92 protein-coding genes (1 of these 92 running past the window's edge) are annotated in these 115,343 nt (G+C 65.1%); 32 read left to right on the forward strand and 60 right to left on the reverse strand.

Going from position 1 to position 115,343, the window contains the following annotated elements:
• The first annotated feature begins 57 nt into the window (after positions 1 to 57).
• A protein-coding gene (locus ASE69_RS20935; RefSeq protein WP_156362072.1) for an IS3 family transposase occupies positions 58 to 1,298 on the forward strand; the annotation gives its coding sequence in 2 pieces (ribosomal slippage) (positions 58 to 402 and positions 405 to 1,298; 1,239 coding nt in all).
• A 305-nt stretch (positions 1,299 to 1,603) separates the two neighbouring features.
• Here the strand turns inward: ASE69_RS20935 and ASE69_RS00015 are convergent.
• On the reverse strand, positions 1,604 to 2,548 hold the full coding sequence (locus tag ASE69_RS00015) for a LysR family transcriptional regulator (protein ID WP_235517845.1): 945 nt from the start codon (positions 2,546 to 2,548) through the stop codon (positions 1,604 to 1,606).
• Between the two features lie 79 nt (positions 2,549 to 2,627).
• Here ASE69_RS00015 and paoA point away from each other — a divergent pair, with 79 nt between their 5' ends.
• The 6 genes from paoA to ASE69_RS00045 all read left to right on the forward strand — a co-directional run bounded on the left by paoA (position 2,628) and on the right by ASE69_RS00045 (position 8,702).
• Positions 2,628 to 3,260, forward strand: a complete 633-nt coding sequence (gene paoA / locus ASE69_RS00020) for an aldehyde dehydrogenase iron-sulfur subunit PaoA (protein WP_056481223.1) — start codon at positions 2,628 to 2,630, stop codon at positions 3,258 to 3,260.
• Complete coding sequence (locus ASE69_RS00025) at positions 3,257 to 4,207, forward strand: FAD binding domain-containing protein (protein ID WP_056481225.1); 951 nt, start codon at positions 3,257 to 3,259, stop codon at positions 4,205 to 4,207. The genes paoA and ASE69_RS00025 overlap by 4 nt, the downstream gene beginning before the upstream one ends.
• Complete coding sequence (gene paoC, locus ASE69_RS00030) at positions 4,204 to 6,414, forward strand: aldehyde oxidoreductase molybdenum-binding subunit PaoC (protein WP_056481228.1); 2,211 nt, start codon at positions 4,204 to 4,206, stop codon at positions 6,412 to 6,414. The genes ASE69_RS00025 and paoC overlap by 4 nt, the downstream gene beginning before the upstream one ends.
• Positions 6,411 to 6,932 (forward strand): cupin domain-containing protein, encoded by a 522-nt coding sequence (locus ASE69_RS00035; RefSeq protein ID WP_235517846.1) that lies wholly within the window; start codon positions 6,411 to 6,413, stop codon positions 6,930 to 6,932. The genes paoC and ASE69_RS00035 overlap by 4 nt, the downstream gene beginning before the upstream one ends.
• Positions 6,933 to 6,972: 40 nt before the next feature.
• The gene (locus tag ASE69_RS00040) at positions 6,973 to 7,728 is read left to right on the forward strand and encodes an SDR family NAD(P)-dependent oxidoreductase (protein ID WP_056481231.1); all 756 of its coding nucleotides are present in this window, start codon (positions 6,973 to 6,975) and stop codon (positions 7,726 to 7,728) included.
• Positions 7,729 to 7,919: 191 nt separating this feature from the next.
• Complete coding sequence (locus ASE69_RS00045; RefSeq protein WP_056481235.1) at positions 7,920 to 8,702, forward strand: TIGR02281 family clan AA aspartic protease; 783 nt, start codon at positions 7,920 to 7,922, stop codon at positions 8,700 to 8,702.
• 156 nt (positions 8,703 to 8,858) lie between these two features.
• Here ASE69_RS00045 and ASE69_RS00050 read toward each other — a convergent pair whose 3' ends face one another.
• The gene (locus tag ASE69_RS00050; protein WP_056481238.1) at positions 8,859 to 10,115 is read right to left on the reverse strand and encodes an aminotransferase class V-fold PLP-dependent enzyme; all 1,257 of its coding nucleotides are present in this window, start codon (positions 10,113 to 10,115) and stop codon (positions 8,859 to 8,861) included.
• A complete protein-coding gene (locus ASE69_RS00055) occupies positions 10,115 to 12,493 on the reverse strand; it encodes a TonB-dependent receptor plug domain-containing protein (protein ID WP_056481241.1) in 2,379 nt (792 codons plus the stop codon). Before ASE69_RS00055 ends, ASE69_RS00050 begins: the two co-directional genes overlap by 1 nt.
• Before the next feature lie 294 nt (positions 12,494 to 12,787).
• Between ASE69_RS00055 and ASE69_RS00060 the strand changes: the two genes are divergently transcribed.
• The 4 genes from ASE69_RS00060 (at position 12,788) to ASE69_RS00075 (ending at position 16,445) form a co-directional block, all read left to right on the forward strand.
• The gene (locus tag ASE69_RS00060) at positions 12,788 to 13,117 is read left to right on the forward strand and encodes a DMT family transporter (protein WP_056481244.1); all 330 of its coding nucleotides are present in this window, start codon (positions 12,788 to 12,790) and stop codon (positions 13,115 to 13,117) included.
• 382 nt (positions 13,118 to 13,499) lie between these two features.
• Positions 13,500 to 14,960: a CHAD domain-containing protein gene (locus tag ASE69_RS00065; protein ID WP_056481247.1), complete on the forward strand. Its 1,461-nt coding sequence runs from the start codon at positions 13,500 to 13,502 to the stop codon at positions 14,958 to 14,960.
• A 197-nt stretch (positions 14,961 to 15,157) separates the two neighbouring features.
• The gene (locus ASE69_RS00070; protein ID WP_200924080.1) at positions 15,158 to 15,607 is read left to right on the forward strand and encodes a DUF4336 domain-containing protein; all 450 of its coding nucleotides are present in this window, start codon (positions 15,158 to 15,160) and stop codon (positions 15,605 to 15,607) included.
• A 319-nt stretch (positions 15,608 to 15,926) separates the two neighbouring features.
• Positions 15,927 to 16,445 (forward strand): alpha/beta fold hydrolase, encoded by a 519-nt coding sequence (locus ASE69_RS00075; protein WP_268795469.1) that lies wholly within the window; start codon positions 15,927 to 15,929, stop codon positions 16,443 to 16,445.
• Positions 16,446 to 16,583: 138 nt separating this feature from the next.
• Here ASE69_RS00075 and ASE69_RS00080 read toward each other — a convergent pair whose 3' ends face one another.
• From ASE69_RS00080 to ASE69_RS00100, 5 genes are all read right to left on the reverse strand, one after another.
• Positions 16,584 to 18,593 carry an alpha/beta hydrolase domain-containing protein gene (locus ASE69_RS00080; protein WP_056481253.1) on the reverse strand — a complete coding sequence of 670 codons (2,010 nt, stop codon included), beginning with the start codon at positions 18,591 to 18,593 and terminating at the stop codon, positions 16,584 to 16,586.
• Positions 18,594 to 18,604: 11 nt separating this feature from the next.
• A complete protein-coding gene (locus ASE69_RS00085; RefSeq protein ID WP_056481256.1) occupies positions 18,605 to 18,913 on the reverse strand; it encodes a hypothetical protein in 309 nt (102 codons plus the stop codon).
• 1 nt (position 18,914) lies between these two features.
• On the reverse strand, positions 18,915 to 20,258 hold the full coding sequence (locus ASE69_RS00090; RefSeq protein WP_056481259.1) for an acyclic terpene utilization AtuA family protein: 1,344 nt from the start codon (positions 20,256 to 20,258) through the stop codon (positions 18,915 to 18,917).
• Positions 20,255 to 21,583 (reverse strand): CitMHS family transporter, encoded by a 1,329-nt coding sequence (locus ASE69_RS00095; protein ID WP_200924095.1) that lies wholly within the window; start codon positions 21,581 to 21,583, stop codon positions 20,255 to 20,257. The genes ASE69_RS00090 and ASE69_RS00095 overlap by 4 nt, the downstream gene beginning before the upstream one ends.
• A gap of 214 nt (positions 21,584 to 21,797) precedes the next feature.
• Positions 21,798 to 24,065 (reverse strand): beta-glucosidase, encoded by a 2,268-nt coding sequence (locus tag ASE69_RS00100; protein WP_056481265.1) that lies wholly within the window; start codon positions 24,063 to 24,065, stop codon positions 21,798 to 21,800.
• 360 nt (positions 24,066 to 24,425) lie between these two features.
• On the opposite strand from ASE69_RS00100, the gene ASE69_RS00105 reads away from it, so the two are divergent.
• Both ASE69_RS00105 and ASE69_RS00110 read left to right on the forward strand, forming a co-directional pair.
• Positions 24,426 to 27,401, forward strand: a complete 2,976-nt coding sequence (locus tag ASE69_RS00105) for a TonB-dependent receptor domain-containing protein (RefSeq protein ID WP_056481268.1) — start codon at positions 24,426 to 24,428, stop codon at positions 27,399 to 27,401.
• A gap of 47 nt (positions 27,402 to 27,448) precedes the next feature.
• On the forward strand, positions 27,449 to 29,119 hold the full coding sequence (locus ASE69_RS00110; RefSeq protein WP_056481271.1) for a carboxylesterase/lipase family protein: 1,671 nt from the start codon (positions 27,449 to 27,451) through the stop codon (positions 29,117 to 29,119).
• 1 nt (position 29,120) lies between these two features.
• Here ASE69_RS00110 and ASE69_RS23300 read toward each other — a convergent pair whose 3' ends face one another.
• The 5 genes from ASE69_RS23300 to ASE69_RS00130 all read right to left on the reverse strand — a co-directional run bounded on the left by ASE69_RS23300 (position 29,121) and on the right by ASE69_RS00130 (position 36,550).
• On the reverse strand, positions 29,121 to 29,444 hold the full coding sequence (locus ASE69_RS23300; protein WP_056481274.1) for an amidohydrolase family protein: 324 nt from the start codon (positions 29,442 to 29,444) through the stop codon (positions 29,121 to 29,123).
• A gap of 25 nt (positions 29,445 to 29,469) precedes the next feature.
• Positions 29,470 to 29,634, reverse strand: a complete 165-nt coding sequence (locus ASE69_RS21725) for a hypothetical protein (protein ID WP_156362073.1) — start codon at positions 29,632 to 29,634, stop codon at positions 29,470 to 29,472.
• Positions 29,635 to 29,641: 7 nt separating this feature from the next.
• Positions 29,642 to 31,927, reverse strand: coding sequence for a TonB-dependent receptor (locus ASE69_RS00120; RefSeq protein WP_056481277.1), 2,286 nt, complete (start codon positions 31,925 to 31,927; stop codon positions 29,642 to 29,644).
• 346 nt (positions 31,928 to 32,273) lie between these two features.
• Entirely contained in the window at positions 32,274 to 34,286 is a 2,013-nt protein-coding gene (locus ASE69_RS00125; RefSeq protein WP_200924081.1) for a glycoside hydrolase family 3 protein, read from the reverse strand.
• The gene (locus tag ASE69_RS00130; protein WP_056481280.1) at positions 34,283 to 36,550 is read right to left on the reverse strand and encodes a beta-glucosidase; all 2,268 of its coding nucleotides are present in this window, start codon (positions 36,548 to 36,550) and stop codon (positions 34,283 to 34,285) included. Before ASE69_RS00130 ends, ASE69_RS00125 begins: the two co-directional genes overlap by 4 nt.
• Before the next feature lie 151 nt (positions 36,551 to 36,701).
• Between ASE69_RS00130 and ASE69_RS00135 the strand changes: the two genes are divergently transcribed.
• A complete protein-coding gene (locus tag ASE69_RS00135; protein ID WP_056481283.1) occupies positions 36,702 to 37,616 on the forward strand; it encodes a LysR family transcriptional regulator in 915 nt (304 codons plus the stop codon).
• Between the two features lie 543 nt (positions 37,617 to 38,159).
• On the opposite strand, the gene ASE69_RS00140 is transcribed toward ASE69_RS00135, so the two are convergent.
• The 7 genes from ASE69_RS00140 to ASE69_RS00170 all read right to left on the reverse strand — a co-directional run bounded on the left by ASE69_RS00140 (position 38,160) and on the right by ASE69_RS00170 (position 51,658).
• On the reverse strand, positions 38,160 to 38,954 hold the full coding sequence (locus ASE69_RS00140; protein WP_056481287.1) for a class I SAM-dependent methyltransferase: 795 nt from the start codon (positions 38,952 to 38,954) through the stop codon (positions 38,160 to 38,162).
• 688 nt (positions 38,955 to 39,642) lie between these two features.
• Positions 39,643 to 42,171, reverse strand: a complete 2,529-nt coding sequence (locus ASE69_RS00145) for a TIM-barrel domain-containing protein (protein WP_082452742.1) — start codon at positions 42,169 to 42,171, stop codon at positions 39,643 to 39,645.
• Positions 42,168 to 43,697, reverse strand: coding sequence for a tryptophan halogenase family protein (locus ASE69_RS00150; protein WP_056481290.1), 1,530 nt, complete (start codon positions 43,695 to 43,697; stop codon positions 42,168 to 42,170). The genes ASE69_RS00145 and ASE69_RS00150 overlap by 4 nt, the downstream gene beginning before the upstream one ends.
• The gene (locus ASE69_RS00155) at positions 43,697 to 45,310 is read right to left on the reverse strand and encodes an alpha-amylase family glycosyl hydrolase (protein WP_056481293.1); all 1,614 of its coding nucleotides are present in this window, start codon (positions 45,308 to 45,310) and stop codon (positions 43,697 to 43,699) included. The genes ASE69_RS00150 and ASE69_RS00155 overlap by 1 nt, the downstream gene beginning before the upstream one ends.
• Positions 45,310 to 47,112 carry an alpha-amylase family glycosyl hydrolase gene (locus ASE69_RS00160; RefSeq protein WP_056481296.1) on the reverse strand — a complete coding sequence of 601 codons (1,803 nt, stop codon included), beginning with the start codon at positions 47,110 to 47,112 and terminating at the stop codon, positions 45,310 to 45,312. The genes ASE69_RS00155 and ASE69_RS00160 overlap by 1 nt, the downstream gene beginning before the upstream one ends.
• The gene (locus ASE69_RS00165; protein ID WP_056482828.1) at positions 47,109 to 48,623 is read right to left on the reverse strand and encodes a tryptophan halogenase family protein; all 1,515 of its coding nucleotides are present in this window, start codon (positions 48,621 to 48,623) and stop codon (positions 47,109 to 47,111) included. Before ASE69_RS00165 ends, ASE69_RS00160 begins: the two co-directional genes overlap by 4 nt.
• Positions 48,624 to 48,706: 83 nt before the next feature.
• The gene (locus ASE69_RS00170; RefSeq protein ID WP_235517847.1) at positions 48,707 to 51,658 is read right to left on the reverse strand and encodes a TonB-dependent receptor; all 2,952 of its coding nucleotides are present in this window, start codon (positions 51,656 to 51,658) and stop codon (positions 48,707 to 48,709) included.
• A 212-nt stretch (positions 51,659 to 51,870) separates the two neighbouring features.
• Between ASE69_RS00170 and ASE69_RS00175 the strand changes: the two genes are divergently transcribed.
• Positions 51,871 to 52,893: a substrate-binding domain-containing protein gene (locus ASE69_RS00175; protein ID WP_200924082.1), complete on the forward strand. Its 1,023-nt coding sequence runs from the start codon at positions 51,871 to 51,873 to the stop codon at positions 52,891 to 52,893.
• 50 nt (positions 52,894 to 52,943) lie between these two features.
• Here ASE69_RS00175 and ASE69_RS00180 read toward each other — a convergent pair whose 3' ends face one another.
• Positions 52,944 to 53,624, reverse strand: a complete 681-nt coding sequence (locus ASE69_RS00180; RefSeq protein WP_156362074.1) for a DUF6445 family protein — start codon at positions 53,622 to 53,624, stop codon at positions 52,944 to 52,946.
• Positions 53,625 to 53,760: 136 nt separating this feature from the next.
• Here ASE69_RS00180 and ASE69_RS00185 point away from each other — a divergent pair, with 136 nt between their 5' ends.
• Entirely contained in the window at positions 53,761 to 55,293 is a 1,533-nt protein-coding gene (locus tag ASE69_RS00185) for an MFS transporter (protein WP_056481302.1), read from the forward strand.
• Positions 55,294 to 55,708: 415 nt separating this feature from the next.
• Here ASE69_RS00185 and ASE69_RS00190 read toward each other — a convergent pair whose 3' ends face one another.
• Together ASE69_RS00190 and ASE69_RS00195 are read right to left on the reverse strand one after the other, a co-directional pair.
• Positions 55,709 to 56,890 carry a sensor histidine kinase gene (locus ASE69_RS00190; RefSeq protein ID WP_235517851.1) on the reverse strand — a complete coding sequence of 394 codons (1,182 nt, stop codon included), beginning with the start codon at positions 56,888 to 56,890 and terminating at the stop codon, positions 55,709 to 55,711.
• 4 nt (positions 56,891 to 56,894) lie between these two features.
• A complete protein-coding gene (locus ASE69_RS00195; protein ID WP_056482837.1) occupies positions 56,895 to 58,127 on the reverse strand; it encodes a sigma-54-dependent transcriptional regulator in 1,233 nt (410 codons plus the stop codon).
• A 126-nt stretch (positions 58,128 to 58,253) separates the two neighbouring features.
• On the opposite strand from ASE69_RS00195, the gene ASE69_RS00200 reads away from it, so the two are divergent.
• The 3 genes from ASE69_RS00200 to ASE69_RS00210 all read left to right on the forward strand — a co-directional run bounded on the left by ASE69_RS00200 (position 58,254) and on the right by ASE69_RS00210 (position 62,770).
• On the forward strand, positions 58,254 to 59,537 hold the full coding sequence (locus ASE69_RS00200; protein ID WP_235517853.1) for an efflux RND transporter periplasmic adaptor subunit: 1,284 nt from the start codon (positions 58,254 to 58,256) through the stop codon (positions 59,535 to 59,537).
• A gap of 8 nt (positions 59,538 to 59,545) precedes the next feature.
• Entirely contained in the window at positions 59,546 to 60,226 is a 681-nt protein-coding gene (locus tag ASE69_RS00205) for an ABC transporter ATP-binding protein (protein ID WP_056481307.1), read from the forward strand.
• 126 nt (positions 60,227 to 60,352) lie between these two features.
• Entirely contained in the window at positions 60,353 to 62,770 is a 2,418-nt protein-coding gene (locus ASE69_RS00210) for an ABC transporter permease (RefSeq protein WP_056482842.1), read from the forward strand.
• Positions 62,771 to 62,893: 123 nt separating this feature from the next.
• Here ASE69_RS00210 and ASE69_RS00215 read toward each other — a convergent pair whose 3' ends face one another.
• Positions 62,894 to 64,720, reverse strand: a complete 1,827-nt coding sequence (locus ASE69_RS00215; RefSeq protein WP_056481310.1) for a DUF885 domain-containing protein — start codon at positions 64,718 to 64,720, stop codon at positions 62,894 to 62,896.
• Positions 64,721 to 65,141: 421 nt separating this feature from the next.
• Here ASE69_RS00215 and ASE69_RS00220 point away from each other — a divergent pair, with 421 nt between their 5' ends.
• Entirely contained in the window at positions 65,142 to 66,014 is an 873-nt protein-coding gene (locus tag ASE69_RS00220) for a VOC family protein (protein ID WP_056482845.1), read from the forward strand.
• 30 nt (positions 66,015 to 66,044) lie between these two features.
• Here the strand turns inward: ASE69_RS00220 and ASE69_RS00225 are convergent, their stop codons facing one another.
• Together ASE69_RS00225 and ASE69_RS00230 are read right to left on the reverse strand one after the other, a co-directional pair.
• Positions 66,045 to 67,394 (reverse strand): PQQ-dependent sugar dehydrogenase, encoded by a 1,350-nt coding sequence (locus ASE69_RS00225; RefSeq protein ID WP_235517857.1) that lies wholly within the window; start codon positions 67,392 to 67,394, stop codon positions 66,045 to 66,047.
• Positions 67,391 to 67,867 carry a DUF2231 domain-containing protein gene (locus ASE69_RS00230; protein ID WP_056481313.1) on the reverse strand — a complete coding sequence of 159 codons (477 nt, stop codon included), beginning with the start codon at positions 67,865 to 67,867 and terminating at the stop codon, positions 67,391 to 67,393. Before ASE69_RS00230 ends, ASE69_RS00225 begins: the two co-directional genes overlap by 4 nt.
• A 153-nt stretch (positions 67,868 to 68,020) precedes the next feature.
• Here ASE69_RS00230 and ASE69_RS00235 point away from each other — a divergent pair, with 153 nt between their 5' ends.
• Positions 68,021 to 68,914, forward strand: a complete 894-nt coding sequence (locus tag ASE69_RS00235) for a hypothetical protein (RefSeq protein WP_056481315.1) — start codon at positions 68,021 to 68,023, stop codon at positions 68,912 to 68,914.
• Positions 68,915 to 69,039: 125 nt separating this feature from the next.
• Here the strand turns inward: ASE69_RS00235 and ASE69_RS00240 are convergent, their stop codons facing one another.
• The 3 genes from ASE69_RS00240 to ASE69_RS00250 all read right to left on the reverse strand — a co-directional run bounded on the left by ASE69_RS00240 (position 69,040) and on the right by ASE69_RS00250 (position 72,483).
• Positions 69,040 to 71,007, reverse strand: a complete 1,968-nt coding sequence (locus tag ASE69_RS00240; RefSeq protein WP_082452795.1) for an alpha/beta fold hydrolase — start codon at positions 71,005 to 71,007, stop codon at positions 69,040 to 69,042.
• A gap of 162 nt (positions 71,008 to 71,169) precedes the next feature.
• The gene (locus ASE69_RS00245) at positions 71,170 to 71,559 is read right to left on the reverse strand and encodes a barstar family protein (RefSeq protein WP_056481318.1); all 390 of its coding nucleotides are present in this window, start codon (positions 71,557 to 71,559) and stop codon (positions 71,170 to 71,172) included.
• 66 nt (positions 71,560 to 71,625) lie between these two features.
• Positions 71,626 to 72,483 carry an oxygenase MpaB family protein gene (locus ASE69_RS00250; RefSeq protein ID WP_056482850.1) on the reverse strand — a complete coding sequence of 286 codons (858 nt, stop codon included), beginning with the start codon at positions 72,481 to 72,483 and terminating at the stop codon, positions 71,626 to 71,628.
• Between the two features lie 121 nt (positions 72,484 to 72,604).
• On the opposite strand from ASE69_RS00250, the gene ASE69_RS00255 reads away from it, so the two are divergent.
• The 3 genes from ASE69_RS00255 (at position 72,605) to ASE69_RS00265 (ending at position 75,862) form a co-directional block, all read left to right on the forward strand.
• A complete protein-coding gene (locus tag ASE69_RS00255) occupies positions 72,605 to 72,817 on the forward strand; it encodes a hypothetical protein (protein ID WP_056481321.1) in 213 nt (70 codons plus the stop codon).
• Positions 72,818 to 72,948: 131 nt separating this feature from the next.
• Positions 72,949 to 74,838, forward strand: a complete 1,890-nt coding sequence (locus ASE69_RS00260; RefSeq protein ID WP_056481324.1) for a gamma-glutamyltransferase family protein — start codon at positions 72,949 to 72,951, stop codon at positions 74,836 to 74,838.
• 10 nt (positions 74,839 to 74,848) lie between these two features.
• Positions 74,849 to 75,862, forward strand: a complete 1,014-nt coding sequence (locus ASE69_RS00265) for an acetamidase/formamidase family protein (protein ID WP_082452796.1) — start codon at positions 74,849 to 74,851, stop codon at positions 75,860 to 75,862.
• Between the two features lie 26 nt (positions 75,863 to 75,888).
• Here the strand turns inward: ASE69_RS00265 and ASE69_RS00270 are convergent, their stop codons facing one another.
• The 7 genes from ASE69_RS00270 to ASE69_RS00300 form a co-directional block, all read right to left on the reverse strand.
• A complete protein-coding gene (locus ASE69_RS00270; RefSeq protein WP_056481329.1) occupies positions 75,889 to 77,244 on the reverse strand; it encodes a serine hydrolase domain-containing protein in 1,356 nt (451 codons plus the stop codon).
• A gap of 129 nt (positions 77,245 to 77,373) precedes the next feature.
• Positions 77,374 to 78,207 (reverse strand): SDR family NAD(P)-dependent oxidoreductase, encoded by an 834-nt coding sequence (locus ASE69_RS00275; protein ID WP_056481332.1) that lies wholly within the window; start codon positions 78,205 to 78,207, stop codon positions 77,374 to 77,376.
• A complete protein-coding gene (locus ASE69_RS00280) occupies positions 78,204 to 79,190 on the reverse strand; it encodes an aldo/keto reductase (protein WP_056481336.1) in 987 nt (328 codons plus the stop codon). Before ASE69_RS00280 ends, ASE69_RS00275 begins: the two co-directional genes overlap by 4 nt.
• Before the next feature lie 45 nt (positions 79,191 to 79,235).
• Complete coding sequence (locus ASE69_RS00285; RefSeq protein ID WP_056481339.1) at positions 79,236 to 79,550, reverse strand: DUF1488 family protein; 315 nt, start codon at positions 79,548 to 79,550, stop codon at positions 79,236 to 79,238.
• 3 nt (positions 79,551 to 79,553) lie between these two features.
• Complete coding sequence (locus tag ASE69_RS00290) at positions 79,554 to 79,838, reverse strand: hypothetical protein (RefSeq protein WP_056481342.1); 285 nt, start codon at positions 79,836 to 79,838, stop codon at positions 79,554 to 79,556.
• A gap of 212 nt (positions 79,839 to 80,050) precedes the next feature.
• Positions 80,051 to 80,383, reverse strand: coding sequence for a hypothetical protein (locus tag ASE69_RS00295; RefSeq protein ID WP_056481345.1), 333 nt, complete (start codon positions 80,381 to 80,383; stop codon positions 80,051 to 80,053).
• 238 nt (positions 80,384 to 80,621) lie between these two features.
• Positions 80,622 to 81,518 (reverse strand): AraC family transcriptional regulator, encoded by an 897-nt coding sequence (locus ASE69_RS00300; protein WP_056482854.1) that lies wholly within the window; start codon positions 81,516 to 81,518, stop codon positions 80,622 to 80,624.
• Positions 81,519 to 81,670: 152 nt separating this feature from the next.
• Between ASE69_RS00300 and ASE69_RS00305 the strand changes: the two genes are divergently transcribed.
• The gene (locus ASE69_RS00305) at positions 81,671 to 82,396 is read left to right on the forward strand and encodes an SDR family oxidoreductase (protein ID WP_056481348.1); all 726 of its coding nucleotides are present in this window, start codon (positions 81,671 to 81,673) and stop codon (positions 82,394 to 82,396) included.
• 168 nt (positions 82,397 to 82,564) lie between these two features.
• On the opposite strand, the gene ASE69_RS00310 is transcribed toward ASE69_RS00305, so the two are convergent.
• From ASE69_RS00310 to ASE69_RS00320, 3 genes are all read right to left on the reverse strand, one after another.
• Positions 82,565 to 83,458, reverse strand: coding sequence for an alpha/beta hydrolase (locus tag ASE69_RS00310; protein ID WP_082452743.1), 894 nt, complete (start codon positions 83,456 to 83,458; stop codon positions 82,565 to 82,567).
• Entirely contained in the window at positions 83,458 to 83,652 is a 195-nt protein-coding gene (locus ASE69_RS00315; protein ID WP_056481352.1) for a hypothetical protein, read from the reverse strand. The genes ASE69_RS00310 and ASE69_RS00315 overlap by 1 nt, the downstream gene beginning before the upstream one ends.
• Positions 83,653 to 83,740: 88 nt before the next feature.
• The gene (locus ASE69_RS00320; RefSeq protein ID WP_235517989.1) at positions 83,741 to 84,613 is read right to left on the reverse strand and encodes an alpha/beta hydrolase; all 873 of its coding nucleotides are present in this window, start codon (positions 84,611 to 84,613) and stop codon (positions 83,741 to 83,743) included.
• Between the two features lie 399 nt (positions 84,614 to 85,012).
• Here ASE69_RS00320 and ASE69_RS00325 point away from each other — a divergent pair, with 399 nt between their 5' ends.
• Positions 85,013 to 86,824 carry a DUF885 domain-containing protein gene (locus ASE69_RS00325; RefSeq protein WP_056481355.1) on the forward strand — a complete coding sequence of 604 codons (1,812 nt, stop codon included), beginning with the start codon at positions 85,013 to 85,015 and terminating at the stop codon, positions 86,822 to 86,824.
• Positions 86,825 to 87,087: 263 nt separating this feature from the next.
• Positions 87,088 to 88,395 carry a glycosyltransferase gene (locus ASE69_RS00330; protein ID WP_235517859.1) on the forward strand — a complete coding sequence of 436 codons (1,308 nt, stop codon included), beginning with the start codon at positions 87,088 to 87,090 and terminating at the stop codon, positions 88,393 to 88,395.
• Here ASE69_RS00330 and ASE69_RS00335 read toward each other — a convergent pair.
• Positions 88,343 to 89,287, reverse strand: a complete 945-nt coding sequence (locus ASE69_RS00335; RefSeq protein WP_056481357.1) for a phosphatase PAP2 family protein — start codon at positions 89,285 to 89,287, stop codon at positions 88,343 to 88,345. The genes ASE69_RS00330 and ASE69_RS00335 overlap by 53 nt on opposite strands.
• A gap of 255 nt (positions 89,288 to 89,542) precedes the next feature.
• On the opposite strand from ASE69_RS00335, the gene ASE69_RS00340 reads away from it, so the two are divergent.
• The 3 genes from ASE69_RS00340 to ASE69_RS00350 are packed head-to-tail and all read left to right on the forward strand — an operon-like array spanning position 89,543 to position 91,571.
• Positions 89,543 to 90,034: a sterol desaturase family protein gene (locus ASE69_RS00340; protein WP_414882896.1), complete on the forward strand. Its 492-nt coding sequence runs from the start codon at positions 89,543 to 89,545 to the stop codon at positions 90,032 to 90,034.
• Between the two features lie 2 nt (positions 90,035 to 90,036).
• The gene (locus tag ASE69_RS00345) at positions 90,037 to 90,813 is read left to right on the forward strand and encodes a fatty acid desaturase (RefSeq protein ID WP_235517860.1); all 777 of its coding nucleotides are present in this window, start codon (positions 90,037 to 90,039) and stop codon (positions 90,811 to 90,813) included.
• Positions 90,810 to 91,571 (forward strand): sterol desaturase family protein, encoded by a 762-nt coding sequence (locus ASE69_RS00350; protein ID WP_056481368.1) that lies wholly within the window; start codon positions 90,810 to 90,812, stop codon positions 91,569 to 91,571. Before ASE69_RS00345 ends, ASE69_RS00350 begins: the two co-directional genes overlap by 4 nt.
• A gap of 39 nt (positions 91,572 to 91,610) precedes the next feature.
• On the opposite strand, the gene ASE69_RS00355 is transcribed toward ASE69_RS00350, so the two are convergent.
• From ASE69_RS00355 to ASE69_RS00425, 15 genes are all read right to left on the reverse strand, one after another.
• Positions 91,611 to 92,486, reverse strand: a complete 876-nt coding sequence (locus tag ASE69_RS00355; RefSeq protein ID WP_056481372.1) for an SDR family oxidoreductase — start codon at positions 92,484 to 92,486, stop codon at positions 91,611 to 91,613.
• A 109-nt stretch (positions 92,487 to 92,595) separates the two neighbouring features.
• Positions 92,596 to 92,916 carry an HNH endonuclease gene (locus tag ASE69_RS00360; RefSeq protein WP_056482869.1) on the reverse strand — a complete coding sequence of 107 codons (321 nt, stop codon included), beginning with the start codon at positions 92,914 to 92,916 and terminating at the stop codon, positions 92,596 to 92,598.
• Positions 92,917 to 92,984: 68 nt separating this feature from the next.
• Positions 92,985 to 93,908, reverse strand: coding sequence for a glycosyltransferase family 2 protein (locus ASE69_RS00365; protein WP_235517863.1), 924 nt, complete (start codon positions 93,906 to 93,908; stop codon positions 92,985 to 92,987).
• Positions 93,905 to 94,837: a polysaccharide pyruvyl transferase family protein gene (locus ASE69_RS00370; protein ID WP_056481375.1), complete on the reverse strand. Its 933-nt coding sequence runs from the start codon at positions 94,835 to 94,837 to the stop codon at positions 93,905 to 93,907. Before ASE69_RS00370 ends, ASE69_RS00365 begins: the two co-directional genes overlap by 4 nt.
• Positions 94,834 to 95,907, reverse strand: coding sequence for a glycosyltransferase (locus ASE69_RS00375; RefSeq protein WP_056481378.1), 1,074 nt, complete (start codon positions 95,905 to 95,907; stop codon positions 94,834 to 94,836). The genes ASE69_RS00370 and ASE69_RS00375 overlap by 4 nt, the downstream gene beginning before the upstream one ends.
• Positions 95,904 to 96,833, reverse strand: a complete 930-nt coding sequence (locus ASE69_RS00380) for a galactosyltransferase-related protein (RefSeq protein WP_056481381.1) — start codon at positions 96,831 to 96,833, stop codon at positions 95,904 to 95,906. The genes ASE69_RS00375 and ASE69_RS00380 overlap by 4 nt, the downstream gene beginning before the upstream one ends.
• A 51-nt stretch (positions 96,834 to 96,884) precedes the next feature.
• Positions 96,885 to 97,580: a PIG-L deacetylase family protein gene (locus ASE69_RS00385; protein ID WP_056481383.1), complete on the reverse strand. Its 696-nt coding sequence runs from the start codon at positions 97,578 to 97,580 to the stop codon at positions 96,885 to 96,887.
• A gap of 7 nt (positions 97,581 to 97,587) precedes the next feature.
• Positions 97,588 to 98,796, reverse strand: coding sequence for a glycosyltransferase family 4 protein (locus tag ASE69_RS00390; protein ID WP_056481386.1), 1,209 nt, complete (start codon positions 98,794 to 98,796; stop codon positions 97,588 to 97,590).
• A complete protein-coding gene (locus ASE69_RS00395; RefSeq protein ID WP_056481388.1) occupies positions 98,796 to 99,626 on the reverse strand; it encodes a sugar phosphate isomerase/epimerase family protein in 831 nt (276 codons plus the stop codon). The genes ASE69_RS00390 and ASE69_RS00395 overlap by 1 nt, the downstream gene beginning before the upstream one ends.
• Positions 99,623 to 101,143, reverse strand: coding sequence for a YcaO-like family protein (locus ASE69_RS00400; protein ID WP_056481391.1), 1,521 nt, complete (start codon positions 101,141 to 101,143; stop codon positions 99,623 to 99,625). Before ASE69_RS00400 ends, ASE69_RS00395 begins: the two co-directional genes overlap by 4 nt.
• Positions 101,140 to 101,955, reverse strand: a complete 816-nt coding sequence (locus ASE69_RS00405) for a hypothetical protein (RefSeq protein ID WP_056481394.1) — start codon at positions 101,953 to 101,955, stop codon at positions 101,140 to 101,142. The genes ASE69_RS00400 and ASE69_RS00405 overlap by 4 nt, the downstream gene beginning before the upstream one ends.
• On the reverse strand, positions 101,946 to 102,941 hold the full coding sequence (locus ASE69_RS00410) for a Gfo/Idh/MocA family protein (protein WP_156362075.1): 996 nt from the start codon (positions 102,939 to 102,941) through the stop codon (positions 101,946 to 101,948). Before ASE69_RS00410 ends, ASE69_RS00405 begins: the two co-directional genes overlap by 10 nt.
• Before the next feature lie 2 nt (positions 102,942 to 102,943).
• Complete coding sequence (locus tag ASE69_RS00415; RefSeq protein ID WP_056481400.1) at positions 102,944 to 104,038, reverse strand: class I SAM-dependent methyltransferase; 1,095 nt, start codon at positions 104,036 to 104,038, stop codon at positions 102,944 to 102,946.
• Complete coding sequence (locus tag ASE69_RS00420) at positions 104,035 to 104,928, reverse strand: hypothetical protein (RefSeq protein ID WP_056481403.1); 894 nt, start codon at positions 104,926 to 104,928, stop codon at positions 104,035 to 104,037. The genes ASE69_RS00415 and ASE69_RS00420 overlap by 4 nt, the downstream gene beginning before the upstream one ends.
• Positions 104,925 to 106,103: an inositol-3-phosphate synthase gene (locus tag ASE69_RS00425; protein WP_056481407.1), complete on the reverse strand. Its 1,179-nt coding sequence runs from the start codon at positions 106,101 to 106,103 to the stop codon at positions 104,925 to 104,927. Before ASE69_RS00425 ends, ASE69_RS00420 begins: the two co-directional genes overlap by 4 nt.
• A gap of 785 nt (positions 106,104 to 106,888) precedes the next feature.
• Between ASE69_RS00425 and ASE69_RS00430 the strand changes: the two genes are divergently transcribed.
• Complete coding sequence (locus ASE69_RS00430; protein ID WP_056482874.1) at positions 106,889 to 108,283, forward strand: DUF4139 domain-containing protein; 1,395 nt, start codon at positions 106,889 to 106,891, stop codon at positions 108,281 to 108,283.
• Positions 108,283 to 109,842 carry a DUF4139 domain-containing protein gene (locus ASE69_RS00435; RefSeq protein ID WP_056481410.1) on the forward strand — a complete coding sequence of 520 codons (1,560 nt, stop codon included), beginning with the start codon at positions 108,283 to 108,285 and terminating at the stop codon, positions 109,840 to 109,842. Before ASE69_RS00430 ends, ASE69_RS00435 begins: the two co-directional genes overlap by 1 nt.
• Before the next feature lie 77 nt (positions 109,843 to 109,919).
• On the opposite strand, the gene ASE69_RS00440 is transcribed toward ASE69_RS00435, so the two are convergent.
• The 5 genes from ASE69_RS00440 to ASE69_RS00460 all read right to left on the reverse strand — a co-directional run.
• The gene (locus ASE69_RS00440; protein WP_056481415.1) at positions 109,920 to 110,813 is read right to left on the reverse strand and encodes an NAD(+)/NADH kinase; all 894 of its coding nucleotides are present in this window, start codon (positions 110,811 to 110,813) and stop codon (positions 109,920 to 109,922) included.
• Entirely contained in the window at positions 110,813 to 111,811 is a 999-nt protein-coding gene (locus ASE69_RS00445) for an SPFH domain-containing protein (RefSeq protein ID WP_056481417.1), read from the reverse strand. Before ASE69_RS00445 ends, ASE69_RS00440 begins: the two co-directional genes overlap by 1 nt.
• Before the next feature lie 5 nt (positions 111,812 to 111,816).
• Positions 111,817 to 112,545 carry an NUDIX hydrolase gene (locus ASE69_RS00450; RefSeq protein ID WP_056481421.1) on the reverse strand — a complete coding sequence of 243 codons (729 nt, stop codon included), beginning with the start codon at positions 112,543 to 112,545 and terminating at the stop codon, positions 111,817 to 111,819.
• A 191-nt stretch (positions 112,546 to 112,736) separates the two neighbouring features.
• Entirely contained in the window at positions 112,737 to 113,918 is a 1,182-nt protein-coding gene (locus ASE69_RS00455; RefSeq protein WP_056481424.1) for an alpha-hydroxy acid oxidase, read from the reverse strand.
• Positions 113,919 to 113,948: 30 nt separating this feature from the next.
• Positions 113,949 to 115,343, reverse strand: partial view of a M10 family metallopeptidase C-terminal domain-containing protein gene (locus tag ASE69_RS00460; protein WP_162236817.1) — the 3' portion only. 36 nt of this gene lie beyond the right edge of the window; the window shows 1,395 of its 1,431 coding nt (coding positions 37–1,431); the start codon falls outside the window, past its right edge — the gene reads right to left on this strand; the stop codon is at positions 113,949 to 113,951.

Raw genomic sequence — 115,343 nt, forward strand, 5'->3', positions numbered from 1 at the left:
TGAGGTGGCCCCCTAAATGACCTGACAGGGCCCCGCTCTTAGATAAGAGTGAGGCATATGACTGACGGTACGACCAGGCGTTACAACGATGGCGAGGTTCTCTCCGGTGTTCAGCGCCGGAGGCGGTGGACACCGGAGGAAAAGGTCCGGATCGTCGAGGAGACGTATCTACCGGGGATGAGCGTGTCGCTCGTCGCCCGCCGGCACGGCATTGGCGGCAATCAGATCTTCACCTGGCGGCGCCTGATGGCGCAGGGTGCGCTGACCGCCGCAGCAGCTGGCGAGGAAGTGGTGCCGGCGTCCGAGTACCGTGCGCTCGAGGCGCAGGTGCGCGAACTACACCGGCTGCTCGGCAAGAAGGCCATGGAGAACGAGCTACTCCGCGAGGCCGTGTCCCGGGCCGCAGGCCCAAAAAAACTGCTGTTGCGCTCGACCTCGTTGCCACGGGATGGACGGTGAGCGCGGTCGCCGAGGCGGTCGGCATTGCTCGCCCACACCTGTCCGCAATGCGCCATCGCCCAGCGGCCCGGCCACGCGGACGACCACCACTGCCGGATGCTGAGTTGGTCCACGACATCCGCGCGCTCGTCGCCGATCTGCCAACCTATGGCTATCGCCGCGTTCATGCTCTGCTGCGCCGGGAGGCCGAGAAGACCGGGCGCGAAGCGCCCAATCCGAAACGCGTCTACCGCGTCATGAAGGTGCACGGGCTGCTCCTACAGCGAGGTGGCGAACGCCGCGAGGAACGGCGTCACGACGGCCGGGTCGCCGTCGACCTCCGCAACACCCGCTGGTGTTCCGACGGGTTGGAGATCACCTGCGACAATGGCGAGAAGGTGCGTGTCGCATTCGCGCTCGACTGCTGCGACCGTGAAGCCATGGGACACGTGGCGACGACGGGCGGCATCACCGCCGAGGACGTCCAGGACCTGATGGTCGCCACGGTCGAGCATCGCTACGGCCAGGTGAACCGCGTGCCCGAACCGATCGAGTGGCTCACCGATAACGGCAGCTGCTACACCGCTCGCAACACACGTGCGTTCGCCCGGGGCATTGGGCTGATACCGCGCACGACCCCGGTCAGCAGCCCTCAATCGAATGGCATGGCTGAGGCGTTCGTTCGCACCCTCAAGCGCGATTATGTCCGTGTGAACCCCAGGCCAAATGCGCAAAGCGTCATCGACCAACTGCCTGGCTGGTTCGCCCACTATAACGAGGTGCATCCGCACCGCGCTTTGCGCTATCGATCACCCCGCGAGTTCATCGCGCAAACCTGCGAGGCCCTGTCAGGCCTTTAGGGGGCAACAACACGAGGTGCATCCGCACCGCGCTTTGCGCTATCGATCACCCCGCGAGTTCATCGCGCAAACCTGCGAGGCCCTGTCAGGCCTTTAGGGGGCAACAACAGGGGCAATCGAAGAGCCATGAAACCGACATTGCATGAGGGTGCCTGCGAGATTGCCCTACGCAACTACGAACGTCTAAAATTGAAGGCGATGGAGGCACTAGAACGGCGACCTATGGGTCTGGTCGGACACAAACTGAGTTAAGGAGGCGGCGTTCCGATGCGCCTTTTAGGCTTGATCCTTATAATCAGATATGGTCAGCCAAGCGGTTTTAGTTGAGCCGCTATGGTAAGCATTGCCCGTAAACCCGCGGGCACTTGTCGCCGTCCGGAATAATAGAGGTAGAAGCCTGGCCCCATCGTCGCCCAGTCGGTCAGCACGAGGCGGAGACGGCCATCGGCCACATGCTCGGCAAACAGGGCCTCAAGACCAAATGTCAGACCCGCACCGTTCAGTGCCATCGCCAATGTCGAGCGACTATCGTCAGCGGTCATGGCGCTTTTGATGGGCACATCGAAGTCACCGTCCGGCCCCTCGAACTCCCAGCGGTAGATGCTGTCGTCGCCGAGCCGGACGCCCAGGCAGCGGTGATGCTTCAGTTCGTCCGGGTGCGTCGGCGTGCCACGCTCGTCCAGATAACCGGGAGATGCGGCAACCACCCATCTGAGGTCGGCCGAAAGACGCTGCGCGATCATGTCTTCGGGTACGGTGCCGCCATAGCGCACGCCTGCATCGAACCCTTCGCCGACGACATCGACGATACGGTTGCTGGAGACGAGATCCACTTCGATACCGGGGTGACGGCGAGCCAGTTCGGCGAGCACGGGGCCCAGGACCAACGTTACCGCATCGACCACGGCATTGATGCGGATCTTACCGCCAGGATTGGCACGAAGCTGATCCAGGTTTTCTAGTGCGGAGCCGATGTCGGCAAATGACCCGGAGACCGACTGCTCGAGCGTCTTGCCGGCCGACGTCAACGTCACGGACCGGTTCGTCCGGTTGATCAGTCGGACGCCAGCGCGGGCTTCGAAATTCTTCAGTGCATGGCTCACCGCGGAGGCAGACACGCCAAGCTCGAGACCGGCCCGACGGAAATTCAGGTGCCGCGCGATCGCCAGGAAATAGGCGAGGTCGGTGAGGTTGGTGCGGGTGACGAGCATCGCGGCATGTTGAAGCAGATTCAACGTTGCATCAACCACCGTGGCGGTAACCGTCTCCGTGCAAAAGCGTTTAATAAGCCTGATCGGCGCCCATTGGCGCGCCCAAGGAGGATCGCCGATGGCCAGCGAGAGTTTTCAATTGTCCCGAAGAGAGATGCTGATGAGCAGCGCTACTACGGCAGCAGCATCCGCCATCGTGAGTGAAACGGCCGACGCCGCGCCGCCGGTGCAAGCCCTACCGACGTACGAGGTCGCTTTGACCGTGAACGGCAAGCCCTGTGCGCTGACGCTCGACCCGCGGACGACGCTGCTCGATGCGCTGCGCGAACATCTGCACCTGACCGGTACCAAGAAGGGCTGCGACCACGGGCAGTGCGGAGCCTGCACGGTCATCGTCAACGGCGAGCGGATCAACGCCTGCCTCAGCCTTGCCGTCCAGCATGACGGCGACGCCGTGACCACGATCGAAGGGCTCGGCACGCCCGACCGTCTGCATCCGATGCAGGCCGCCTTCGTGAAGCATGACGGATATCAGTGCGGTTACTGCACCCCGGGGCAGATCTGTTCCGCGGTTTCCGTGCTGGAGGAGATACGGCGTGGCATTCCCAGCCATGCCCAGGTCGATCTGGTGGCAGCGCCGCAACCGACTGGCGCCGAAATGCGCGAGCGGATGAGCGGCAACATCTGCCGCTGTGGTGCCTATTCCAACATCGTTGAGGCGATGGCCGACGTTGCAGGAGCCAGCGCATGAGAAGCTTCACCTACGAGCGGGCACGGACGCCTGCGGACGCGGCACGTATCGTCGCAAGCCATCCCGGCGCGCGATTCCTGGCCGGCGGTACCAACCTGCTTGATCTGATGAAACTCGAGATCGAGACGCCGACTCATCTGGTCGACGTGCAGGACCTTAAGCTAGACCGGATCGAACCGACCGACGCGGGCGGGCTGCGGATCGGTGCGTTCGTCAGCAATACGGCACTTGCTAGCGACGAGCGGGTGCGACGCGACTATGGCGTCCTCAGCCGCGCCATCGTCGCAGGTGCCTCGGGCCAGCTACGCAACAAGGCGACGACCGCGGGCAATCTGCTGCAGCGAACGCGGTGCCCGTATTTCTACGACACCAACCAGCCCTGCAACAAGCGCAGGCCGGGGTCGGGGTGTGCTGCGATCGGTGGCTATTCGCGCCAGCTCGCCGTCATCGGATCGAGCGACGCGTGCATCGCAACTCATCCGGGCGACATGGCGGTCGCGATGCGCGTACTCGACGCCACCGTCGAAACGGTGAAGGCGGACGGCAAGACACGATCCATCCCGGTCGGCAGCTTTCATACGCTGCCGGGTACCGCGCCCGAGCGGGATAATGTGCTCGATCATGGCGAACTCATCACCGCGGTCACGTTGCCCGCGCCAGTCGGTGGTACGCATGTCTACCGCAAGGTGCGTGACCGCGCGTCCTACGCGTTCGCACTCGTTTCGGTCGCCGCCATCGTTCAGCGCGACGGCAGCGGACGGGCAGCGTTCGGTGGTGTCGCCCATCGGCCATGGCGCATGGAGGCCGCGGAGGCGGCGATGCCCCGCGGCGCGGTCGAGATGGCGAAAGCGGTCTTTGCCGACGCCCGGCCGACCGACGACAACGCATTCAAGATCCCACTCGCGACGCGCACCCTCGCGGCGGTCATTGCAGAGGTGAAGCCATGATCTTCGACACACCAGCAGGCGCCAACCCGACCGACAGGATGAAGGTGCTCGGCAAGCCACTCGATCGCTACGAAGGGCATCTGAAGACCACCGGAACCGCGACCTATGCTTATGAATGGCAGGATGTCGCGCCCGGATTTGCGCACGGCTACATCCTGGGCGCCGCGATCGCCAAGGGCCGGATCGCGACGATCGACACGCGTGATGCCGAACGTGCGCCCGGCGTGGTCGGGGTCGTTACGTACCTCAACGCCGGCAAGCCCGGGGTCGGCAAGTTCTATGTCCAGAAGATGCTCGCCGCGCCGAATGTCGACCATTACCACCAGCCGGTCGCGGTCGTCGTTGCGGAGACCTTCGAGCAGGCTCGTGCCGCTGCAGCGCTGGTGCGGGTCGACTATCGGCGGACGGCGGGGCGGTTCGATCTGGCCGCGCAGAACGCCACCGCGCCGGTTCCGCCGGAGGGCGAGTTTGGCGGCCCCAACGAGAAGCAGGTCGGCGATTTCGCCAAGGCGTTCGCTGCGGCGCCGGTCAAGGTCGACGAGACCTACACCGTGCCCGACCAGGCCCATGCGATGATGGAGCCGCATGCCTCGATCGCGAAGTGGGACGGCGACCGCGTGACGTGCTGGACGTCGATCCAGCAGATGAACTGGGGAACGCGCGACCTCGGGCTGATCCTCGGTATCCCCAAGCAGAACGTCCACCTGATCTCGCCTTACATCGGTGGCGGTTTTGGCGGGAAGGGGACCGTGCAGATCGATCTGGCGCTGGCGGCGATCGCGGCGCGCGTGGTCAAGCGCCCGGTGAAGATCGCGCTGCAACGTCCGATCATGATCAACACCACGATCCACCGGCCCAAGACGATCCAGCGTGTCCAGCTGGGGGCGGGCCGCGACGGGCGGCTGACGGCGATCGGTCATGACAGCCTGTCGGGCAACCTCGTCGGTGGGCGGACCGAGCCGACCGTCACCTCGACGCGGACGCTGTATGCGGGTCCGAACCGGCTGACCCGGATGCGGCTGGCCACGCTCGACCTCGCCGAGGGCAACGCGATGCGGGCGCCCGGCGAAGCCCCTGGCCTGATGGCGCTGGAGGTCGCGATGGACGAGCTCGCGGAAAAGCTGAAGATGGATCCGGTCGAGCTTCGCGTCGTGAACGACACACAGGTCGATCCCGAAAATCCGAACAAGCCTTTCTCGACCCGAGCCTTTGTCCGCTGCCTGCGGGAGGGCGCCGAACGCTTCGGATGGGAAAAGCGCCAGAGCAAGCCCGGTACCGTCCGCAACGGCCAATGGCTGATCGGCATGGGGATGGCAGGGGCGATCCGCGGCGGCAAGATCGCCAAGGCCGGCGCGCGGGCGCGGCTCGATCGGCACGGCACGGTGACGATCGAGACCGACATGACTGACATCGGCACCGGCAGCTACACCGTCGTCCAGCAGACCGCGGCCGAGATGATGGGTGTCACGCCCGACCAGATCGTGGTCAAGCTCGGCGACTCCACCTTCCCGGAAACGCCGGGATCTGGCGGGCAGCAGGGCGCGCCTTCCGTTACGGCAGGCGTCTACGCAGCGTGCATGAAGCTGCGCGAAACCGTCGCTCAGCGGCTCGGCTTCAACACCGCCGATGTCGACTTTGCCGATGGCCAGGTGCGCAGCGGCAACCGTTCGGTGAAGCTCGCCGACGCGGCTAGGGATGGCGAGATCGTGGTCGAGGACCTGATGGAGTTCGCCAAGCTCGCCGATCAGTTCCAGCAGCAGACCTTCGGGGCGCATTTCGTCGAGGTCGCGGTCGACGCCTATACCGGCGAGGTCCGGGTGCGGCGCATGCTCGCGGTCTGCGCGGCCGGACGCATTCTCAACGCCAAGACCGCGCGCAGCCAGGTGATCGGCGGCATGGTGATGGGCGTCGGTGCGGCGCTGATGGAGGAGATGGCGATCGACAAACGCTTCGGCTTCTTCGTGAACCATGATCTCGCCGGCTATGAGGTGCCGGTCCACGCCGACATCCCGCATCTCGACGCCTTCTTCATCGACGAGGTCGATCCGACGATCTCGCCGGTAAAGGCCAAGGGCGTCGGCGAGCTGGGTCTAACCGGGGTCGCGCCAGCAGTCGCCAACGCGATCTACAACGCGACCGGCGTCCGCGTACGCGAGTATCCGATCACGCTCGACAAGCATCTCGACGCGCTGCCGGCGCTGACGTGATCGCCCGACCAACGCTGACACGCGCAGCATTCCTGATCCAGTTCGGCATCCTGCTCGCGTTGATGTTGCCCGTCAGCTCTGTTCAAGCACAAAGAGGAAGTTTCGACATGACCATCGCACGCAAGACGGAAATGAAGACCGTCGACGGACCGGAGGACTATTTCACCGGCAAAGTCACGATCACCGGCCAGTTTCAGCGCGACGAACCGTCCCGTGTTTCCGGCGCCATCGTCCATTTCGAGCCTGGCGCCCGCACTGCCTGGCACACGCACCCCGCCGGACAGACGCTGATCGTGACCGAGGGCGTCGGCTGGACGCAGATCGCGGATGGCCCGAAGCTGGAGTTCAATGCGGGCGACATCCTGTGGTGCCCCGCCGAGTACAAGCACTGGCATGGCGCGACACCGCACCAGGGCATGACTCATGTCGCCATTCAGGAGTCGGTCGATGGATCGCCTGTCACCTGGATGGAGAAGGTGACGGACGACGAATATCTCGCGCCGCTCGGAACCGAGTGATCGACCGCCGTCCGCACAACTGAAATCAGGAAGTCCTCTTATGTCCAACGCTCATCGTTTCTCCGACAAGGTCGCATTCGTCACCGGCGCGGCCAGCGGCATCGGCCGCGCTACGGCTGTTGGGTTCGCAACTGAGGGCGCCCGTGTCGCGATCCTCGATCTTACCGAAGATGCGCTTGCCGAAACCGCCGATGCCGTCAGGAATGCGGGCGCACAGGTGCTGGTCATCGCTTGCGACGTGTCCAAGCCGGAGCAGGTCGAGGCGGCGATCCGTCAGGTCGTCGAGACCTTCGGTCGGCTCGACATCGCCTTCAACAATGCCGGCGTCGAGAACAAGGCCGCACCCGTCGCCGAGATCGCGCTCGACGAGTGGGACCGCATCCTCGACATCAACCTTCGGGGCACGTTCGTGTGCATGAAGCACGAACTGGCACAGATGGTCCGGCAAGGTAGCGGCGTGATCGTCAACACGTCGTCGGGCGCCGGCGTCCGGGGTGTGGCGGGCGGTGCTTCCTATGCGGCCTCCAAGCACGCCATCATCGGTCTGACGAAATCGGCAGCGCTCGACTATGCCAAGCAGAATATCCGTGTGAATGCGATCCTGCCGGGCAACATCGAGACGCCGATGATGGATCGCTTTACCAACGGTGACATTCAGAAAGCTATCGATCTCGAGCCGGTCGGTCGCCTGGGCAAGCCCGAGGAAATCGCTGACGCCGTGCTATGGATGAGCGCAGACCTCGGCGGATTCATCACCGGTGCCGCCATCTCCGTGGACGGCGGCTGGTCGCTGTAACTAAGCGAACATCCATTCAGTTGCCGCCATGCATCGGTGACTGAATGGAGCAACGTCGCCGACCGCCCGGTGCACCGACACGAGCGGCATCACGCCCCCGCCGCACACGCTAACCGTATGTAAACGAACACGCGCTACAATCTCGCTAATCCTCAGGGACGAATGTCCCTGGAAGAGAAACGAGGGAGGCGATGGCCACCAGAGTAACTGTCCACGCTGCGGCAATCGCGCTCGCGCTCACCGCGACACCCGCCGCCGCTCAGGTCCGCGTCGAGATCGGGGGACAGATCCAGGATGTCCCCGCAAACACCGTGCGCACCGTTACCACGGTCAACGGACGTACGCGCGTTGTCGACGCGGCATGGCAGGGGGACGTGGGGACGCCTGGCATGGCGACGATCACCACCACCGAGACCACGGACGAGGACGGCGACGGTCACGTGCTGTCGCGTACCGTCGTCACCTGCATCGAGCCACAGCGCACGACGGTCGCCGTCGTGGCGTACGCACCGCCACCCGTACCCCACATCGAGATCGATCCGGCCGACCTCGACGATCCGGTCACCCTTGGGACGCCACGCGTCCTGCGGATCAATCGCGATCCCTGGGGCGGGCACTTCGTCGCGTCTATGATTATTAACGGCGTGCCCATCCGTGCCATCATCGACACCGGCGCCGCATATAGCGTCCTCTCGGCCGAAGACGCGCGCGAGACCGGTGCCGACCGTGCGGTGCAGCGCGAGGAGGTGGCGGTCGGCATCGGCGGTTACACTCGGGTCGGCGTCGCGCGCGTCGCGTCGGTCGAGATCGGCGGACAGAGCCTCGGCCGTATGACGATGCGTATCGGCCAACCCGGCATCCCCTATACGCTGCTCGGACAGCCTGAGATCGCTCGGTTAGGACGCGTCACGATCGAGGACGGCGTGATGACGATCACCCCTCGCGGGATGTCGACGCAGGTCGCCATGCGCTAGTCCGGCCAGGAGAAGGCAAGTTTGCAATGCACTGGTCCCCTATCGCCTGTTTCGAGGCGTGTCGGTCAAGACCGGGATGATAGACCAGGTCTCGCTGATCAGCGCGGTAGAGGCAATGGCGATAAAGTCGCCTGTTCGGTGCTCACCATTAGGGTGCTAAACCGGTAGCCGGCCGAGAGCGGCTGCCAGTGCGTCCATATCTGCCATCGTGTTGAACAGGGCAGGTGTCACTCGCACGCACGATCCTGCCGCAGGACCATCACGGTGAACGGTGAAGATACCGAACCGATCTAGCAAGGTCTTCGCGATCGCCACGTTATCCACCGAACTCGTCTTCCCAACGACGCGGAAGGCGGTGATGCCGCCGTGGAGCACGGGGTCTTCGGGGGTCAGTACCTCGATTCCAGGGATCGCGCGGGCCTGCGCGACCCATCGATTGCGGAGCGCAGCAAGGCGGTTGGCGCGGCGCTTGCTGCCGATCTTCTCCTGAAACGCGAGCGCGACGGGCACCGTCAGCGGCGCGGCGAAATCTACCGTGCCGGTATGGATACGCGCGTTTATGGTGTCGCGGTCGGTCGCAGGATTGGCGGGATCGCGGTCGATCGCCGACAGCGCGGACCGTCGGATATGGATCGCGCCGACACCAAGGGGCGCTCCCAGCCATTTGTGGCAATTGATCCCGACATAGTCGCAGTCGAGATCGGTCAGTGTCATGTCGAGTTGACACCAGCTATGGGCCGCGTCGACGATCGTGGCGATTCCCCGCGCACGCGCCATCGCCGCGATCTCGCGCACCGGCAGGACTAGCCCGGTACGGTGGCTCAGATGGGTCAGCAGGATCAGCTTCAGCCGCGGGTTGGCCTCCATCGCGGCGGCATAGGCGTCGATCAGCGACTGGCGCGTAGCCGGTTGGGGAAGCGCGATCTTCACCACCGACACGCCACGTCGTGACTTCAGGCTGTCCATGCACGCCTGCATGCTGTCGTAATCGAGATCCGCGTAGAGCACGGCGTCGCCAGGCGTCAGCGCATTGTATCCCAGGATCAGCGCCTTCAGCGCCTCGGTCGCGTTGCGCGTGAAAGCGACCTCGTCCGCCGGGACTTGGAGCGTGGCGGCCAGCGCATCGCGTGCCGCCATCCAGTCCTTCACCATGCCGCGCCGGGTGTAATAGCTCGTGTCGCGGTTGACCCGTTCGAGATTGCTTTCATAGGCTTGAAGGACGGGGTGCGCCATCATGCCCCAATTGCCGTTTTCGAGATGGATCACCGAGCGCGTCGGGTCGTATTGCGCTGCCACCTCTTTCCAGAACGCCGTGTCGTCGGTCGCCGACGGTGATAGAGCCGCTCCCACCGGAGCCGCCGTCATGGCGGCGGCTCCGGTCAAGAACAGCCGGCGATCGATCGGCGTCGTCATCAGAAGCTCATTCCCACCCGTACGTAATATTGGCCGCCATCGGTATCGTATGGCGCATTGCGCGAATAGATCAGGCCGCGGACAGCTTGGTTGGTGGCTTCGGCGGGATAGGTGTTGGCAACGTTCTCCGCACCGACCCGCAGCATGAAATGATCGTCGAACTTGTAGGCGGCCGACACGTCGAACAACGCGATCGAGCCGAAGCGCTGGAACAGTTCGCCCGTCGCGTTGCCGGTGACGTCGGTCCAGGCGCCGTAATACCGTGCCCGTGCGAGCAGCGCGACCGGGCCGATATCGTAGCCGAGCGTTGCGGTCCCGTTATGCTTGGGCAGCCGCTCCTCGAAGATCCGTCGTTGGGTTTCGTTGGGGATTGCGGCACTCGTGCCGCTGCGCACTTTCGTCTGGTTGTAATTGTAGGCCAGGCTCAAATTTGCACGGCCGGGCCCGACGCGGTGGCCATAGCCGATTACCGCATCGATGCCGCGCGTGCGGGTATCGAAGTCGTTCGTGAAGTAGCTGACCGCAGTGAAACGCTGCGGATTGGCGAAGCTGGCCGGGACCGCGAAGGTGCGGGACTGGCTGAACCGGTTGTCGACGTCGATCTGGTAGATATCGACGCTGGCGGTCAGGCCGAAGCGACTCTGGAAGGTCAGCCCGGCGGTTGCGGTCTTCGATGTTTCCGGCGTCAGGGGGGCCGCGCCCAATGCCACGGCAAGTGGATCGCTTGGTGACAGCCGGCCTTGGTTGAACACTTGTAGCGTGGTGGTATCGAGCCCCTGCGTGGTCTGCGACGTGTTCAGCTGGGCAGGCGTGGGCGCGCGGAACCCAGTCGAATACGTGCCGCGTGCGGCAATGCCCTTGATCGGCTCGAAACGAGCTGAAAGCTTGTAATTGAAGGTGTCGCCGAATTCCGAAAAGTCTTCGTACCGGCCTGCCGCACCGAGCGTCACCATATCGATCGGTTGCCATTCGAGATCGAGATAGCCGGCGTAGCTGGTCTGGTCGAACGTACCGGCCAAGCTTGGGCTGAAACCCGGAAAGCCGTTAGAATTGGGTGCGAGGCCGGACGCCGCGCCTGCACCGATCGCGTAGGATGCCGGATCGCCCGCCGACACCTGGTAGGTTTCGCGGCGGCGTTCGGCACCGAACGCGACGTTGACCGGCGCCGCGGTGCCGACTGGCAGGCGATAGACGAAATCGGCGTTCAGGTTGAATTCGCGCTGTTCCAGGCGGCCGAGATAGAAGCTGGTCGGGCTCGCCGGCCCGAGCGACGCGTTGAGGCTCTCGTTGAGCGTATAATCGATCCGGCTGCGCCCGAAGGCCGCGCTCAGATCATAGCTGAACCGGTCGCTCAGATCGCCGCGCAGACCGGTATCGCCCTGATAGTCGCTATAGGTCGTGCCGAAACGCGGCGAGAAACCGACCGGATAGATGCTCTTGAACGAGAAGCCGGGAAAAGCCGAACTCGCGCCATAGACGCTGCTGGTGCCCGCGGGGTTGCGCCAGTTGAAGTCGGTCACGCCTTCGCCACTTTGCGCGGTGCCGAAGACGTAGAATTTGGCGGCATCGCTAAAGGCATAGTTCGCGTCCAGCGCGCCGCGAATACGCTCCTCGTCGGGCTGGCCCCAGCGTTGCACTGGATTGGGCACGACCAAGGTAGGATTCGCCGCCTGGAACGCGATCGCGTCGGGCCGCTGGCGCGTGCGTGAGGTCGCTTCGCTGTGGTCGTATTCGCCGGTGACGACGATCGTGCCGCGGTCGCCGAGAGCGATGCCGCCGCGTGCGCCGGTCTGATACTCCTTGCCGTCGCCCTTATAATATTGGGAGAACTGGCCGAACGCATCCATCCCGGCGGTGTCGTCGAGGATGATGTTGACCACCCCGGCGATCGCGTCCGAGCCATATTGCGCGGACGCGCCGTCGCGCAGCACCTCGATCCGCTTGATCGCGAGCGATGGGATGCCCGCCAGATCGGGCGCTTGCGCGCCCCGCGTGCCGAGCAGGGCTGAACGGTGATATCGCTTGCCGTTGATCAGCACGAGCGTCTGATCCGCGGACAGACCGCGTAGGGTGGCGGGGCGTACGAAGGCTTGGCCGTCTGCTGCGGGCAGACGCTGGACGTTGAACGAGGGCAGCAGCTGCGCCAGTGTATCGGAGAGATCGCCCGATACGCTCGAGCGTACCGCGTCGCCGGACAGGACGTCGACGGGGGCGAGCGTATCGAACTGCGTGCGCGATCGGTCGCGCGTGCCGGTAACGACGATCTGGTTCTCGTCGTTCGGCTGGGACGCGTTCGCGGGAAGGTCCTGTGCGGTCTGAGCGAGTGCAGGCGTGCCTGCGAGCAGCGCGACGAGCGCGCTGCTGGTGATGAATTTCATGATGCCCCTAGAGGTTGCCGGTTTGGTTCCACCGGTTCGAGGGGCAGCTAGCCCGTGCGTTTTTCGTGGTGATGACGGAACAGCGGCACTTCGATGACACTGCGCCGGAGCGAGGCACGGAGGATTTAAGGTAGATGAGAGGCTGAAGGTGGGGGCGGGAAGGGCGCACGAACGTCGGGTTGCGGGTCTGCTAACTTCGCGCTGCCGGATGACGCCCTCCCAATAGCAAAGTCCCCGCCCCGGGGGCAGCGAGCGTCGCAAATTGGCCGCATTTCGTGTGCTAGCGGGTCGTGCATGAACTATCTCATGCTCGCAATCGCGATCGTCTCCGAGGTTTGTGCTACGACTGCAATGAAGCAGTCGCATGGTTTCACCCGCATGCCTTGGACCGTCGTTACGGTCGTCGGCTACGGTATTGCCTTCTACTTTCTCTCACTGACCCTCCGTACGATCCCGACGGGCGTTGCATACGCTATTTGGTCGGGCGCCGGCATTGTTCTTATTTCGACGGCTGCATGGGCATTCCAGGGTCAAAAGCTCGATACCGCTGCTATCATTGGCATGGGCTTGATCGTCGCCGGTGTCATTGTCATGAACGTGTTTTCGAACGCGTCGGGCCACTGAAACGGGCTGCAGCTTTCCTCTCGTTTTCAGCCCTGTCGCCAGTTGATCCGGCCGCCGCAAGCTGCGGTCCAACCGGACGACCAACTTGCTGAGACGGAAAGGGCGTTCGAAAGGCCGAGTATCGGTCTGGCGAGTAACAAGCGATACCGCCACGAATATGACCGCGCGACCGCCTCCGCATGTCTGGAAGGGCGTGAGCACACCGGCGGTCCGACTGAGGCGGTCTACTGCGACAGATGCGTTTCCGGAACGGCTGCGAATAGCTTTGCCCCCCGATAGGGTCGAGTGCGCAAAGACCGAGCGTGCGACTATCGGGGAACCAGCGAACCTATCACAGGTTGCCCTGGGTACGAGGCGTCGCGATTTTGCGGGAAGGTATCCGGTGGCACAGGAAGTTGAACTGAAATTGGTATTGGACGCCGTCGCGGCCGATGCCTTTGCGAGGGGCGACCTGTTCGATGTCCCGGCGAGTACGCGGCAAATGCACGCGGTCTATTTCGACACACCCGATCTAGCGCTTTCGCAAGGTGACGTCTCGTTGCGCATCCGCCAGTCCGGCGACACGCTGACACAGACGATCAAGGTCGCGGACGCAAAGGCGGCGGGTCTCTTCGCGCGGTCCGAATGGGAAGTCGAGGTGGCCGATATGAATCCGGTCGTTGACGACCGGACGCCCATTCCCACGCTGGTTGGCGACGAGGCAGGCACCGTCACTTCGATCTTCACGGTCGCGGTCGAGCGCCTGACGTGGATGGTCGACTGCGGCGAGGCGTCGATCGAACTGGTGTTGGATCGTGGGTACGTCGCCGCAGGTGACCGCCAGTCGCCGGTCTGCGAGATCGAGCTGGAGTTGAAGCGGGGAGAGCCCGCCGCCTTGTTTGCGCTGGCCAAGACGATAGCGGCGGAGTTTCCGGTCCGCCTGGGCGTCGTGACCAAGTCCGAGCGCGGCTACGACCTGCTTCGTCCCGCGTCCAAGGCGTTCAAGGCGGAAAAGGTCGCGTTGAGCCGGACTGCATCCGCAGCGGACGCTTTCGAGGCAGTCGTAAGCTCGTGCATACGTCAATACCGCCTGAACGAAACTGTTCTGCTCGACCAAGCCGACGCCGAGGCGCTGCATCAGGCGCGCGTGTCGTTGCGTCGGCTGCGATCTGCATTGTCGATCTTCAAGTCGTTGCTCGACGGCGACGAAGTGCCGCATTTCCAGAGCGAATTGCGCTGGCTGAGCTCGTTGCTGGGCGAAGCGCGCGACTTGGACGTGTTGCTGGCGAGGGCGAAGCCCGGCGTCGCGCTGTTTCAGGAACTCGACCGGGCTCGCAATGCTGCCTATGCTGCGGTCGGCGCCGCGTTGGGCTCCGACCGGGTTCGCGCGTTGATGCTCGATCTGACGGAGTGGCTGGTATGCGGGGCATGGCGCACCGCGCCGTCAATGCGCGATGCTCGGGACGCGCCAGCAAGGCAGTTCGCGGCGGAAACTCTTCACGCGCTGAGGCGGCGCGTCCGCAAGCGTGGTAAGTCCCTTGCCTCCCAGACGGACGAGGAGCGGCATGAAGTCCGCAAGGGCGCCAAACGGCTACGCTATGGCGCAGAGTTTCTCGGTTCTCTATTCCCGAGCAAGAAGCGTGCACGTCGCTACGGGAAGTTCGTTAAATCACTGGAGAAGCTGCAGGATCAGCTCGGCGCGCTGAACGATATGGCGACGGCGCCATCGGTTCTGGACCGGCTGGGCTTGCGGGACGATCTCGATGCCGAAAAACTATTGGCGCATCGGAAAAAGTCGAAGATCATCGATGCCGCGGCTGGAGCGTACGCCGATCTCCTCGATCGCAAGACTTTCTGGGGTTAGGGCGGGAGGATAAGCGCCGTGTCGGCCCGATCGGTTGATCGCCCTTGGTAAGTCCAGTGATAGGCAGCACCGGTCAGGCCGTTCGACATAGCTGCCAGCGTAGAGGCTAGATTGTCGTGCATCCGCGAAGATGACGTTGCCTTCCCCTACCCACTGCTTCGAGGGTGTCCTAGAGTCCATTGGACGGGGGGGCGGAAATGCTGCGACAATTTGGCAAAGAAATATGGACGGCGGACGGGCCAAGTGTTTCCGTCGCTGGCTTCGTCTTTCCGACGCGGACGATCGTTATACGGCTGTCCGATGGCTCTTTATTCGTTTGGTCGCCCATAGCACTATCCAGTGAACTCAAAATCGCGATTGATTGCCTTGGGCCGGTGCGTCACATCGTCGCTCCGAACACGTTGCATCATATGTTCGTGGGCGAGTGGCAAAGCGCATACCCGGCAGCAAAGTCATATGCCGTGCCGGCGTTGCGCGCCAAACGGCCGGACTTGAAGTGGGATCATGACCTTAAGGACGCACCGGCTAAGGAATGGTCGGGTGAGGTCGATCAGATCATGGTGGAGGGAAACAGTATCACGACGGAAGTCGTCTTCTTCCATCCAAAGCCGCACGGCGATCTTCACGGACCTGATCCAGCACTTTGAGCCCGGTTGGTTCAGAGGATGGCGATCCATCGTTGCAAAGCTCGATTTGCTTACCGCGACCAGGCCAACCGTTCCCCGCAAATTTCGAATGTCGTTTCGCAATCGGCAGATCGCGCGAACTTCGGTGCAACGCATTATAGCATGGCCGACTTTGGGAGTACTGACAGCTCATGGTGCACCGATTACGCATGACGGTCGCAACGCGATTACCCATGCTTTTGAATGGTTGCTCCGAAAATGATGCGCGTTCACGATCCCGGTCCCTGCAAACACGCTTGGCCCTGACGCCTGTCAGAGCAAATACGGTGAAGTAGTCGTCCTGATTGCAGGACTTGGCACCCAGATGTTCCGCTGGACTACCCCGTTCTGCGCCGAACTCGTAGCCCTCGGCTACCGGGTGGTGCGCTTCGATAATCGGGACGCCGGTTATTCAACGCATCTCGACTCCCACCCGGCCGTGGATTTCGGCGCGCTGGCTGCAGCGCTTCAGGTGGACGCGCTGGGGATCGGGCGAGCTTATATTGCCGGACAGTCTATGGGAGGCATGATCGCTCAGATCATGGCCGGCGAGCACAAAGATCGCGCCCTATCGCGCACTTCGATCATGTCGAGCACGCGCAATCCAGCACTCCCGCAGGCTGCGCCGGATGCCATGGCGACGATGATGCAACCGATGCCCGATCCTTCCTCCGATCGACCGGGCTTCCTGTCGCGAAGTTCAGCCTTTGCCAGACGCATCGCCGGCACAGGCTACGCTTTCAACGAGGGCGCTCACCGTGCGCTGGTTTTGGAAGAGCTCGACCGTGGTTATGATCCCGCCGGACAGACCGTGCGCTGATCTTTCATCTCGATAGCCCCGAGCGGGAAAGCCGAGCGGCAAACTTCGTTATACTAAAAGAATGGATTGGCGTCCGAGTTAAGTTGCGTCGAGCCTCCCCTGTGGAAAGCATGACGACCAGTGTGACGTGATTGGCCTTCAATCGGCCAGGACTTGGCTGGATGAGGCCTGGCTGATGACCCTGTCCGCGTCCTCTTCGCGGAGCCAACCGGTGGCGTGCTGTCGCGCTGCGGCCGCGCGGACTTTCGCGACGAAACCGGCGTGATCGCCGTAACGCTCTGCGAGGGACAAGCGAGGATCCCCGACCGCCACCCGCTCGGCCCGCGTCTTGGCGAACGGTATGAATCCCCCGAAGAACCCGCATCCGCCGCCTTTGCCGAACCCCGCGGACTGAGCGTTCCAGCCGAGATAGGTCCCGATCGGCACCTGCAGCTGGACGGAGGGCACGCCGGCGGTCTCGTTACCGTCCGCATCGACCCGGGGGACGCGCGACGGTATCGTCCCGCGGATCGCCGGTGGCTGGCGCGTGATTTGGCCGCTCACGTCGCGATAGCGAAATCCTTCCCCCATGTCGTAGTCGAGAAAGGCGTTCAGCTTGCCATCCGGACTGGGTGCTCCGGGCCAGGATGGAAATCCGATCGCCGCCGCGTTGGCCTCGACGAGATCGCCCGCGGCCAATGTCGGGTATCGGCTGGGGGGCGGTGTGATGCCGTCGCGCACCCAGGCGACCAGCATCGTCTGGGCCGCACGCAGGCTGTCCATCGAAGGGTTTGGATTGCCCGGCAATGCGCAGATTGGTAACTTGGGATCGCCACCGAGCGGAAAGCCCCCGGTCCAGGATCCGCCATGCGTGGTCGCCGGGAAGTAATAGCGTCGAACGTTGGCCGGCAGCGGGAGATCGGTCGAGGCGGCGGTGCCGATCAGCCCTGGCGACATGCGCAACCCCCAGAACTCGGCCGAGCCGAACGTCTCGATCACCTTGGGGCAGGTCCTGCTCGCGGTGCAGCGGTCGAGCAGGCTGCTGACGCCCCGGCTGCGAGCGACATCGTCGTACCGGCTCCACCACAGCGTGCCCTCGCTACCCGGTTCGTACAAGGTCGCGGCACCGCCAGGCACGGCGAAGCGCAGGTTCAACGGGACCTGGCGAGCGGCGATGTTGGGATTGACCCCGTCGAACACGCGGCGCCCATTCTCGTCCGCGTTGAAGCCCAGATTGACGAAGCTCTTCAGGAAATTGCCGGATTGCGACGTACCGCTGGCCACCGTCCAGCGAATGCGTCCGGCCGGGTTGGCATTGCCCGTATCGTCCGGCTTGCCGCTGCGCAGATAGGCGACAAGGTCCCGGGTCGCCGCAAAACCGATGCCCTGGACGAGCGGATCCTTGCCCTCGTAGATCAGCGTATAGGCGTAGGCAGGGTCGAACCCGCCTCGCACGCAGAGTTTCGCCGGATCGGGCTTGCCCGGGAAGGGCGTCGTCGCACAATCGGCAAAGGCCCAGTCCCCGGGCTTCACGTCCACGGGCGGTGCCACATCGGCGGTTTGGCGGAACAACCGTGCCTTCGTCGTATCGAGCGTCACGGGCACTGGTCGCGCAGTTGGTTTGCCGATGCTGCCGGTGATCGCAATCGACCGCGCACCGGCAGGCATATCAGTGAAGCGGGCAAGGACGGGGCCTGTGAGCGGCTTTCCGTTCTTGCCATGAGCGACCGGGACACTGGCGGTCTGGACATCCGGCCCGGGCGGAAGGTCGCCTTGCCAACCACTGGTGACCCGGACGTATCCGTCTGCATCCGCACCGATCTGCGAACCGCCGCGATTGGGTACGTCGTAGAACAATACCCCGGTGGCACGCGATCGATCGACGGGTCTGGCGATCGCGAACGTCGCCGAATACCGGACGCGTCCCTTCGCATCGCGGGGCGCGCCGTCGATATCGGTAATGACGTGATTGTGCGCATCCGCAGGATCGAGCGCGCCGAAGAACCGACCCCGCACGATCTCATACGGTATCGGCAGCGTCGAGGTAGGCGCGGTGCCGACTGGAGCCGGCGTGATGCTGTCGACCTGTATCCGCACCAGGCGCGCAGGGGCAGGGACCGCTAGCGCCGCAAGCGCAGGCGTTGCGAGAAGCACAAAGGACCGGCGCATTCGCGTCTCTTTCATTGAGGATCGATTGCGAGATCGAGGAGCTGTGCGCCGAGCGTCTTGCCGTGCGCGTCGAGCGCCAGCGACCGTGTGACCCCACCGCGCAGCGCACCCTCGAGCACGAAGTTGAGCGCGCCGAGGCCGGGCAATTCGAACCGCGTGATCCGGCGTACCGAGAGGTCGGCCAGGTGCGCGACGACGCGCTCTGCGGTCACGGCGCTGGCCAACAGCGCGAAGTCTTCGCTGCGATAGGCGATGACCGCAATCTGGGAAATGTCGCCTTTGTCACCGGTGCGAACATGGGCGAGGTCGCGCAGGATCATGTCAGGCGACCTCGTACTGGACCGAAGGGACGATCTGCGTCCGGTCCAGCAAGGTCGACGCGACCGCCAGCACCTCGCGGACGCTGGACACGGCGCCTCCGCCACCGAACGGACCGTTCGTATATAGCGCCTCGACTTCGGCGCCGATCCGTTCGGCGGCGGCGCGGGTCGGCGTCCGTCCGGCCACCCGAACGCGCACTTCGCGGGGTTCCGGCCCGTCCGACTGTCCCGTCCGGTCGATGGCGTTCAGTCCGATGAGTTCGCATCTGAGATCCGATATCGGCACGCCGGTCATCCGCAGGCGCTCGCGTACGACGTCCAACGCCAGTTGTCCGCGCGCTACGGCGCCCGGGCCGGCGTAGGAGATCTGACCTTCGCCGACGAAGCCGTCTTCGTATCCGATCGAAACCTTGACCGTATCCGGCCTCGGTCGACCGGTACCACCGCGCACATGTACGCGGTCGGGTGCCGTCAGCTCGAAGGACACGCCGGTGAAGTCGGCGACGACGTCCGCCTGTAGATATCCGGCCGGATCGAGGATCTCGTACAATAACTGTTCCTTGCAGGTGGCACAGGTCAGGCAGCCGCCGGATCCGTCGACCTTGCCCAGGACCGCGCTGCCGTCGTCGGATACATCCGCGAAAGGGAAGCCGAGCCGCGCGAGATCGGGCACGTCCTTGATGCCCGGATCGGCGAAATAACCGCCGGTTACCTGGCCTGCGCATTCGAGCAGGTGACCCACGACGGTACCGCGGCCAAGCCTTTCCCAGTCGTCCATCGCCCACCCGAATTCATGGATAAGCGGTCCGAGGAACAACGCTGGATCGCCGACCCGACCGGTGATGACGACATCGGCGCCGCCCGCCAGCGCTTCGACGATGCCGCCTGCGCCCAGGTACGCGTTTGCGGAAACGATCGCGTCGCCAAGATCGCCACTACGGCCGGGCCGGTCGATCAACGGGAAATCACCCGCTCGGATGATATCGAGGACGTCGTCGCCCGTGACTGCTGCCGTCCGCAGTCCGGTCAGGCCCAGCTCGTGCGCGATCCGCGTGACCAGACGCGCGGCGCCGATCGGATTGGCGGCGCCCATATTAGTCACGATCCGAACGCCGCGGGCATGAGCCGCGGGGAGGACCGCGCGCATGCGATCCTCGAGCAGAGGATCGAACCCGGCATCCGGATTCGTTCGCCGCACGGCTTGTGCGAGCGCAATCGTACGTTCCGCCAGGCATTCAAACGCGAGATAGTCGAGGGTACCGTGTTCGACCAGTTCGAGCGCCGGCTCGATCCGATCACCGGAAAAGCCGGCTCCGGCGCCGATACGGATGGTTCGAGCGGTCATATCGAGAATATTCCAAAGGCGACTGCCGCCAGCGTCATCACGATCGATGCGGCAAACAGCCAGGGGATCGCGAAACGCTGATGCGCGCCGAGTTCGACGCCGCTCAGCCCGGCGACGAGGAACGTGGCTGGGGTCAACGGGCTGACGGGAAAACCCGTCGTCATCTGGCCTAGTAAAGCAGCCTGCGCGACCTGGACCGCGGGTACGCCGAAATGCCCGGCGACCTCGGCAACTACCGGCAGCACACCGAAGTAGAAGCTGTCGGGATCGAACAGCAGGCTGAGCGGCATGGCGATCATGCCGAGAAGGACCGGAATACGCGGCCCGATCGCATCGGGCACATGCGCCACCGACGCCTGCGCCAGCGCCTTGATCATGCCCGATCCCGTCATGATGCCGGTAAAGGCGCCTGCCGCGAACAGGATGCCGGCCATCATCAGTGCGGCGCGAGCGTGCGCGTCGATCCGCTCGCGCTGTTGCGCTGCCGAAGGATAGTTGATGATCAGCGCCAGTGCCGTGCCCGCCATGAACACGACGACGGGTTCGATCAGCCCGGTGATCATCGTCGCCACGACCACCAAAGTAATTGCGACGTTGACGATGAAAAGCCGCGGCCGTCGCAGTGCCAGTTCGGCGTCACTGTCGCTCGGCGTGACACCGAGAGGTGCCGGAGTCTCGGCGCTTGCGACCCGGCGTCCGATGCCAAGCCGCCGTTCCTCGCGCACGCCTAACCACCAGGAGACGACGAAGACGAAAGCGAGACCGACGACCTGAACCCCGATCATCGGTGTGAAGATGGTCGCGACAGGCAGCTTCAGCGCCGCCCCAGCGCGCAATGTCGGACCGGTCCAGGGCAGGAAGTTGACGCCGGCGGCCATCGATGCGGTGCAGGCCAGTACGCGACGATCCATCCCGATCCGGTCGTACAAGGGACGCAGTGCCGGGATGGTGATCAGGAAGCACACCGCGCCCGAGCCATCGAGATGGATCAGGAGCGCCAACAACGCCGTACCGACCGTGATACGCGAAGGGCGTTCGCCGACCATGCGCAGGACGGCATTGACCAGCGGCGCCAGCAGTCCGGCATCGGTCATGATCCCGAAGAACAGGATCGCGAAGACGAACATGCCGGCGACCGGGGCGATCTTGGCAAGGCCATCGACGATGTAACCGGGGATGCCGGGCGCTACGCCGGCTGCGATCGCGCCCGCGATCGGGATCAGGATCAACGCCGCCAGCGGCGATACCCGGTTGGACAGGATGACGGCGAGCAGCGACAGGATGGTCGCTGCGGCGACAAAAGCCAGTATGATCCCCTCCCGTATCTGTTCGGTGTCTACGGATAGATATTGCCCCGCAAAGACCTATTCATCAATTACCATTATCTTATAGATCTATCAGCTTAAGCTATCGCGTCTCATGGGAGGGCTGAGCGTCGCTGCACATCGGAGCGCGACGGAAATGGCTCCCCGCCACCCGCGAGTACGCATACGACACGCCCCCTCCAGTATCGACGATGTCATCGGCAGACGCTGCGGGTCAGCGCGACGCCGCACTTTCAAGCGGATGCCACGCAGCGGGCAGAGACCTCGCGTCGAGCTTCACGGTAACGGGTTGCCCAAGCGCGTCGGACGCCCCGCCCAACATGACTCGATAAACACCTTTGGCAATCCGCCAACTACGACTGGTCTCATCGAAATTGGCGAGGAGGCGGGGGTCTATCGTCACGGTGACATTGGTCGTATCCGACGGCGCCAGCATGACCGCGGCGAATCCGCCGAGCCGCTTGGGAGCTTCCCAGCCCTCGCCAGCGACATAGATCTGCGGAACGGCCTTGCCCGCGACCTTGCCCGTGTTGCGAACGGTAAAGCTGGCTCGCAACCCCGCGCCGTCCTTGGCCACGCGCAAATTCCCGTACTCGAAGCTGGTATAGGACAGGCCGTGACCGAAGGCGAAGGCCGGGCGTGACTGCTGCCGGTCGAGCCATTTATAGCCGACCGCCGCGCCCTCGGTATAGCGGACGTCGCCCGGTGTCGGCACGGCGGGACGGGGCAGTTGCGCCAACTCCGCCGGGAAGCTGATCGGCAAGTGACCCGAAGGATTGATATGGCCGAACAACACGTCGGCGATCGCCGTGCCCCCCGCCGTCCCCGGAAACCATGCGGCAAGGATGCCGGCGACGTCGTTGCGCCACGGCGTCAGCACCGCGCCACCGGACTCGAGCACCACGACCATATGCGGGTTGGCGGCAGCGACACTCTGGATCAGCGCGTCCTGACCGTCGGCCAGCGCAAGCGACACGTCGAAAGCCTCACCCGCCCATTGCGTCGCGAACACGATCGCCACCTCGGCACCGCGTGCCTGCTCGGCTGCGGCACGCGGGTCGCTGCCATCGACGAAAATGATCTGCGCATTGGGCGCCTGACGCCGGATCGCCTCGAGTGGCGACGACGGATAATACATGACCGGCCCGGGCCAGTAGGTCGGCGCGATACCGGGCACGGCGTTGCCGCCCTTGGGATAGACGAGCGACGATCCGCCGCCGGCCAAGACGCCCTTGTCGGCATGGCCACCGATCACGGCGATCGACTTGATCGACGACGACAGCGGCAGAATGGCATCCTGGTTCTTGAGCAGCACCAGGCTCTGCGCGGCGGCCTGTCCCGTCACCGCGGCATGGTCGGCGAGCATCGCGTCGGGCAGGTCGAACGGCGCCGCGGTGATCGGGTGGTCGAACAGCCCCTTGTCGAACATCGCGTGCAGGATATGCCCGACCATGCGATCGAGCTGCGCGTCCTTGACCGTGCCGGCGGCAAGCGCCGCGTCCAGATTGGCGCCGAAATACGGTTCCTTGTCGAACGGATAGCCGGATTGCTGATCCAGCCCGGCGGCGATGGCCGGACCGGTCGAGTGCGTCCCGCCCCAATCCGACATCACATAGCCCTGCCAGTTCCAGTCGCGGCGTAGCACCTCGCCGAGTAGCCAGGGATTCTCGCAGGAAAACGGGCCGTTGACGCGATTATAGGCGCACATCACCGACCCGGGATTCGCCTTCTCGATCGCGAACTGAAAGGCGAGCAGGTCCGACACGCGTGCAGCCGCTTGGTCGATCACGGCATTGCCCGCGTTGCGATCGGTTTCCTGATCGTTGATCGCGAAATGCTTGATCGTCGAGATCACGTGGTTCGACTGGATGCCATTGATCTGGGCGGCCACCATCGTTCCGGCCAGCAACGGATCCTCGCCGCCATATTCGAAGTTGCGGCCGTTGCGCGGTTCGCGGGTCAGGTTGACGCCGCCGGCGAGCAGCACGTTGAACCCCGAGGTACGCGCTTCCGCGCCGATCATAGCGCCGCCCCGCCGAGCGAGCGCGATGTCCCATGTCGCTGCGATCGCGAGGTTGGAGGGGAGAGCGGTTCGTTCGCGCTTGCGGGGCGCACCGCCCTGGCTTGCCACGCCGATCCCGGCATCCGCCTGCCATTGCGGCGGAATCCCCAGCCGCGGCACGCCGGGCACATAGCCGGCCGATCCGTTGCGCGCTTCCGCCGGCGCCTTGAACTCTTTGGGCGGGAAATCGGTCGCGAAATATCCCATCACCATCAGCTGCTTTTCCGCGCGGGTCATCTGCGGCAGCAACAGCGCGACGCGGCGCGCCGGGGCGATCGACGCGTTCATCCACGGCTGCGCGCTGGTCGAGGCGGATGGTGCCGCGACCGGTGCCTGGCCGACCACCGGGGTGCTCGACAGCATGAGTGTGGCGATGACGGCGCCGGTGCGTAGCGTCCTGCCGGTACGTGGTTCGCTCATGGTTGGCCTCCCCCTGTGTTCGGCTGATCATGATACAGCCGCGCGGCGATCCTGAATCGGACACCTGCCCCCTCAACAAGAAGGATCAAACCCGCGACGTCCAACAGAAAAAAGTGATCGCTCGATCCATCTTCGTCATAGGTGCCAAGCAAGTATCTATGTCGGGGATGAATAGGTCGATCGGAAAATTGTATTTTTCTATTGGCTTGGCGCGCCGCATGCAGAGGCATCGACTGTCGATCCGACGCGACACCTCATCCCATGCTGGTCTGCCGGCATGACACGACGTCCCGCAGCGCGAACGAACGGTTGGTTTAGCACGGGGCGGATTAACGACCCCGGCAAACAAGGGGGGATGTCATGAATCCGAACATACGCCTGGTCCACCGCGGCGCCAGCATACTCGCACTGGTCATCGCCACGCAGGCGGCGCCGGCCTTAGCGCAGCAGGCCACCAGCGGATCGACCGAAGCGACCCAGGCCACCAGCGACGTGCCCGTGGCGCCGGCACAGGCGACTGCCGCCGATCAGGCCGACGCGACCACCGGCGCGAAGGTCACCACCGCGGAACAGCCAGCGGCCGAGAGCGCCGCGGACGTCGCGAGCGACAAAGACATCATCGTCACCGGCACCAACATCTCGGGCGTCAAGCCGGTCGGATCGCAGACGTTGGCGATCGATCGATCGCAGGTGCTCGCCACCGGCTACACCAACGTCAACGACGTGCTGCAGACGCTGCCGCAGGTACAGAACAACCCCAACTCGGGCGGCTCCGGCCCCGTCTACAGGCAGGGCGGCACGTCCGGTTATGGCGGCAATTCGACTCAGGGCAACGCGATCAATCTGCGCGGGCTCGGCACCTCGGCGACGCTGACGCTGGTCGACGGCCGCCGTGTCGTGCCGAGCGGTGCCGCCAGCACGTTCACCGAATCCATCCAGATCCCCGTCGCGGCGCTGGAAAGGATCGAGGTCGTCAGTGACGGCAACTCCGCGATCTACGGCTCCGACGCGGTCTCCGGCGTGATCAACTATGTGCTGCGCAAACGGTTCGACGGGCTCGAAGTCTCGGGTCGCGACAGTGTCGATCGCTATCACAACACCTGGGGTGTGTCGGTGACCGGCGGCAAGAGTTGGGATACGGGCAATATCATCCTGACCTACGATCACGAGGATCGTCGACCGTTCGTCAACGGTCGGTCGAAATTCCTGCGGCGCGATCTCAGCCCGCTTGGGGGTATCGATTCGCGCGCGAACAACGCCACGCTCGGCGTCACCAGCCCGGCGCTGATCGTCGGCGGCAACGGCGTCCCGTACAGCTATTTTACGGTGGCACCCGACGCGCGTCCCGGCGTCGCGTTCGCACAACTGACCCCGGGCGCCGCCCTTGCCGACCAATCCGACTACACCGATTTCCTGCCGCGACAGAAACGTGATCAGGCGGCTTTGTTCTTCAACCAGGAACTGGCACCGTCGATCGCGGTCTACCTCGAATCCTTCTACACCAAGCGTCAGACATCGAGCCGCAGCTATGGCAACTCGCGCGTCGGCAACAACCTGCTCGTCTGCCAGGGCAGTCCCTATTTTATCAGCGGCGCGCCGGCCTCTGCGTCGGCCGCCAGCGCCGATTGCGGCGGTGGGCTCGCCCAGACGGTAGCGGTCAACCCGATCACGTTCTTTGGCGGCCCGTCGGTCACCAAGAACCCGACCGAGACGATCAGCGTGACGGGCGGCGTGACCGGTCACCTGCCCAATCGGTGGAACATCGATACCTATTTCACCTACGCGCACGATACGACCTGCGGCATCTGCAATTTCGACAACAACGCCAATGGCGCGGCGCTGGCATCGCAGATCACGGCGGGAGCGATCAATCCGTACCAGTCGACGCCGCTGACTGCCGGGCAATATGGAAGCTTCCTGGGCACCAACACGCAGTTCTCGTACAACACGTTCATCGATTCCGTGGTCAAGGTCGATGGTCCGCTATTCTCGCTGCCCGGCGGCGAGGTGCGCACGGCGATCGGCGGAGAGCTCGCCTACAACCGCCAGCACCTGCTGAACGGCAGCAACAACGCGTTCGAGCAGGACCGCACCAACAATAATTTTGCGGTCACCAACGACAGCACGACGCATCGCAGCACGGCCAGCGTGTTCGCCGAGCTGTTCGTGCCGCTGGTCGGCGAGGACATGAACGTTCCGCTCGTGCAGGCGCTGAACATCGACGCGGCCGTACGCTACGACAATTATTCCGATTTCGGGGGCACGACCAATCCCAAGATCGGCGCGACCTGGACCGTGAACGATTTCTTCTCGATCCGAGGGTCCTGGGGCACGTCGTTCCGCGCCCCGGCGCTGACCGATACCAATCCCGAGAACTATTCGTCGGCGGTGATCGGCCTGCCATTCGCCAACGCGTCGGGGCGGAACGATATCGCGCTGTTATACCCGGGGTTCAGCAGCACTTATCTGTTGCTGGGAGCCAATCGGAACCTGCGACCGGAGACGGCCAAGACCTGGTCGGCGGGTTTCGACGTCAAGCCGGTGGGATCGGGTTTCCGGTTCTCCGGGACCTATTACAAGACGCGCTATGCCAACCAGATCGTCGGCCAGAATGTCGGACTGTTCCTATCGAGCCCGCAGAATGCGGCGCTATATAGCCCGTACATCACGCCGGTGAACAATCCGGCGAATTGCGTGAACGGCAGTCCCGCGACCTATGATCCGGTACTGGCGAATTTCATCGCCGCCAATCCCGCGCTCTACAATACGCCCGTGCTCAGCGCCTGCACGGTCGGGGTCATCCTGGATGCACGCAGCGCCAATGCCGCGACTACCTCGCAGGATGGGCTGGACTTCCAGACCTCCTACCAGTTCGATACCGGGATCGGAAAATGGAATGTGGGCGTAAGCGTCACCAAGATCCTGAACCAGTCGCTGCAACAGGTCTCCGGTGGTGCGAAGCAGGATGTGCTCGACACCTATTATTACCCGGTGAGCCTGCGTGGCCGTGGCCAATTGGGCTGGACGCTGGGGCGGGTCGGGGTCAACGCCTTCCTGAACTATACCGGATCCTACGACAACACGATCCCGATCACCGGCCGACCGCAAACCAAGGTGCCGTCATGGAAGACGCTGGACGTCGGCATCACCTATTCGGTACCCCGGTCGAGCGGCGTGCTGGGTGGTGTCCGCCTGAGCGCCAATTTCCAGAACGTGACGAACGAGGATCCCCCGCTGGTGCTGACGCAGGCGGGCAACAACTACGGAGCGTATGATCCGTCCAACGCCAACATCTTCGGACGTATCGCCACGTTCCAGCTGACAAAGGCCTTCTGATCCGGTCATCCTGGCCATATTCCTGCTCGTTCGGAGATTTACCGCTCATGATTGCACACCGCCTGTTCCTGACTGCCGCCATCGTCGCCTTGACGAGCCCAGTCGTCGCGACCGCCCAAACCAGTGCCACTGTTGTCGCCACCGACCGCGGCCAGGTTCGCGGCGCGAGCGCCGACGGCGTTGCCAGCTGGAAGGGTATCCCCTTCGCCGCCGCCCCGGTCGGAGCGCTGCGCTGGCGTGCCCCTCAGCCAGCTGCGGCGTGGAAAGGCGTGAAGGACGCGACCGCCTACTCGCACGACTGCATGCAGGTCCCGTTTCCCAGCGACGCCGCACCGCTCGGGACGCAGCCTGCCGAGGATTGCCTGTACGCCAATGTCTGGAAGCCGGCGGCGGCGAGCGCGTCGGCCAAGCTGCCGGTGATCGTATGGATCTACGGCGGTGGTTTCGTGAATGGCGGCGCGTCACCGCCGACCTATTCCGGTGCCAACCTCGCCAAGCAGGGCGTGGTGTTCGTCAGCTTCAACTACCGTGTCGGACGGTTCGGCACGTTCGCACTGCCGCCGCTTACACAGCAGAATGCCGATGATGGCATGCTCGGCAATTACGGCATCATGGACCAGATCGCGGCGCTGAAGTGGGTGCGCGCCAACATCGCGTCGTTCGGCGGCGATCCCGCCAACGTGATGATCATCGGTGAAAGCGCCGGCGGTATGTCGGTGCACATGCTCAACACCGCGCCGCTGGCCCGCGGCCTGTTCAGCAAGGCCTTCGTGATGTCGGGTGGCAATGGCCAGTCGGACAAGCGCACGCTCGCCGACGTCGAGCAGATCGGCGCCAATTTCGCTCGGTCGAAGAACATCGATCCCGCCGCCCCCGACGCGCTTGCCAAGTTGCGCGCGCTGAGCGCCGAAGAGGTTACCGACGGACTCAGCATGATGCAGATGTTCCGCCCGAAGGCGGGCCCGCCGACCAATACCGGTCCGTTCGTCGACGGCAAGGTCGTCGTCGATCTGGGCGGCGCCTATGCCGCGAACCGCTTCGCGCGCGTGCCGACGGTGATCGGCGCGACCAGTGCTGACATGGGTGGCAAGTCGGGCTTCATGATCGCCGGCGCGCGCGAGGCGTCGGCGGCGATCGCCGGCAAGGGCGTACCGGTGTGGGAGTATCGCTTCTCCTACGTCGCGGACTCGGTCGGTCAGCCCGGCGCGCAGCATGCCACGGACATCCCGTTCTTCTTCGATACCACACAGGTGAAGTATGGCGACAAGACCACCGCCAAGGACATCGCGGTCGGCAAGACGATCAGCGGTTACGTCGTCAACTTCGCCAAGACCGGGAATCCGAACGGAAGCGGCCTGCCGTCCTGGCCTGCCTACACCGCCGCCGGCGACCAGCTGATGGATTTCGGTGCGGACGGCAAGGCTGTGGCGCAGAAGGATCCTTGGGGTGCCGATATCGACGCCGGCAAGGCGCGGTTGGCCAGTGCGCAGGCCTCGGGGCACTACACCTCGATCACCACGCCGCTCGGCAAGATGCTCGACGACCCCGCGGCGAAGGCGGTGCTCGAACGCCAGATCCCCGACGTGATCAAGAGCGAACAGATCGGCATGGCGCGCGGCGTGACGCTGGAGGCGCTGCAATCCTACGTCCCCGCACTGACCGATGCCAAGCTGAAGGCGATCGACGCCGATCTGGCGAAGGTGCCGATGCGTCCGTGAGTTATGGGCATGGTCGACGTGCCAAACAGGCGCGCCGACCATGCCTAGACCTTGGACGTGACCGTGATGCGACGTTGGGAACGTCGCCGATAATCGAGTTTAGGTAACGCCGGCTGCGCGACCTATTGCCAGTCGTGCGCCCAGTGCGATTCACCGGCGCCAACCATAGAAAGCGCGCAGCGTTGTTGTAGAGGATATCGCGTTTCTGCTCGCTCGACAGATAGTCTGCGTTCTGGATGATGCCGACCGAATAGCGCATCAAGCCCGGCCAGATCAGTTCGTCGGTCCCGAACATGACGCGATCCTCGAACCCTGCATCGACCAACCGCTCATGTACCGGTGGACCCTCTTCAGCGGATAGCTCGAGAACCAGGCGGCACGCTCTTCGCAGTCGTCGTGCTCGGCTGCGCCTGCCAGATCGACAGCCTCACGCTAGGCACGGCGCCAGTCAGCACGGCCGCCGCCGCCATCGCCGCCACGACGGCAGGCACTGGGCGGCGGCGGATGCTCGGCATGACGGGTCTAGAACCGGAAGCCGGTTCGCACGCCATAGGTGCGCGGGTCCTGCAACGTCACGCCGCTATAGGCGCCCGACGACGCGCCCGACACGACCAGGCTGTTCTCGAGGTTGCGCACGAAGCCCTGTAGATACCAGCGCTCGCCCGCTGCGTTGTAGGTGAGCGACAGGTCGGTCTTGGTGAAGCTCGGCTGGCGAAACTGGTTGAGCGTCCCCAGCGCCGACAGGTAATAGCTATCGCTCAGTCGTGTCCGCGCCGAGGCCTGGATGTTCGCGCCGCTGGTGAGCGGGACGGTCTGCGTGATCCCGGCGGTCACCGTCCATTCGGGCGACCGATCGAGCTTCCTGCCGGCAAAGCTGACGGCAGGGGTCGGGAAGAAGTTCGTATAGCGCGCGTTCAGCCATGAGGCCGACGCATCGAAGCGCGTGTTGGGCCCGGGGTTCACCACGGTCTCGAGCTCGACGCCGTCGACCTTCGCCTGGCCGGCGTTGGTGGTCACCTGGCAAGGGCCGCCGCAGATCGTCGAGAGCTGGCTCAACTGGATGCCCGCGAAATCATAGTGGAAGCCCGACAGGTTCACCCGCAGCACGTTGCCCGCCAGATGCGTCTTGATGCCACCCTCATAGGAGGTGATCGTCTCCGGGTTATAATAGAGTGCGCTTGCGCTCAGCGTACAGCCCGCGCCGGTTCCGGCTTCGCAGCCATCGTTGAACCCGCCTGCCTTGTAGCCGGTCGAGACGACCGCGTAGAGCAGGCTGCGCGAGTTCAGGTCGTAGTCGACGCCACCACGATAGGTGACTTTCGAAAACGTCCTCGCCGCGTTGTTGACCGTGCTCGTATCGCGCGCGCCGGTGCAGGCGACCGCTCCGCAGATGACCGTCGCCCCGATCCGCGCCTTCTCGTCGTGCGAATAGCGGACGCCGCCGGTCACGCGAAACCGGTCGGTCAGCTTCAGCGTCGCCTGGCCGAAGCCGGCAAGGGATTCCGATTTCACGTAGCGCTGTGGAAAGCCGAAGACATAGCCCGGCGCACCGGGCGTGGCGTTGAGCAGGCCGAAGATGTAGTAATTCTGGAACCCGGTCTCGTGGAAATAATAGCCACCCGCCTGGATCGAGAGTGGTCCGAGGTCGGTCGAAAGACGCAGTTCCTGGCTGTTCTGCTTGTACGCCGCATCGTCGCGCGACGGGAATACGGTGGCACCGGTACCCGGCGTCAGGCTCAAATCCTCGCGACGCTCGAACTTCCGGTAGGATCCGAGATAGTTGAGCGTCAGCCCGCCAAAGTCATAGCTGAAATCGGCCAGCACGCCGTAGACGTCGTTGTCGCGACCGAGCTTGGTCGTATACGGCGCGACCACGGTACGCTGTGCCGTCTTCCCCGACACGGGATTGTAGACGGGGTCGACCCCGACGGTGTTGAACCCGGTGTAGAAATTGCTCGTCAGGACGCTGTTCACGGTCTGCCCGCCGACATGCGAATAATCGCCGATGATCAGCAGCTTGGCCGGACCGCTCGACCAGGAGGCGGACAAGCGCCCGGACACGTTGTCGCGGAACGGGCTGAGGTCGGTACGGACTCGCGGCCCGGACTCGAGGAAGCTGTCGCGGCGGTCGTAGTTGAACGCCGCGCGGACGGCGATCGAGTCTGAGAGAGGCACGTTGATCATGCCGGTCAGCAGGCGGCTGTCGTAATTGCCGTAGCTCGCGTCGACCGACGCTTCGAAGCGGTCGACCGGATGGTTGGTGATGACGTTGACGAGGCCGGCGGTCGTGTTGCGGCCGAACAAGGTACCCTGTGGACCGCGCAGCACCTCGACGCGGGCGATGTCGTAGAAGCTGACTTCCTGCGTCTGCGGTCGCGCGATGTAGATGCCGTCGGTCATGAAAGCTGCCGACGGATCGCCCTTTTCGGTGCCATCCGTGCTCGTGATGCCGCGGATCGTGATCTGCAGGCCGTTGCCCCGATCGATCGAAAGGTTCGGCACCTGCTCGCCCAGCGTGGTCGGATTGGTGATGCCTGCCGACAACAGCGCCGTCCCGGTGATCGCGGTCAGCGCGATCGGGGTCTTGGATGCGAGGGATTCATTACGGTTGGCGGTGACGACGATATCGCCTTCGGACGCCTGCAACGCGCTGTTCGATTCCGCCTCGGTGGCGGAGGCCGGAGCTTCGCCGACCTGTTGCACGCTTTGGTCGGGAAGCGTCGACGGCGGCCCGATCTGCTGGGCTGCGACCGGTGTCGCAAAGACCGCGAACGCGGAAACCCCACATGCCAACAAACGCTTGCTCATCGTCTTCCCCTCCTATTCGCTCCACCTGTCCGCCGTTCGTTTTCGAATGGTCGGAACGGTCGAGCGTCTCCGTCTCGTGTTCTTGAGAGAGAGCGTGATCGACGATTAATCTCGATCAGTAAAATACAAGTTTGTAACCGATCGATACAATGCCGTTATGCTCGTGGAGAGGTTTGGTCGGGTCTACGTCGTCCGGGCATGATCCCGTCACGAACAACGCCGATAGATCACGTTCGCCGTCAGGCCTTCCAGGCAACGCTCACGCGACGTCCCAAGTGCTCGTTGGGACCTGGCCTGACGTTGATGCGGCTGGGAAAGCTTGTCCCGGCAGGCGTGTCGGCGTCGATCAACGCCTGAGGCGCACCGCATCCATGATCCCGGCACCAACGGCGTAGAGTGGCTTGGCGGAATCGTCCGGTACCGCCGGGTCTTGCGCGCTGACGGCGGCCATCGACGATGGCAGTTCGAACGGCAGCCGGCCCGACGCACTAGCGTGCCCGGTCAGCACATCCATCAATGCGGCGTCGCTCACCCCGAAATTGGCGAGCAACACCGCGGCCTTGTCGCGAACATTGGTCAGGATCGCCGGCCGGTCGAGATAGACCGAGACGATCGTCGGGACATGCGCGCTGGCCGACTTCAGCGCCTCGTAGCCGGCGTCGCCGTTGCGAAAGTCGAGCCGGCCTTCCTTCTGACGGCTGCCGAAGAAGTTGTTGGGGTGGAGCATCTCGCTCGGCGCTTCCAGGCGGATGATCGCGACGTCTGCATCCTCCGGGCGGGCGACGACGGTAAAGCCCTTCGCGGCCACCGCGTCGGGTGACAGTCCGTAGATGAAGACCCTGCGCTTGCCCGTGAGGGGCAGGACGCCCGACCGGTTCTCCAGGAGGACCTGCGACCGTCGCTGTGCCGCGTCCGCCATGTGTTGATGCTCGGGACGCGCGGCGAAACGTTCGGCTGCGGCGGGATCGACATAGGGATCGTCGAACAGCCCTTGTTCGAACTTGGCGATCATGATCCGCCGAACGGAGTCGTCGATCCGCGCTTCCGCGATGCGACCCGCCCGCACAGCGGCGATGATCGCGGCGGGCTTGTCGACGCCGCCAAACTGGTCGAGCCCGGCGACGATTCCCTTTTCGAAGCGTTGCGCCTCGCTCAGCGTCTCGACGCCCCACGGCATCGCAATGTCTCTTACGCCTTGCGGTTTGTCGGGCGCGCGGCATCCGGGGCCGCAATCGTTGGTAATCGCCCAGTCCGACAGGATGATCCCGCGATAGCCTTTCGCGCCGCGCAACAATCCGGTCAGCAACTGGCGGTTGAAGCCTGCGCCGACCGGTTCGAGCGGGGCACCCGCGATCGTCACCCCGTGGAGAATCGGATAGGTTGGCATCACGCCGGCCACTTTCATGCGGAATGCGCCGTCGAACGCCGCGACATGCTCGGCGAAACTGCGATCGTCCAGGCGTGCGATGCGGCCATAATAGTTATGCGCATCGAACCCGTTCGGCTCCGCGCCATAGCCGACCCAGTGCTTGACGATCGCCATCACGCCGTCGCGCGCGACACCGTTCGGGCCGTGTTGGAAACCCTCGACATAGGCCGCGACGAGAGGCGAGACGAGCGCCGGGTTGGACCCGAACGTGCCCGTCATCCGCGACCAGCGCGGTTCGGTGGCGGGGTCGGCCTGCGGTGACAGCGCCTCGTGGATCCCGACCGCACGATATTCCTGCCGCGCGATATCCGCGAACGCGCGCACGACCCCGGGATCGCCGATCGCGCCGAAGCCGAGCGGATCGGGCCACTGCGAAAAGCCCTTCGATTGCGCGCTGGCGCCCAGCACATATTGGAAATGGTTGCGCGGATCGGTGCTGATCGTCACCGGAATGCCGAGCCGCGAGTCCTCGCCGAGCTGCTGGACCGCGTTGTTCGCTTCGGCGAAACGGCGCGGGGGCAACGCCAGCCGGGTGATGAAGCTGGTGATACCGCGCTGCCCGATCATCTCACCAACGCGCGCCAGGTCATAGCCTTCGGCGGAGACACCGATCGCCGCATTGGCGCCGCTGCCCGCGCCCGGTAGCGACGCGTGCATCATCGTGCCCGCCTTTTCCTCCAGCGTCATGCGACGGACCAGATCGTCGGTCCTCCGCTCGGGCGATAGTCGCCAATCCTCGTACGGATCGAGCCGTCCGTTACGATCGAGGTCACGATACTGCCTGCCCTCGACCGCCAGCATCGGGCCCTTGCGGCTCTGCACCTGCGGATCGGCGGCCGCCGATTGGGCCAGCAAGGCGACCGTCGGAAGCGCCGCGCCGATCAACCAGCGCCACGACGGCGACGACGGCGTCGACGACCGCACGGTCATGGCTTGATGGCCTGCGCCGCCACTTGCATCGTGCCCGACAGGACCGCGTCGCCCGCCTGGCGCCCGACCGTGATCGGCACGGCACCGGCCGCGACCGACCAGCCGGGCCGTGCGGTGTCGTAGCGCGCGATCAGGCGCGGATCGATCGTGACGCTGACCTGCTTGGTTTCGCCGGGTTGCAGCAGGACGCGCTGGAATCCGACCAGCCGGCGCATCTGTCCGGCGGGCGCTGCATAGACCTGCGGCACGTCCGCGCCCGCGCGCTTGCCGGTGTTGGTGACCGAGAAGCTGATCGCGTCGCCAACCACCTTGAGGTCGCGATAGGCGAACTTGGTGTACGACAGGCCGTGACCGAACGCGAAGAGCGGGGCGGCACCCTTGCGCTGATACCAGCGATAGCCGACGTCCGCGCCCTCGGGATACTCGACCGGGAACGAGGGTACGCCACCGGTCAGGTCGACCGTACTCAGGTCGAGCGTCGTCGCCTTGGGCTTGGCGGCGTTGCGCGCCTCCGCCGCCTTCACGAGCGCCAGGCCGGGGATCGTCGGTCGCGGCGCCTGCGCGGCGTTGGCGGGGAACGTGACGGGCAGGCGGCCCGACGGGTTCACGTCGCCGACCAGGATCGATGCGATCGCCTCGCCGCCCTTCTGGCCGGGATACCACGCTTCCAGGATCGCGCCGACGCGACCTGCCCATGGCATCGTCACGGGGCCGCCGGTCTCCAGCACGACCACGGTCTTCGCATTGGCGGCGGCGACCGCGTCGATCAGCGCGTTCTGTGTCCCGGGCAGGTCGAGCGTCTCGACGTCCTGCGCTTCGGTGCGCCACTGCTCGCCGAACACGATCGCGATATCGGCCGCGCGCGCGGCGGCGGCGGCGGCCTTGACGTCCGTGCCGTCGAGATAGGTCACCTGCGCCTGTGGTAGGCGCGCCTTGATCGCCGCGAGCGGCGACGATGCGTGATAGGTAATCTTGATGAAGCTGCTGAGCGGCCCGCCGCCGGGCATCGGCAGTTCGAGCGGCACGCCGCCGACCGATCGGACCTGCGACGATCCGCCGCCCGACAGCACGCCGACATCGGCATGGCCGCCGATCACGACGATCGTCTTGGCGGTCGCGGCCAGCGGCAACAGGTCGCGGTCGTTCTTCAGCAGGACGATCCCCGCCTCGGCCGTCGCCTGCGCGACCTTCGCGTTGGCGGCGTAGTCGATCGGCTGCGGCATTGTCGGGGGCGGCCGATCGACCAGCTCATGCGCGATCATCGTCCGCAGGATCCGGCGGACCATGTCGTCCAGTCGCGCAGCCGGGACGGTGCCGACGGCGACCGCGGCCTTCAGCGGCGCACCGAAGAACACCTGCTTATCGAGTTCCTGGCCCGATTCCTGGTCGAGTCCTGCGGTTGCCGCCTTGACGGTCGAGTGCACCGCGCCCCAGTCCGACATTACCCAGCCGGTATAGCCCCAGTCCTTCTTCAGGACGGTATTCAGCAGGAAGTCGTTCTCGCAGGCATAATGCCCGTTCACCTGGTTGTAGCCGCACATCACCGAACCGGGTTTGCCCGCCTCGATCGCCATCTCGAATGCCAGCAGGTCGCTCTCGCGCATCGGCGCTTCGGCCATCTTCGCGTCGAGCGCGTTGCGGCCGCTCTCCTGCGCGTTCAGCGCGTAGTGTTTGATCGTCGAGACGATGCCGTTCGACTGGATGCCCTTGATCGCCGCGCCCGCCATCACGCCGGTCAGCAGCACGTCCTCGCTCAGATATTCGAAATTGCGGCCGTTCCAGGGATCGCGGACCAGGTTGGCGCCGCCTGCCAGCAGCACGTTGAAGCCCTTCGCGCGGGATTCGCTGCCGATCATGCGCCCACCGGCCTCGGCGATAATCGGGTCGAAGGTGGACGCGGTCAGCAGGCTGCCGGGCAGGGCGGTCGCGACATCGCCCTTGCGCATCTCGCCGCCGTTCGCGACGCCGAGACTCGCGTCGCTCTCGTACAGATCGGGAATACCGAGCCGCGAAACACCCGGAACATGCCCCGCGCCGGTCCGCGTCTCGTTCGGATTGCCCCTCTTCAGCGCCGATCCGAAAGTCCCGTTCACCATCGCGATCTTCTCTTCGAGCGTCATCTGCGCGAGGATCAGCGCGGAGCGTTCGTCGGGCGTGCGGCTTGCGTCCATCCACCCCTTTGCCGGGGTGGTCTGCGCTGCCATCGGTACGCTCGTCATGAGCGCCGCTGCAGCCACGCTGGCCTGCCAGATCGTTCTCGTCATATGCCTCTCCCGCTTTTTTCTCGCTTGCACCCTTATCGAAGGCGCGCGATGATTTAAGAAATAGAGATTACGCATAGATCAATTCGTATTTGTGATTGCTCGCGACCAACGCCGTATCGATGAAGAGGTCAGCATGTCGAAGTCTCCCAGCATGTCTAGCCTTCGACTGTTCATGCAGATCGCGCATAATCTGAGCTTCAGCGAGACCGCGCGAATGACGAACGTCTCGCAACCTGCGCTCAGCCGTACGATCCGCCTGCTCGAAGAGACGTTGGACGTCCGCCTGTTCGACCGGAATTCGCGCAACGTTACGTTGACGACGGCGGGGGAGACTCTTCTGCCGATCGTCGAGCGTCTAACCGCGGACTTCGACCACGCCTTTACCTCGGTGCGTCAAAATTTCGCTGGAGAGCGAGGCCGCGTGGTCGTCGGTGCGCTGCCGTCAGTCGCGGCGGGGGCACTCCCTGGCATGATCGCGGGTTTCCAGGCAATTTACCCGTTGGTCGAGATCATCCTGCACGATCATCTCTCGGGTACGCTCTATCAGGAAATGCAGGATCGACAGATCGATCTTGCCATTACGACGCCGCCCGACGAGGACAATTTTCAGTTCGAACCGTTACTCGAAGACGATTACGTGCTGGTCTGCCGTACCGGCCATGCGGTCGATCTGCCCGGTACGGCCGACTGGTCGATCTTCGCGGAAAATCCGTTCATCGCGATGGCAGCGCGGAGCAGCGTCCGTGCCCTGACCGATACGGCCTTCATCAAGGCGGCCGTCAGCGTGAAGCCACTGTACGAATGTACGCAACTGGCGACGATGGGCGGGTTGCTCGCGGCCGGTCTCGGGATCAGCGCGCTACCCCAATCGACGCTCGCCATGCTGGGGCAGGTTACGCTCGTCTCCCGTCCGCTGACGGCTCCTATGATCAGCCGGACGATCGGCATGGCGTGGCTCGCCGATCGCACTTTGCCACCAGCCGCGTCGGCATTCCTCCAGCATGTTCTGGCCCGTTGGCCGCGTCTCGCGGTGGGTTTGGCTAGCTCTAACGATCCAAAGAGCTGATCCGGTAAATAGTGGATGCCAGTAGAATAGTCTGTGAGTCCGTAGTGCATTCTGCCTCGTCGAGTATCCTCGGCTGATGGTAGTTTGGAGGCCGCGTTACTTGACAACAGTTTCGCTGGCGATCCGCCGAACGAGCGTCTGAAGTTAAGCGGCCAGGCAGGGTGGGGAAATATCCGCTTCTGGGTCCAAACGCCCGAGGCGAGGAACCCGACCGATCCGGTGCTCCCGTCGCCGGCCATCATCGCAGCATTGGCCTCGGACGCAAAGTATCCAGGCTTTTCGTCAACCGTTATCCCGCGCAGTCCCAGTTTGGCAGCAAGCGAGCGGTCAACGCTTCGAGCCAACCCTTGGAGGCGGCACTGGAAGGCTCACCGCCCGCACGAGATCAAATAGCGCGACATGGTTCACTTCAAGCGGCGGTCGGGAGGCGGGCGGTCGAGTTCCGCGAGCGTCGGCGATCGCGCCAGATTTGGCAGACTATTTAGACGCGCACGCCAGGAATGGCGCGACGCCGACCTTCGGGGATACTGTCACCGCACCCGATTACTTCGGCTTCATGAACTTCAGTGTCATTCGGTCGCTCTCGCCAATGGCAGCGTAACGCGCGCGATCGTGATCACCGTCCGCGAAGCCCGGCGGCAGTGTCCACACCCCCTTGGGGTAGTCGTGCGTATCCTTGGGATTGGAATTGATCGCGCTCTCGCCGGCGAGCCTGAAGCCGGCTTTGGTCGCATAGGCGAGGACGGACGAACGCTTCATGTAACCGCTGCGCGCCTCCTCGATCGTACCGGACGCCTCGGGCAAGTGATGCTCGACGACGCCCAGCGTGCCGCCCGGTTTCAGCATGGCGAACATCTGATCGAAGGCCGCTTGCGTCCGGTCGGTCGCACCGAAGCGCCAATTATGGACGTTGCGGAAGGTCAGGACGACGTCCGCGCTGCCCGCTGGCACCGAGGTCGCCCCCGGTCCGGCCGGGAATGTCGCGAATCTCACGGAGCCGTACGCAGACGGCGCTGCGGACTGTTTGGCCTTGACCGCAGCAAGCCCTTTGTCGTCCGGCCCGGCCGCATACAGCGTCCCATGCGCTGCCAGATACGGACCGAGGATTTCCGTGTACCACCCTCCGCTCGGCCAAATTTCGACCACGGTGTCCGTGGGTTTCACCCCGAAGAAGCGCAGCGTCTCGACGGGGTGGCGATAGCGATCGCGCGCGACGTTGGCAGGTGAGCGCGTTGACGCCTTTACCGCTGCCATCAGGGCAGGCGACGATGCCGGCCGAGCGGCAGCGACGGAGCCGGCGGTAAGCACCAAGGCGAGGAGGGCAGGGCCAGAACGCATAACGTACCTTTCGCGAGGGAGGTGCAGTGTTACCCGATCATGGCGCGCAACAGAAGTCCGCTTTCTGGTACCCTCAAGACCATACGCAGACATTTCTCGCGTAGAGCGCGAGGGCGAGAAGTGTGTTTAATCACGGCAATAGGCTGCTACCAGGCTTCAAATATGCGACGTTGATTGCGAAACTTCCCGTTCACTAGGAACCGGCGGCCCGCACGACAACATCCTCGGCGCTGATGCAACATTGTCCGGTACCGCCATATCGGCTGGGCTAGGTCCGGCAGTCGTATTACCAGAATGTGTCCTCGTGCGAGTGCTCCAATCGTCTTGTGCACCCTATAGACGGCGATATCCGCCCCGTTGGTAAGCAGATCGTCCGGCAGCCTCTCACAGAATGCAAAGGCGTCACATTATGCGGCGTCGACAATAGGGGCGATACCGTGCTTGTGACAAACGGCGGCCAGCGTCGTTACGTCGCTCGTCAAGCCATAATAGTCGGGCCGACGACGATGAACGCCTTGGAAGTCAGCCAAAAGCCCTTTGAGGACATCGCTGAGGGAAGGGTGGCTTCTGTAAGGTCATCTTATCACGGAAATGAATGTGTGACCGGCTTATACATATGTGGGACGTCAAAACCTATGACCCAGATTACTTCGACAAGCCGGCTAGGCAGAGCAACTGCAAATCGAAACTACCGCAGCGAAATGGTTTTCGGCGCTTGTCCAATCGCTACTTGCCGTCCGTCCAAGTGTACCGCGCCGGCAATATTCATTGGCGGAATGACCAAGGTCGACGTTCCGGCTGCCGAGTCTTGAACGACGTTGGCCTGCTTACCCTTTATCCTGGCAGTGCCGGCGCCGTCCCAACCGTGGACCGTGATCGCAATGCTCTTCCACCATGGCTTGAAACCGCCCTCGGGCTTGGCGAAGTCGATCGACAGGCCGGTCGGCGTGATCGTGCAGCGTACCGTCTGGCGGAAATAGCCGCGGCGGGTGTACGCCAGGGTGCGGCCGTCGTCCTCGTAGAGCGTACCCATGCAATCCGCGCCGGGATAGACGTCGAGCCGTAGCGGGCCGTTCGGGGTTTCGCTCGTGCTCTGGACCAGCGGCTGGCGCGGCAGGATCGTGCCGGCGCGGACGAACACGGGCAGGCGATCGAGGCGCGGCGTCTCGGTCACGCGGTCGCCGAGCGTCCGTGCGGTCGGCACCGCCTGAGTCGCAGACTGGATCGGGCCGGCGGCGGCGGATTCGGGCGTGCCGACGTGCTGGCCGGTCCAGTAATCATACCAACCACCAGCGGGTAGGCAGACGTCGTAGGTCTGCGGTGATTCCGGCTTGGGCGGCGGCGCGATCAGCAGCGATTTGCCGAGCGTGAACGCCATCGACTGGTCGCACGACGCGGTCGCGGCGGCGGGGTAATCGTAGAACACCGGGCGCATGATCGGATCGCCGAACCGCGCATTCTGGTCCGCCAGCGCGTAGAAATACGGCATCAGGCGATAGCGTTCCTCGATGAACCGGCGGCGGATCGCAAGGTGGTCGGGGCCGTCGACCCATGGCTCGACGCGCGGCGTGCCGGTCGCCGAATGGTTGCGGAACACCGGCGTGAACGCACCGATCTCGGTCCAGCGGGTGAGCAGATCCGGGCTCGGGCCGCCCGCAAAGCCGCTGACGTCGGCGGCGCTGTAGCCGAAGCCCGACAGGCCGAGGTTGATGATCTGCTGCACCGACAACTTCAGGTGATCCCAAGTCGCGCTGTTGTCCCCGGTCCAGGTGACCGCATAACGCTGCCCGCCGGCATAGCTCGCGCGGGTCATCACGAACGGGCGCTCGTCGGGGCGGAGCTTGAGTAGCCCGTCGAACGTGGCGCGCGTATTCTGCATGCCGTAGACGTTGTGCGCCTCGCGGTGATCGGTGATGCGGGCGGCGAAATCGTCGCTGTCGATGCGGTGGCGGGTGTCGAGCGGCATCGTCTTGGTCGGCGTTTCGAAGATCGCCGGCTCGTTCATGTCGTTCCAGAATCCTGCGATCCCGGCGTCGAGGAAGACCTTATATTGCGTGCCCCACCAGGTCCGGGCGGCGGTCTTCGTGAAGTCCGGGAACACCGACGGGCCGGGCCAGACCGGCGCGACATAGGGGGTGCCATCGGCATTCTTGATGAACGCGCCGGCCTTCATCCCGCTCTGATACGGCGCATAGCCCTGCTCGACCGCGGCGATGTGGAGATCGGTGATCGCGACCAGCTTGATCCCGTCGGCCTTCATCTCGGTGGCGAGCTTGGGGAGGTCGGGGAAGGTCTTGGCGTCGGTGGTGAACGGCCGGTTGCGATCCTGATAGCCGATGTCGAGCCAGATGACGTCGGTCGGCACCCGGTCGCTGCGCAGGCGCGCGGCGATCTGGCGAACTTCGTCGGCGCTGCCATAGCTGTAGCGCGACTGCTGGTAGCCGAGCGCCCATTTCGGGGCCAGCGGGGCGTGGCCGGTCAGGTCGGCATAGCGGCGCGTGACTTCGGCCACCGATGGGCCGGCAATGAAGTAATAGTCGATCGGGCCGTCTGGGCCGCCGAACGAGAGCGTCTCGGCATCGCGGTGGCCGAAGTCGAACCAGGTGCGGAACGTGTTGTCGAGCAGGATGCCGTAGCTGCCGCCCGCACCGCCGGTGCCGATGAAGAAGGGGATCGACTTGTAGATCGGATCGTCCGCGCTGCTGAACCCGAACGCGTCGGTGTTCCAGTCGACGAAGCCGTGGCCGCGGCGGTCGAGCCCCTGCGTTTTGTCACCAAGACCGTAGAAATGCTCGGCGATCGGCAGCGTCTTCGAGATCGTGAACGCCTTGCCGTCGGTCGTGACGGGGGCGGCATCGGCAGAGATGATTTTGCCGTCGAGCGTCTCGAAGGTGATCGCGCCGCCGGCACCGACGCGGACGCGGACGCTGGCGGTGGTGAAACCGTCGGGGGCTGCGCTCACTTTGGCGGTCTGCTTGCGGGTCGCCGCCGTCACCGCCCAGCTCGCATCCTCGGCGAACGCGCCGTTCTTGGCGACGCGCACGCGGACGAGGCCATCGGTCATCGCGGTGATCCGCATGGTCGTCGCCCCCGCACGAACCTCGACGCCATCATTGCGCGAGGTGAGCGTGGGGGCGGCGAGCGTGGTCGTCTGGGCCTGGACGGGTGCGCTGCAGATGGCGGCAGTGGCGGTGAGCAGGAGGGCGATGCGTTTCATACGTGATCCTTGTGGTCCGCAGCGGCGCGGAGGCGAGAGGCGTGCGACCCGAAATTCGATGCGCAACGGGTCAGGAAATCGTCGATCTTCGGCAGGTTGATGGGATCGATGTCGGTGCCGGGCGGGATCAGCCGCGCGGTGTCGGGAAAGGTGCCATAGCCTGCGAACAGGCAGTGCCAGCTGATCGCCGAATAATAGCGGCCGAGCCCGGCGCGATCGATCGCCGCGACCATGTCCGCGCCGGTGAACCAGGTCGACATCAGCATCTTGAGGTCGTCGGACAGGGCGTCCACGCGGAGCGCTTCCGCCCAATAGCCGGTCGGGTCATCGTGGTGCTGGTTCAGCCGGTAGTGCGCGACGATATAATCGCGGACGCCGTCGTAGCGCGCGGCGATGCGCGTGTTGAATGCGGTGCGGACCGCGTCGGTCGCGCCGCCCCCGTCAATCCCGTCGAGGAACGCTTCGACAGTGGCGATGACGAGATGCAGCGCGGTTGCCTCGAGCGGTTCGAGGAAGCCTTGGGCCAGCCCAACGGCGAGTGCGTTGTGCGACCAGCTATCGCGAACCCGGCCAACGCGCATCGTGAGGTGGCGCGCTTCTCCGGTGTCGACGCCGATATGTGCGCGCAGTTCCGCTTCCGCCTGTGCTTCGGTCAGGTGGCGGCTTGAGTAGACATAGCCGTTGCCGTTTCGGCTGGTCAGCGGGATGTGCCACGCCCAGCCCGCCGACATCGCGGTCGCGCGCGTCTGGCTGGGGATCGGCGCGCCGGGGGTATGCGCGGTCGGCATCACCACCGCGCGGTCGTTGAACAGTACGTCGGCGTAGCTGACGAACGGCACGTCCAGCGCACTGAAGATCGTGCTGCGAAATCCGCTAGCGTCGATGAAGAAGTCGCCGGCGATACGCTCGCCATCGGTATCGATCAGTGCGGTGATTTCGCCGGTCGAGGCACGCTCGACGCTGGCGATCCGGCGCTGGAGATGGACGACGCCCTGCGTCTCGGTCGCATGCGTGGCGAGGAACGCACCGACCTTGTACGCGTCGAAATGATAGCCGTAGCTGACCTCGAACGGGAAGTTTGCGGCGGGCTGCGGCGCGCGGTTCTGAGCAGCGAGGCGGGCAGGGAGCAGGAATTGGTCGGGGTGCGCGTCGACATTACGTCCGGTGCGGCGTGCCCGCGCGTTGTAAAAGAACTGCGGCGCGGTGTGGCCGTCGAGCGCGGTGGGGAACGGGTGGAAGTAGCGCTCGTACCCTTCACGGTCGGACCAGCCCTCGAAGCCGATCCCGAGCTTGTAGGTCGCATCGCACGCCGGCATCCATTCGGCTTCGGCGATACCGAGCGTGTCGAAGAAGTGCTTCAGCTGCGGCGTCGACCCTTCGCCGACGCCGACGATGCCGATCTCCGGGCTTTCGACCAACGTCACGCGGACGCCGCGACCCCGCCAGCGATGCGCGATCAGGCACGCGGTCATCCACCCGGCGGTGCCGCCGCCGAGGATCACGATGTGCTGGCCGAGCCCGTCCATCACCGCCGCAGGACCAGCCCGGACAGCGGCGGCAGCGTTGTCGTGTCGGCGCTGTCGGTCGCAAACAGCATCTCGCCGTCGGTCGTGATGCCGGTCGGCCAGCCACGCGCGTCATCGCCGAGATTGAACACGCAGAGCAGCGTTTCGCTCTCGGACTTACGCTCGAAAGCGATCACCGCGTCTTCGCTGTGGACGATCCGCAAGCTACCCAACCGCAGCGCCGGATGCGCCTTCCGCGCGGCGATCAGCGCTCGCGTCCAGTGCAGCAGCGATGTCGCGTCCGCTTCCTGCGCGTCGACCGCGATCGCGCGGTGATCCTCGCCAAACGGGAGCCACGGCTCGGTGCTGCCGAACCCCAGATCGGGCGCCGCGCCGATCCACGGCATCGGCGTACGCGCGCCGTCGCGGGACAAGGTGAGCGGCCAGTTCGCGATCGCCTCCGGGTCGAGCAGGTCGTCGAACGCGATGTCGACCTGCGTCAGGCCCAGCTCCTCGCCCTGGTACAGGAAGATGTTACCGCGCAGCGCGACGAGCAGCAGGATCTTCATCCGCGCGAACGCCTCGCGCTGGTCGGGCGTGGTCCAGCGCGACACCGCGCGCGGCGCGTCGTGGTTCTCGAACGCCCAGCTCGGCCAGCCGAGGCCGGGCGTATCGGGCCAGTTGCCGACCGCATCGACGATCAGCTCGGGCGTGAGCCGGTCCGCGTACAGGAAGTCGAAGCCGTACGCGCTGTTGAGCCGGCCATTGCCGCCGGTGAACAGCTTCATCTCGCGGTCGCTGTCGTCGCCGCCGACTTCGGCGACGGTGAACCCGGCGCCATATTCGTCGAGCAACGCACGGATCCGCTCGATGAACCCGACGATGTCCGGATGGCTCTGGTTATGCAGCTTCTGCTGGAAATCGAACGACCGCGTGCGTGCGCGATTGGTCGCGGGCGCGGGCGGATTGTCGGTCAGCGCCGGATCGTGCATCGCGAAGTTGATCGCATCGAGGCGGAAGCCGTCGACGCCGCGATCGAGCCAGAACCGCGCCGTCGCGATCAGCTCGTCCTGAACCGCGGGGTTGTGCCCGTTGAGCTGCGGCTGGTCCTTCAGGAAATTGTGCATGTAATATTGCCCGCGCCTGGCATCCCAAGTCCAGGCGGGGCCGCCGAACACCGACTGCCAGTTCGATGGCGGCGTGCCGTCGGGCTTCGCATCCGCCCAGACATACCAGTCCGCCTTGTCGCCGCTGCGCGAGGCGCGGCTCTGGCGGAACCAGTCATGCTCCTCCGAGGTGTGCGAATAGACCTGATCGATGATGATCTTGAGCCCCAGCGCATGCGCGCGCGCGATCAGCGCGTCGAAATCGGCGAGCGTGCCGAAGATCGGATCGACATCGCGGTAATCCGACACGTCGTAGCCGAAATCCTTCATCGGCGAGGTGAAGAACGGCGACAGCCACACCGCGTCGACGCCGAGGCTGGCTACATAATCGAGATGCGCGGTGATACCCGGCAGGTCGCCGATCCCGTCGTCGTTCGAATCCGCAAAACTCCGGGGATAGATTTGGTAGATCGTCGCGCCTTTCCACCATGGGAGGTCGGCAGCGGACTCAGGCAATCGTACGGGCATCAACGAGTCTCCGCGGCGCAGACGGCATAGCCGAACGCGGGCAGGGTTAGTGTGACGCTGCCGGGGGCGGCAGCGCGCGCTGCGCATGTGCCGGCAAGCGTAGTGAAGCGCGTGGAGCCGACCTCGACCTGCACCGCCTGCGTGAGCGGCTTGGCCGAGGTGTTGAACGCGAGCAGGGTTTCCGCACCGGTCGTCGGATCGAAGCGCGAAACCGCAAGCAGACCCGGCGTTTCGCTACGGCTGCGGATCAGCGTACGGCCGCGTGTAAGTGCGGGATGCGTGACGCGCATTTTCGCCAGCTCGGCGATCTCGCGAAACAGCGGATTGGTCTCGCCAAAGCTCTCGGTCGCGGTCGTCTTGGTCGTGCCGAGCAGGCGGTTGTCGTTGTAGATCGCGACCTTCGACGCGAACATATCCTCGCGCGCGTCCTGGTCGTTGCCGTCACCGACGAAGCCCTGTTCGTCGCCCGAATAGATCGTCGGCACGCCGCGCAAGGTGAGTAGCATCGCGTTCGACAGCAGGACGCGCTTCAGGACCTCGTCGTCGGATGCCTGCGGGAACGCCTTCCGTACGAACGTCGCGAACCGCCCGTCGTCGTGGTTGCCGGTAAAGGTCGGCAGGATCGCCGCGGTGTCGGCGCCCTTCGCATACAGCACGTCGCCGTCGAACAGCGCCTCGAACGCATCGGTGCCGCGCGTGCCTGCGACCGTCTCGACCACCGCCTGGCGGAACGCGAAGTCGAGCACCGCGGGCAGCTTGTCGACGATCGTGTGCTGCGCGAGCACCGCCGGGCGGACCTCGTGATCGGAGACTTCGCCGAAGATGTGGAAGTTCGGGATGCCGTTCGCCTGCGCCCGCGTCAGCATCGCCGGCACGAACTGCGCCCAGAATTCGGGGTTCACGTGGCGTGCGGTATCGATGCGGAAGCCGTCGACCTTGAAGCGGTCGATCCACGAACCGAAGATGTCGATCATCCCGCTCACGACGCGCGGGTTCTCCGTCATCACGTCGTCGAGACCCGAGAAATCGCCCATCGTCGAGCTCTCGTTCATGAAAGTCGTGTCGCCGCGATTATGGTAATAGATCGGGTCGTTGAGCCACGCCGGCACCTTCACAGTGCGTTCGGCGGCCGGCACGTACGGCGTGTAGGCATAGGTCGTGTCGGTCAGCCTGGCGAAGTTCGCCGCAGTCTGCACGCCGTCACCGACGAACCCCGGATTGATCGCCTTGCCGCCGACGCCGCCTTTGCGCTGGTACGGATAGGTCGCGCGATCGCGGTACGGGCAGGGCATGCCGACCGCGCATTCGCGGTACTGGATCACGTCCGCGGTGTGGTTGATGATGATGTCCATATACACCTTCATCCCGCGCTTGTGGGCGGCGTCGACGAAGGCGGTCATGTCGGCGTTGGTGCCGAGATGCGGGTCGACCTGCGTGAAGTCGGTGATCCAGTATCCGTGATAGCCCGCGGATTCGTGGCCCAGCGACCCCTGCACCGCCTTGTTCTTGAAGATCGGCCCGAGCCAGATCGCGGTCGCGCCGAGATGCTGGATATAGTCGAGCCGCTTGGTCAGGCCCTTCAGGTCGCCGCCGTGATAGAAGCCCTTGGCGGTCGGATCATAGCCGGTCTTAAGTCGATCGCCCGCGATCCCGCCGCGATCGTTGCTCGGGTCGGCATTCTCGAACCGGTCGGGCAGGACGAAATAGATGACCTCGTCCTGCGGCGCGCGCGCGCGGTAGTCGGCGGGTGGTACGGCGGCCGCGCCGGACAGCGCGAGAAGGATGGCGGCGGCAATGCTCATGCGCCTAGCCCAACTGGCGACGCGCAATGCTGGGCGACGAACGCCGCGTGGTCCTGCATCTGGCCCGCCTCGCGCGCGTTGAGCTTGTCGATCGTGTCCAAGAATTCCCCCAGGTCGCTCGTCGATATCGCGTCGGCCAGCGGGTGGTGACCCGCCGGCATGATGCCTTGCCCCGCCAGCACCTGAAGCCAGCCGACTTCGGTGAACAGCTCCTCATGCTCGCGGACGATGTGCCCGTTGCCGCGCCACAGGTCGATCTTCGCGGCGAGCGTGTCGGGGACGGCCATGTCGCGGCACTGGCGCCAGAACGGCGTGTCGTCGCGCGCTGTCGCCTTGTAATGCAGGATGATGAAGTCGCGGATGCGTTCGTATTCGAAGTCGCTCTGGCGGTTGAACTCGGTGCGATCGGCGTCGGCGATGACGCGGCCCGGCAACAGCTTCAGCAATCGCGAGATCGCCGACTGGATCAGGTGGATGCTGGTGGATTCGAGCGGTTCCATGAACCCCGCGGCGAGCCCGAGCGCGACGACGTTGCGGTTCCACATCCGCTTGCGGCGGCCGGTGCGGAACGCGATCGTCCGCGGATCGGCCTTCGCCGGCGTGTCGAGCCCGGCGAGCAGCGTCGCGGTCGCCTCGTCCTCGCTCATGTGCGCGCTGGAGAAGACGACGCCGTTGCCAGTCCTGTGCTGCAACGGGATCTGCCACTGCCAGCCGGCGGCATGCGCGGTCGAGCGAGTATACGGCGTGAACTTTTCGCTCCGCGCCGACGGCACCGCGATGGCGCGGTCGCACGGCAGCCAGTGCGTCCAGTCCTCGTACCCGGTGGCGAGCGCCTCCTCGATCAGCAGCCCGCGAAACCCGGTGCAGTCGATATACAGGTCGGCGGCAACGGTGGTGCCGTTCTCCAGCACGAGGCCGGAGACGTCGCCGCTTTCGCCGTCGCGCGTGACCTGGACGATCTTGCCCTCGATCCGGTTGACGCCGCGTGTTTCCGAGTAGCGTCGCAGGTACCGCGCATAGAGTCCGGCATCGAAATGGTAGGCGTACGGCATCGACGGCAGCGTCCGCGCGGTACGAGCCGGCCCCCGCTGCATTCGCTCGGCGAGCGCGGCATGCGTGTTGAGCGAATAGGCGCCGAGATCGCCGGCCAGCCCGAGCGACCGCGCGCGCAGCCAATATTGGTGAAACGGTAACAGGCCGACGTCGCGACCGACATCGCCGAACGCATGCATGTAGCGATGGCCCGGTTTGAACCAGTCGACGAACTCGATGCCGAGCTTGAACGTGCCGCCGGTCGCACGGAGGAACGCGTCCTCGTCGAGACCGAGCGCATCGTTGAACAGATGGATCTGCGGGATCGTCGCCTCGCCGACCCCGACCGTGCCGATCGCGTCGGACTCGATCAGGTCGATCTCGTATCCCGTCTCCAGGAACCGCGCGAACGTCGCCGCCGCCATCCAGCCGGCCGTGCCGCCACCGACGATTACGATACGCAAAGGGTGATTGGCCATCGTCTGCGTCCCCGCTTCGAAACCGTCAGGTGCCGCCACTGCGGGGCAAATGCGGGGCGGCGTCAACCGCCCCGCCATCGACTTCAGAACTTGTACGTAATGCCCACATAGTAGTCGCGACCATAGCGCTGGTAGTCGATCACCTGGCGCGGATCGTCGTTCTGGTAGGTCACGAACGGCCGGTCGGTCAGGTTCTTCGCCTGCGCCAGGATCGCGAAGTTCGCGAGCGGACCGCTCTGGAACTCGTACCCGATCTGCGCATCGAGGATCCCTTCCGATCGCGCGGTGCGATAGGTCGGGTTCGCGGACAACCCGGCGACTTCGGCGAGGAAGCTCGAGCGGTAACGATAGTTCGCGCGCGCCTGGAAGCCCCATTTCTCGAAGTAGATCGTGCCGCTGCCGGTCCACTTGGACAGGCCGGGCAGGGTGATCGCGTCGGTCGGGTTGCTGCCGTACTTGATCGTCGACTGCGTGTAGTTGCCGCTCGCGAAGATGCCGAAGCCGTCGAGCGCGGACGTGATCGCCTTGAACGGCAGCGACACCGTACCCTCGACGCCGAGCACTTCGCCGCGACCGGTGTTAGCTGGCGACGAGACGTTGCCGATCGTCTGGCCCGCGGCAATTACCTGCGCCTGCTGCGCCGCAGTCAGTGCCGGCAGCAACGCCGAGAAGTCGTAGGGCAGCGAGTTGTTCGGATCGACGAAGTCGGTGAGGTGCTTGAAATACCCCGACAGCGCGACATAGCCGCCACCGTTGAAATATTTCTCGAACGACAGATCGATGTTGGTCGACTGATACGGCTTCAGATTGACGTTGCCACCGGTCGACGTGAACACCGGGAACAGCCCGGCGGGCGTCTGGCCGATGTTGGTCAGGTTGATCGCGACGTCCTGCGTCACGCGCTCCTGGTCGAGACGCGGACGGACCATCGTCTGCGAGGCGCCGACCTTGACGAAGCCCAGCGGGATCAGTTCGACCGACATCGTCGCCGAGGGCAGGAAGTTGGTGTATTTCAGCGACTGCGTCACCGGTGCGATCGTCACCGCGCCGCCGACGACGCTGGCGATCTGGCCGGTCGAGCTCTGGTCCGAATGCACCACCTGCGCACCGATCGAGCCCTTGAGCGGCTTGTCGCCGACCAGGCCGTCGATCGTGACCTTGGCATAGCCGGTCCAGACCTTCTCGAGCACGACATTGTCGCGCACCAGCGCGGACGGACGGCCATCGAACGCCGCGTTAAGCGAATTATTGTAGAGATATAGCGGATCGAGCGTCAGCATCTGCGGGATGCCCAGATAATCGAGCGCCACGTTCTTGCCGAGTAACGCCTCGCTGGGAACGTTGCCGCTCAACGGCGAACCGCTCGCCACGGTACAGTTGGTGCCGCCGCCGGTCGGGCAGAGGAAATAGGACGTGTACGCGCTGGTCTTCTTGCGCTGGCTGTAGTTGCCGCCGGCTTCCCAGCCCTTGACGACGCTGTCCGAGAACTCGCCGTTGAGGCTGGCGCGGAGCGACTTCAGATCGTCCTTGAAGCTCGGCCGGTTGAGGAAGCCCGATTGGACGACCTGCTGCGTGCCGTTGTTGCCCCAACCCTGCGGATCGGTCAGCTTGAAGATGTTGGTGTTGGTGTAATCCAGCGTCGGCGAGAAGGTGTAGGTACCGTTGCCGTTCTGCCTGACGGTGACGGTGTCCGCCGCGCCGCTCTTGGCGAAGCCGGTACCGGTGTTGGTCTCGAGCAGGAAGTCGGTACGCTTCGCACGGCTCCAGCTCGCATCGACGTTCAGGTGAACCGACTCGGTCAGCTTGAGATCGTTGTTCCAGCCGAGCGAGAAATTGTCCGCCTTGCGCTGGTTATAGTCGTTGCGCTGCACCGCGAAGACGTTGCCGAACGTCGCGCCGGTCGCGAAGCCGTCGGCGACGGTCACGCCGGTAGCGGTCGTTCCGCCGGCCGTACCGGCGCTCGCGAGCTGCCCTGCGAGCGGGAATTCGATGCCGCGCAGGATCTGCGTTTCCTCGAAGTGCGAATACAGCGCGTCGAACGTCGAATGGAAGCTGTCGGACGGCTGCCACTCGATCGTCGCGACGCCACCATAGCGCTTCAGCTCGTTCGACTGGACATAGGGCTTGGCGCCGTTGAGCAGGAACGGGCTGGCCGCGGTGCCGGCGCCGCTATAGCCCCACGCGTTGTAGCGCTCGTCCTGCGACGGCGTCTGCGTTGCGGACACGCCGATCGCGATGCCGAGCGTGTCGTTGGCGAACTTGTCGACATAGGTCGCCGACGCGCGATAGCCGTAGCGATCGCCATCCGGGTTCAGCTTGTCGATGCCGTTCATCTGCGCCCGTGCGCTGACCGCGATGATCCGGTGTGCCTGGTCGAGAGGACGCAGCATGCGCAGGTCGACCGTGCCGGCGACGCCGGCGGCGATCAGCGAGGCGTCCGCCGACTTGTAGACGTTGACGGTCTTGAAGAATTCCGACGGATACTGGTCGAACTCGACGCCGCGGTTGTCGCCGGTCGTCACCTGTTCGCGGCCGTTGAGCAGGGTGGTCGAGAAATCGGGGCCGAGGCCGCGGATCGACAGGCGTTGGTCGCGACCTTCGAGACGCTGCGCGGTCACGCCGGGCAGGCGAGCGAGCGAGTCCGCGATCGACACGTCGGGCAGCTTGCCGACGTCTTCGGCCGAGATCGAGTCGACGATCAGGACCGACTGGCGCTTGATCTTGGCGGAGGATTCCAGGCCGGCGCGGATACCGGTGACGACGATCTCGTCACCGCCGGCGGCATCGTCCTGCGGTGCGGGTGGCACGGCATCGGCGGGCTGTAGCGTCGGTGCGGCGACGGTCGGGACCGCGTCGATCTGTGCTGGTGCGGTCGGATTGGCATTCGCGGTACCGGGCGTCGCTTGCGCGAACGCAGCCTGGCCCGGCAGCATCAGAGCAGCGGCGAGCGCGGTCGCGCTGACGTGCAGTGCGAGGCGGCTATGCGCGGAAATGCCGGACGCGACGCGCAGGCGGCACGGAATAGACTGGCTCATGAAATCCCCTTCAGGCGAGAATAATCCCGCGCATCCTCAATTGCTTGTTTTGGTATCCCCGACGTCGTGCTGACGCGTCGGGTGTCGCAACACGGCTATATTTCGGGTGGAGGCGTTGCAAAAGGGACGGGCATACGTATTCACTGTTTCATGCAAACCGTGTCTCCTCAGGACCACGCCCGCCCACAGTGGCGCCGGCAAGGGCGCTGACGGTGGGTCGCCGTCCGACATCGTTCGACATCGCGCAACTCGCCGGCGTGTCGCAGCCGACGGTGTCGCGCGCACTGCGCGGATCGAAGTCGGTCAACGCGCAGACCCGCCAGCGGATCGAGGCGATCGCGCGCAGCCTGCACTACGCGGTCGACAAGCACGCCTCGTCGCTGCGCAGTCAGTCGGCGAACACGCTGGCGCTGCTGTTCTTTGAGGAGCCGGCGGAAGACGAGTCGACGATCAACCCGTTCTTCCTGTCGATGCTGGGCTCGATCACGCACGCTTGTGCCCGCGCCGGCTACGACCTGCTGATCTCGTTCCAGCAATTGTCTGGCGACTGGCACGTCGATTACCAGGACAGCCGCAAGGCCGACGGCATCATCCTGCTCGGCTACGGCGATTACGAAGCCTACCGGGCGCGTCTCGATCACCTGACCGAACAGGGTACCAAGGTGGTGCGCTGGGGCGCGGTCGGGACCGGGCCCGCCGGGATCACGGTCGGCTCGGACAACCGCGGCGGCGGCGAGGCGGCCACCGCGCACCTGATTGCGCGCGGCCGACGGCGGATCGCGTTCCTGGGCGCCGCGGACGGGCGGTATCCCGAACTGGAGGACCGGTATCGGGGATATCTCAACGCGTTGGCGGCTGCGGGGCTGACGGCGGACGCCGCATTGCAGGTCGATGCAATCACCACCGAAGACGCCGGACAGGACGCGATCGCCGAACTCGCGCGACGCGGCGCCGACTATGACGCAATTTTCGCGGCGAGCGACAGCATCGCGATCGGCGCAATGCGCGCGCTGGCGGCGGCGGGGCGATCGATCCCGGACGACGTCGCGATCGTCGGCTTCGACGATATCGCCTCGGCGCAACTTACCAACCCGCCGCTGACGACCGTGACACAGGACGCGCGCCGGGCAGGGGAGGCGCTGGTTCGAACACTGCTGGCGAAACTGCGCGGCGAAGTCTCCGACGACCCGCCCTTGCCGACTCGCCTGGTGATCCGCGCGAGCAGCGGGGCGTAGCCCAATACGATCCTCTCTAGCGAAAAAGGATCGCGTGTAAGGACGGCCGCTCAGTCGTCGAACAGGAACAGATTGAGCGTCAGCCGCCCGGCCAGCGGCTCCGAACTCAGCGCCACCTCAGGCGGCAGATACGCACAATGCAGCGTATTCCCCTCATAGACGAGCGCCCGGTTGAAGCGCGCCGTCTGGACCGCGATGCGTTCGTACAGCGCCGTATCGCCCGCGATGTAGGACGCCTCGGGCATGCCGTGCGCCTGCACGCCCGCTTCCAGTTCCGCCCTGAACCGGTCGAGCCGCGACGCATCGACGGTCTCGAACGCCGTCGATCGCTGGCGGTAGAACGCGGTGCCGCCCTGTTCGCCGTGCCCCAGGAACAGCAGCACCGCGATCCGCCCCCGCTCGATGCCATCGAAATGCGGCAATCGCTGGATCGGCGCGAGATCGCGAGGCGCCGTGGTGACGAGTGAATAATAGGCTTCGGACACCGCCGGCGCCGGATCGAGCCCGAAATGCTCCGCCAACATTGGCGCGATCCGGCGTCGCATCGTCTCGGCGAGGCGCGGTGGCACTTCGGCGCGGACACCGGGATAATGCGGGCCGATCGGCGCCATCCGCAGGCTCGCCGCATCCTCGCGCAGCGCATCCGGATCGGGCCAGAAATCATCGATCGCGATCAGCGGGCGCTGTTCCTCCCCCTGGAGGTGAAGCGTGGTGTTCGGCGATTGGGTCATGCCGGCCTTCATGCCGCGCGGCGCCGCGGCGGGGCAAGGTATTCGTATGCATAGTTGTTTTGCCGGTCGCTTGGGGTCAAGCCGGTCCGTCAGATCGCCACGCATACAAGCGGCGACCGATCAGGAGAGCCGCGTTTTGACCGAGAAACCAGTCCAGGGCTTTGCCGGCCTGTGGAACATCAGCTTCGGCTTTTTCGGCATCCAGATCGGCTTCGCGTTGCAGAACGCCAATATGAGCCGGATCTTCCAGACGCTCGGCGGATCGCTCGACGATCTCTCCTATCTATGGGTCGCGGCACCGCTGACCGGTCTGCTCGTCCAGCCGATCATCGGCCACTACAGCGATCGCACCTGGACACGTTTCGGCCGCCGTCGTCCGTATTTCTTCGCCGGTGCCGTCCTCGCAGCACTCGCGCTGTTCGTGATGCCCGAGGCGAAGATGCTGTGGCTCGCCGCGCTGACGCTCTGGGTGCTCGACGCCTCCGTCAACGTGTCGATGGAGCCGTTCCGCGCGTTCGTCGGCGACATGCTGCGGAAAGACCAGCACACCGCAGGCTATGCGCTCCAGACCGCGTTCATCGGCGCCGGCGCCGTCGTCGGCTCGATCTTTCCGTTTGCGCTGGCGCATCTCGGCGTGTCGGGCGATGCGCTCGCGGGCGTTCCCGACACCGTGCGCTACAGCTTCTGGTTCGGCGGCGCGGCACTGCTGCTCGCGGTCCTCTGGACGGTCGGCAACACGCGCGAATACAGCCCCGAACAGATGGCATCGTTCGCTGAATCTGACCGTGACGAGGCGCACAGCGCTCCGGTCCGCGCGCTCGCCAGTCGCAGCTTTGCGACCAGCATCGCCTGGATCGCCGCCGGGATCGCGGTCGTCGTCGCGGTGCCCGAACTGGCGTTGCAGAAGGAAGTGTACCTGCTCGGCGGCCTGCTCGTAGCCTATGGCGACGCCAGCCTCGCGGCCATCGTCCTCGCGCGCGGTGGCAATGGCGACAACGCGCTGAGCCAGATCGTCGGCGACTTCGCCGCGATGCCCAGCGTCATGAAGCGCTTGGCGCTCGTCCAGTTCTTCAGCTGGTCCGCGCTGTTCATCATGTGGATCTTCACCACGCCCGTCGTCGCGCAGTATATGTACGGGTCGAGCGACGCGACGAGCGCCGCCTACAATGCGGGCAGCGATTGGGTCGGCGTGCTGTTCGCAGTCTACAACGCCGTCGCCGCGCTGGTCGCGTTACTGATACTGCCGCGGTTGGCCAGCCGGATCGGCCGGGTCAAAACGCATATCGCCTGCCTGCTGTGCGGCGCCGCGGGATTTGCGAGCTTCCTGATGGTGCGCGATCCAACGCTGCTGATCGTCAGCGAAGTCGGCGTCGGCATCGCCTGGGCGTCGATCCTCGCCATGCCTTACGCGATCCTCGCCTCCAGCCTGCCCCAAACCAAGCTCGGCATCTACATGGGATTGTTCAACATCTTCATCGTCTTGCCGCAGTTGCTGGTTGCGACGCTGATGGGGTCGGTGCTGAAGGCGTTCTTCCCGACCGAACCGATCTGGACGATGGCATTCGCCGCCATCGTAATGATTCTCGCAGCCCTCGCGATGCTGCGCGTCCCCGAGGTTCCCGACAAGTTTGCCTGCTTGAGCAGCAGTAAACCGGAGCTGGACGGCTAGAGATGGGGCCGCGCGATGGGGGCGACGTATGCGACGTCTTCGGTGCGCGCGTCGCTGGACATCGGCGATCTGTCTGATGCGCTTGCCAACCTTGGGGACGAAACCTCGATCGGACTTGCGTAAGCGGCGATTTCTCAAGACCCGATGCGGTATGTGACGGCCTGGATCTTCAGAGCGCCCCGCTGATTACTCAGGGCTCGGATGGCACGCAATCGTCGCATAGCCGCCTTCTGCAGGTAACAATATATAATCGCGCAGTCCGAGCTGTATCATTCGAGCAAGGCTAAGGACGTTTGCCCCCGTTTAATGAGGGTCGAAAGTTGCGAACCCGAAAATCCTCGGAACTTCGCTTTGTGGATCTTCCGGTTTAGCCTCCGTGTTCAAACCATCCATCAGTCCCATTCGCTTTGATTGCTCAGCTGGTCGGAACGGAAGGAACGGTGCCCTCGAACCGTGTGTTGCCGGGGAGAGAATGGGCGAGGCTGAGATCGCCGTCGTGCCCCCGGAAGATCTGCCGGGCGAGCGCTAGACCCACGCCCGTGCCCTCGGTCTTGGTCGTGAAGAAGGGGCGGAAGATGTCGACCTGGTTTGCGACGGGGATACCGGGGCCGGTGTCCGTCATCGTGAACTGCGTTTGGCCGACAAGGGCGGAGATGGTGAGCGTGACCCGCGCATCGAACGAGCCGTGCAACGCCTCGGCTGCGTTCTGCAACACCGCCCAGAGCGCTGCGGTCAGTTGATCCGGGTCGGCCAGCAGATGGGCCGGTGCGTCCAGGAGGTCGGTCGTAAACGCGACTCCCGGCCATCTCGTCGTAAACAATGCTGCCAGATCGCTGACGAACCCGGCCAGAGGAATACGCTCCACCGAGGGGGCGGGCAGCTTCGCCAACGCACGGTAGCTTTCGCCGAACCGGTGCAGACTGGCGGCGCGGCGCGCGACGGTCTCGACCGCGTCGCGTACCTTGGGCAGCGTCGGGTCCGGATCGTCGAGCATCGCCACCGCGGTCTCGGCTAGCGAGGCGATCGGGGTGAGGGCGTTGACGATCTCGTGGCTCAGGACCTGGACGAGCTCGCGCAACGCGGCGGCCTCGGCGGCCTTCAGTTCGGCGTCGATGTCGATCAGCGCGCCGATCCGCGTCATCCGCCCTGCCAGCGCAAGGTCGCCGGTGGCCAGCGCGAAGCTCCGGATGTCGGTGTCGTGCCCGATCTCGATCGTGGCGGTGCGGCCCGGGCGGGTGTCGGCGAGCGCGGAAACGAGCTCCTCAGGCGGATCGACGACAAGATCGCCCGCGCCGAGCAATCGCCGCGCGGCGCGGTTGACTGCGCGCAACCGGCCGTCTTCGAGCGCGACCAAGGGCGCTGGCGACAGATCGAGATAGGCGTTCAGACGGCGCCGTTCCTCCTCTCCGGCGGACGCGGCCGGGATTGGTGGCGCCGGCATCGGCGAGCGCTGACCAGCGTCTACCATGTCGAGTGCGGCGATCCAGATCGCGATCATCGCCGCGAGGAGCGCGGTGGCGTACAGACCGCGTGTGGCCGCCACCGCACCACTGGCACCGGCCGCAGCTATCACCAGCGCGCGTACCACCGCGCGCATCCGGTTAGAGGCCATAGCGCGCCATCCGGCGATAGAGCGCCGCGCGAGTCAGTCCGAGCTGTACGGCGGCGCGGCTGACGTTGAAGGCGTGGCGTTCGAGTGCTGCTGTGATCAGCGTTTCCTCGTTGCGCGCGAGTGACAGATCGGGGGCAAGCGATTGCGGCTCGGCGCTGCCGGGTGAACGCAGCAGGTCGCCGATCGCGTAAGTCTCGCCATTGCCGAGCAGCACCGCGCGTTCCATCGTCTGGCGCAGGCCGCGGACGTTGTCGGGCCAGCGATCCGCCGCGATCGCCTGCACCGCGTCTGCATCGAGTGGTTTGAGGGGCTTGCCGTGGCGGTAGGCGAACAGCGCGAGGAAATGGCGTGCGAGCAGCACCGCATCGCCCGCGCGATCGACGAGCGGCGGGAGGGCGATTTCGATCGTTCCGACCCGGTCGAGCAAATCTTCGCCGATCGCCCCCTGAACGCCGGTGCGATCCAGTCGCGTGGTCGCGATGACGCGGATGCCGTCGAGCGCTGACAGGAGAACGCCGTTGAGCGCACGAGGCAGGCGGTCGATATGGTCGATGACCAACAACCCGCCAGCGGCCGCCGCCGTTTGCTGGGCGATGACGGCGGCGTCCGCGGCCTCGGCGTCCAACGTGATGAGCGGCAGGGCGGCGTGGGGCGAGGTCTGATGAACCAGTCGGGCGATCAGCGTCTTGCCGGTGCCCGCAGCGCCGTGGATCAGGATCGGGGCCGCGGTCGGCGCGACGCGAGCGACCAGGTCGCGCGCGCGCGTGATCCCGGCGCTTTCGCCGAGCAGGATGCCGTCATGGACGGGCGGTGTCGCCGCTGTCTCCAGCTTCGCGCGGCACAGCGCCAGCCCGCGCTCTACCGTGGTCAGCAGGCGTTCGTTGTTCCAGGGCTTGATCACGAAGTCGGTCGCGCCGCTGCGCATCGCCCGGACGGCGACCGCGATCCCGCTATGCCCGGTGACGACGATGACGACGGCGCGCGCGTCTGCTGCGATCAGCCGGTCGAGCATCGCGAACCCCTCCTCGCCGGTGGTCCGTCCGCGCGCGAAGTTGAGATCGAGCAGGATGACGTCGATCGGTTCACCCGCGAGCAGCACCCAGGCCGCCTCCGGGTTCGCCGCGGTCGAGACGCGCATGCCGTGCCGTTCGAGCAACAACCGCGCTGCCTTGGCGATGTCGGGATCGTCGTCGATGACCAGGATATGCGATTCGGTTGACATGGCCGTCATAGTGTCCGGAAACGGACAGTTGGTACAGTCGGGTGCGTGATTCAGCTACGGGGCGCGGAATTATGCAGCGTTGGCAGTAGCTTAGGATCTGGTTGATCCGTCCCGTACACTGTCCGCATGACAGAGACGACCCTGCCTGGAACGGGCGCCGCGATGGACCGGCGTATCGAGCGTCCGCACGCCAAGCGGCGCAAGCGTATCGTGCGCGGTGCGCTTGCAATCGCGGTGGTGGCTGCGGCGGTGTTGCTGTGGCTGCTGATGCCCGGCGCCAATGCGCTGACCGTCGACGCCGCCGCGATCCGTATCGGCGATGTCGTGCGCGCGCCGTTCCGCGATTTCGTGCCGCTCCGCGCCGAGGTGGCGCCGTTGCGCACGGTGTTCGTGACCGCGATCTCGGGCGGGCAGGTCGCCGACCTCGCCACCAGCGATGGCGCGATGGTCGCCGCCGGCACGCCGCTCGCACGTTTGTCTAATCCGTCGCTCGAACTCGACGTGGCCAGCCGCTCGGCGGAGATCGTCGGGCAGTTGAGTGCGATCAGCGGCCAGCGGCTGTCGGTCCAGAACACGCGGCAGGATGGCGCGCGCGATCTGGCCGAGGCGCGCAACGCGCTGTCCAAGGCGCGGACGTTGCTCGCGCAGAAGCAGGTGCTGTTTGACCGGGGCATCATCACGCGCGCCGCTATCGATCCGGTGCGCGAGGATGTCGGGTATCAGCAGGCGCGCGTTGCCGCGCTCGATCGTGGGACCGCCGAGGCTGGGGTGACGTTGGCGGATCAGTCGTCAGGCATCGCCGCGACCGCGCGGCAGTTGCGCGAGAGCCTGGCGATGGTTCGGGCGAGTCTCTCCGCGCTGGTGCTGCGCGCGCCCGTCGCGGGACGGCTTACCGCCTTCACGCTCCAGCCCGGGCAGACGCTCAAGGCCGGCGATCCGGTCGGGCAGATCGACTCCGAGGGCCAGTGGAAGCTGACTGCCGATGTCGACCAATTCTATCTCGGGCGCGTCCGGGTAGGGCTCGGCGCGGCGGCCGACATCGACGGTCGGAGCTATGCGATGTCGGTCATCAAAATCCTGCCGCAGGTGACCGAGGGCCGGTTTCGCGTCGAACTCGGCTTTCGCGGCGCGGCACCCACGGGACTGAACCGCGGCCAGACGCTCGACGTCCGCCTCGTGCTCGGCGCGGACCGGACCGCGGTGGTGGCGCCGTCGGGCGGCTGGCTCGATGCGGGCGGTACCACCGCTTTCGTGCTCGACGGGAACGCGAAGGCCGTCCGGCGGGCGATCGTCACCGGCCGACGCAATCCCGATCAGGTCGAGATCGTCTCCGGCCTCGCGCCCGGCGAGCGGATCGTGACCACCGCGCTTGGCACCTACACCCCCTTCCAGACCCTCCTCATCCGATAGGATTCGATATGATCCAGTTACAGGACCTCAGCCGCACCTATGCCTCGGACGAGGTCGAGACGACTGCGCTCGGCGGCATCGACCTAGCGGTCGAGGCGGGTGAATTCGTCGCGATCATGGGGCCGTCGGGCTGCGGCAAATCGACGCTGCTCAATATCATCGGCACGATCGACCGGCCCACGGACGGACGGTATCTGTTCGAAGGGGCCGATATCGCGCGCGCGCCCGAAGCCGAACTCGCCAAGCTGCGCCGTGATCGACTGGGCTTCGTGTTCCAGAGCTTCAACCTGATCGACGAGCTGACGATCGCCGAGAATGTCGCGCTGGGTCTCGCCTATCGGACGATGCCCGCGCGCGAGAAGAAGGACCGCGTGGCGGCGGCGATGGACAGGGTCGGCATCGCCCACCGCCAGCGCCATCACCCGCATCAATTGTCGGGCGGCCAGCAACAGCGCGCGGCGATCGCCCGCGCGATCGTCGGCGAGCCGCGGCTGATCCTCGCCGACGAGCCGACCGGCAACCTCGATACCGAGAACGGCGCGCAGGTGATGGACATCCTCGGCCAGCTGAACGCCGAGGGCGCGACGATCGTGATGGTCACACACAGCCCGTCGCACGCCGATATCGCCAAGCGGACGGTGCACATGCTCGATGGCCGCATCCTGTCGTCGGCACGGCGCGCCGCCTGATGCGCCGCTCGCTCCAGATGCTCGTGCTGATGCTGCTCGTGGTGGTCCTCGTCCGCCATCTCGCCGCGACCAAGTCCGGCCCCAAGCCCGGCCCCGATGCCGCAAGCGACGCCTGAAGGAACCGCCATGTCCGCACTCACCAGCCTCTATCGGTCGCTCGCGCATCACCGCCTGTTCGCGCTCCTCAACATCGGCGGTCTCGCACTGGGGATCGCGACGTTCCTCGTGCTGTTCCTCTTCGTCCGGTTCGAGACCGGGTACGACCGCGTATTGCCGCAGCAAGACCGGTTGTGGGTGATGGAGGAACGCTATGTGATGCCGGGCTATCCGGCGGACACCAACCCGAACACGATGGGCAGCGAACTCAAGATCCTGCAGGCGGATTACCCGCAGCTGGTCGGCACGCGCTACATGAACATGGCGGCGACGGTGCAGCAGGGCGGGCAGGCGACCGCCGAGGATTTGGGCACGGTCGACCCGAACTTCTTCGATCTCATGCGCTTTCCCGCGGTCGAGGGGAATCCAGCGGCAACGCTCGCCGATCCGAACGGCCTGGTGGTCACGCAGAAGACCGCGCGGAAATATTTCGGGAGCCAGTCGGCGATCGGCCGGACGCTGCAACTGTCGATCGATGGGACGACCTATCCCTACAAGGTCGGGGCGGTCCTGCGCGACATGCCCGACGACGTCACGTTCAAGAGCGAGATGTTCGCGCAAATCTCACGGACTCGCTTCGGCAACGAGTGGTGGGAGCATTGGGGCAGCGCGTCGCTGACCACGTTCCTGCGGTTTCCCGATGCGGTGGCAGCGCGGGTGTTCGAGGCGCAGTTGCCATCCTTTCTCGACCGCCATGCCTATGCCGGCGGCAATCTGAAGAAAGGCGAGTATTTCCAGTCGCTGCGGCCGCTGACCGCGATGCATCTGTATAGTCCGGGTGATCGCGCGATCGTTACAACTCTGGGTGCGGTCGGGTTGCTGACGCTGCTCATCGCCATCGTGAACTACGTCAATCTCGCGACCGCACGCGCTGGGCTACGCGCGCGCGAAGTGGCGATGCGCAAGGTCCTGGGTGGCACGCGGCGGTCGCTCATCCGCCAGTTCCTGGGCGAGGCGCTGGCGACGGTCGCTGTGGCGGCGCTGATCGGGCTCGCGCTGGCCGAGATCGCGCTGCCTTTCATCAATGCGCTTGGCGGAACGACACTGGCGATCCGCTACGTCGGATGGGACGGCGTCGTCCTGCCGCTGGTCCTGCTGGTCCTCGGCATCGCTTTGGTCGCGGGGCTGTATCCCGCGTTCGTGCTGTCGGGATTTCGCCCTGCCGCAGTGCTCGCCTCGACGCGAGCACCAGGTGGCGGGCGTAGCGGGACTCGTCTACGGAGCGCCCTAGTGGTCGTGCAGTTTGCGATCGCAATCGCGTTCGCCATCGCGACCGGAGTCATGCTCAAACAGACCGAGCATATCCGTGACGCCGATGTCGGGTTTCGCCGCGACGGCTTGATGATCGTCCGCTCGCTGATGACCGGCGGGATCGACTCCCCACAGCGCGCTGCGATCCTGCGCAGCCTCGCGGCGGCCCCCGGCGTCACCGGCGTCACCGTCGCCAACAATGCCCCGGGCGACCAGAGCACGACCAATTTCTCGGGATACAGCCGTGCAGGCGCGTCGGGCAGCAAGATATCGTTGATGGATGTCGGCACCGGCCGCGACTATTTCCGCGTGTACGGCGCGCGTCTCGTCGCGGGGCGCTTGTTCGACGCCGCGCATGCCGACGACCGCGGCCTGTTGACGCTTGCCGAACGCAAGAGGGCAGGGCCTAATGTGGTGATCAACCGGACGGCGGTGACAGCGCTGGGCTTCGCGTCGCCGGCCGCAGCACTGGGGCAGTCGATCAACGACGGCGAGCGGGACTCGACCATTATCGGCATAGTCGACGATCTGCGCTTCAGGAGCCCGCGCGATGCCGTCACGCCGGTCGCCTACACCTACAACACCGTCGATATCCTCTCGCCGTTCGCGGCGGTGCGCTATGCCGGCCGCGATGCGAAGACGATGATGGCGGCACTCGAGGCGGCGTGGAAGCGCGTCGTTCCCGGCGTTCCGTTCGAGGCGCGCTCGGTCGAGGACAATCTGTACCAGCGCTATTACAAGGCGGATGCGCAACGCTCGCGGCTGTTCACGATCGGTGCGGTGCTGGCGATCCTGATTGGCTGCATCGGGCTCTACGGCCTGGCGGCGTTCGACACCGCGCGACGCGTCAAGGAGATCGGCATCCGCAAGACGCTCGGTGCCTCGACAGCCGAGGTGTTGCGGCTGTTGATCGGGCAGTTCCTGCGCCCCGTGATCCTCGCCAACCTCGTCGCGTGGCCGCTCGCCTATGTCGCGATGCAGCGCTGGCTAGGCGGGTTCGACGACCGCATCGCGCTGTCGCCGTTGTTCTTCGTCGGCGCGTCGTTCGCCGCAGCGCTGATCGCGAGCGCGACCGTCTTCGGCCAGGCATGGCGCGTCGCCCGCGCCGAGCCCGCGCGCGCGCTACGCCACGAATAGGGGCCGGTCGATGTCCTCAGCCTTCCCGACGCTGTACCGTTCGCTCGCCCGCCATCGGCTACACGCCGTCCTCAACATGGGCGGGCGGGCGCTCGGCATCGCGTGTTGCCCCAGGACCAGCCGTCAGACGGCGCGCGCACGTTCCTCGACGATCCGCTCCAGCATCGACAATGGCATCGCACCGGCTTCCAGCACATCGTGGAAATGCTTCAGGTCGAAGCGATCGCCGGCGATTGCCTTGGCCTTCTCGCGCGCACGCAGCCACGCCGCATGACCGATCTTGTAGCTGCATGCCTGACCCGGCGAGACGCAATAGCGCTCGACTTCGCGCTGCGAGCGCCCGGGGGCGAAGCCGACCGTATCGACCAGATACTTCGTCGCCTGATCGTGGGTCCACCGCTTGGTATGAATGCCGGTATCCACGACCAGGCGTGCTGCGCGGAACAGGAATGATTGCAGATAGCCGGCGCGTTCCACGGGCGAGGCATAGCCGCCGAGTTCGTCGGCGAGTTGTTCCGCATAGAGCGCCCAGCCTTCTAGATACGCGTTAAAGAAGGCGATCTTGCGCAGCGGATGGGTGGGCGCACGCTGCGCGGTCGATATCTGGAGATGATGCCCCGGCACGCCCTCGTGATAGGTGAGGCTCGGCAGCGTGTATTTTGGCCAGTCGTGCACGCTCTTGAGATTGATCCAGTAGATCGCGGCACGCGAGCCATCGAGCGGCGCGCGGAAGTAATAGCCGTTGGGTGCACCGTCCTGGATCTCGGGCGCGACGCGGCGGATTTCAAGTGCCGCGTTGGGCGGGTTCGTAAATGCCTTAGGCAACCGTGCCTGCATCGCCTGGACGCCTGCGTTGAGGCTGGCGAGCAGCTCGGCACGGCCGGCGTCTGTGTTCGCGAACAATTGCGCGGGCAGGCGGTTGAGCTGGTCGAGGCGGGCACCGACGCTGCCCTGCGTGAGGCCCTGTCCACGCAGGATCTGATCGAGCTGCGCGGTGAGTTCTGCGACCTGCTGCAGGCCCATGCGATGGACTTCGTCGGGCGACAAGCTGGTGGTTGTCGCCTGGGCCAGCGCGGCGGCGTAGATCGCATCGCCGTTGGGGATCGCCCAGATGCCGGCGGCGCTGCGCGCCGAGGGCCGCAGCGAGCGCAGCAAAGCGATCTGGCGATCGAGCGCCGGATAGACCTGGGTCGCGACGATCCGGGCAGCGCGTGCCTGCCAATCCCCGGCGATCTTCGCGGGGCCAGTGCGGCTGGTCAGCGCCTGGACGAGCTGGTTGTCGGCCGGGCTTGGTGACCGGAGGTTCGCCATTTGGCCTAGCGCGAGATCGAGGGAGAAGTCGGGCGCCAGCCGGCCCTTGGCGGCCTCGCGACGCTGAACCTCGGTTTCGTTATCCAGCTGCCGGCCCATCATCGCCAATCGATCCAGATAGGCTTCTGCATCATCCGCGGTCTTCACCGGGTGGGTCGAGGCCAGGAAGTCCGGCATGGAGAAATAGACGCCGTCCTGCTGGGTGATCGGATAAGGCCCCTGCGGCGAGGAGAGGCCGAACTTCTCCGGGCCGACCATGTTCGACTGGATGCTGTAGAGGACGACTTCGCGATCGATGCGCGCCTGCGGCGACAGCGAGGCGGGATCGACCGCGGTGACGAGCGCCTTTGCCTTGCGGTTCCGAGCCAGATCCTTCGCGATGGCGGCGTAGCTGTTGTCGCCCAGCATGTGGCGCAGATCGACATCCTTGCCGGTATCGAGCCCCAGCGAGGTGGCGAATTCCGGCGATTGGCGAACGGTTTCGCGCAGGACCTGATCGAAGGCCGCGTTCAGCCGGGCGTCGCCCGGCGATGGTGCCGCTGCTGTTCCTGCCGAAGTCTGCGCAAACGCGGATCGTGTGGGTAGCACGCTCAGCGTGGCGGTAGCGGCACTGGACATGATAAAAGCGCGACGATCCATGCCGATGTTCCTGACTGTGAAGCTGATGGCGCCACGCTAGGCGACAGTAGGGCAGCCGCGCAACCCTACTGCATTGGACAGCCCCAGCAGTACAGCCTCACGCATCGTGCAGTCAGGCCAATGCGCAGCCAACCCCGCTCTGTGACGTCCGTACATCTTCCTGGACTTCGCCCGCTAAAGGGGAAGCATTTCCGGGTTTAGGGATTGATACGAGGCATGGATGATGTCTGATGTAGCGCAGTAGCCAATCAAACTCCCTCTCCGAGTGTTCCAACATCTTGACGATTAATGTGCCCCGCGTGACAAGGGAAATAGTGTCCTTAAACGGTCCATCAGCCGGCCTAAGACGTGCGTATAATGATGAGAGGATCGACCTGTGACGCCACGGCTATTAGCGTTGGCATGCGCTGCGACCGCACTGATGGGGGCCAGGCCCCCTGAGGTTCGACCCGCAATCACGGGGATCTCGCATCTCGCTGTCTACTCGCGCGACATGGCGAAATCGGAGCATTTCTACACGCACGTACTCGGCGCACGGAAAGGTATGGACCCGCAGAACGCAGCCGGCGTCCGCTTCTATTTCAGCTCTCGTCAGTTCGTCGAGGTGTTGCCTGCGCCTACCGGACACGGCGCCAGCATGCTCGCCCATGCGGCCTATCTCACGACGGACGCAGCGCGCCTGCGCTCATGGTTCATGGCGCAGGGCATGACGGAGCTTGGTCCGGTCCGGGGCGTGGCTGGCGGCGATCGTTGGTTCGTTACGCACGATCCGGAAGGTAACGAGGTCCAGTTCGTTCAATCCGCCAGTCCGGATGCCACTGCGGTACCTGGCGCGATAAGTAGTCGCGTCATTCATGTCGGCTATGCGGTCCATGATCGCGCTAAACAAGACAGCTTCTACCGCCGCCTGCTCGGCTTTCGACCCTATTGGTTTGGTGCGTTCGAGCCGACAAAGGTCGACTGGGTATCCCAGCAGGCGCCGGATGGGCGTGATTGGATGGAATACATGATGGTCGGGCCGGGATCAGACGTGCCGATCGCCAAGGTGAATGCCAACCAGCTTGGCGTCCTCAACCATTTTTCGCTTGGCGTGTCGAACATGCAGGCAGCCGTCACGACATTGTATCGGGAAAGCCGCTTGAGCCCGCATCACGATGGACCCCAGATGGGGCTGGATGGCAAGTGGCAGGCCAACTTCTACGATCCGGACGGGACCCGGGTCGAGTTGATGGAGTTTCAGCCAGTCACCAAACCATGCTGCTCCCCCTTCACCGCCGAAAGCCCCACGGACTGAGGCCAACGTGATCCTCCGGCGCGTATCGCGTCAACGCGCCGCCGAAACCCGCCAAACGACGTTGCCGGTATCATCGGCAACGAGGACCGCGCCTGTTCGGTCGACGGTAACGCCGACGGGACGACCGCGAACCTTGCCATCGGGCGACACGAAGCCGGACAGAAAGTCCTCGGCCTTGCCGCTTGGACGCGCGTTGCTGAACGGTACGAACGCAACCTTGTAGCCATTCAGTTCGTCGCGATCCCAACTGCCATGCTCGCCGATCAGGGCACCGCCGCGGTAGCGGGGCGGAAGAGACGACCCGGAATAGAATGTGAGTCCAAGCGCCGCGACATGGCTGCTCAGCGCATAGTCCGGAACGATCGCCCGAGCGACCAGATCGGGTCGCTGCGGCATGACGCGTGGATCCACGTGACGGCCGTAATAGCTATAGGGCCAACCGTAAAAGCCGCCATCGCGTACCGAGGTGAGATAATCCGGGACAAGGTTCGGCCCCAGTTCATCGCGTTCGTTCGCGACGACCCAAAGCGTGTTGGTCCCTGGGTAAAAGTTGGGGCTGTTCGGATTGCGCAGTCCCGTGGCGAACACGCGGGAGCGGCCCGATGACCGGTCGATTTCCCACACCGCCGCACGGTTCCTCTCGGCCTCCATGCCGTTCTCGGTGATGTTGCTGTTCGATCCAACCGTCGCATAGAGCAGTTTCCCGTCCGGGCTGAGCGTCAGGCTCTTCGTCCAGTGATGGTCGATTGGCCCCCCGGGCAATTCGGTCAACCGCACGGGGGCGGCCGTGATCCGGGTCTGACCGAGCGTATAGGGATATCGCAGGACCGCGTCGGTCGCTGCGACGTACAGATAATTGTCAGCAAAGACGACGCCGAACGGCGAGAAAAGATGGTCGACCAGAACCGTACGCAGTTCGGGTACGCCGTCACCATTGGTGTCCCGTACCAGCGTGATCTGATTGGTCCCGCCCTTTGGTTTAGCACCGTTCTGCCCTGTGGCGCGCTTTTGAACCCATGACACGATAGGGTTCTTCGGGCGCGTGATCGGATCGAGGTTCGGGCCCTGGGACTCGACGATGAGTACGTCGCCGTTTGGCAATGCCAGGACGTTTCGCGGATGGTTCAGATCGCGTGCCAGCGCCTGTACGCGAAGGCCAGCCGCAGCGGTGGGTGCTTGGCCGGCACGCCATCCCACGACCTCGGCGACGTGGATGGGCGGAACCAGATATTGCTTTGGCGCAGGCAAGACGGGATTCGATCCGATCTGCGAATTGCGATCGAACTCTGCGCCGCCATCGTTGCAACCGGAAAGCGCGATCACCGATACCACCGCGACACCCGCGAGAAGGTTCCGGGCGCGCGGCTTTGCGACGATCACGACCGCACCCCGACGCGATGCTTGTAGACGAGCGACCCGCCAAGCCACGCACTGACCCCGAGCAATACCACCGAGATCACCGATAAGGTCAAGCCTGTCGGTACCACGCTCGTCCAACCATCGCGGCTGTGAATGAATGCGTTGAAAAGCTCGATCACGAACACCCCGAGGTTGATGATCATATGCGGGGTCGCCGGACGTGCCGCGCGCACTCGGCGGTCACCGGCATAGTCGATCATCCCGGTCACGGCAGCTAGTCCACCCATCACCAACCCGGCGGTGATCAGCCAGATGGAAAAGTTGCTCCACATGATGTTTGCCGACTTTAGATAAGCAAGATCGGTTAGCAGCGCGCCTATGAAGCAAACGATCGGGAACGGTACCAGCATGGGATGGAGGGGGTGGCCAAAAAGCTTGGCCGTGGACCTAGGGTTTCCCCCGTCGCTGCGATGCTCTTCAAGTCGAATGCTCATACTGTCTAAGCGTTAAACTGGGCAGTCAGTTCCCGGCCATAAAGTATCCGAGCAAGTATCGATCGTATTTAAATGTAGATCAGTACGTTTTCCCCCAAACTAACCGCCGTTCTTCGGACATACTAACGACGATGGTACACGAGGCTAAGTAACATGAAATTTCTGACATGTTGTCGTGGCGCGCGCTTCGCGTGGTCGGCAATTGCCGCGCTGGCGTCCATCGATGCGTCAGCGCAGTCGGTGCCGACGATCGATACCGAGGATGCGACGTTAGGGTCGGCCAAAATATCCGGGGGCGGCGACCTTCACCCTCAACTGGTGTTCGACGTCCGCAATGGCGACTTCGCGCGAGGCAATTACGATGACGATCGTGCGGACCTAGACCGGCTGCCTGCTCATGCGCAAGTCGCGGTCGGGATCGATCTGTCGCACGGCTCGGATGGCGTGGCGACTAGCTGGCTGGTGTTGCGCTCCTCCAATGGTTTTCATGCGCCGTCGACGGGAGAAATGTCGACACCGCGGATATGGTACGAGAGCAACAACCTCGCCGCTCTGGTGTTCACGCCGCTGAAGGGGCTGAGAGCCGCCGGGGTCTATACGATCAAGACGAGTCCGAACGGCGTGTCGGCCACGACGCACGAGGCGAGTCTGTCGCTTGCCTATTACGGCGATGACGTAGTTGGCAAATTGTCGCCGACCTTGGCCGTCACGATGCGACCGAAGGGAGACAACGGAGTCTTCACGCTGGCGGCGATCGAACCGAGCTTCGACCTTTCCGAGCGCAAAGACGGGCCGAAATTGAGCATACCTATCGCGATAGGGCGAGGGTGGGGCGGCTTCTATGGTTCGGGAAGTGGCAGCCGTAGCTACCTCAGCGCCGGCGCCGCCCTTGAGCAGCCATTTCTGCTGGGCGCCATGCAGTGGAGTACGCGCCTTGAGGCGCTGGCAGTCGTACGTGACGATCGCCTTGCCGCGTTGAGCGGTCCGCGCGGGGAAACCGGTACCGTCGTGCCGCTGATCACGTGGTCAGTGTCGACGGCATATTAGTCCATGATGGCTATCGGGAACCAATACGCCGCCGATAAACGACGCCGCCGGCCGCGGCTGCTGAAACCGACACCCGAACGACATTCGAAGGCCGAGGCGACAGCAGCGACTGCACGGAATAGTGCCTAAATCAGCCATTCGAAGGCACGCTTCAATCGTGCCGCACCATCGCTGTCGAATGGGCGCCCGTGCGCGAAGATCACCCGGTCAGGCTCGAGCGCCACGATCGCCTGCACGGCCTTTTTGGCGTTCGCTCCACCTAGCCGTACCGGTAGGCGCAGGTACCGTGCGGTCGTGCCGTGCGTCGCAGCGGAGGCCTGCATCACCATTCGCGTGATGGGCGGAAGCTTTTCAGGATCTAGGTTTTCGATGAGGTCGACGAGAACGAGCGTCTTGGTTGGCCGGTGGAAGAACCAGACCTCGTTGAAACCGGCACCGCCATGCACGATGCCCTGATCGAGCGTGCCCGACCATTCGGCGGGGGCTGTCTCACCCAGTTCGGCATCGAACCGGACGGACGATGCACGGACCGGCGCCCGGTCCCGTAGCCCCGGCGCGGCCCAGGTGGTCGCTTCGGGGTGGGCGCGTTGCCAGTTGGCAAGGAAAGTCCAGTGGGCCACGTTGGGTGCGACGAGATGCCGCACCCGACCCAGCGCCTCGACGGCCTGGGCCAACTCGGTCGAAAAGGGGGTGGGCGAGTGTAACAGCAGATCGCCGTTATCGAGCCGAAGGATCGTCATCCGTACAGGTAACGCGAAACCCATCGCATCGATCGGTCCGCTGTCGACGATCCACACACCGTCGGCAACTGCTTTGGGGACATCCAGTGGCGGGTAGGTCGCGCGGCGCCGGCCCTCTGTATCGTCCGAGCGTCGGCTACCGACTGCCAGTGCCCAAAGGCCTATGGCGGCGGCGCCAGCGAGGCCAGCCGCGCCGATCAGCCGATGGCGTCTGCCCCTCTGTGAGGATGCTTGGTCCGCGAAGAAGCGTCGCATATCGGCCAGCAGGAGCTCGGGCTGCTCGAGTGCAGCAAAATGGCCGCCGGCCTTCATCTCGTTCCAGTGGACGATGTTGTAGGTCTTGCGTGCGTGCGATCGTGGCGGCGGCGGGAAGACGGGGTCTGGGAAGGCTGCGACGCCGGTCGGCACCTTGATGCGGCTGCCGGCCGGAAATTGGCCCGACCCCTCCAATACGCGACCGCGATACATCCAGGTCGATGTGATGAAGGACCCCTCGACAAGGTAAAGCATGATGTTGGTGAGGAGCGTGTCCTCGTCGAAGGCTTGCCAAAGATCGGGCCGGCCCTGTTCGTCGCGCGGCACGTCCGCCCATGCACCGAACTTTTCCAGGATCCAGGCGGCAACGCCGACGGGGCTGTCCGCCATGGCAACTCCGAGCGTCTGCGGACGCGTGCCCTGCTCTTGCGAGTAGCCGGTCTCCTCCTTGGCCAGCGTCGCGCGTCGTGCTGCCCAGGCGAGTTCGTCGGGCGTCTTCGGCGATACGTCTGCAGCCTGGATGAGAACCATGTTGAGGTGCAGCGCGTCGATGGTTTCAGGATGATCGTGCGCCATCCAGCTTCCGATTGCTGCGCCCCAGTCGCCGCCCTGCACCAGATAGCGAGCATCCCCGAACAGTTCGGTCATCAGGCCATGCATGATCCCGCCAGTTCGACGCGGTCCGATCGGTGCGGCAGGACGCCCGGAGAAGGCGTAGCCCGGGAGCGAGGGCACGACGACGTCATGGCCGTCGGCCACTAACGGGGAGATCAGCGCTTCGAATTCGATGAACGACCCCGGCCAGCCGTGCAGCAGGAGCAGCGGTGCGCGTGAACCATCGCCCCGCGCATGAACGAAATGAAGCGCCTGGCCGAGCACTTCGCTGGTGAAGTGGGGTAAAGCATTCAACCGACGTTCCTGCGCACGCCAGTCGAACCGAGTACGCCAATAATCCACGAGCCGCTTGAGGTCTGCGAGGCCGACACCCGACTGCCAGCCTCCGGCGTCGGGCAGCGCGCCCCAGTCGAACGATGCGACTTTGGCGTTGATGCCGGCGAGCCGCTCGTCCGGTACTGCAATCGTGAAGGGCTTTGCCATGTCGTGTCCTCGCGCTCCGAGGCGACGCGCCCCTTCTTGATCGACAACGCGCTCGCGCACCTCGCGTTCAATCATTCGGTAGCCACGGGCAAAGTCGAGAGACGGCGGAGGTTGCGTCAACGTCTGCACGGCAAATCGCCAACGGAACTCGATCGCTTCGCATCAAGCCATGACAAGCTCGATGTTCGGATGATCGCTGAAGATCTCCATGACGATCTCGAAATAGGTTTGTCCAGTGCCACGCTCGAGTGCGTCCAGTTGGCGACCAATCGCAGCCACGTCGAAGCCGGCCGGTCGCTGCAACTTTCTGGCGAGGAACGTTCGGGTCGTCTCGACACCGAGCGCCGACCTGCTGGCCGCAACGTCCTGCCAGACGATACGAACCCGTTCCCGCCCCTCGATCGCGCCGTAGCCGCCATAGAGCAGGTCGTTCAGCGCATCGAGGCTTTCGCCCAATTGCCAACCTTCCTTGGCCATAAACACCCGGTTTATCTCGGCGTAGAAGGTCGGGATATCGCTGATATTCCGGCCGATGATGGTCAACGTCTTCATCCACTTACTCCCGGACCATGCCGTCGATGGGCCGTAACGAACTTGGCCAGTTCTGCGCCTCCCGCTTCAGTTGCCGTCGAAGGCCCAGCGCAACGTTTTCGCCATCTGTCGTGTACCGGACCGAACGACCGGCCTCATGAATATCGGCGACGCATGCAGGCCATGCATCCGACGTGCCCAGCTCGGGAGAAGGTCCACCGCCGCCTGGGCGATGGTTCGTTGAAGCGGTATTGCCAGTGGGTTGCCCGGTGTCTGATTGAGCACCAATCGCGCGACCTCGCGCGTGCGACCGTCTGCGATCAACGCCGGCTGCATATTGCGAAGCGCCTGATTCGTGCCCGCACGGTTCCGCGGGAGGGCGTCGGCACCCAGTGCCGATCCTATGCTCGCGAACTCGGCGTAGTAGAGATCCTCCTGCGCGAGCGTCAGTCGACGATCTCCGTAGTGTTGCCACGCCGCCAGGAAGGACCACGCTTCGGATACATGGACCCACGCCAGTAACCTGGAGTCGTCGGCACGGTAGGGCGTACCGTCGGGAAGCGCGCCACCGATGTGCGAATGGACCGCGCGGACTCGCGCTATTGCCGCCTCTGCCTCCGCGCGCTCGCCATATGTGGTCGCAGCGATGAATCGGGCAGTGCGCCGCAGCCTGCCGAGCATATCGGTTCGGAAGTTCGAATGGTCCCAAACCCCGGCTAGAACGGCTGGATGTAGCATCTGCAGGAGCAACGCGGACACGCCGCCAACCATCATGCTGACAACGTCGCCATGCACACGCCAGATCATGGAATCGGGCGGAAACAGCGCATCATCGCTCCGCTTCACCGGCTCCTCGCCACGAGCCTGGTCATTGAACAGAGTCCGCACCTGTCGCACGATGCCGGTCTTGGTCTGGTCGCGGATCGATAGCAGGCTGTCGTTCATGCCGTCACGAACGCCCGAGCACGTATTTAGCAACGGCGGATCGGTCATCGACATGCTGAGACCTGTCATAGATGCCGTCCTATATTGACGGCCCCTGCCATCTGAGACCATCGCGTTGCCCATGACAAAGAGCAAGGGACGCACCGGCGCGCATGCACGCGCCAATATCCAGCCTGCACCGACGGCGACCGAGCTCGATGCAGCCAAGCGAGAGGTCACGCAGATCGAGGGGCGGCTGGTCGGCCTCGCTGCCGGGCATCCGTCGGTCAAGATCTGGAAGGCCCGTCTTCGTGCAGCTCAAGCCGTGATCGCCCGCGCCCCGCGCGACGGTTAGCCGCTGCGACTACGGTGTCTGACGGAGTCAGCTTCGGTGGACGGACGCTGTAGCGACGCGGGCGCTATCAACCCCTTGTACTCGCTCATAGAGCCAGCGAAGATCGGGCATCAGCACCGGGAGCGTCCTCTATGCGTCGTCGAACTTTCATTGCCGCCTTGCCGGGGGCCGCATTGCTACCGGGCATAGGTATGGCGCAGGGCGGTCAGGCCGGACCCGGCGTTCCGGGCAAGCAGGGCGTTCCGGGACCGGGACAGGGTGGTGCGCCTCGGCCGAAGACCGCGACGCTCCCCCCGCGCTGGGTTGCCGGCGAGGACCGCTTCCTGCGTCCCGACGTGGCGGCGGGCGACCGTCCGGTCGGCGCGAGTTTCGCCTCGCGCACCGCTGCCTATGGCCTCAACGGCGCGGCGGGGACCGCACACCCGCTGGCGACGCAGGCCGGGATCGACATCCTGCGCCGAGGCGGATCGGCGGTCGACGCTGCGATCGCGATCAACGCGTGTCTCGGTTTCCTCGAGCCGACATCGAGCGGCATCGGCGGCGACGCCTATGCGATGATCTGGGATCCGAAGCAGCGCAAGGTCGTCGGCCTCGCCGGATCGGGCGCGTCGCCGCGGGGCCTGAGCCTGGAAACGGTGCGGTCGCGGGCACGCGGCGGGGCGCTGCCGCCGCTGGGTGCGGTGTCGGTATCGGTGCCGGGCGCTGTGGATGCCTGGTGGACGATGCACCAACGCTATGGCCGGCTGCCCTGGGCGCAGTTGTTCGAGCCGGCGATCGCGCATGCCGAGGCAGGCGCGCCGGTGCCCGACATCATCGCCTATTACATCCGGCGCAGCATGGCGGCATTCCGCCGGCCGGGTAACGGCATCGAGGAAACCGCCAACGCCCTCAGGACCTACGGCCTGGCCGACGGCAAGGGCCCGGCGATCGGGCAGGTCTTTCGCAACCCCGATCTCGCTCGCACCTATCGCGCGATCGCAGCGGGCGGACGCGATGCGTTCTATTCCGGCGAGATCGCCCGCGTCATCGATCGCTACTTCAAGCGGATCGGCGGCTGGCTGCGCCTTGAGGATTTGGCCGCGCACCGCTCGGAATGGATCGCGCCGCACCGGACGGGCTATCGCGGCGTGGACGTGCATGCGCTCGGTGCCAACACGCAGGGCATCGCAACGCTGCAGATGCTGAACATCCTCGAGACCTTCGATCTCGGCGACGCAGGCTTCCAGTCACCGCTGTCGATCCATCTGCAGGCGGAAGCGAAGCGGCTCGCCTATGAAGACCGAGCGCGCTTCTATGCCGATCCGCATTTCAGCAAGGTCCCGGTCGAGTGGCTGGTATCCAAGGACTATGCCCGCGAGCGCGCGACACTGATCCGCCGCGACCGGATCCTCGATCCCGTCCATCCCGGCCAGGCGCCCAGCCACGGCGACACCACCTATTTCAGCTGTGCCGACAAGGACGGCATGATGGTGTCGATGATCCAGTCGAACTTTCGCGGCATGGGGTCGGGACTGGTCGCCGATGGGCTCGGCTTCATGTTCCAGGATCGCGGGCAGCTGTTCAGCCTCAGGGACGGCCATCCCAATATCTACGCGCCCGGCAAGCGGCCGTTCCAGACGATCATCCCCGGTTTCGCGACGCGCGGCGGCGATCCCTGGATGAGCTTCGGGGTAATGGGCGGCGACATGCAACCGCAGGGGCAGACGCAGATCATCGTCAACCGCGTCGACTATGGCCTCGAGATTCAGTCGGCGGGCGACGCGCCGCGCTGGCACCATGAGGGCTCGTCGCAATCGATGGGGGAGGACAGCGCCGGGCTGGGGCCGCGTGGATTGCTGCGGCTGGAATCGGGCGTGCCTGTCGCCACGAAGCAGCGCTTGGCCGACATCGGCTGGACGATCGGTGAGCCCGATGGCGGCTTCGGGCGCTACGAATGCGTCGAGCACCGCATGGACGGTGACACGCGTGTCTATGCCGCGGCGAGCGAGATGCGGGCCGACGGCTGCGCTCTGGCCTATTGAGGGGATGACGATGCGCTACCTGATCCTTGCCGCTCTGGCTGCCGCGACGACGCCCGCGGATGCCGAAACCTACGAATTGAAGGCGACGCCACAAACGGTCGCCTGGGGGCATTACGATGCCACCGACAAGCCGGTGCTGACGATCCGGTCGGGCGACACGGTGGTGATCCACACGTTGCTTACCAACAGTCCGGCGGGCCTGGAAAAGGCCGGCGTCGCGCCCGCGCAGATCGAACCGGCGCTGCGTGCGGTCTATGACGGTGTCCCGGCCAGCGCGCGCGGCCCCGGCGGCCATATCCTGACCGGACCGATCGCGATCACCGGCGCGGAACCCGGCGATATGCTGGAAGTGCGCATCCGTAAAGTCGATCTGGCGATACCCTATGCCTATAACGCGTTCCGGTACGGGGCGGGGTTCCTGACCGACGATTTTCCCTATGCGCGGATGAAGATCGTGCCCTTGGATGCCAAGCGCATGGTCGGCCTGTTTGCGCCCGGCGTCGAAGTGCCGTTGGCGCCGTTCTTCGGCAGCATGGGCGTTGCGCCGCCGCCGGCGTTCGGCCGCTACGACAGCGCGCCGCCGACGATCAACGGCGGCAACATGGACGACAAGGCGCTCGTCGCGGGAACGACCTTGTTCCTCCCCGTCTATGCCCCCGGCGCACTGTTCCAGGTCGGCGACGGCCATGCCGCGCAGGGTAATGGCGAGGTCGATATCACCGCTCTCGAGACCTCGTTGACCGGGACGTTCGAGTTCGTGCTGCACAAGAAGGCGGCGATCACCTATCCGCGCGCCGAGACGCTCAAGGCCTATATCGCGATGGGCTTCGACGACGATCTCAGCCATGCGACCCGCAAGGCGCTGCGCAACATGATCGATTTCCTCGTCGCGGAAAAAGGCATGACGCGCGATGACGCCTATATGCTGATCAGCGTCGCAGGCGACGTCGAGATCACCGAGCTCGTAGACCGCAACAAGGGCGTCCATGTCGTGTTGCCAAAGGCGGTGTTCACGAAGCGCTAGCGGCCGGCGGCCTCTGCCTGAGAAGCTCACGGTAACGTCGCAGCGACGTCGGCGGCGAAGCGCGCGATGTCGAACCGCGCAGCGCCGGGATCCTCGCCGCGCCTGACGATCACGAGCTGCCGGGACGGGATGACCATGACATACTGTCCCCGGTTGCCTTGCGCGGCGTAGCTGCCCTCGGGCAAGCCCTGCTTGGGGCCGAACAGCCACATCGTTGCGCCATAGCCCGGTCCGCTCTCGGGCTGCGGCCCGCTAGGCGTCGTCATGGTGCGCATCCACCCAGCCGGTAGCAGGCGCTTGCCTTGCCAGACGCCGTCCTGCGACCAGAACAATCCCAGCCTCGCCAGGTCACGCGCGGTCGACCAGACCTGGCTGGAGAGGATGTAATTACCGTGCCAGTCGGTCTCGGCGACGGTATGCGCCATGCCGAGCGGGCCGAACAGGCTGGCCGGCAACGCACGGTACCGCGCCTCTCCGATCGCGTTTCGGGTGGCATAGACCGCGAGCAGGATATCATTATTGGCGTAACGGAAGCGTGTGCCGGGCAGGGCCTCCAAAGGCCATGACACCGCCTGTTCGTCCACCGTAGTCCCGCCGAAATAGATCGCATCGGTGCGATTGCCGGCGGTGTCGCTGTGCAGGCCGGATGCCATGCGCAGGAGATTGTCGAGTGTGATGGCCTGCCGTGGATCGCCGGCCTTCCATTGCGGCACGGCGGCGGGGGCCTTCAACGCGCCTGCATTGGTCAGGCCGATGAGCGTGCCGGCGATTGACTTGCCGACCGACCATGTCCGATTGGACACGAACGGCCCGAAACCCTGGCCATATTGCTCGGCAAGAACTTCACGGTCCTTCACGACGATCACGCCGACCGTCTTGGTGCCTACGCCATAGCTGGTCCCGAATGCCTGGCCGACGACGCCGGTCAGCGTCGCCGAAGGGCGCGGTGCGATGCCGGAGTCACCTTGCGGCCAGCGACGAGGATCAGCTGCTCGAACCGACGGTGCCGCCGTCGACTTGCGGCCGGATGGTGCCGTGCTGCCGATCGGCAACGTCACGCAACCATGCCCGCTAGTCCACTCCGCGCGCCTCGGAGGTAGCTTTGGATCGAACCTTACGGAGACGGATTGGCGGGTGCGGTCGACGTTCGCCGTGAGCGTCGGCACGATCTTGTCATAGTCCGGGTAGATGCCGGCCAACTCATCGGCATCGATCTGCTCCGGCGTGCGGCCTGCACTGAAGATACCCGAGCAATAAAGCGCCGCCTTGTAACCGGCCGCGACGGCGCGCTGGTATGTTCCTGCCGAGGGTTGTGCGACGATCTGCGCACTGGTGGGAACTGACGCGAGGAGGGCGAGACCGGCCGCTTTGAGTATCTGCATGATCGCATTCTCCCATCACGCAATCAGATCGGCAATCCGTTTCTCTGCCATGCGTGTGAGGGGAGCGGCACGGTCTGGCGCATCCAGCGGAGACCGGCACGGCAGCCGTGCAGGTCCCCCAGCAAGCGCCTAGTCTCGCATGAATTCCGCAAAGACATCGCGCCAATCCGCATGCCAGCGGGACAGGGCGGGGCGGTTTTCGATCAGGTCCCCCGCCGCCCACGCTATACGCTTCGCATCCTGTTCGGACGTTGTCTCGTTGTCCGGGCACAGGATGTAGAAGTCGCCCGCTGCCACGCGCTCCATCATCAGCGCCATGACCTGTTCGGGCGTCCACGCGCCGGGCGGTTTCTCGGCCAGTCGACCACCCGTCATCCCCGTCCAGGTGAAGCCCGGCACAAGCAGGTGGGCGCTGACCCGGCGTCCGGTCCGTTCGCGCAGGCTGTGGGCGAGGCCCTCGGTCACCGCTTTCACCCCGGCCTTGCTGACGTTGTAGGCGGTGTTGCCGGGCGGCTGCGTGATGCCCTGTTTGGAGCCGGTGTTGATGACGAGGGCAGGGGCCTCGCCTTCGGCCATGCCCGGGACGAAGGCCTGGACGCCGTGGATCACGCCCATCAGGTTGACGCCGAGCACCTCGTCCCACTTTGCTGGGTCGGCAAAGACATCACCGCCCCCGCCGATGCCGGCGTTGTTCATGAGCACCGAGACGGGACCGTGACGGTCGACCACCTCCTTTGCCAGCGCGGCCATCGCGGCACGATCCGCGACGTCGGCGGACAGCGCTATTGCGCCGTCCATCGACGCCGCGGCCTCCTCCAGCGCTTCACCGGGATGGTCGACCAGAATCACCCGCATGCCCGCGTCCGCAAAGGCGCGAGCAGCGGCCAGTCCAATGCCGCCGGCCGCACCCGTCACGACCGCAAGCTTGCCCGGTGCGATCGCTGCGAAAGATGGCACGCTCACGCGTCGATGCTCGCCATCGAGGCGTCTGGGTAGCGGGTCCCCTGCGCCGCGCCGGGCGGGAGAATGTCATCGATACGGGCGAGATCGGCATCGCTCAGCTCCACGTCGAGCGCGCCTAGATTGTCCTCGAGATACTTGCGCCGCTTGGTACCCGGGATCGGCACGATATCCTCGCCCTGGCGCAATACCCATGCAAGCGCCAGTTGGGCTGGCGTGCAGCCCTTGTCCGCCGCCATAGTGCCGATCGCTGCGACGAGGTCGAGGTTCTTCTGGAACGCCGCGCCCTGAAAGCGCGGGTGGTTGCGGCGCGTGTCGCCGGCGTCGAGATCGTCGGGTGTCTTGAACTGGCCTGTAAGAAAGCCGCGGCCGAGCGGGCTGTACGGCACGAAGCCGATCCCCAGTTCGCGCACCGTCGGCAGGATTTGGTCCTCGACGTCACGGCTCCACAGCGAATATTCGGTCTGCAACGCGGTAATCGGATGCACGGCATGCGCTCGGCGGATCGTCGCGGGGGCAGCCTCGGATAGGCCGAGATACTTCACCTTACCCACGCGGACGAGATCGGCCATCGCGCCGACGGTCTCTTCGATCGGCACGTCAGGGTCGACGCGATGCTGATAGTAGAGATCGATGACATCGAGTCCGGTCCGCTTCAGGCTCGCGTCGCAGGCCGACCGCACATAGTCGGGGCGACCGTTGATCCCCTTGAAGCTGCCATCCGACCCGCGGACGTTGCCGAACTTGGTCGCGACCACGATCCACTCGCGCCGCTCGCGCACGACGCGACCGACCAGCTCTTCGTTGGCGCCAGCGCCGTACATGTCGGCGGTGTCCAGGAACGTCACGCCGAGATCCAGCGCGCGATTGATCGTCGCAATGGACTCCGTCTCGTCGCGGCTTCCGTAGAAGTCGGACATGCCCATGCAGCCGAGACCCAGCGCCGAGACTTCGAGGCCTTGCTGGCCCAGTTTGCGGGTTTCCATCAGATCAGTCCTTGTTGGCGGGCAATATGATTGGCGGTTGAAGGGTTACGGCCTGCGGGATTGCGAAGGTTCATCCCAAACGTCGGCGGCCGTGAGCAGGACTGGGGGCTCCCCGCCCAGCCGGCTGACAAACTCGCGTCGCGCGATACGATGTATGTCGGACTCGAATTCCCCATACGTCTCGATCGCGGTATCGCTGTCGATGCCGTCGAGGTCCGGGTCGATGAACTCCGCCAACGCCTCGCTCGTGATCAGGAACTCGACCATGCCAAGGTCCGTATGGCCGAGGAACAGGACGCCGTGCCGTTCGGCAAGCCATTCATACTCGCCGGGCTCGAAGCGAACGCTTGCAGATGCCATGGCTCAGCCCTCATCGTTCGCGCTGGGCAGCCGCTCGGCAAGCGCGGCGATACCGTCACCGGCGAGGGTTGCATGAGCCGCACCGTCGATTTGCAAAGGGTGCTCTGGCGTAAGCACGGCAGCGTCGCGATGCTCGGGATCGAGCGTCATCCACGTACGCACAGCGCCCTCCAGGCTCGTTACCTCGGCAAGGTTCTCGTCACCACGCGGCACGTTCTCCAGCGCAGCACTCATCCGCCAGTCGATATCCGGCGTCTTCGCATCGTCGCCCCAGGTCGCTTCCGTCATGCTCAAATCCCAAATTGACCGGGAGTGCCGGCTTCCTGATGGCTAAAGCGCTCACCTTCGAAGGCTGGTTCCAGGTAATTCGCATATCGGCCGGACGGATCACGTCGGGTAGGTCCAAGCCGCGACGTAGTTCAGCATGAGCTATTAGAAATCGACGGCGGCGGGTGTCGCCTGCTAGCCGGCGCAGGGGAACGATGGGAACCACTGTGCGGCTATCGCTGTGCCTCGTCGGACGCGACCGTACCCATCGTCATCGCCAGCAACGACATGCCGCGGTGTTCGTGATCCAGCTTCAGAAGCCTGACCCAGTGCGCGATATGCTTACCGGCTGCCTCACCGGCCTTTCGCAGATGCTGCGGGGTCGACAGATCCGTGTTGTTTTCGATCACCGCGGCGATCGACAGCGCAAAGAAGTCGATGATGTCATCTGCAATCAGTGCTCGATCCGGGGAGTTCGCGGCGAGATACTGCATTACGATGGGTGCGATAACCTGGAACAGGTCGATCTTGGCTTGGTCGTCTACCTTCATCGTGTTTGCGGTCATGCTCGTCTCCTCCGTTCCTGACCTGTATCGTTCGAGACTGGGGGGCGAAAGGCGCAGGCCATCGGTCTCGCCAAGATCGAAGGCGCGATGATCCGCCCACAAGAGAATAGCTTTGCCGCAAAGTCTTAGCGATTGGCCGGACGCCTCGAACCTGGAACGGTTCGGCGATCAGCGTTTCCGCAACCGCGGTCGGCGCCGTTGTCGAGCGGATAGAAATCGCCCAACCATTGGAGTGTCGCTACACGGGCGTCAGTAGATTGCCGCTCAGTTGGAGTTGCTCGATATCACGACGCGGAGGAGCGCCGAACAGGCGCGCATATTCGCGGTTGAACTGTGATGGGCTTTCATAGCCCACGGCGAAACCTGCGCCGCTTGCCGTCGTGTTCCCTGACAGCATCAGGCGTCGTGCCTCCTGTAGCCGCAATTGCTTTTGATAAGCCAACGGCGTCATTTTCGTCACCGCCTTGAAGTGTTCGTGGAGTGACGATGGGCTCATACCGGCGGCGGTAGCGATGTCCCCGATGCGGAGCGGCCGATCGAACCCGGTGCGGATCGTCGCGATAGCACGGCTGACCTGATTGAGGTGGCTGTCGGCGACTGCCATGTAGCGAAGCGCAGCCCCGTGGGGACCCACGAGCAAACGGTACAGGATCTCCCGTTCGATCAGCGGCGCTAGCGCAGCGATGCTGTCCGGCCGATCCAGCAGCCGCATCAGTCGGCACGCCGCGTCGACCAGATCGTCGTCGCTGCGATAGACCGCGAGCGCCGGCAGATCGGCTTTCGGCGCCCGGCCGCCTTCCGCCAGGATGAGGTCCGCCAGCACGGACTGGTCGATGTCGATCTTGCAGCAGAGGTACGGCGCGTCACGATCCGCCTGGACGACGTGTCCGACGAGCGGCAGGTCGACCGAGACCAGCAGGTAATGCGCGGCATCGTAGAGCAGGCTCTCTCCGCCGAGCGAGACCCGCTTGGCCCCTTGGGCAATTATGCAAAGCGACGCGTCATAGACCGCGGGCAAGGGCACGGTCGGCTCATCAGCCCGAAACAGTGACAGTCGATTGATCGCCGTGCTGACCATGCCGGTTCTCGGGACATGGCGCGCAACCAGCGTGGCGAGGTCTGCGATCGTACTCATCATGGGACTGTGTCCGCTGCCAGCCATTCTCACAAGCGGAGGTGAGACCGTTTCGGAGGATCGTTCAAGGATTGCGGGGGATCGGTCTCACGCTGGTCGGCAATCCGGTTCCATCTGAGTCCAGCCTTCGAGGCGACACGAAAGGAACAATCATGAACGACGTCATCGACAAGACAGTGCTGATCAGCGGCGCCTCCAGCGGTATCGGCGAGGCCACCGTGCGCGAACTGGCGGCCAAGGGCGCGCGCCTCTTCATCGGAGCGCGCAGGACCGATCGCCTCCAGGCGCTCGCGGCGGAACTCGGCAACAACGTCGCGTGGCAGGTACTGGACGTGACCGACGCGGCAAGCTTCGCCGCGTTCGCCGATGCGGCGGAAGCGCGGTTCGGGCGCGTGGACGTACTGATCAACAATGCCGGCGTGATGCCGCTATCGCCACTTGCGGCGCTGAAGCAGGACGAGTGGACGCGGATGATCGACGTCAACGTTCACGGCGTGCTGAACGGGATTGCCGCCGTGCTGCCCCGCTTCATCGCGCAGAAGGCGGGCCACGTCGTGAACGTCGCATCGATCGCCGCGCATTTCGTGATGCCGAGCGCCGCGGTTTACTGCGCCACCAAATACGCGGTCTGGGCGATCACCGAAGGATTGCGCCAGGAGCATGACGACATCCGCACGACGATCATTTCGCCAGGCGTCGTGGCAACCGAACTGGGCAACGACATCTCCGACCCTTATATTGCCACTGCGCTGACCACATGGCGGCAAAAGTCGCTGACCCCCGACGCGATCGCACGCGCGATCCGCTACGCTTTGGAGCAGCCCGAGGGGGTGGACATCAACGAGGTCATCGTCCGCCCGACCGCAGCCGGCATGTAGGCGACGGTGCCAAACTCCGTCCGGGCGGACTTTCTGTCCCCCGGACTGGTCGTCAGGTGAACGACCGTCTCCTAATAGGTCATCGAAAGCCATCAATGTCAGTTCACAATGAAGAACGCGGATCGTTGCCCGGCATGATCAGCCCCAAAAAACGAAATCATCCGTGCATCATTTCGCAGGTCGAGGCGAAAGCCAGCCGCCATCCGCTAGCCAGTCTTGCAGGCGATCCGGCCAGTGCAGGATTGAGATCCGGTTCGACTCGTCCAGATTGAACGCGTGGCCACTGTCGGCATACATATGAAGTTCCGCCGATACGCCACTCTTGCGCAACTGTTCGTAGAGCGTGACCGTCGGTGCTGCGCAGCAGGGATCGCGGCTGCCGGCTACGAGGAACGCTGGGGGCGCGTTGGCGATGGCGGTCGCTGGGATGCCTCGCGGTCCGGGGAAGACCAACACCTGGAAATCGGGGCGAGCGGACTGACGGTCGATCGGATCGGCGGGTCGACGTCGGGCAGGCTCGGGATTGTCCGCGATCAGCGACACGAGTTCGCCGCCTGCCGAAAAGCCCATCGCACCGACGCGCGACGGATCGATACCATAGTCTGCGGCATGCGCGCGGACCCAGCGCATCGCGCGCCGCGCGTCGTCCGCAGCATCGCCGTCGACCGAATATTTCGAGCCGGGCTCGTTCGCCAGGCGATATTTGAGCACGAACGCGGTCACCCCCATGCGGTTCAGCGCGGTCGCGACCTTCGTGCCCTCATTCGTCCATACGAGTAATTTGTGCCCACCGCCGGGCATGATCACGATCGCGGCTCCGTTGCGGTTCGCTACGTCGGCGGGAAAGGCGAGCAGCGACGGATCGTGGATGTTGCGGACCCAATAGTCGCGGCCGATCTCCGCCTCGCCGCGGCGTGCCGCCGACCCGGGCGCGCCGTTGGGCCACAGCTTGATCGCGGTGTAGCGGGGCGGCTGCTCCGGCGCCGGATCCTGTCCAGCCAATGAAGTGGTTGCGACGGCAGCCGAAGCCAGCAGCGCAATGGCGGTGAAAAGGGTGCGCATCACTTCACCTCCGCAGTCACCGCCATCGCCGAGAAGCGGATCGGGCTCGACTGGTTCTGGTCGACGATGACGCTCAACCCCTGCGCCTCGAGCGTTTCGGCGGGGCTAATTGTCAGCGATTGCGCGTATGTTGCGCTGGAAAATGCACAGACGCTTACCGAAGCGAGGGCGGTGGCGATGCTCTTGCGGGACACACGTCTCTCCTGTCGAATATCGTGGCCGGAGGCGCGCTTGGTTGCGCGGCTCTCCGGCGGAAATGTCGTAAAGCTCGTGAGACGGAGTTTACTGCGCCGGTTTCAGCCAGCCGTGCATCGCCATCCAGCGGGTGAATTCATCGAACCAGCCCGTGCTCGTGGTGGTCTTCGGGTACATGCCGAAGCCGTGACCGCCCTGTTCGAACAGGTGGAACTCGACCGGGCGCTTGGCCGCACGCCAGCTGTCGATCAGCCCATAGCCGCCATTGCCAAAGAAGGGATCGTCTGCCGCGAGCGCAACGAACATCGGCGGCGCGTCGGCCGGCACCGTCATCGCGGCGAGCGGACCGTAGATGTTGCCGATGAAGGCCGGCTTCGCGTCCTGCCCGGCGACGGTCGTTGCCATCGTCAGCATTGCACCTGCCGAAAATCCGACCATGCCGATGCGGCTGGGGTCGACATGCCACTCGCCCGCACGCTTGCGGACCGTGGCGAACGCCGCCCTCGCATCCGCGATCTGCGGCGCAAGGCCCGCCATCATCGCAGCGGCGTTCGGACGTGGCGGGCGCATACCCTGCGGCACCGGTCGCGCGAACGTGGCAAGATCCTGCGGGGTCGGGTTCAGGCGATACTTCAGGACGAAGGCAGCGACGCCTCTGGCGGCAAGTGCACGCGCCACGTCCCAGCCTTCGTTCTCCATCGACAGCGTCTGGAATCCACCGCCCGGTGCAACGATCACTGCTGTCCCGGTGGCCTTGGCGGGATCCGGCAGGAAGGGGGTTAGGGTCGCGACGGTGACGTTGCGGGCGAACACGCTGCCATATTGGCTGTGCCACGCTTCAGGCGCGGTCGCCCCCGGGAGTTTACCGGTACCAAGCGCGATGGCGTCGGGCTGCGCCGGAGTGGCGATAGACGCCATCTTGTCGGTCTGTGCCAGTGCCGGCGTGGTCGAGGCAATCATCAGGCTGGACAGGCACAGAAGCGGGTGTCCCACCCATCGACGAACGGCGTTCATGCGGAACCCGAATCCCATAGTCGCTCTCCCATTTTATCGTTCTTTTCGCGACGATATCGATAGCGCTACCACAGTACAATAGGTTCTGAACAGGTTTCCCCGGTAACCCGTCTACCTTGAATACTAGCGAAAGTTAGAGTGCCCGGGATCATATGATCGCCGCCATGGGAGCCGTCCAGATGGCAGGACTTGGGAGGCATCAAAGGTCTACTGAACGTCTCCCCCGAGGTCATTGCGCTTTGCAAACGCTGTCCGGTGAGGCTCCCGATATTCGGCAGTGTTGACCATTGCGGTGACGCAAGGTGGCGGCTAGCGCTGGTCCGCAACCGATAGAAAGACTCTGTGATGCTCACCAAGCGCGCGTTTGTAGGAATGCTGTTGGCGGGCGCCGCTCTGCCGCTGATCGACCCACAGATTGCCATGGCGGCAACCGGGACCGCCGATGACGACGCCCGGCTCCTGCGCTTCCTCGATGCCGCGTTCGATGCGAGTGTCGCGCTCAGTCCCGAGACACAGACCAGCCTTGGGCTGAAGACCAACTACGACAGGCTCGACGATTATACCGACGCTGCCGCACGGCGCGCACAAGCTTTGCAGGATGCGCAACTCGCCGACCTGCGACGCGGCTTCTCGGTCGATCGGCTTGGACCCGATGCTCGGCTGAGCTATCGATTGTTCGAAGCGCAGGTCGCCACGGATCGCCGCCAGTTCGCGTTCCGCGACTATGCCTTCCCGGTATCGACGAACGGCAGCCCGGCGGGCAACATCCCGGTTTTCCTCATCAACCAGCACCGCATTGCCACGGTAGCCGACGCTCACGCCTATGTGGCACGGTTGCGTGATTCCCTGCGCGTCATGCGCGAGGTCGCTGCAACCATGCGCAAACAGGCGGCCAAGGGCATCGTGCCGCCAAAGATGGTTTTCACGCCTGCCCGTGGCGATGCTCGCCAAGTTATCACCGGAGCGCCGTTCGATAGCGGCGCGGACAGCAGCCTGCTCGCCGATTTCAAGGCGAAGGTCGGCAAGCTTGGGGTGTCCGAGAGCATCAAGGCGGCGCTGATCGCGGATGCGGTCGTGGCATTGAAAGGGCCGTTCCGCCAAGGCTTCGACATACTCTTTGCCGCGCTCGATGAGATCGAGCCACTCGCCAAGGGCAATGACGGCGCGTGGAGCCTGCCGGGCGGCGAGGCCTATTATCAAGCGCGGCTCGCCTATTACACGACCACCGACATGACAGCGGAGCATATCCACCAACTGGGGCTGGATCAGGTACGATCGATCCATGCCGAGATGACGGCGGTGATGAAAAGGGCGGGCTTCACCGGATCGTTGCAGGATCTCTTCGTGGCGCTGCGGTCCGATCCGAAGTTCAAATACCCCAACACCGAGGCCGGCCGTCAACTCTATCTCGCTGACGCACGGGCGGCCATCGCGCAGACCATGGCCGCCGCACCTCGCTTCTTTCGCCGACTGCCAAAGGCGCCGCTGGAGGTGCGCGCGGTCGAGACGTGGCGACAGGAAACTGCCGCGGTGGCCTTCTATGATCAGCCTGCCCCGGATGGCTCGCGGCCGGGTATCTTCTACGTCAATCTTGCGGACATGACGCAGGTGCAGAAGACTCAGGTCGAGGGGATCGCCCATCACGAAGGCGCACCGGGGCACCACTTCCAGATTGCTCGCGCTCAGGAGCTTACCGGCGTGCCGAAGTTCCGCCGCTTCGGCTATTATGGCGCGTATACCGAAGGCTGGGGCCTGTACTCGGAACGGCTCGCCAAGGAGATGGGCGCCTATCGAGATCCGTATTCGGAACTGGGGATGCTGGCGTTGCAAGTGTGGCGCGCGTGTCGCCTGGTGCTCGACACGGGCATGCACGCCAAGCGTTGGAGCCGCGATCAGGCGGTCGCCTATTTTACCCAGAATGCGCCACTTTCGGCACGCGACGTGGTCAAGGAGGTCGATCGCTACATCAACAATCCTGGCCAGGCGACGAGCTACATGGTGGGCCAGCAGCGTATATCGGCACTCCGGCATAAAGCGGAGACCGCATTGGGCGCGCGCTTCGACATTCGCGATTTTCACGAGGTGGTGCTGGCGCATGGCGCGCTGCCGCTCGGGGTGCTGGCGGAACAGGTCGATGCCTGGATCGGGGTGGCCTGAGACCTACGCCAAGGCTATCACGCGGCGAGGGGCGAATCGACGAACCTCGCCGCTTGGTTAGCGATACAAAGGTCAGAATTTGGTGAGGCCAGACCAGCACGCGAGTTCTGGGACGAGTATCTGAACGCCTGGATTTGAACACGCGTTGACTACGATCAATGGAGCAAGCGTAGTGGGTTACCCCGCAAAATCGAGCTATCGCTGCTCGCCTGCATGCTGATAGTGAGCGGTCAAACGAGACGGCGACGGAAAGCTCCACGGCATTGACGGTCAATCGGCGACATATCGCCATCATCGCGCCGCCAACGGCCGGGCATATCAATCCGCTGGTGGCATTGGGAACATCGCTCGTCGAAGCGGGGCGTAGAGTCACGATAGTCCATCTCGCCGACGTCGCCTCGCTAGTGCCCAACGGCAGTGTCGGTTTTGCGGCGCTCGACCACTCGGCGGACTGCCAAGGCTTGTTGGCGGCATATTACCGGAAGCTGGCGCAGCCATCGGGCCCTGTCGGACTGACCAGAATGATCCGCGGCACGGCGTCCGTGACGGAACTGCTATTGGAGGCTCTTCCGGCGGCACTGTCGAGGCTCGAGGTGGATGCGGTACTCGCCGACTCCGTCGAGCCGGCCGGTGCGCTGGTGGCACGACATCTCCGACTGCCGTTCGTGACAGCCGTCACCGGGTTGCCCTTGCTCCGAGAGCCGATGGTGCCGCCACCGTTTCTCGGGTGGGAATATCGTCCCACTGCGGCTGGCCTTCGTCGCAACAATGGCGGGTACGCCGTCAGCGACCTGCTGATGCGGCCGATCGCGAAAGTCGTGTCGTCCTATGCGCGCCGGTGGAGGCTTGACCCCGACCCTAAGCATCATTGGTCGGACCGCCTGCACGTCGCACAATGCCCGGCAGGTCTGGATTTCCCCCGCGCGGCATTGCCGCCGAGCTTCCGATACGGCGCGCCGTGGCGGCTGGACGAACCTGACGTCGATCTTCCGGAAGACGACGGCCGACCCCTCATATTCTGTTCGCTGGGGTCGTTGCAGGGCGCGCGCCGATCGTTGTTCGCCGCGATGACGGCTGCCTGTGCCGCAGTCGGCGCTCGTGCGGTGGTCGCGCATGGCGGCGGGCTGAGCGAGGCCGAAGTCACTTCGCTACCCGGGAAGCCGCTGGTGCGGGCATTCTGGTCTCAGACCCGCATCCTGCCAAAATGTTCGGCGGCGATTTTGCACGCCGGGTTCAACACGGTGCTGGACGCGCTGGCCGCCGGCGTTCCGATCGTTGCGGTACCGCTGGCATTCGAACAACCCGCTACGGCCGCGCGGCTGAAGCGGATCGGGGCGGCGCGTATCGTATCGCCCGGCGAAGCAGACAAGGGCGGTCTCGAAACGGCGTTGCGGCTCGTGCTGTCGGATCCGTCGTACCGCCACGCGGCAAATTTGCTCGCCGCTGAAATGGCGGGGGCCGGGGGCGCTGCCGAGGCTGCCGCGCTGGTCGATGCAGCCCTCTTCGACGATGTCGACGCTATGCCGGCAGGGCTGAGTCCATTAGATGGGGAGCCCGCCTGCGCCGCGTGATGTGGCGGCTTGCAATGATGGCAGGTGGTGCGAGAAACAGCCCCATGATGACGTCGACCCCGTAGTGACCGCCGAAGACCGGCGTCGCGACGATCGTAAGTACAGCCCATACCCGGCCCGGAACCGCAAGCCGCGGCATCGCGCCGAACGCCCAGATGAAGATGGCGGCGAGCGTCGCATGGAAACTGGGAAAGCTGACGATCCCCATGAGCATGGTGAGATCGAGCACGCGTAGCGACCCATCGCGAAGCCCGGATATCAGCCCCTGTTCGAGCCAGGCTATGGATGGCCAGAGATGCGCGTAGCGGGATGGGTCGAACAGATTGCCCATCGCCGGAGTGAGCCCTGAAATCAGTATCGTGACGAAACCGGACAGGATCGCGGCACAGACCATCGTCCTCAGTGGGTCGAATTTGCCCATGCCGCTCAACGCTACGATGACGACGATCATCTGCAAGGTGAGACTGTGATACGCCAGTCCAAGCAGCCAAATCAAAGGAGGGGATTTGTCGAGCAACGCCAGCACGACCGGCCAGTTGAAACCGATCGCGCGGTCGGCGGTGGCTAGGCGGGCATCCCACAACGGCCCTGCGTTTGCTGCCAGGGCATACGCCAGAACGACGCCGAGCACCGTAAACAGCGTCATTTGGAGAAACGCTCGCGCGCCGGCCGCGAGGCGCGGCCGCGCGGTGTACTTGCCGATTGCCAGCGCGAGGGAGAGTGTCGTCACCGCTGCCATGGCAGGAGCGGCTCGGATCGGATCCACGGTGAAGCGGTGATGATATTGGGCGACGAGGAAGCTTATCAACATGGCCCCGATCAAGACCCAGGAGGCAGTCTCTCGGTGGTCGGCGCGGAACAACGGGGCAATCATACCGGTCGAACGCAGCATGCCACCATGCGGTGCCCAGGCAAGTCGATTTCGACCACATTACATGGACATCACGCGATACAAAGACGATGTGGTCCGAAGCGGAGAATGGCTTCGACGCCACCGGCTCGGGATATTTTTGTCGCGGAGCGCCCTCGCATAGCCCGCGGGTAACGGTTATGTGTGCATCATGCTGAATTCGCTGCACCCGTCCACCGTCAATTCGTGCGATCGCGCAAAGTGACCTGGTTCGAGAAACTCGCGATCGTCGTCTTCATGGTGTTGTTCATGGAGTGCTTCGCGTGGGCGGCGCATCGCTATGTCATGCACGGCTGGGGCTGGGGCTGGCACAAGTCGCATCACGAAGATCACGAGGGCTGGTTCGAGAAGAACGACCTGTATGCGGTCGTCTTCGCGATCGTGCCGATCGTGTTGTTCGTCGTCGGGCTCTGGTGGGAGCCGTTGTGGTGGGCGGCGCTCGGCATCACGGTGTACGGCGGCATCTACGCCTTCGTGCACGACATGCTCGTGCATCAGCGCGGCGGCTTCCGCTGGGTGCCCAAGCAAGGTTATTTCAAGCGCCTGCTGCAGGCGCATCGCCTGCACCACGCGGTAGAGGGCAAGGACGGTACCGTCAGCCACGGATTCTTGTTCGCGCGCAAGCCTGCGGTGCTGAAAGCGCAGCTACGCGCTAACGCCGATCCGCAGCGACGAGCGGTACGTCCTGACAAAGCCGGAAACCTCGTCTCGGCCGATGCAAAGAAGTGAGCGTGACGGTTCGCCAATCGGAGGCCCTGCGGCATCAGACCCGTGTCGGCGTGTCGCTGTCCGCCGCGATCGTCGCGGCGTGGCTGGCGATCCACATAACCGGCATCTTCTTTTGGCGTTGGGGCCTGGACACAATTCCCTTGGCCATCGTGATGGTCATCGTCCAGACTTGGCTGAGTACCGGATTGTTCATCGTCGCGCATGACTCAATGCACGGGGCGCTGGCGCCCGATCGACCACGCCTGAACCGGGCGATCGGCGCGACCTGTCTTTCGCTCTATGCCTGCCTGTCGTACGCATCACTGTTGCCGCAGCATCATCTGCATCACAAGGAAACCGGAAGAGCGGGGGACCCCGATTTTCACGGTGGCGATCCAAGTCTCAGCGGCTGGTTCATGCAGTTCTTCAAGACCTATTATTCGCACGGGCAGATCATCCGGATCACCGTGGTCGCGCTGATCTATACGCTGCTGCTCGCGGCGCCGCTCGGCAACATCGTCATTTTTTGGGCATTGCCGGCCTTAGGTGCCGTGGCGCAGTTGTTCGTGTTCGGGACGTGGCTGCCGCACCGGGAACGCGAGACTCCTTTTGCGGATGCACACCGCGCGCACAGTATCGACGTGGGCCCGATATTGTCACTGCTGACCTGCTTCCACTTCGGCGGCTATCATCACGAGCACCATCTCTCGCCGGGAACACCGTGGTGGGGGCTTCCCTCGCGGCGCCGCGCTCTCACGATGCGAGCAGCCGATCGCAGGGTCGTCGAGGATCAAGCATGACGCTTGCCATCATCCTCTCCGCCGTCGCGATGACCGTCATCGTCGGCGTTCGCTATCTCCTCGTGTCGGGCGCGTTCGCCTGGATCACAATCCGCAAGCATCCGGGGCTGTACCTCGGGCTGGACCCGCAGGTCCGTCGCGAAATCATCTGGAGCCTGGCATCCGCAGCGCTCTACGGCATTCCGGCGGGCGTCGTCGCTTGGGGATGGCAGCATCATGGCTGGACGCAGGTATATTCCGACATCCACGCCTATCCGCTCTGGTACCTGCCCGTATCGGTTTTCCTATATCTGCTGCTGCACGATGCCTGGTTCTACTGGACGCACCGCTGGATGCACCGTCCGAAACCGTTCAAGCTGGCGCACGCGCTGCATCATGCCAGCCGCCCTCCGACGGCATGGGCCGCAATGGCGTTTCACCCGATCGAGGCGCTGACCGGCGCGGTGGTCATCCCGCTGCTGGTGTTCTTCGTTCCGATCCATATCGCCGGTCTTGGCATCGTGCTGACGATCATGACGGTGATGGGGGTCACGAACCACATGGGATGGGAGATCTTCCCGCGTTTCATGTGGTCGGGCCCGCTGGGAGGATGGCTGATCACGGCCAGCCACCACCAGCGGCACCACGAACTCTATGGCTGCAACTACGGCCTGTATTTCCGCCATTGGGACCGGTTATGCCACACCGACCGCGGCGTCGGCGATTTCACGAAAGAGCATGCGCGCGCGGCACGTCGCGTTGAAGTGGCGAACTCCTAGGCGGGCCGATGAACGAGCGCCGAAGCGCCCGTTCGCTCGTCAGTTGATCGGCACGCCACCGGTGACCGCGATCACCGCGCCGGTCATGTAGCTTCCCTCCGACGACGCCAGGAGGACATACGCCGGAGCAAGCTCGGCCGGCTGTCCTGCGCGACCAAGCGGCGTATCCTGGCCGAGTTTTTCCAGTTCCTCCTGCGACTTCGCGATCGGCTGGATCGGCGTCCAGATCGGGCCCGGCGCCACGGCGTTGACGCGGATGCCCTTCGCAATGAGCAGATTCGAAAGTCCGACCGTCAGGCTGGAGATCGCGCCCTTGGTCGCGGCGTAGACGATCATGCTCTTGGTCGCGACCTTGGCCTGCTCGCTGGTCGTGTTCACGATCGCCGAACCCGGCTTCATATGCGGCGCCGCAGCCTTCGCCAGACGGATCATCGCGAACACGTTGGCCGCGAACGCGCCTTGCATCTCGTCATCGTCGATGCTGTCCAGATCCTCGTTCATCGTCTGCGCCGCGGCGTTGTTGACCAATATATCGATCCCGCCAAGGTCGCCGACGGTGCGCTCCACCAGCGTGACGCAGTGATCCCGGTCGCGAATGTCGCCCGGCAGCAATATGCACCGCTGTCCCGTCTTTTCCACCCAGGCGCGTGTATCTTCGGCATCCTCCTGCTCGACGTCGAGATACGAGATCGCGACGTCCGCGCCTTCACGTGCATAGGCAATGGCCACCGCCTTGCCGATGCCGGAATCACCGCCGGTGATGAGCGCGACCTTCCCCTTCAGCAGCCCCTTGCCGACATAGCTTTCCTCGCCGTGGTCGGGCTTGGTCTTCATGTTGGAGACAAGCCCGGGGCGCGGCTGCTGCAGTTCACCAGGGAAGCTCGTCGGGTGGCTGGTGCGCGGATCATCGGTCATGGAAAGCGTCCTGCTGTTCGGGTCGCTGAAGGAACGGTCCTCCGATCGTTAAGTGCCGCTGACTTAAAAGACCGTTGCCGATGACGATCTACCGACGAGGCCGGTGCACTCAGCGGATATCGGCGCGGCGGGTGGGCGCGTGAAAGTCCGCAGGCTTGTCGGCGATCCAGCGCAGGAAGCGACTGATATCCGGGCGCGCTTTCAAGACGTCGAGATCCGCGAACGTCGTCGCCAGATCCTGATTCGAGACACTCGCATGGATGATACGGTGACAGATCGGATGGACCGGGATGACCTCCGTACCACCCCGGCTTTTCGGAATGCGGTGATGCCATTCCACCTTTCGCCCCAAGGGCCGCTCGCACAGCCCGCATCGCCCGGCATCTTCGGCAGCGATCGTCCGCGCCTCCGCCTGCAATAGTCCTGCCATCCGCTTCACACGTCCGCCCATGGTTCGAATATGGTGAATCGTGGACGAAAGAACAGCAATACAGCGGTTTATCCGATGAAACGTGAGATGTTTCGCCGGAGGGCGACCCACCAGAAGTAGGCAAAGCCCCGGGCCTTATGGCGTAGCCGGAACCAGTAGAACCGCTTGATACCCGCGTGCGTGTTCACGGGCCGAGTCCAGTCGAAGCGAACAGCAAGGATATCCTCGACGATGGCGCGCAGCGCGCGTCGGTCGGAGACGAGATACTTCGCGTACAGCGCCCCGTCGCCAAAGCTGTAGCCCGCCAGCAACCGGGTTTCGTCGTCGATATGGCGGCGCCCGTGATGATGATCGACGACCATCAGCGGGTCATAGAGTATTGCGACGCCAGAGCCTGCTGCACGAAAGAGGAAATCCGTATCCTCCGCGGACACGAATGGCGCGCCGGCCCCGAACCGTTCGTCGAAGGATCCCGTCAACCGCAGGACATCCGCGGTGAACGCCAGATTTGCCCCCATGATGAACCCGCCCGGAAACCCGCGCGACGGCGCGACCATCGGGTGGTCTTCGAGCTTGATCGTGACGGGGAGATCGGCCGGGTTGCCGAGCAGGATACGGCCGCCGATGATCGCGGGCCCGCTGGCCCGTTCGAATGCCGCGCAGAGTGCGGCGAAATAGTCTTCATGCAGGACGCAGTCGTCGTCCGTCATCGCGATGATGCGTCCGGCGCAGTGTGCAAGCCCGGTGTTGCGCGCGCGGGCGAGCCCGGGATGCGGTTCGTGGACGAGGTGGACCGGGAAAGTCTGCCGCGAGCGCCATTCCGTTAGTCGGTGCGGCGTGCCGTCGACCGAGCCATTGTCGACCAGGACGATCTCCACGGTCGTGTTTCTTGAATACGCTGCCGCGCGCTCCACGGACTCTAGCGTAGCCGCCAGCGATACGGCGCGATTGCGCGTGCAGACGAGCAGGCTGACGTCGATGGCGGCAGTCACCGCGTACCGACGCGCTGCTTGGCGAGAACCATGGCGTGTTCGATCGTCTTGGCCCTCGTCACGATTGGTTCCGCAACGGGCCATGCGTCGAGATACGCGGCGATCTTGCCGTAGTCGTTGTCGAGAACGACGTGCGGAATACCGAGCAGGTCGGCAAGGATATGACCGTGGAGCCGGTCCGTCACGACGACCCGGCCTCGGACGAGCAACCGTAGCCCACGGTCGACGCGTGCGACGGCTTGAGCTTCGCGTGCTTTGGCGTCGACTCCGACCGGTAGATCGGCATCGTCCTCCAGCCAGTCGACGACGGTCGCCGTATCGGCCGACGGCAGCGCATAGCCTTGCCGTTCGTCGTCGGTACGCATGAGCATCAATACGTCGCATTGCGGCGCATCGCGCGATTGCTCGCCCAGCGCATACGCCGAGTCCGGGGCGAGGTGCGAGGGGCAGGCCAGATGCTTGCGCGCGAAGTCCAGGCTGCGGGTATCGCGGACGTACAGGACGAAGTCCGGATGGTCTGCGACGAGCGCGGCAAACCGATCCACCTGCGCCGGCACGCGAAAATGGATCGACTGCGGTAGCTGCACGACCGGTCGATCGCGGACATTTGCCAGGATGTCCTCACGGAATCGCTGGTGATGCGGCCAGATGTCGCCGAGGTTTCCGCCGCCATGCAGGAACAGCACGCCGTCGGGGCAGGCATCGCGAAAGGCATCGAGATCGAAATCGTGCCAAGTCGAGACGTAACACGGATCGCGCGCCGTCACCTGCCGCAGCATGGCGAGTTCACCGAGCCAGATAGCGCTGTCGCCGACGTTCGCATGATCCGGAAAGTCGACCAGCGCATAGCAAGAACCAAGCGCGACATGCGTCCGGTATAATGCGGTGAGCAACGCGCGCTGCTCACCCAGATGATCGCTGGCGGTCATGCGCGCTGCCCGAGTTCGCAACCGACCACGTCACGGTAAAGGTCCTCGCATCGATCGAGCCACCGATCACGGGTAAAGGCCGTCTCGACCCGCTCGCGTTGTGGGGCGCGGGGACGTTGGATGGCCGCCGTGATCGCTTCGGCGAGCGCCGGAACATCGCCGGGCGGCGCGAAACACCCTGTCTCGCCGATGACTTCGCGCAAGGCGCCGCGGTCGAACGCTGCCACCGGCAGACCGCAGGCCATCGCCTCGACCGCGACCAAGCCGAATGGTTCGTCCCAGCACGGCGTGAACACGAACACCGAGGCGCGGCCCATCTCAGATGCCAGTGCCGCTGCATCCAGATGCCCGCCATATCGAATGCTGCCGTCCAGCAGCGGCGCGACGTCGGCGTCCCAATAGTCGCGATCCTCGATCGGTCCGAACAGCGTGAGCGGGACGCCGGCCATCCGGGCCGCCTGCGCTGCCATATGGGGTGCCTTGTCCGGCGTCATCCTGCCGCACCAGACCGCGCTGCCATTGCCTTGTGCGACGAACGGCCACGCGGCGAGGTCGATGCCGTTGTAGAGGATCGAGGCTTCACACGGCGAGCCGTCCGGCCACCAGGCGGCAAGCTGGTGGGCCGAGGTCGCGGTCAGGCGGTGGGTCGGCGCGACGCTGGTGTGCACGAACCAGCGCAGCGCGTCGTAGGGCGGGACGTGTAGCGACGTGACGGTCGGGACCGCAGCGGTCCGCGCCGGCTCGAGCGGGAAGCGATGCAGGCTGTTGTTGTGGATCACGTCGAAATTACCGGCGGCGATCCGGTCGCAGGCGGCGGCGTAGCCATCGTCGAGATGTGCGATCAACGGCGCGAAGCCGCGGTGCTCGGCGCCCGGAAAGGTCCGTTCGTAATGCTCGGGGATCACCGCATCGATCGTGAAGCGCGGATCGCTGTCCCCCGATGCGAAGAGCACGACGTCGTGGCCGCGCGCCTGAAGACCCGCTGCCAGATGCCAGCATTGCGATTCCATCCCGCCAGCAAAGGGTTGGGCGATAGGCTGGCGGACATGGCAGAGGACCGCGATCCTCATTCGGCCGCCGCCGCTCTCTCGCTTGCCGCCAATCGTTCTTCGAGCAGCCGGATGACGGTAGCGGTATTGGCATAGGGCTGGTGGCTCTGCTGCCCGGTCAGCGCGAGATCGGCGGCATCCGGACGCCGCAAAATACGGATCGGCCGGCCTGGGGTCGGATCGATCAGCCCCATCAGGCGAAATGCCTGGAGCCAATGGCCCATCGTCCGATAACCCCATTTGGTCTCGAACAGTTCGGCATTGCGCACGACGCTGTCGAGATGGTGCACCGGCGGCATGTGGTGCGGATGATATTGGTGATAGGCCAGACCGCCCTTGATCCACGCGATCGGCACGCCGGCCTCGTCGAGTGCCTTGCCGAAATCGGTATCCTCGCCACCATAGCCGACATAGCGCTCGTCGAAGCCGCCCAGACCGAGAAACGTCGTCCGCCGCATCGCGAAGTTGAGCGACCAGAAACAGCGATAGTCGGTGCAGATCTCGATGCCCTGCGACGGGGGACCGCGGCGGTCCGAATGCTTCACCGCGATCTCGGCGAACCGGTCATACTGCCAGTCGCCGTCGGTCGCGCCGCCCGGCAGGTACAGGACCTCGCCCATCAACAGTCCGTCGAACGTGTCGAGGAACCCGGCATAATCGGCCAGCAATGTGGGCGTCGGGATGCAATCCATGTCGAGGAAGACGATGACGTCGCCGGTCGCTGCGCGGGCCGCGGCGTTACGCGCGGAGGCGAGAGGAAGGGCGTCGGCGACGACCTGCATCTGGCGGATCGGGAACGGCGCCTCGGGCAGGTCGTACAGATCGTCCTGCATCACGGCGACGATCAGTTCGGTCGGCATCAGCGTTTGCCGCATCAGCCCGCGGACGACGTTGACGAGATGGTCTGGACGCCCCTTGCCCAGGGTAACGACGGAAACTTCGGTCATGATGATGGCTCTGCTTGGAATTGGGGACGCGCGGCGGTGGTGGCCGGTCGATCAGAACGCTTGAAGGGGGTAAAAACGTTCCTCGACGATCCGCTCGGTCCGCTCGGTCATCGCTTCGACCCCACCGAACTGGAAGCCGAGCTGCGACATGTACGCGGCACAGGCGGCGATCCGACGTGCGCGTGTCTCTGGCGTGAGGTATTCGATCACCGCGGGCATGGCGGCAACGCGGTCTTCGCGATCTGCATAAGGCCAGTCTTCCCATAGCAACACGGTGTGATCGGCAGAGGACCGCCGGATCGCCTCCAGAACGACGTGATGGTCGACATGGTTGCCAAGGCACAGTGGCCCGAGGACGAGATCAGGCCGTTCCGTCGCGAGAAGCTCGGCTAATGAAGCCGCGACATCGACGACGATCCGGTCGTCGGGCAGCCGTGCCGCGAACAGCATCTTCGCCGAGGTGTAACCACGGTGCGGCGCCTCCAGGAACGGCAGATGGATCGCGCCCGCACCAAGCGCTTCGCATGCTGCGTGATCCTCGGCACGACGCAAAGCCATGTAGTCGACGTCCGCGCCAAGCCCCTTGTCGAGCTGGCAGGCGAGCGCGAACCCAGTCGGCTGCGCGACGTTGCCGGTGAAGCAGGTCGCGACGGTGACGTCCCAGCCCTGGTCGACGCGCGACGCCAGCAGCCCGCCGGCGGAGAAGGCGGCATCGTCCAGATGCGGCGATATCGCGAGCAGCTTCATTGGTCGGTCACAGCAGATGCGGCTCGCTGCGGAAACGGCAGGGCGTGATCGGCAGGTCGGTGTCGAAGGCGGCTTGGGGCTGGTTACGCAGGTCGCGGTAGATCCCGACGATCTGCTGGCCGACCGCATCCCAGCTATACACCTGGCGGCATTCCTCCAGCGCCGCGGTCGCCAAGCGCGTGCGCAGGTTCGTATCGGTGATGACGCGGGCCAGCGAGGCGGTAAGCGCGGGCACGTCGCCGGGATCGGTCAGCAGGCCATTCTCGTCGTCGCGGACGCAGTCGACGACGCCGACGGCGTGGCACGAGACGACCGCGAGGCCGCACGCCATCGCCTCGAGGATCGTGTTCGAGAACCCCTCGGCATAAGTCGGCGACACGAACACGTCGTGTGCACGGTAGAGTTCGGGGACCGCGTCATAGTCCGCATAGCCGCTGAACGTCACGCGGTCGGTAAGCCCGAGTTCGGTCGCGAGCGCCTGCGCGGGGTCGACGTCGGGACCGATGCCGGAGATGGTCGCGTGCCAGTCGCCGCGCACGTCCGGCAGCGCGTGGAGGAAGTCGAGCACGCCTTTGCGGCGATCGACGCGACCGTGATAGAGCAGGCGGACCGGACCTTCAGGCGCTGCCTTGGATGCCGGCGTGAAATGGTCGGTATCGACGGCCCCCGGAACGATCGTAAACCGGTCGAGTGCGGTGCCGAGCCGGTCGTGGACTTCGCCCGCGAAGCTGTTGCCGCCGATCAGCAGCGCACCGGCATGGTCGAGCACGCGGACCATCGAAAGCCGGTGCGTCTCGCAGCATGAGCCGACCCAATGCCCGTCACCGCCCTGGATCGACACGACGCAGGGCAGGCCGAGGAGGCGGGCCGCGATCATCGTCGCCCAGCCGGTCGGATAGCCATATTGCGCGTGGAGCATGTCGAACGGATTCACCGCATGGTCGCGCGCGATAGCCTCGACCAGCGCGTCGATATCGCGTTCAAAATCACCGCCATCCTGTTCGCCCAGCGCTTCGAGGCCGACGACGCGCACACCCGGTACCGGGGGCGGGGGGCCGCCGCCATAGACGCGGGCGCGTGCCGGATCGCCGTAATATTGGCTGATCATCGTCACGTCGTGGCCCGCCGCGACAAGCTGGCGCAACAGGTTGATCGCGTAGATCGACATGCCCGATATCGCGGGGAAAAAGCGGCGCGAGACGAAGCAGATCCGCATCAGGCAAGTGCCGCACGAAGATAGGCGATCGATTCCGGAATAGCCTGATGCGCGCGGGGGCTCTCGCGCGACAGTTCGACGCAGACCAGCTTGTCGAAGCCGATCGACTCCAGCGCGGTGAGGATGGCGGGAATGTCCATGTCGCCCTGGCCGAAGGGGAGGTGGCTGTGATCGCCGCGGCGCATGTCCTCGACCGCGACGGTGCCGAGACGGTCGGCATAGGCGCGCACCGCGGCCTCGGGGGCGATATCCTGCGTGACGAGGCAGTGGCCGGTGTCGAGCGCTAGCCGCAGGTCCGGGTGGCGGATCGCGAGCCGCGCATAGTCCGCGACGGTCTCGATCAGCATGCCGGGTTCGGGTTCGAGGCTTACGGGAATGCCGGTGCGCGCGGCATGCTCGACGACCTTGCCGAGGCCAGCGTCGAGCCAGTCGAGTGCGTCACCATGCGCTACTCCGGGCTTCGGCACGCCGGCCCAGAACGATACGGTCTCGGCATTCAGGATCGCCGCGACCTCGAGCGCGCGCGCGAGGAACGCAACGCGGCGCTCTCGGCCTTCGGGATCGGCCGTGACCAGCGTCGGTTCATGCTTGTCGCGCGGGTCGAGCAGATAGCGCGCGCCGGTCTCGATCACCGAACCCAGCCCGAGCGACCGCAGCAGCGCGCCGACCCGCTCCGCCTCGCGTGCCCAATCGTCGGCAAAGGGATTGAGGTGGTGATGATCCAGCGTCAGCGCGACGCCGTCATATCCGGCGTCCGCGATCAGGTGCAGCGCGTCGTCGAGCCGGTGGTTGGCCGCGCCGTTGGTGTTGTACGCGAACCGCAGCGTCATCGTGCCGCCTCCGTCTCAAGGCCCTGTTCGGACCAGGCGACGTGATGCGCTTCGGGTTCGCGGTAGAGCGGATAGAGCGGGCCGATGATTTCATCCGCCAGCGCGGTATCGAAGAACGGCTGACCGCCGAGCCGCGCGACTGCTTCCTCTGTGAGGCGGACGGGCCGGCGGGTTGCGCTTTCCTCGCCGCCGAAGCTGACCAGCGGGCTGCCGAGCGCGACCAGCTTGGCGACGTTGCGCTCGCCGATCCGGTAATAGCTCATCGTCTCGACCTCCATGCCCGGCACGATCACCTTGACGACCGCGACGCTGGCATCCGCGGGGGACATGTCCACGTAAAGGATGTCGAAGCCGGCCGCCTCGACCGCCTCCCGTGCCAACCGTCCGCGAGCCCGCGCATCGGGAACGTCCGCGCGCGGCAGGTCGGCAAAGGCGCGGCGGCTGCGCTCGGCGAGCATCGTGCCGGCGAGCCAGTCCCTGAGCGTCGCTGCGTCGACATCGGTCCAGCGCTGCATCTCCGAGAACGCGCGGCTGTCGCTCGATTTGGCGGCGCCGCCGGCCTGCGCCATGAACCGGTCGATATAGCCGAGTGGCGCGATCGTCTCGGCGAGCGCCATTGGGCCGTGTGCGAAGGCTTTCCGCGCGCGGCTGGCGGCGTATTCGGCGATCGCCTTGGCCAGCGCCTGCACCGCGTCGGGATGCGCCGCCTCGCCGCACGCCGTCGCCATGATCGGCACCGCGGGCTCGCGCGCATCGACACCGACGCAATAGACGTTGGCGAGGCCGAACTCGTCGGTTGCGAACTTCGGGATCACGCGGACATCGGCAGCGGCGAAGCGGTTGATCAGGTCGCCGATCTCGCCGGGCAGGCTCTCCGGCATGTCGATCGCGACGCCGCGGTCGAGCGCGCGGAACAGCAGCCCGTTGCCGTCGCGCTGGAGGATCTCGCACAATCCGTGGCCGATCGCCCAGTCGAGATCCGGCCCCGCGCCCATCCCGTTCGAGATGATCGTCGTGAACGGCACGTAGCCGGGTTCGAGCTCCTTGGCGGAATAAGCGGCGAGGTCGATCGGCACGAGGACGCTCGAGCCGTCCGCCCACCGCCTGGCCTCGACCCAGTCGAGCGGCGTTTCGCGGCCAACCGGGGAACCGGCAGGCAGGCACAGCGTCAGCGGATCGGCGATCCCGCTCTCGCCGCGTTCGCGGACGAGCTCGGCGTAGCTGCCGTGCGTCTTGCCGCGCGCCGACAGGGTGAGCGTCGGCCAGACCATTTCGGCGATCTCGCCCAGCGCACCCAGGATCGCGCCCTCGTCGGTCGCCCCATAGCCGACGCCGTACGGCATGATGCCGTTGAGGTCCGCAGTCTCCGGGAACAACGCGACCACCCAGACTGGGATGCCCACGCGGTCGATGCCGTCGATCGGAAACGCGACGATGTCGCCGGCGGGAAACGCGTCGAGATAGACGTGGCAGGCCGTGCCCAGCTGTTCGGGCAGGCCGGTGATAGTGCGGGTCATAGCGGGATCCTCTTCACGCCCGGCGCACGGGCCAGCGCCTCGTCGAGCACGGCGACGGCGACATCGCGACCGATTTCGGGGGCATATTCGAACGGGGTCAGCACGGCATCGAACGCCAGCGGTGCGATCACGTCTCGATATTGGCGGATCTCGCCGTGCGTCAGCGGGATGTCCTTGTGGAACGCCTTGTGGCTCGAGATCGCGTGGCTGACGCCTGCGGCGTCCTGGTCGATCTTGAACATGTCGCCGCAAAACAGGCGCTTGCCGACCGCATCGTGGAGCGCCGCCTGGCCTTCGTAATGGCCGCCGACGTGATGCAGCGTGTAGCCCGGCGCAATCTCCAGCACGTCGTCATACGGCGTCGTAACGCGGAACGCCTTGGTCATGCCGAGGTCGTTCTTGTGGATCGCGAGCATGTCAGGGTTGCAGTCGCGCTGGAGCTGGAACAGCGCGCCATAGCCATGCGCATGGCTGGCCGCGAGATAGCGGATCCCGCCGAGCCGCGCGATCTGCGCGAGCATCGCGGCGGAGTAATAGGGGGCCGCCTCGAACGCGATGTTGCCGCCCTCGCGCACGATCAGCCAGCCGGTGCCGCCGAGCCCGAGATGCGGCGTGGTGGTGAACGCCCAAAGATCGTCGGCGACCTGTCGCCAGCTGCCGTCGTGGGTTGCGGCGACATCCTGTTCGGGGAGGAAGCACCAACCGTCCTCGGGCAGGTCGTTGCGCGTATCGTTGCACACCGGACAATCGGCGGGCGCGAAATGGCGCTGCCAGAATCCACAATGCGCGCAGGCATACCAGCTCAGAGGCATGATCGCGCCTCGGTGTAGGCGGCGTCGAAAAGGCGCATCAGCGACAGGTCCCGGTCAATGGAGAAATCATGCGCGCCGCCGCGGACGGCGGCGGCAAACGCGGCGGCCTGCGCGGTGAACGGCGACAGCGCGGCGTCGAAGGGGAGGGCGGTCTCCTCGCCGGTGCGGGCGCAACGCCGGATCACGGTGCCGCCCTCGGTCTGGCCCATCGTGTCGGTCGCGACGAGCAGACCGTCCTCGCCGAGGATCTCGAGGCGACGGCGGGGCAGGACTTCGGGGCAGTTATAGGCGACGTGGCTCTGGACCAGGATGCCGCCTGCGGTGCGACCCGACAGGATGCCGCCATCGTCGACCGGATAGTCGTGGATGCGCCGTTGCAGGTCGATATGCAGGCGGGCGAGCGGTTCGTCGACCAGCATCGCCGCGAGATCGAGGCCGTGGAGCGCGAGATCGATGACGGCGCCGCCGCCCGCGGCCGCCGGATCGGCGCGCCAGTTGCAGCCGCCGCCTTCGCTGGAAGGCGACCAGCTCGGGTCGACCCAGCAGGCATAGACGATCCGTACCGCGATCGGTCGGCCGATGGCGCCGTCGCGGATCGCCTGCGCCATCGCGCGATGTGCGGGGTGATGGCGCTGGTCGAACGCGGTGCCGTAGAGGTGTCCTGCGACGGCCGATCCGATCGTCTCGGCATCGTCCAGCGTCGCGGCGATCGGCTTTTCACACAACACGGGCACGCCCGCCGCAACGGCCGCGCGGACCGGGTCGGCATGGAGATTGTTAGGCGTGGCGACGTAGAGGCAGTCGAGCGCGGCATCGGCCAGCATCGCCTCGGCGGTATCATAGGCGAGGATCCCGCCGGACATCGCGCTGGCCTGCGCCATCGGCGAGGGGTCGGCGATGGCAACCAGCGTCCCGCCCGCCGCGGCGATGCCGGGCGCCATATAGTCGCGCGCGACCCAGCCGAAGCCGACGATCCCCCAGCGCATGCTCACCACCGGGCCGGCAGGTCGAGGACCCGACGGGTTCGTGTGTCCTCGCCGGTGTCCGACAGCCATGTGGCAGCCGGGCCATATTCCGTCCGGTAGCGATCGGACGGCCAGCGCGGCGTTTCGCCGTCAAGCAACGGGTTCAATTGCAGGACCGCATCGGCAGTCGGCATCGCCAGTCCGCCGGTCAGCGGACGCGCCGTGCCGCCATCTGCCTCGACGATCGACCATGCCTCGATGGCGGGATCGTCGGACCATCGGGTCGATACGGGCGCGTCGATGGCAAGCAACGCCCGACGCAACTCGCGCTCGTCGTAGACGACGGCATCGGGAAACAGTCGTGCCCATTCGGACGAAGCGCGTGCCGGTCCCATTGCCCCGCCAGAGACGGCGGCGTTGTGGAGGTGGCTTACCGCAAGCATGCCGCCGGGTGCGACGGACTGGCGCAGCAGACCGGCAATCCGCGGCGGGTCGGGCAGGAAATAGAAGGCGTCGTGACATGCGACCAAGTCAAACTTCCGCGTTTCGACCGGCCACAGCGCGGCAGCGTCGAACACGACATACTCCGCGGCCGGTGCGACCCAGTGCTTCGCGAGCCAGCATTTCGAGAACACGACGTCCGCGCCGACGCACGCGACCCCTCGCGCTGTCAGTTCGCGGAGATAGTGACCGATCCCGCAGGCCAGTTCGAACGCAGTACCCGGCTCCCGCCAATGCGCCTCGAGTAGCGCGAGCCCGGCAAGATACGTCGGATCGCTCCAGCGATGCGCGAAATAATCCGCGACGGGCCCCATCCGCAGCAGCTCCATCGCCGCGCGCAGCGTCAGCGTGTTACGCTCGCTCACCAGCTGTTTCAGCTCGCCCAGATCGGTCGCGGGGCCGGTCCACCACGCATCCTGGTCGGTCAGTAACGCGACCAGCGCATCGTCCGGGCAGCCTGCGTCGAGATGGTCGAGTGCCACCCCAACCAGCCCCTCGCTGTCGGTCCGCAGATACGGGATGCCATCGACCACCGGCCAGCGCTCGCCGGGTGCGGCCAGCGAATGCGGCGTATCCGCGACGAGCGGCCGTCCGGTGACGGGCGAGCGATACGTCAAAACAGGCCGACGTCCGCCAGCACGCGGTCGTGGAACGTCTTGACCGGGCCGGCGTGGACGAGTTCGTAGGTGTGCAGGACGCTGTCCATCGTCGTCGAAGCAGCGCGCAGGTGCTGTTCAATCTCGAGTACGCGGTCGAGCACGTCGGCCGCATGGAACGCCCGCGCCGTCGGCGACGCGTCGCCAGCGATCGGCGCGATCGCCGCGCGAACCTGCGCCGCGACCGCCGGATCGAGCATCGCCATCGCCTGCTCGCGCGCGGCATGGATCACCCGGTCGAGCAGGTCGCCGAGCAGCACCTCGCCGGTGAACCCCGCGTCGGGCATCGCCGCATTATGGAAATGATGCGCCATCGACGCGAGGAACACCTCCGCCGGGTCCGCGCCGTAACCGGGTGCCGCGAGCACGCCGTACACCGCGACGATCAGGCAGTGCTCGGCATGGTTCTCCGGCGGCTGGAGCAACAGGCGCGGCCGACCCGGACAGGTGACGCCCGCACGCGGCTGCGTCGCGAGTTGCGTGACGAACCGCGGCACCGGCCCCACCGCCGGTGCGCCCTCGGGCAGTGCATTGCGGAGGTCGGCCGCGAGCGCCGGGTCGAGCAACACCGCCACCTCGTCGAACCCGCGTTCGAGCACGGCACACGCTTCCGCATCGGACAGCCCAAGCTCGGCCAGCGTCGCGCGATCGAGATCACCCAGTCGCGCCGCGGCGAGCGCGGCGGCGACCGTGCGACGCATCACCACCGCCGGCGCATCGCCCGCGGCCAGCGCCGCCCAGCCGCGCGCGAACAACCGGTCGGCGATAGACCCGTCGCGCTCCGCCGACCGGATCCGCTTCAGGTCGCCCAGTTCGCGCAGCAGCGGCAGATGCGCCGCACCCAGCGTCACCGGCGGTCGAGCCAGGTGTCGAGGATCAGCTGCTGCTCGCCGAACGCGTGGATGGGCTCACCGCCGTCGGCGGTCTGCGGCATCTTGAAGAAGATGCCCATCTGATCCTGCACGCCGCCTTCGCCGCGAGTCTGCGCCAGCGCCAGGCAGCGCGCGATCTCGATCGCCAGCGGTGCGGCGAGCACCGAATCCTTGCACAGGAAGTTCAGCTTCAGCTGCATCTTCTGGCCGAGGAAGCCGGTGAGATCGATGTTGTCCCACGCTTCCTTGTTGTCGCCGCGCGGCTTGTAATAGTGGATCATGATGATGTGATCCTCGACCGGATAGCCAAGGATCTGGTCGAGCACCGACTTCTTGGTATCGACCTTGGACGCGAGGCTCTTGGGATCGTCGAGCGCGAGGCCGTCCGAATTGCCGAGGATGTTGGTGGAGAACCAGCCGTCGACGTGCAGCGCGCGATCACGCAGCGCGGGCGCAATCACCGTCTTCAGCAAGGTCTGCCCGGTCTTGCCGTCCTTGCCCGCAATCGGCACGCCGCGCTGGCGCGCGAGTTCGGCGAGCGGTGCGACGTCGGCGGCGACCGACGGCGTGAAATTGGCGTAGGGCGTGTCGCTGGCGATCGCGGCATAGGCGTAGAGCATCGCCGGGCTGATCGCCGCGTCGTCGGCATCGAGACCGCGTTCGAAGCCCTCCACGCTGGTCAGCGCATCCGCACCAAGATCGGCCTTGCGCTCAGTCGAGGCGAGATTGATCATCACCACCCGGTCGAGGTTCTGCTCGGTCTTGAAGCGCGCGAGATCGTCCTGGATGTGCTGGACCGCGGCACGGTGGCCGGGCGCGGCGATCTTGTTGGCGCCGTCGATGTTCGCACAGAAGTCGGTCGATCCGACTGCCGGCCAGGGCCGCATGTCCGACAGGCTGGACGCCCCGTTGGCGAGCTCGCTCTCGCTCAACACGCCGTGCTTCAGCGCAGCGGTCGCCAGGTCGTCATGGCTGAGGTCCCAGCCGCCGAAATGGAGGTCGCGGTATGCTGCCATGCCGTCGACGTCGCGGCTAGCGAGCGGCAGGCCCGACAGGTCGTTCGACCCCGCACGGATCATCGCGATCCCCGCCGCCGCGGTGGTGGCCACCGCGCCATTCAGTCCGATCACTGCGATCCCGACCCGTTCGCCCATAATTACGTCCTCTCAAAACTGAGCGCGTGGCTAGCTGTCCGTAAAGTAAAGTCCACCGAAGTCTGCGGAAATTGCTGCTAAACTGCTCCGGGAATTACATATGTTGCTGTCGAGAGAGGGGAAGACGATGAGCCCTCGTCGGGGCGCCACCTCGTCAGGAGAGCCTTGTTGGCTTGATCGGATTCTCGACCCATAGTGTTGACCGAAAACCGCCAGATTGAACGTCGGGTCCGCTATCCGCCAGGGGGGCCGCAATCAGATCATTGGGATCGATGCCGTCGATAGGTCGATAAAGTTTCCCATCCCATGGTCCGATACAACGCCCGGCCAACCCCTTTCCGGCGGTGGTCGAGAGCTGTCAGGGTGCGGTCGTAAACAAACGCTTCCGCGGTGTCGGCCGCCAATCCGCTTGTCGGGACTCTCCAACTTTCGCAACGACGCACCGTCGTCATGAAGTCCCCGGTAAGCTCCACGTGCCACCTTCCGGGGAGCGCTGACCGCAGCGCATCGGGTGGGCTGCAACCTGGAGCAAATGGCCTGGGCGGCTAACCCCTTGAGCCAGTTCGACAAGGCCCAGTACGATTCGAGATTCCGTACGTTCTGTTCGGTGCGATCTGTGGCCGATCGGGCTTCTGCTTGATCATGGAGCGACCAACGAGCCCACGCCTTTCCTGCGCTAAGCGGGGGGCATTGTCGCATTGCCCTTCCGATCCGACCGCGTCATTGTCGCGCACTCAGGGGAGAATGGTGTGCGCGACAACATCTGGCGAGCGTATGGGCTGGCAATGCTGCTCGGATCGACGACGGCGAGCGCCCAACAACTGCCGCCCCCCGCCGACTCGCCGACCGCGGGTAGCGCGCAGGGGGACGTGTCGGTCACCATCTACAATAACGACATCGCGCTGGTGCAGGACGTGCGGTCGCTGGCCCTGGCAGACGGGCGAGTGCGGCAGAGTTTTCCCGACGTGAGCGCGTCGATCAGGCCGGAGACGGTATCGCTGACGGTGCCCGATGCCGCGATTGTCGAGCAGAACTTCGACTATGATCTGCTGAGCCCGTCGAGCCTGATGGAGAAAGCGGTAGGCGAGACGATCACGCTGGTGCGCACCAACCCCGCTACCGGCGCCGAGACCCGCGACCGTGCGAAAGTGTTGGCAGTCAATGGCGGCGTCGTGATCGAGGTGAACGGTCATGTCGAGGTATTGCGCGACGACGGACTGCCCGTGCGCGCGATCTTCGACCGGGTGCCCGATGCGTTGCGAGCCCGTCCGACATTGTCGGTGACGCTGGCCAGCACGCGTGCGGGATCGCGCCCGGCCACGCTGTCCTACCTGAGCCGTGGGCTAGGCTGGAGTGCTGACTATGTCGCTTTGTTCGACGACAAGAGCGGGACGGTGGACGTTCAAGGCTGGGTGACGTTGAAGAACACCAGCGGTACAACGTTCGGCAACGCCAGAACGTTGCTGGTCGCTGGCGAGGTCGGCAGCACGGATGATGACGGGAACGGCAATTACACCCCGCGCCGCCGCCGCATGACGACGACTCTGCCTGGAACCGAAAGTACCGCGCGCGGACAGATTGGCGACTTCTATCTGTACCCTTTGGCCGAGCGCACCACGATCGCCGACAAGCAGACCAAGCAGGTCAGTTTCCTCGACGCAAAGGGCGTTGCGGCAAGCGCGGGCTATCGTTTCGAGAATGGCTGGCTGGGCAGCTCGGACGAGCCACGAAGCGCGCAGTCGGTGCTCCGTTTCAGCAACTCGGGCGCGGCCGGCCTGGGCGACGCGCTGCCGGCGGGCGTAGTCCGGGTCTATGTCCGCGACGCGCGTGGCCAACCACAGTTCACGGGCGAGAACCGTATCGAGCATACTCCACAAGGATCGACGATCGCGCTGCCAACAGGCGATGCCTTCGACGTGAAGGTGCAGCCGACCACCGTATCGCGTACGCGGCAGGGTGATAGTCGATGGCGTACCGCGATGCGGTATACGCTGACCAATGCACGCGGCCGACCGGTGACGGTCGAACTCGTGCAGGGGGGGCTCGACGGGGGCGACGTGCGCGTCGTTGCGGATAGCGCCAAGGGCGAGCGTCTCAACGCCGGCACGATGACGTGGCAAGTCCCAGTGCCGGCCAACGGCACCGCGACGGTGACTGTGACCTTCGATACCCGCTACTGATGCGGCTTTGGCTGCTCCTCGCGCTGTTGGCGGGCGTGTTGTTGTCGGGAGGGGCGGAAGCGCAGACCCGCACGGCCATCGTTACGTCGTCCGCGCCCGATCACGTCGCGTTGACGGTATACCGCTCGCCTTACGGCAAGGGCGCGATGAACCTGCGGTATCTCGGTGGCTTCGCCCTGGTGACGGAGACCCGTCGCGTACGATTGCCTCGGGGATCCGCAGTGATCCGGTTCGAAGGCGTGGCGGAGGGGATCGTCCCTGTCAGCGCCATTGTCGACGGTCTACCTGGCGGCACGATCGAAAAGAACCGCGACGCCCGCCTGCTGTCGCCCGCCTCGCTGGTCGATGGCACGCTTGGTCGCGAGGTAACGCTGACCCGCACCGACAAGGTGAGCGGAAGGTTGGTGAGCGAACCCGCGACGATCGTCGCCGGCCCGACACCGGGGGTTATCCTGCGCACGACTGCCGGGATCGAGGCGTTGCGCTGTTCGGGTCTGGCCGAGCGGTTGAACTTCGCGCGGGTGCCAGCGAGCCTGTCGAGCAAGCCGGTGCTGAGCGTAACGACGACCAGCCCGACGGCGCGCACGGTCAAGGTGCGACTTTCCTATCTGTCCTCGGGCTTCGACTGGCGAGCGAGCTACGTTACGTCGCTTGCCGCCGACGGTCGCACGGTCGACCTGTTCGCTTGGCTGACTCTCGCCAACGGTAATCCGGAGATCTTCGCGAACGCGGACGTTCAGGCTGTCGCAGGCCGGCTCAACCGCGTCGCGGTTCCGGCGATCCCTGCGACGGCTGGTGCGCTGCGATTGGTCTGCTACCCGCTCGGCACGACGACCTCCGACCTACGGCAAAAGCAATTCGAGCTGGCCGAAGAGATCGTGGTAACCGGATCGCGAGTCATGGAGTTCGCGCTATCTGCGCCGGTTCCGGCACCGCCACCACCACCGCCACCACCACCACCGCCACCCGAGGACCTGGGTGACCTCAAGCTGTACCGCGTGCCGATGCCGACCACCGTCGCGGCCAGGGGACAGAAGCAGGTTGCCCTGATCGTTCAGAAGGCGGTGCCGGTCGAACGGCGCTATCGGCGCGCGGTGTATCCCGGACAACAACTCGACGGTGTGCCGACGTCGATCGTGCTGGTGCTGAAGAACGATAAACAGCACAGCTTGGGCGTGCCGCTGCCCGCCGGCAGCACTGCGCTCTACGCGGAGCAGGCAGGCGGGCGATTGCTTCTCGGTTTGGGAACGATCGGCGACCGCACAATTGGCGAGACGGTTCGTCTGGCCGCCGGCGTTAGTAGCCGTGTGACGCTAACCCAGGCAGTCGCCGTGCTGAGCCCGCTGGGGGCGCTGGCATCAGGAACCGCGGGTTCGCACGAGGCCGTCGTGACGGCGAGCAACGGCAACTCGTTTCCCGTGATGCTCGACGTGGCGATCGGCGCCGCGGGCCAGGCGATCGAAGCCGACGGCGACGAGGTTCGTCGTAGCGACGGAATTTCTACTTGGTCGCCGCTGCTGCCACCGGGTGGCAAGGCCGTGTTGCGTTACCGCTACTGACGTCCTGAGCTGACCAGCACGAAGGTCGTTGTCTCGGGCGGCCGTGTTGGCCTTGAGCGGACACTATGCCGAACGGCTCAACCGGTAATAAGATGAAGGGTGCGGGTGGCGGGGGCGATGGTGACGCCGCGGCCCCAGTCGAAGGCGAAGAAGTCCTGTTCGACGCCGTCCGCGAAGATCACCCCGCCGTCGTTCATCCGCGACGTGACCGCGAGCGGCACGCCCGCGAGTTTGCCGGCACGAAGCGAGGTTGCGGTCGCCACGCTGGGGAAGGGTTCACGCACGAAGAACCCGACTGCGCGCTCCTGCGGATCGAGGGGGAGGGCGGCATGCGTCGCCTCCATGATCGAGCGTGCCCAGCCCGTCGCGCCGGTCCCCGACGCAACGATCAGCCCGCTCGACGAGTGGTCCTCGGCCTGGTCGCCGCAGGTGATCCGGTAGCGCGCCGACTGGTGGCTGCGATGACCGACGAACACCTCGTTCAGCGCCAGCAGCCGCTCGCCGGTATCCAGCCGTGCCTCGACCATCGTCCGCTGCTCGGCCGGTGCCGCACCCGCTACGCTCGCAGGCAGCAGCGCGGACAGGCGCGCGAGCGGCACGCGCACCAGAACGCCGTCGTACAGATCGGGAGCGGGGTTGAGCCCGAGCACGGGCTGCCCGTCGAGATACTTCGCGACGTTGGCAACCAGCCCGTCCTGCCCGACCGCGACGATCACGTCCTCGGGGCCGAACAGGAAGCGGTCAAGGTCGGTACGAGCGACGCTCGCCTGGCGCCAGTCGTCGGGAACGAGCGAGCGGGCTTCGTGCAGCGTCGCGTTGAAGCGGCGGTGCCGGTCCTCGATCACGTCGATGTCCTGGCCCCGCGTCTCGAGAAAGAACTTTGCCTGCCCGCGCGTCGCGTGCCGCGCGAGCAGGAGGTCATAGTCGGTCTCGCGGGTGACGAAGACCGCGCGCGGGGCGTTGGTCGCCATCAGCGGGGCAGCGCAGTGTGCGCTGCCGGAGCGGCCGAGGCATTGCGGAATTCGCCGAGCACGGTCGCGAGGAGGTCGGGCGTGATGTTCAGATGCTCGATCGTATCGAGCTTGCCCGCCAGTTCGCGCGCCGCGAGCCCGAGCATCACCCCCGGCGGCAGGTCGCGGTAGATCGTCATCCGGGCCTGCTCCGCTTCCGCCTTGGCACTCTCGACCGTGCGGATGCGCTCGGCTTCCGCTCCCGCCTCGACCTGCTGCGCCTCGGCGAGACCAGTTGCGCGGTTGCGTGCGTTTTCCGCTTCCTGCGTGATGAGCAGCATCTCGCGGCGCGCGAGTTCGGTACGGTTGGCGAGTTCGTTCTCGGCGATCGCGCGTTCCTTCTCGACCGCGAGCGCGCGGCGTTCGAACGTCGCCTGGTCGGCCTTCTGCTGCAACGCCTCGAACGTCGGAGTCTGGAGCGCGCGTTCGAGTTCGCTCGATGGCGCGAGGTTGGTCAGGCGAACCGCGGTGACCGCGATGCCGATTTCGTTCAGCGCCGGATCGTTGGCGAGCGCAGCCTCGAGCTGGTGGCGCAGCGGCTCGGGACCGGCATCGAGCAGCGCCCGCACCGAGCCCTGCGCGAGATATTGCAGCGCCGCCTGGTTGACGAGCCCCGCGAGCCGGGTCTCGATCCGCTGGATCGGTTCGCTCTTATAGGCACCGGTTAGCAGGCCGAGACTGAAGTCGACGCGCGAGGCGAGCAGTTCGGGATCGGCGACATGCCAGGTCAGCGTTCCCTGGATCGCCACGCTCTGGAAATCCTGGCTGCGGCCCTTCACGAAGATCGCCATCTCGCGGTCGTCCATCGGCAGCTCGGCGATGCTCGCGGTCTCCGGACGGAACCAGAAGACCAGCCCGCGCCCGCTCTGCTTCACCTTGCCGCTGCGGTAGCGGATCACGTGGTTGCTCGCATCGCTGCGCAATTGGGCGAGGAAACCGAGGTTCTTGATCGAGGCCATGACGGTTACTCCTGTGTCGAATGGTGGCGGAAAAGCTCGGCGGGACGGAACGAGGCACCGGTCTCGCGTTTGCCGGTCGCCACCAGCAGGTTCGCGGCGAGCATGCGGCGGCGAAAGGCGGGCTTGTTGAGCGATCGCCCGAGTATCGTCTCGTGGACGTCCTGCAGCGCCCGCAGCGTGAAGCGTTCGGGCAGCAGCGCGAAGGCGACATCCGAGTAATCGAGCTTGCCGCGCAACCGCAGCATCGCGAGCCCGAGCATGTCGGCGTGGTCGAATGCGAGCGGCAGCGCGTCTCCATCCTGTGACCGCGCCTCGACCGGCCCGCCGGTCTCGCCGGACCACGGGACGACGAGTTCGGCCAATGTCAGGTCGGGAGAGGCTTTCAGCGCGGCTGCGAAGCGGGCAGGGGGAAGTAGTGCGAAATACGCGACGCTGATAACTCGGGTGCGCGGGTCACGGTCGACCGTGCCGAACGTGTAGAGTTGCTCGACATACGCGTCCGCCATCCGCACTTTCGTTTCGAGCACGCGGTGTGCCGCGGCATCGAGGCTCTCGTCGATGCCGACGAATCCACCGGGCAGAGACCACGTGCCGAGACAAGGATGCTCGGAACGCTGCATGAGCAACGCGGCGGGCCGGCCGTTGACGACGCTGGCCAGGATCAGATCGACCGCAACCGATGGGCGCTCGTACCGGTGTGGATCATATCCATCGAGAAACTCAGTCTCGTTCATCTCGCACCCATATATCCTTCTTGCACATTACTAATATGCGGGAGGGATATATGTCAAGGGTGGTCGTGCTAGGGGCGGATTACGGTTTGGACTGACGCGACGAGTTCAGCGTATCCCCTGCAAGGCGCCGTCCGATAGGTTGGCAGCCGCAGACAACTCCTAGATCACGTCAGAAGTGATAAGGATGACGGTCAGAAGGTACCGACGGATTTCGCCTGGGCGCGACTCGGTTGAACATGGCGAGGGGCCAGAGCCGCGATATCGTTCACGCCTGCCAGGGTCATCGTACGCTCGAACTCCTCCGTCAGCAGCGTCAATACGCGGTCGACCCCTGCCTCCCCGCCTGCTGCCAGGCCATACAGATAAGGGCGCCCGATCGAACACGCGGTTGCGCCCAGCGCCAGCGCCTTCACGATGTCCGAGCCGCGCCTGATGCCGCCGTCGCAGATGACGTCCGGCGCATCGCCGACGACGTCGCGTACCGCGGCGATCTGGTCGATCGGCGCGGGCGCGCCATCGAGCTGGCGACCGCCGTGATTGGAGACCATCACGCCGGTTGCGCCCGACGCGATCGACCGGCGCGCGTCCTCCGGCGTCATCACGCCCTTGATCGCGAGCGGGCCGTTCCATTCTCGCGCAAGCCATTCGACCTCCCGCCAACCGACTGACCGATCGAACTGGCCGCCGATATAGTCGAACAGGCTCATCGGCCCCGATGCGAGCGCGTCGATCTTGTGGCTGACGTTCGCGAGATCGAATTTCGATCCTGTCAGCGCGGGCAGCGACCATGAGGGATGACGCGCAAAGCTCATGAGCGACTTGAGCGTCAGCTTGGGCGGCAGCGACAGTCCGCTGCGCCGGTCTCGCTCGCGGTTGCCGGCGACGGGCGTATCGACGGTCAGCGCCAGCCCGTGGAAACCTGCGTCCCGGCAGCGTGCGACGAACTCCGCGGTCAGGCCGCGGTCCTTGAAGATATAGATCTGGAAGACCTTCGGCCCGGCATATGCCTGGGCAAGGTCTTCCAGCCGCGTCGTTCCCATCGTCGACAGGCTGTAGAGGATGCCGTGCCGCGCGGCAGCGCGCGCCACGGCGAGTTCTGCATGGCCGTGGAACATCCGGGTAAGGCCGGTCGGCGCCAGCATCAGCGGCCAGCGCGATGGCTGTCCGAACAGCGTCGTGCCGGTCCGGATCGTCGAGACGTCGTTCAGCACGTCAGGCACCAGCTCGTAGTGCGAGAACGCATCGACGTTTCGGTGCAGCGACACCTCGTCGTCGGCGCCACCGTCGATATAGTCGAAGATAGGGCGCGGCAGCCGCTCGCGCGCCATCAGGCGCAGGTCGGCAACATTGTTCGCCCGTCGAAGTCGCGTCATGGTTTCGCGCTCATTTGCATGTCTCGGCTATCACAAAATGAAGTCTCGTGGCGTTAACGTAATGGTTCCGCTCAGCCGGATGATGGAATCGGGTGACGGGTCGCCGTCCAGGTTGACCATCACCAGCGTGGCACCGCCTTCGAACGCGATGCGGACCTGGCCTGGTCCGGTGAACGGCGCTGTGCCTATGAACTTGAGTGGCAGCACGGCGAGCGCCGACAGGTCGATGCGATCGCCTTCGGACTGCGAGAAGTCGGTGATCCGATCTTCGCCATCTGGCGAGGTGCCGCTATCGTTGCGATCGAGATAGACGAACCGATCGGCGCCAGCCCCGCCGGTCAGCACGTCGGCGCCGCCATGGCCGATCAACCGGTCTGCCCCCGCCAGTCCCGCGACCCATTCGGCCTTGCCGCTGCCGTCGACCGTCAGTGGCATGCCGCTCGCCGGTCCGTAGGTGGGGGAGATCGAATTGCCCGTCTTGAACTGTGCGCTGAGTGCGTTGGTTGCCGCCGTCTGGTCGGCTACCGACAGCCAGTCGGGCAGGCCGAGCGCGGCGGCGTAGGTGGTCGGCCAGTGCGCGCCGATGACGTCGATCGCGGCGCCGAGCCCCGGCAGCCCGGTGAACGCGGGCAGATAGTTGTTGATACCGATCCGCACCACGCCGTTCAGCAGTACCGGATCGTTCGCGGCGGTGAAATCGACCATGCGCGCCGCCGCCAACTCCGGGTCGACCCCGAAGTGCGCTGCGGCCGAGGCGAGCCAGTTAGGCGCGCCGAATGCGAGGAAGTCGGACCGCGCGTCGGTTGCGGCCACGCCGTGCGTCTTGAGCGCATAGGCCAGGATATATTGGGTATAGCCCGTGCCCAGCGAATGCCCGGTGACGTGAATGCGCGCATTGGCATAGCGCGGATCGTTCAGCAGCCGCTCGTAGACCTGCGTCGCGCGCGCCGCCTCGTCGAGGGGAATGCCCGCGAGGATCGATTCACCCTGGACGGCGTCGAGCCCCTGCGCGCCGGCGAAGGCGAGAATTACGTCCGTAACCCGGCCGTCGGCGTCAACCTTGTCGACGATGCCGTCGAAGAAGTCGCCGCCGCTGGTCCGTTCGACGCGCGCGTTGACGTAGCCGCCGCCGAGGATGATCGGCGTGGTGAGCAGCTGCCAATAGGCACCGAACCACACGCGATCCTGCAAGGTTACATGACTCGGCAGGCCGCACTTGGTCGTACCTGGTGCGGGTTCGGTCGAGCCGGCGGAGCTGGTGAGCGCAGTGCAGGGTTCCGGGGCTGATGCGGTCGAGGCGGCGGGTGACGGCGTGGCTACCGATGCAACGATGCTGCCGCTGACGATACGAATTGGCGCCGACCCCGACACAAGTCCCGATCGTGCGGACAGGCTCAGGGTCCCGGCCATCGCCAATCCGGCGCC

Origin of the sequence: Sphingomonas sp. Leaf208, from assembly GCF_001421415.1 — a bacterium.
In the GTDB taxonomy this organism is placed as follows: domain Bacteria; phylum Pseudomonadota; class Alphaproteobacteria; order Sphingomonadales; family Sphingomonadaceae; genus Sphingomonas.

Coding starts and splice junctions, on each gene's coding strand:
- paoA (WP_056481223.1), top strand. CDS start 2,628: ATGGCCAGCGAGAGTTTTCAATTGTCCCGAAGAGAGATGCTGATGAGC.
- ASE69_RS00025 (WP_056481225.1), top strand. CDS start 3,257: ATGAGAAGCTTCACCTACGAGCGGGCACGGACGCCTGCGGACGCGGCA.
- paoC (WP_056481228.1), top strand. CDS start 4,204: ATGATCTTCGACACACCAGCAGGCGCCAACCCGACCGACAGGATGAAG.
- ASE69_RS00040 (WP_056481231.1), top strand. CDS start 6,973: ATGTCCAACGCTCATCGTTTCTCCGACAAGGTCGCATTCGTCACCGGC.
- ASE69_RS00045 (WP_056481235.1), top strand. CDS start 7,920: ATGGCCACCAGAGTAACTGTCCACGCTGCGGCAATCGCGCTCGCGCTC.
- ASE69_RS00050 (WP_056481238.1), bottom strand. CDS start 10,115: ATGACGACGCCGATCGATCGCCGGCTGTTCTTGACCGGAGCCGCCGCC.
- ASE69_RS00055 (WP_056481241.1), bottom strand. CDS start 12,493: ATGAAATTCATCACCAGCAGCGCGCTCGTCGCGCTGCTCGCAGGCACG.
- ASE69_RS00060 (WP_056481244.1), top strand. CDS start 12,788: ATGAACTATCTCATGCTCGCAATCGCGATCGTCTCCGAGGTTTGTGCT.
- ASE69_RS00070 (WP_200924080.1), top strand. CDS start 15,158: ATGCTGCGACAATTTGGCAAAGAAATATGGACGGCGGACGGGCCAAGT.
- ASE69_RS00080 (WP_056481253.1), bottom strand. CDS start 18,593: ATGCGCCGGTCCTTTGTGCTTCTCGCAACGCCTGCGCTTGCGGCGCTA.
- ASE69_RS00085 (WP_056481256.1), bottom strand. CDS start 18,913: ATGATCCTGCGCGACCTCGCCCATGTTCGCACCGGTGACAAAGGCGAC.
- ASE69_RS00090 (WP_056481259.1), bottom strand. CDS start 20,258: ATGACCGCTCGAACCATCCGTATCGGCGCCGGAGCCGGCTTTTCCGGT.
- ASE69_RS00100 (WP_056481265.1), bottom strand. CDS start 24,065: ATGAGCGAACCACGTACCGGCAGGACGCTACGCACCGGCGCCGTCATC.
- ASE69_RS00105 (WP_056481268.1), top strand. CDS start 24,426: ATGAATCCGAACATACGCCTGGTCCACCGCGGCGCCAGCATACTCGCA.
- ASE69_RS00110 (WP_056481271.1), top strand. CDS start 27,449: ATGATTGCACACCGCCTGTTCCTGACTGCCGCCATCGTCGCCTTGACG.
- ASE69_RS21725 (WP_156362073.1), bottom strand. CDS start 29,634: ATGCCGAGCATCCGCCGCCGCCCAGTGCCTGCCGTCGTGGCGGCGATG.
- ASE69_RS00120 (WP_056481277.1), bottom strand. CDS start 31,927: ATGAGCAAGCGTTTGTTGGCATGTGGGGTTTCCGCGTTCGCGGTCTTT.
- ASE69_RS00125 (WP_200924081.1), bottom strand. CDS start 34,286: ATGACCGTGCGGTCGTCGACGCCGTCGTCGCCGTCGTGGCGCTGGTTG.
- ASE69_RS00130 (WP_056481280.1), bottom strand. CDS start 36,550: ATGACGAGAACGATCTGGCAGGCCAGCGTGGCTGCAGCGGCGCTCATG.
- ASE69_RS00135 (WP_056481283.1), top strand. CDS start 36,702: ATGTCTAGCCTTCGACTGTTCATGCAGATCGCGCATAATCTGAGCTTC.
- ASE69_RS00140 (WP_056481287.1), bottom strand. CDS start 38,954: ATGCGTTCTGGCCCTGCCCTCCTCGCCTTGGTGCTTACCGCCGGCTCC.
- ASE69_RS00145 (WP_082452742.1), bottom strand. CDS start 42,171: ATGAAACGCATCGCCCTCCTGCTCACCGCCACTGCCGCCATCTGCAGC.
- ASE69_RS00150 (WP_056481290.1), bottom strand. CDS start 43,697: ATGGACGGGCTCGGCCAGCACATCGTGATCCTCGGCGGCGGCACCGCC.
- ASE69_RS00155 (WP_056481293.1), bottom strand. CDS start 45,310: ATGCCCGTACGATTGCCTGAGTCCGCTGCCGACCTCCCATGGTGGAAA.
- ASE69_RS00160 (WP_056481296.1), bottom strand. CDS start 47,112: ATGAGCATTGCCGCCGCCATCCTTCTCGCGCTGTCCGGCGCGGCCGCC.
- ASE69_RS00165 (WP_056482828.1), bottom strand. CDS start 48,623: ATGGCCAATCACCCTTTGCGTATCGTAATCGTCGGTGGCGGCACGGCC.
- ASE69_RS00170 (WP_235517847.1), bottom strand. CDS start 51,658: ATGAGCCAGTCTATTCCGTGCCGCCTGCGCGTCGCGTCCGGCATTTCC.
- ASE69_RS00180 (WP_156362074.1), bottom strand. CDS start 53,624: ATGACCCAATCGCCGAACACCACGCTTCACCTCCAGGGGGAGGAACAG.
- ASE69_RS00190 (WP_235517851.1), bottom strand. CDS start 56,890: ATGCGCGCGGTGGTACGCGCGCTGGTGATAGCTGCGGCCGGTGCCAGT.
- ASE69_RS00195 (WP_056482837.1), bottom strand. CDS start 58,127: ATGTCAACCGAATCGCATATCCTGGTCATCGACGACGATCCCGACATC.
- ASE69_RS00200 (WP_235517853.1), top strand. CDS start 58,254: ATGACAGAGACGACCCTGCCTGGAACGGGCGCCGCGATGGACCGGCGT.
- ASE69_RS00205 (WP_056481307.1), top strand. CDS start 59,546: ATGATCCAGTTACAGGACCTCAGCCGCACCTATGCCTCGGACGAGGTC.
- ASE69_RS00210 (WP_056482842.1), top strand. CDS start 60,353: ATGTCCGCACTCACCAGCCTCTATCGGTCGCTCGCGCATCACCGCCTG.
- ASE69_RS00215 (WP_056481310.1), bottom strand. CDS start 64,720: ATGGATCGTCGCGCTTTTATCATGTCCAGTGCCGCTACCGCCACGCTG.
- ASE69_RS00220 (WP_056482845.1), top strand. CDS start 65,142: ATGGGGGCCAGGCCCCCTGAGGTTCGACCCGCAATCACGGGGATCTCG.
- ASE69_RS00230 (WP_056481313.1), bottom strand. CDS start 67,867: ATGAGCATTCGACTTGAAGAGCATCGCAGCGACGGGGGAAACCCTAGG.
- ASE69_RS00235 (WP_056481315.1), top strand. CDS start 68,021: ATGAAATTTCTGACATGTTGTCGTGGCGCGCGCTTCGCGTGGTCGGCA.
- ASE69_RS00240 (WP_082452795.1), bottom strand. CDS start 71,007: ATGGCAAAGCCCTTCACGATTGCAGTACCGGACGAGCGGCTCGCCGGC.
- ASE69_RS00245 (WP_056481318.1), bottom strand. CDS start 71,559: ATGAAGACGTTGACCATCATCGGCCGGAATATCAGCGATATCCCGACC.
- ASE69_RS00250 (WP_056482850.1), bottom strand. CDS start 72,483: ATGAACGACAGCCTGCTATCGATCCGCGACCAGACCAAGACCGGCATC.
- ASE69_RS00255 (WP_056481321.1), top strand. CDS start 72,605: ATGACAAAGAGCAAGGGACGCACCGGCGCGCATGCACGCGCCAATATC.
- ASE69_RS00260 (WP_056481324.1), top strand. CDS start 72,949: ATGCGTCGTCGAACTTTCATTGCCGCCTTGCCGGGGGCCGCATTGCTA.
- ASE69_RS00265 (WP_082452796.1), top strand. CDS start 74,849: ATGCGCTACCTGATCCTTGCCGCTCTGGCTGCCGCGACGACGCCCGCG.
- ASE69_RS00270 (WP_056481329.1), bottom strand. CDS start 77,244: ATGCAGATACTCAAAGCGGCCGGTCTCGCCCTCCTCGCGTCAGTTCCC.
- ASE69_RS00280 (WP_056481336.1), bottom strand. CDS start 79,190: ATGGAAACCCGCAAACTGGGCCAGCAAGGCCTCGAAGTCTCGGCGCTG.
- ASE69_RS00285 (WP_056481339.1), bottom strand. CDS start 79,550: ATGGCATCTGCAAGCGTTCGCTTCGAGCCCGGCGAGTATGAATGGCTT.
- ASE69_RS00290 (WP_056481342.1), bottom strand. CDS start 79,838: ATGACGGAAGCGACCTGGGGCGACGATGCGAAGACGCCGGATATCGAC.
- ASE69_RS00295 (WP_056481345.1), bottom strand. CDS start 80,383: ATGACCGCAAACACGATGAAGGTAGACGACCAAGCCAAGATCGACCTG.
- ASE69_RS00300 (WP_056482854.1), bottom strand. CDS start 81,518: ATGAGTACGATCGCAGACCTCGCCACGCTGGTTGCGCGCCATGTCCCG.
- ASE69_RS00305 (WP_056481348.1), top strand. CDS start 81,671: ATGAACGACGTCATCGACAAGACAGTGCTGATCAGCGGCGCCTCCAGC.
- ASE69_RS00310 (WP_082452743.1), bottom strand. CDS start 83,458: ATGCGCACCCTTTTCACCGCCATTGCGCTGCTGGCTTCGGCTGCCGTC.
- ASE69_RS00320 (WP_235517989.1), bottom strand. CDS start 84,613: ATGATTGCCTCGACCACGCCGGCACTGGCACAGACCGACAAGATGGCG.
- ASE69_RS00325 (WP_056481355.1), top strand. CDS start 85,013: ATGCTCACCAAGCGCGCGTTTGTAGGAATGCTGTTGGCGGGCGCCGCT.
- ASE69_RS00335 (WP_056481357.1), bottom strand. CDS start 89,287: ATGCTGCGTTCGACCGGTATGATTGCCCCGTTGTTCCGCGCCGACCAC.
- ASE69_RS00340 (WP_414882896.1), top strand. CDS start 89,543: ATGGTGTTGTTCATGGAGTGCTTCGCGTGGGCGGCGCATCGCTATGTC.
- ASE69_RS00350 (WP_056481368.1), top strand. CDS start 90,810: ATGACGCTTGCCATCATCCTCTCCGCCGTCGCGATGACCGTCATCGTC.
- ASE69_RS00355 (WP_056481372.1), bottom strand. CDS start 92,486: ATGACCGATGATCCGCGCACCAGCCACCCGACGAGCTTCCCTGGTGAA.
- ASE69_RS00360 (WP_056482869.1), bottom strand. CDS start 92,916: ATGGCAGGACTATTGCAGGCGGAGGCGCGGACGATCGCTGCCGAAGAT.
- ASE69_RS00370 (WP_056481375.1), bottom strand. CDS start 94,837: ATGACCGCCAGCGATCATCTGGGTGAGCAGCGCGCGTTGCTCACCGCA.
- ASE69_RS00375 (WP_056481378.1), bottom strand. CDS start 95,907: ATGAGGATCGCGGTCCTCTGCCATGTCCGCCAGCCTATCGCCCAACCC.
- ASE69_RS00380 (WP_056481381.1), bottom strand. CDS start 96,833: ATGACCGAAGTTTCCGTCGTTACCCTGGGCAAGGGGCGTCCAGACCAT.
- ASE69_RS00385 (WP_056481383.1), bottom strand. CDS start 97,580: ATGAAGCTGCTCGCGATATCGCCGCATCTGGACGATGCCGCCTTCTCC.
- ASE69_RS00390 (WP_056481386.1), bottom strand. CDS start 98,796: ATGCGGATCTGCTTCGTCTCGCGCCGCTTTTTCCCCGCGATATCGGGC.
- ASE69_RS00395 (WP_056481388.1), bottom strand. CDS start 99,626: ATGACGCTGCGGTTCGCGTACAACACCAACGGCGCGGCCAACCACCGG.
- ASE69_RS00400 (WP_056481391.1), bottom strand. CDS start 101,143: ATGACCCGCACTATCACCGGCCTGCCCGAACAGCTGGGCACGGCCTGC.
- ASE69_RS00405 (WP_056481394.1), bottom strand. CDS start 101,955: ATGCCTCTGAGCTGGTATGCCTGCGCGCATTGTGGATTCTGGCAGCGC.
- ASE69_RS00410 (WP_156362075.1), bottom strand. CDS start 102,941: ATGCGCTGGGGGATCGTCGGCTTCGGCTGGGTCGCGCGCGACTATATG.
- ASE69_RS00425 (WP_056481407.1), bottom strand. CDS start 106,103: ATGGGCGAACGGGTCGGGATCGCAGTGATCGGACTGAATGGCGCGGTG.
- ASE69_RS00430 (WP_056482874.1), top strand. CDS start 106,889: ATGCTGCTCGGATCGACGACGGCGAGCGCCCAACAACTGCCGCCCCCC.
- ASE69_RS00435 (WP_056481410.1), top strand. CDS start 108,283: ATGCGGCTTTGGCTGCTCCTCGCGCTGTTGGCGGGCGTGTTGTTGTCG.
- ASE69_RS00440 (WP_056481415.1), bottom strand. CDS start 110,813: ATGGCGACCAACGCCCCGCGCGCGGTCTTCGTCACCCGCGAGACCGAC.
- ASE69_RS00445 (WP_056481417.1), bottom strand. CDS start 111,811: ATGGCCTCGATCAAGAACCTCGGTTTCCTCGCCCAATTGCGCAGCGAT.
- ASE69_RS00450 (WP_056481421.1), bottom strand. CDS start 112,545: ATGAACGAGACTGAGTTTCTCGATGGATATGATCCACACCGGTACGAG.
- ASE69_RS00455 (WP_056481424.1), bottom strand. CDS start 113,918: ATGACGCGACTTCGACGGGCGAACAATGTTGCCGACCTGCGCCTGATG.